At 63.4% G+C, this 113235-nt stretch carries 108 protein-coding genes, 1 tRNA gene and 1 pseudogene (1 of these 110 only partly in view); 44 read left to right on the top strand and 66 right to left on the bottom strand.

Features of this window, described 5'->3' with window-relative positions; all coding sequences use genetic code 11:
* On the bottom strand, positions 1-428 hold the beginning of the coding sequence (gene hemB / locus ACJRW5_RS20035) for a porphobilinogen synthase (RefSeq protein WP_484572248.1). The gene continues 586 nt to the left of window position 1, outside the view; only the first 428 of its 1014 coding nucleotides appear in the window; it begins with the start codon at positions 426-428; the stop codon falls past the left edge of the window.
* A 356-nt stretch (positions 429-784) separates the two neighbouring features.
* Here hemB and ACJRW5_RS20030 point away from each other — a divergent pair, with 356 nt between their 5' ends.
* Positions 785-1339: a DedA family protein gene (locus ACJRW5_RS20030; RefSeq protein ID WP_484572247.1), complete on the top strand. Its 555-nt coding sequence runs from the start codon at positions 785-787 to the stop codon at positions 1337-1339.
* Here the strand turns inward: ACJRW5_RS20030 and ACJRW5_RS20025 are convergent.
* Positions 1307-2551: a sterol desaturase family protein gene (locus ACJRW5_RS20025; RefSeq protein ID WP_484572246.1), complete on the bottom strand. Its 1245-nt coding sequence runs from the start codon at positions 2549-2551 to the stop codon at positions 1307-1309. The genes ACJRW5_RS20030 and ACJRW5_RS20025 overlap by 33 nt on opposite strands.
* A gap of 176 nt (positions 2552-2727) precedes the next feature.
* Here ACJRW5_RS20025 and elbB point away from each other — a divergent pair, with 176 nt between their 5' ends.
* Positions 2728-3387: an isoprenoid biosynthesis glyoxalase ElbB gene (gene elbB / locus ACJRW5_RS20020; protein WP_484572245.1), complete on the top strand. Its 660-nt coding sequence runs from the start codon at positions 2728-2730 to the stop codon at positions 3385-3387.
* A gap of 299 nt (positions 3388-3686) precedes the next feature.
* On the top strand, positions 3687-4154 hold the full coding sequence (locus ACJRW5_RS20015) for a thioesterase family protein (RefSeq protein WP_484572244.1): 468 nt from the start codon (positions 3687-3689) through the stop codon (positions 4152-4154).
* A 92-nt stretch (positions 4155-4246) separates the two neighbouring features.
* On the opposite strand, the gene ACJRW5_RS20010 is transcribed toward ACJRW5_RS20015, so the two are convergent.
* The 6 genes from ACJRW5_RS20010 to ACJRW5_RS19985 form a co-directional block, all read right to left on the bottom strand.
* On the bottom strand, positions 4247-4696 hold the full coding sequence (locus ACJRW5_RS20010) for a YaiI/YqxD family protein (protein WP_484572243.1): 450 nt from the start codon (positions 4694-4696) through the stop codon (positions 4247-4249).
* A 52-nt stretch (positions 4697-4748) separates the two neighbouring features.
* Positions 4749-5084, bottom strand: coding sequence for an enhanced serine sensitivity protein SseB C-terminal domain-containing protein (locus ACJRW5_RS20005; RefSeq protein WP_484572242.1), 336 nt, complete (start codon positions 5082-5084; stop codon positions 4749-4751).
* 115 nt (positions 5085-5199) lie between these two features.
* Complete coding sequence (locus ACJRW5_RS20000) at positions 5200-7089, bottom strand: FTR1 family protein (protein WP_484572241.1); 1890 nt, start codon at positions 7087-7089, stop codon at positions 5200-5202.
* A gap of 127 nt (positions 7090-7216) precedes the next feature.
* Positions 7217-7849, bottom strand: coding sequence for a LysE family transporter (locus ACJRW5_RS19995; protein ID WP_484572240.1), 633 nt, complete (start codon positions 7847-7849; stop codon positions 7217-7219).
* 75 nt (positions 7850-7924) lie between these two features.
* On the bottom strand, positions 7925-8464 hold the full coding sequence (locus ACJRW5_RS19990; protein WP_484572239.1) for a mechanosensitive ion channel family protein: 540 nt from the start codon (positions 8462-8464) through the stop codon (positions 7925-7927).
* Positions 8464-10374: an ATP-binding cassette domain-containing protein gene (locus tag ACJRW5_RS19985; RefSeq protein ID WP_484572238.1), complete on the bottom strand. Its 1911-nt coding sequence runs from the start codon at positions 10372-10374 to the stop codon at positions 8464-8466. The genes ACJRW5_RS19990 and ACJRW5_RS19985 overlap by 1 nt, the downstream gene beginning before the upstream one ends.
* Positions 10375-10412: 38 nt before the next feature.
* Here ACJRW5_RS19985 and ACJRW5_RS19980 point away from each other — a divergent pair, with 38 nt between their 5' ends.
* A complete protein-coding gene (locus ACJRW5_RS19980) occupies positions 10413-10856 on the top strand; it encodes a TIGR02444 family protein (RefSeq protein ID WP_484572237.1) in 444 nt (147 codons plus the stop codon).
* Here the strand turns inward: ACJRW5_RS19980 and ACJRW5_RS19975 are convergent.
* The gene (locus tag ACJRW5_RS19975; protein ID WP_484572236.1) at positions 10853-11803 is read right to left on the bottom strand and encodes an AlgP family protein; all 951 of its coding nucleotides are present in this window, start codon (positions 11801-11803) and stop codon (positions 10853-10855) included. The two genes, ACJRW5_RS19980 and ACJRW5_RS19975, sit on opposite strands and share 4 nt — an antisense overlap.
* Positions 11804-11959: 156 nt before the next feature.
* Here ACJRW5_RS19975 and ACJRW5_RS19970 point away from each other — a divergent pair, with 156 nt between their 5' ends.
* Positions 11960-12607: an FKBP-type peptidyl-prolyl cis-trans isomerase gene (locus ACJRW5_RS19970; RefSeq protein WP_484572235.1), complete on the top strand. Its 648-nt coding sequence runs from the start codon at positions 11960-11962 to the stop codon at positions 12605-12607.
* 28 nt (positions 12608-12635) lie between these two features.
* On the opposite strand, the gene rsd is transcribed toward ACJRW5_RS19970, so the two are convergent.
* The 8 genes from rsd to ACJRW5_RS19930 all read right to left on the bottom strand — a co-directional run bounded on the left by rsd (position 12636) and on the right by ACJRW5_RS19930 (position 20116).
* On the bottom strand, positions 12636-13109 hold the full coding sequence (gene rsd / locus ACJRW5_RS19965; RefSeq protein WP_484572234.1) for a sigma D regulator: 474 nt from the start codon (positions 13107-13109) through the stop codon (positions 12636-12638).
* A gap of 309 nt (positions 13110-13418) precedes the next feature.
* Positions 13419-13910, bottom strand: a complete 492-nt coding sequence (locus ACJRW5_RS19960) for a disulfide bond formation protein B (protein ID WP_484572233.1) — start codon at positions 13908-13910, stop codon at positions 13419-13421.
* 151 nt (positions 13911-14061) lie between these two features.
* On the bottom strand, positions 14062-15309 hold the full coding sequence (locus tag ACJRW5_RS19955; RefSeq protein WP_484572232.1) for a heme biosynthesis HemY N-terminal domain-containing protein: 1248 nt from the start codon (positions 15307-15309) through the stop codon (positions 14062-14064).
* Complete coding sequence (locus ACJRW5_RS19950) at positions 15306-16436, bottom strand: uroporphyrinogen-III C-methyltransferase (RefSeq protein ID WP_484572231.1); 1131 nt, start codon at positions 16434-16436, stop codon at positions 15306-15308. The genes ACJRW5_RS19955 and ACJRW5_RS19950 overlap by 4 nt, the downstream gene beginning before the upstream one ends.
* A 12-nt stretch (positions 16437-16448) precedes the next feature.
* The gene (locus ACJRW5_RS19945; protein WP_484572230.1) at positions 16449-17222 is read right to left on the bottom strand and encodes a uroporphyrinogen-III synthase; all 774 of its coding nucleotides are present in this window, start codon (positions 17220-17222) and stop codon (positions 16449-16451) included.
* Positions 17219-18157, bottom strand: coding sequence for a hydroxymethylbilane synthase (gene hemC, locus ACJRW5_RS19940; protein WP_484572229.1), 939 nt, complete (start codon positions 18155-18157; stop codon positions 17219-17221). Before hemC ends, ACJRW5_RS19945 begins: the two co-directional genes overlap by 4 nt.
* 133 nt (positions 18158-18290) lie before the next feature.
* Positions 18291-19037: a LytR/AlgR family response regulator transcription factor gene (locus tag ACJRW5_RS19935; RefSeq protein ID WP_484572228.1), complete on the bottom strand. Its 747-nt coding sequence runs from the start codon at positions 19035-19037 to the stop codon at positions 18291-18293.
* Complete coding sequence (locus ACJRW5_RS19930; RefSeq protein WP_484572227.1) at positions 19034-20116, bottom strand: sensor histidine kinase; 1083 nt, start codon at positions 20114-20116, stop codon at positions 19034-19036. Before ACJRW5_RS19930 ends, ACJRW5_RS19935 begins: the two co-directional genes overlap by 4 nt.
* 233 nt (positions 20117-20349) lie before the next feature.
* Here ACJRW5_RS19930 and argH point away from each other — a divergent pair, with 233 nt between their 5' ends.
* From argH to ACJRW5_RS19885, 9 genes are all read left to right on the top strand, one after another.
* Positions 20350-21744, top strand: a complete 1395-nt coding sequence (argH, locus tag ACJRW5_RS19925; protein ID WP_484572226.1) for an argininosuccinate lyase — start codon at positions 20350-20352, stop codon at positions 21742-21744.
* Between the two features lie 28 nt (positions 21745-21772).
* Positions 21773-22015 carry a hypothetical protein gene (locus ACJRW5_RS19920; RefSeq protein ID WP_484572225.1) on the top strand — a complete coding sequence of 81 codons (243 nt, stop codon included), beginning with the start codon at positions 21773-21775 and terminating at the stop codon, positions 22013-22015.
* Positions 22016-22019: 4 nt separating this feature from the next.
* Positions 22020-22616: an AAA family ATPase gene (locus ACJRW5_RS19915; protein WP_484572224.1), complete on the top strand. Its 597-nt coding sequence runs from the start codon at positions 22020-22022 to the stop codon at positions 22614-22616.
* Positions 22616-23095, top strand: a complete 480-nt coding sequence (locus ACJRW5_RS19910; protein ID WP_484572223.1) for an N-acetyltransferase family protein — start codon at positions 22616-22618, stop codon at positions 23093-23095. Before ACJRW5_RS19915 ends, ACJRW5_RS19910 begins: the two co-directional genes overlap by 1 nt.
* Before the next feature lie 72 nt (positions 23096-23167).
* A complete protein-coding gene (locus tag ACJRW5_RS19905; protein ID WP_484572222.1) occupies positions 23168-23920 on the top strand; it encodes an endo alpha-1,4 polygalactosaminidase in 753 nt (250 codons plus the stop codon).
* A 27-nt stretch (positions 23921-23947) separates the two neighbouring features.
* Entirely contained in the window at positions 23948-24223 is a 276-nt protein-coding gene (locus tag ACJRW5_RS19900; RefSeq protein WP_484572221.1) for a hypothetical protein, read from the top strand.
* A gap of 83 nt (positions 24224-24306) precedes the next feature.
* Positions 24307-25128, top strand: coding sequence for a substrate-binding periplasmic protein (locus ACJRW5_RS19895; RefSeq protein ID WP_484572220.1), 822 nt, complete (start codon positions 24307-24309; stop codon positions 25126-25128).
* The gene (locus tag ACJRW5_RS19890; RefSeq protein WP_484572219.1) at positions 25125-25379 is read left to right on the top strand and encodes a TIGR02647 family protein; all 255 of its coding nucleotides are present in this window, start codon (positions 25125-25127) and stop codon (positions 25377-25379) included. The genes ACJRW5_RS19895 and ACJRW5_RS19890 overlap by 4 nt, the downstream gene beginning before the upstream one ends.
* A gap of 163 nt (positions 25380-25542) precedes the next feature.
* Positions 25543-28404 (top strand): class I adenylate cyclase, encoded by a 2862-nt coding sequence (locus tag ACJRW5_RS19885; RefSeq protein WP_484572218.1) that lies wholly within the window; start codon positions 25543-25545, stop codon positions 28402-28404.
* 18 nt (positions 28405-28422) lie between these two features.
* Here ACJRW5_RS19885 and rnk read toward each other — a convergent pair whose 3' ends face one another.
* From rnk to ACJRW5_RS19865, 4 genes are all read right to left on the bottom strand, one after another.
* The gene (gene rnk / locus ACJRW5_RS19880; RefSeq protein ID WP_484572217.1) at positions 28423-28830 is read right to left on the bottom strand and encodes a nucleoside diphosphate kinase regulator; all 408 of its coding nucleotides are present in this window, start codon (positions 28828-28830) and stop codon (positions 28423-28425) included.
* A gap of 118 nt (positions 28831-28948) precedes the next feature.
* Positions 28949-29143, bottom strand: a complete 195-nt coding sequence (locus ACJRW5_RS19875; protein WP_484572216.1) for a DUF1289 domain-containing protein — start codon at positions 29141-29143, stop codon at positions 28949-28951.
* Positions 29133-29465 (bottom strand): iron donor protein CyaY, encoded by a 333-nt coding sequence (gene cyaY / locus ACJRW5_RS19870; protein WP_484572215.1) that lies wholly within the window; start codon positions 29463-29465, stop codon positions 29133-29135. The genes ACJRW5_RS19875 and cyaY overlap by 11 nt, the downstream gene beginning before the upstream one ends.
* Positions 29466-29532: 67 nt before the next feature.
* Complete coding sequence (locus ACJRW5_RS19865; protein WP_484572214.1) at positions 29533-30570, bottom strand: AraC family transcriptional regulator; 1038 nt, start codon at positions 30568-30570, stop codon at positions 29533-29535.
* Between the two features lie 180 nt (positions 30571-30750).
* Between ACJRW5_RS19865 and lptM the strand changes: the two genes are divergently transcribed.
* Genes lptM through ACJRW5_RS19835 form a run of 6 tightly spaced genes read left to right on the top strand, consistent with a single transcriptional unit; the run spans position 30751 to position 35331 of the window.
* On the top strand, positions 30751-30876 hold the full coding sequence (gene lptM, locus ACJRW5_RS19860; RefSeq protein WP_017361215.1) for an LPS translocon maturation chaperone LptM: 126 nt from the start codon (positions 30751-30753) through the stop codon (positions 30874-30876).
* A gap of 13 nt (positions 30877-30889) precedes the next feature.
* Positions 30890-32137, top strand: coding sequence for a diaminopimelate decarboxylase (gene lysA / locus ACJRW5_RS19855; protein WP_484572213.1), 1248 nt, complete (start codon positions 30890-30892; stop codon positions 32135-32137).
* Between the two features lie 10 nt (positions 32138-32147).
* Positions 32148-32978: a diaminopimelate epimerase gene (gene dapF, locus ACJRW5_RS19850; protein ID WP_484572212.1), complete on the top strand. Its 831-nt coding sequence runs from the start codon at positions 32148-32150 to the stop codon at positions 32976-32978.
* Positions 32975-33673, top strand: a complete 699-nt coding sequence (locus ACJRW5_RS19845) for a DUF484 family protein (protein ID WP_484572211.1) — start codon at positions 32975-32977, stop codon at positions 33671-33673. Before dapF ends, ACJRW5_RS19845 begins: the two co-directional genes overlap by 4 nt.
* A gap of 57 nt (positions 33674-33730) precedes the next feature.
* A complete protein-coding gene (gene xerC / locus ACJRW5_RS19840) occupies positions 33731-34633 on the top strand; it encodes a tyrosine recombinase XerC (protein WP_484572210.1) in 903 nt (300 codons plus the stop codon).
* The gene (locus tag ACJRW5_RS19835; RefSeq protein WP_484572209.1) at positions 34630-35331 is read left to right on the top strand and encodes an HAD family hydrolase; all 702 of its coding nucleotides are present in this window, start codon (positions 34630-34632) and stop codon (positions 35329-35331) included. The genes xerC and ACJRW5_RS19835 overlap by 4 nt, the downstream gene beginning before the upstream one ends.
* A gap of 179 nt (positions 35332-35510) precedes the next feature.
* Here the strand turns inward: ACJRW5_RS19835 and sutA are convergent, their stop codons facing one another.
* The 4 genes from sutA to glnK form a co-directional block, all read right to left on the bottom strand.
* On the bottom strand, positions 35511-35831 hold the full coding sequence (gene sutA, locus ACJRW5_RS19830; protein ID WP_484572208.1) for a transcriptional regulator SutA: 321 nt from the start codon (positions 35829-35831) through the stop codon (positions 35511-35513).
* 77 nt (positions 35832-35908) lie between these two features.
* Positions 35909-36334 (bottom strand): secondary thiamine-phosphate synthase enzyme YjbQ, encoded by a 426-nt coding sequence (locus tag ACJRW5_RS19825; RefSeq protein WP_484572207.1) that lies wholly within the window; start codon positions 36332-36334, stop codon positions 35909-35911.
* Positions 36335-36431: 97 nt separating this feature from the next.
* Positions 36432-37685, bottom strand: a complete 1254-nt coding sequence (locus ACJRW5_RS19820; RefSeq protein WP_484572206.1) for an ammonium transporter — start codon at positions 37683-37685, stop codon at positions 36432-36434.
* A 332-nt stretch (positions 37686-38017) separates the two neighbouring features.
* Positions 38018-38356 (bottom strand): P-II family nitrogen regulator, encoded by a 339-nt coding sequence (glnK, locus tag ACJRW5_RS19815; protein WP_003096476.1) that lies wholly within the window; start codon positions 38354-38356, stop codon positions 38018-38020.
* Positions 38357-38766: 410 nt separating this feature from the next.
* Here glnK and ACJRW5_RS19810 point away from each other — a divergent pair, with 410 nt between their 5' ends.
* The gene (locus ACJRW5_RS19810) at positions 38767-39024 is read left to right on the top strand and encodes an accessory factor UbiK family protein (protein ID WP_484572205.1); all 258 of its coding nucleotides are present in this window, start codon (positions 38767-38769) and stop codon (positions 39022-39024) included.
* A 67-nt stretch (positions 39025-39091) separates the two neighbouring features.
* The gene (locus ACJRW5_RS19805) at positions 39092-40585 is read left to right on the top strand and encodes a YifB family Mg chelatase-like AAA ATPase (RefSeq protein ID WP_484572204.1); all 1494 of its coding nucleotides are present in this window, start codon (positions 39092-39094) and stop codon (positions 40583-40585) included.
* 3 nt (positions 40586-40588) lie between these two features.
* Here the strand turns inward: ACJRW5_RS19805 and ACJRW5_RS19800 are convergent, their stop codons facing one another.
* The 3 genes and pseudogenes from ACJRW5_RS19800 to ACJRW5_RS19790 all read right to left on the bottom strand — a co-directional run bounded on the left by ACJRW5_RS19800 (position 40589) and on the right by ACJRW5_RS19790 (position 43660).
* Entirely contained in the window at positions 40589-41311 is a 723-nt protein-coding gene (locus ACJRW5_RS19800; protein WP_484572293.1) for a methyl-accepting chemotaxis protein, read from the bottom strand.
* Positions 41312-41446: 135 nt separating this feature from the next.
* Positions 41447-42511: pseudogene (locus tag ACJRW5_RS19795) on the bottom strand (Cache 3/Cache 2 fusion domain-containing protein); the annotation flags it as partial.
* 228 nt (positions 42512-42739) lie between these two features.
* On the bottom strand, positions 42740-43660 hold the full coding sequence (locus ACJRW5_RS19790) for a LysR substrate-binding domain-containing protein (RefSeq protein ID WP_484572203.1): 921 nt from the start codon (positions 43658-43660) through the stop codon (positions 42740-42742).
* A 139-nt stretch (positions 43661-43799) separates the two neighbouring features.
* Between ACJRW5_RS19790 and ACJRW5_RS19785 the strand changes: the two genes are divergently transcribed.
* Entirely contained in the window at positions 43800-45185 is a 1386-nt protein-coding gene (locus ACJRW5_RS19785) for a NorM family multidrug efflux MATE transporter (RefSeq protein WP_484572202.1), read from the top strand.
* 12 nt (positions 45186-45197) lie between these two features.
* Here ACJRW5_RS19785 and ACJRW5_RS19780 read toward each other — a convergent pair whose 3' ends face one another.
* Positions 45198-46877, bottom strand: coding sequence for a putative bifunctional diguanylate cyclase/phosphodiesterase (locus ACJRW5_RS19780; RefSeq protein ID WP_484572201.1), 1680 nt, complete (start codon positions 46875-46877; stop codon positions 45198-45200).
* Positions 46878-47147: 270 nt separating this feature from the next.
* Here ACJRW5_RS19780 and rep point away from each other — a divergent pair, with 270 nt between their 5' ends.
* Together rep and ACJRW5_RS19770 are read left to right on the top strand one after the other, a co-directional pair.
* On the top strand, positions 47148-49157 hold the full coding sequence (gene rep / locus ACJRW5_RS19775; RefSeq protein WP_484572200.1) for a DNA helicase Rep: 2010 nt from the start codon (positions 47148-47150) through the stop codon (positions 49155-49157).
* A gap of 167 nt (positions 49158-49324) precedes the next feature.
* Positions 49325-49807, top strand: coding sequence for a UPF0158 family protein (locus tag ACJRW5_RS19770; RefSeq protein ID WP_484572199.1), 483 nt, complete (start codon positions 49325-49327; stop codon positions 49805-49807).
* A 153-nt stretch (positions 49808-49960) separates the two neighbouring features.
* Here the strand turns inward: ACJRW5_RS19770 and ACJRW5_RS19765 are convergent, their stop codons facing one another.
* Positions 49961-51316 carry an MFS transporter gene (locus ACJRW5_RS19765; protein WP_484572292.1) on the bottom strand — a complete coding sequence of 452 codons (1356 nt, stop codon included), beginning with the start codon at positions 51314-51316 and terminating at the stop codon, positions 49961-49963.
* Between the two features lie 119 nt (positions 51317-51435).
* Here ACJRW5_RS19765 and ACJRW5_RS19760 point away from each other — a divergent pair, with 119 nt between their 5' ends.
* On the top strand, positions 51436-52326 hold the full coding sequence (locus tag ACJRW5_RS19760; protein WP_484572198.1) for a LysR family transcriptional regulator: 891 nt from the start codon (positions 51436-51438) through the stop codon (positions 52324-52326).
* A 92-nt stretch (positions 52327-52418) separates the two neighbouring features.
* Here the strand turns inward: ACJRW5_RS19760 and ACJRW5_RS19755 are convergent, their stop codons facing one another.
* Positions 52419-52742: a thioredoxin family protein gene (locus ACJRW5_RS19755; RefSeq protein ID WP_484572197.1), complete on the bottom strand. Its 324-nt coding sequence runs from the start codon at positions 52740-52742 to the stop codon at positions 52419-52421.
* A 120-nt stretch (positions 52743-52862) separates the two neighbouring features.
* Here ACJRW5_RS19755 and ACJRW5_RS19750 point away from each other — a divergent pair, with 120 nt between their 5' ends.
* Positions 52863-53435, top strand: coding sequence for a xanthine phosphoribosyltransferase (locus tag ACJRW5_RS19750; RefSeq protein ID WP_484572196.1), 573 nt, complete (start codon positions 52863-52865; stop codon positions 53433-53435).
* Here the strand turns inward: ACJRW5_RS19750 and ACJRW5_RS19745 are convergent.
* From ACJRW5_RS19745 to dadA, 6 genes are all read right to left on the bottom strand, one after another.
* Positions 53432-55588 (bottom strand): acetyl-CoA hydrolase/transferase C-terminal domain-containing protein, encoded by a 2157-nt coding sequence (locus tag ACJRW5_RS19745; RefSeq protein ID WP_484572195.1) that lies wholly within the window; start codon positions 55586-55588, stop codon positions 53432-53434. The genes ACJRW5_RS19750 and ACJRW5_RS19745 overlap by 4 nt on opposite strands.
* A 125-nt stretch (positions 55589-55713) precedes the next feature.
* A complete protein-coding gene (locus ACJRW5_RS19740) occupies positions 55714-56136 on the bottom strand; it encodes a c-type cytochrome (RefSeq protein ID WP_484572194.1) in 423 nt (140 codons plus the stop codon).
* 113 nt (positions 56137-56249) lie between these two features.
* Entirely contained in the window at positions 56250-56798 is a 549-nt protein-coding gene (locus tag ACJRW5_RS19735; protein ID WP_484572193.1) for a cupin domain-containing protein, read from the bottom strand.
* A gap of 102 nt (positions 56799-56900) precedes the next feature.
* The gene (gene alr / locus ACJRW5_RS19730; RefSeq protein WP_484572192.1) at positions 56901-57974 is read right to left on the bottom strand and encodes an alanine racemase; all 1074 of its coding nucleotides are present in this window, start codon (positions 57972-57974) and stop codon (positions 56901-56903) included.
* Between the two features lie 250 nt (positions 57975-58224).
* Positions 58225-58572 carry a RidA family protein gene (locus ACJRW5_RS19725; protein WP_484572191.1) on the bottom strand — a complete coding sequence of 116 codons (348 nt, stop codon included), beginning with the start codon at positions 58570-58572 and terminating at the stop codon, positions 58225-58227.
* 39 nt (positions 58573-58611) lie between these two features.
* Positions 58612-59910 (bottom strand): D-amino acid dehydrogenase, encoded by a 1299-nt coding sequence (gene dadA, locus ACJRW5_RS19720; protein ID WP_484572190.1) that lies wholly within the window; start codon positions 59908-59910, stop codon positions 58612-58614.
* Positions 59911-60067: 157 nt separating this feature from the next.
* On the opposite strand from dadA, the gene dadR reads away from it, so the two are divergent.
* A complete protein-coding gene (gene dadR / locus ACJRW5_RS19715; RefSeq protein WP_255840439.1) occupies positions 60068-60556 on the top strand; it encodes a transcriptional regulator DadR in 489 nt (162 codons plus the stop codon).
* A 74-nt stretch (positions 60557-60630) separates the two neighbouring features.
* Here dadR and ACJRW5_RS19710 read toward each other — a convergent pair whose 3' ends face one another.
* Positions 60631-60984, bottom strand: coding sequence for a YkgJ family cysteine cluster protein (locus tag ACJRW5_RS19710; protein WP_484572189.1), 354 nt, complete (start codon positions 60982-60984; stop codon positions 60631-60633).
* A 253-nt stretch (positions 60985-61237) separates the two neighbouring features.
* On the opposite strand from ACJRW5_RS19710, the gene ACJRW5_RS19705 reads away from it, so the two are divergent.
* Positions 61238-62551 carry an NAD(P)/FAD-dependent oxidoreductase gene (locus ACJRW5_RS19705; protein WP_484572188.1) on the top strand — a complete coding sequence of 438 codons (1314 nt, stop codon included), beginning with the start codon at positions 61238-61240 and terminating at the stop codon, positions 62549-62551.
* A 373-nt stretch (positions 62552-62924) separates the two neighbouring features.
* Here ACJRW5_RS19705 and ACJRW5_RS19700 read toward each other — a convergent pair whose 3' ends face one another.
* On the bottom strand, positions 62925-63149 hold the full coding sequence (locus ACJRW5_RS19700; protein WP_484572187.1) for a DUF1127 domain-containing protein: 225 nt from the start codon (positions 63147-63149) through the stop codon (positions 62925-62927).
* Between the two features lie 181 nt (positions 63150-63330).
* Between ACJRW5_RS19700 and ACJRW5_RS19695 the strand changes: the two genes are divergently transcribed.
* Entirely contained in the window at positions 63331-64755 is a 1425-nt protein-coding gene (locus ACJRW5_RS19695; protein WP_484572186.1) for an aminotransferase-like domain-containing protein, read from the top strand.
* 57 nt (positions 64756-64812) lie between these two features.
* The gene (locus ACJRW5_RS19690) at positions 64813-66345 is read left to right on the top strand and encodes a phospholipase D-like domain-containing protein (protein ID WP_484572185.1); all 1533 of its coding nucleotides are present in this window, start codon (positions 64813-64815) and stop codon (positions 66343-66345) included.
* Here the strand turns inward: ACJRW5_RS19690 and ACJRW5_RS19685 are convergent.
* Complete coding sequence (locus ACJRW5_RS19685) at positions 66342-67493, bottom strand: MFS transporter (protein WP_484572184.1); 1152 nt, start codon at positions 67491-67493, stop codon at positions 66342-66344. The two genes, ACJRW5_RS19690 and ACJRW5_RS19685, sit on opposite strands and share 4 nt — an antisense overlap.
* A 274-nt stretch (positions 67494-67767) precedes the next feature.
* Positions 67768-69261 (bottom strand): aldehyde dehydrogenase, encoded by a 1494-nt coding sequence (locus ACJRW5_RS19680; RefSeq protein WP_484572183.1) that lies wholly within the window; start codon positions 69259-69261, stop codon positions 67768-67770.
* Between the two features lie 256 nt (positions 69262-69517).
* On the opposite strand from ACJRW5_RS19680, the gene ACJRW5_RS19675 reads away from it, so the two are divergent.
* Entirely contained in the window at positions 69518-69877 is a 360-nt protein-coding gene (locus ACJRW5_RS19675) for a cupin domain-containing protein (protein ID WP_484572182.1), read from the top strand.
* A gap of 167 nt (positions 69878-70044) precedes the next feature.
* Here ACJRW5_RS19675 and ACJRW5_RS19670 read toward each other — a convergent pair whose 3' ends face one another.
* The 4 genes from ACJRW5_RS19670 to gabD all read right to left on the bottom strand — a co-directional run bounded on the left by ACJRW5_RS19670 (position 70045) and on the right by gabD (position 74754).
* Entirely contained in the window at positions 70045-71184 is a 1140-nt protein-coding gene (locus tag ACJRW5_RS19670; protein ID WP_484572181.1) for an MFS transporter, read from the bottom strand.
* Complete coding sequence (locus ACJRW5_RS19665) at positions 71181-71708, bottom strand: TetR/AcrR family transcriptional regulator (protein WP_484572180.1); 528 nt, start codon at positions 71706-71708, stop codon at positions 71181-71183. Before ACJRW5_RS19665 ends, ACJRW5_RS19670 begins: the two co-directional genes overlap by 4 nt.
* Positions 71709-71833: 125 nt before the next feature.
* Positions 71834-73114: a 4-aminobutyrate--2-oxoglutarate transaminase gene (gene gabT, locus ACJRW5_RS19660; RefSeq protein ID WP_484572179.1), complete on the bottom strand. Its 1281-nt coding sequence runs from the start codon at positions 73112-73114 to the stop codon at positions 71834-71836.
* 188 nt (positions 73115-73302) lie between these two features.
* Positions 73303-74754 carry an NADP-dependent succinate-semialdehyde dehydrogenase gene (gene gabD / locus ACJRW5_RS19655; protein WP_484572178.1) on the bottom strand — a complete coding sequence of 484 codons (1452 nt, stop codon included), beginning with the start codon at positions 74752-74754 and terminating at the stop codon, positions 73303-73305.
* 337 nt (positions 74755-75091) lie between these two features.
* Between gabD and ACJRW5_RS19650 the strand changes: the two genes are divergently transcribed.
* The 4 genes from ACJRW5_RS19650 (at position 75092) to ACJRW5_RS19635 (ending at position 78576) form a co-directional block, all read left to right on the top strand.
* Positions 75092-75168: transfer RNA gene (locus tag ACJRW5_RS19650), tRNA-Arg, on the top strand.
* Positions 75169-75429: 261 nt separating this feature from the next.
* Positions 75430-76044, top strand: coding sequence for a biliverdin-producing heme oxygenase (locus ACJRW5_RS19645; protein ID WP_484572177.1), 615 nt, complete (start codon positions 75430-75432; stop codon positions 76042-76044).
* Positions 76041-78278 (top strand): ATP-binding protein, encoded by a 2238-nt coding sequence (locus tag ACJRW5_RS19640; RefSeq protein ID WP_484572176.1) that lies wholly within the window; start codon positions 76041-76043, stop codon positions 78276-78278. The genes ACJRW5_RS19645 and ACJRW5_RS19640 overlap by 4 nt, the downstream gene beginning before the upstream one ends.
* A gap of 103 nt (positions 78279-78381) precedes the next feature.
* The gene (locus ACJRW5_RS19635) at positions 78382-78576 is read left to right on the top strand and encodes a hypothetical protein (protein ID WP_484572175.1); all 195 of its coding nucleotides are present in this window, start codon (positions 78382-78384) and stop codon (positions 78574-78576) included.
* A gap of 4 nt (positions 78577-78580) precedes the next feature.
* Here ACJRW5_RS19635 and ACJRW5_RS19630 read toward each other — a convergent pair whose 3' ends face one another.
* Positions 78581-80008, bottom strand: a complete 1428-nt coding sequence (locus ACJRW5_RS19630; RefSeq protein WP_484572174.1) for an HD domain-containing phosphohydrolase — start codon at positions 80006-80008, stop codon at positions 78581-78583.
* Positions 80009-80105: 97 nt separating this feature from the next.
* On the opposite strand from ACJRW5_RS19630, the gene ACJRW5_RS19625 reads away from it, so the two are divergent.
* Positions 80106-80879 (top strand): alpha/beta fold hydrolase, encoded by a 774-nt coding sequence (locus ACJRW5_RS19625; protein ID WP_484572173.1) that lies wholly within the window; start codon positions 80106-80108, stop codon positions 80877-80879.
* Positions 80880-80948: 69 nt separating this feature from the next.
* Here ACJRW5_RS19625 and ACJRW5_RS19620 read toward each other — a convergent pair whose 3' ends face one another.
* Positions 80949-82532 (bottom strand): aldehyde dehydrogenase (NADP(+)), encoded by a 1584-nt coding sequence (locus ACJRW5_RS19620; protein WP_484572172.1) that lies wholly within the window; start codon positions 82530-82532, stop codon positions 80949-80951.
* Positions 82533-82741: 209 nt separating this feature from the next.
* Positions 82742-83743 (bottom strand): AraD1 family protein, encoded by a 1002-nt coding sequence (gene araD1, locus ACJRW5_RS19615; RefSeq protein ID WP_484572171.1) that lies wholly within the window; start codon positions 83741-83743, stop codon positions 82742-82744.
* 121 nt (positions 83744-83864) lie between these two features.
* Here araD1 and ACJRW5_RS19610 point away from each other — a divergent pair, with 121 nt between their 5' ends.
* The gene (locus ACJRW5_RS19610) at positions 83865-84809 is read left to right on the top strand and encodes a LysR family transcriptional regulator (RefSeq protein ID WP_484572170.1); all 945 of its coding nucleotides are present in this window, start codon (positions 83865-83867) and stop codon (positions 84807-84809) included.
* Between the two features lie 83 nt (positions 84810-84892).
* Here ACJRW5_RS19610 and ACJRW5_RS19605 read toward each other — a convergent pair whose 3' ends face one another.
* Complete coding sequence (locus ACJRW5_RS19605; RefSeq protein ID WP_484572169.1) at positions 84893-85864, bottom strand: LysR substrate-binding domain-containing protein; 972 nt, start codon at positions 85862-85864, stop codon at positions 84893-84895.
* 184 nt (positions 85865-86048) lie between these two features.
* On the opposite strand from ACJRW5_RS19605, the gene dctP reads away from it, so the two are divergent.
* The 4 genes from dctP (at position 86049) to ACJRW5_RS19585 (ending at position 90820) form a co-directional block, all read left to right on the top strand.
* Positions 86049-87074, top strand: coding sequence for a TRAP transporter substrate-binding protein DctP (dctP, locus tag ACJRW5_RS19600; protein ID WP_484572168.1), 1026 nt, complete (start codon positions 86049-86051; stop codon positions 87072-87074).
* A gap of 69 nt (positions 87075-87143) precedes the next feature.
* Complete coding sequence (locus ACJRW5_RS19595; RefSeq protein ID WP_484572167.1) at positions 87144-87698, top strand: TRAP transporter small permease subunit; 555 nt, start codon at positions 87144-87146, stop codon at positions 87696-87698.
* Between the two features lie 16 nt (positions 87699-87714).
* Positions 87715-89016, top strand: a complete 1302-nt coding sequence (locus ACJRW5_RS19590; protein ID WP_484572166.1) for a TRAP transporter large permease — start codon at positions 87715-87717, stop codon at positions 89014-89016.
* A gap of 67 nt (positions 89017-89083) precedes the next feature.
* Positions 89084-90820 carry an IlvD/Edd family dehydratase gene (locus tag ACJRW5_RS19585; RefSeq protein WP_484572165.1) on the top strand — a complete coding sequence of 579 codons (1737 nt, stop codon included), beginning with the start codon at positions 89084-89086 and terminating at the stop codon, positions 90818-90820.
* Positions 90821-90946: 126 nt separating this feature from the next.
* Here the strand turns inward: ACJRW5_RS19585 and pelG are convergent, their stop codons facing one another.
* From pelG to ACJRW5_RS19550, 7 genes are read right to left on the bottom strand one after another with little or no spacing between them, the layout of a single operon-like run.
* The gene (pelG, locus tag ACJRW5_RS19580) at positions 90947-92317 is read right to left on the bottom strand and encodes an exopolysaccharide Pel transporter PelG (RefSeq protein ID WP_484572164.1); all 1371 of its coding nucleotides are present in this window, start codon (positions 92315-92317) and stop codon (positions 90947-90949) included.
* Entirely contained in the window at positions 92318-93844 is a 1527-nt protein-coding gene (gene pelF, locus ACJRW5_RS19575; RefSeq protein WP_484572163.1) for a GT4 family glycosyltransferase PelF, read from the bottom strand.
* Complete coding sequence (locus ACJRW5_RS19570; protein WP_484572162.1) at positions 93841-94830, bottom strand: HEAT repeat domain-containing protein; 990 nt, start codon at positions 94828-94830, stop codon at positions 93841-93843. The genes pelF and ACJRW5_RS19570 overlap by 4 nt, the downstream gene beginning before the upstream one ends.
* A complete protein-coding gene (locus tag ACJRW5_RS19565) occupies positions 94808-96175 on the bottom strand; it encodes a PelD GGDEF domain-containing protein (protein ID WP_484572161.1) in 1368 nt (455 codons plus the stop codon). Before ACJRW5_RS19565 ends, ACJRW5_RS19570 begins: the two co-directional genes overlap by 23 nt.
* A 5-nt stretch (positions 96176-96180) precedes the next feature.
* A complete protein-coding gene (locus tag ACJRW5_RS19560; protein ID WP_125880879.1) occupies positions 96181-96699 on the bottom strand; it encodes a penicillin-binding protein activator LpoB in 519 nt (172 codons plus the stop codon).
* Positions 96700-96726: 27 nt separating this feature from the next.
* On the bottom strand, positions 96727-100329 hold the full coding sequence (locus ACJRW5_RS19555) for a tetratricopeptide repeat protein (RefSeq protein ID WP_484572160.1): 3603 nt from the start codon (positions 100327-100329) through the stop codon (positions 96727-96729).
* Positions 100307-103081: a bifunctional glycoside hydrolase/polysaccharide deacetylase family protein gene (locus tag ACJRW5_RS19550; protein ID WP_484572159.1), complete on the bottom strand. Its 2775-nt coding sequence runs from the start codon at positions 103079-103081 to the stop codon at positions 100307-100309. Before ACJRW5_RS19550 ends, ACJRW5_RS19555 begins: the two co-directional genes overlap by 23 nt.
* On the opposite strand from ACJRW5_RS19550, the gene ACJRW5_RS19545 reads away from it, so the two are divergent.
* The gene (locus tag ACJRW5_RS19545) at positions 103032-103199 is read left to right on the top strand and encodes a hypothetical protein (RefSeq protein ID WP_484572295.1); all 168 of its coding nucleotides are present in this window, start codon (positions 103032-103034) and stop codon (positions 103197-103199) included. The two genes, ACJRW5_RS19550 and ACJRW5_RS19545, sit on opposite strands and share 50 nt — an antisense overlap.
* Before the next feature lie 307 nt (positions 103200-103506).
* Here the strand turns inward: ACJRW5_RS19545 and ACJRW5_RS19540 are convergent, their stop codons facing one another.
* Entirely contained in the window at positions 103507-104112 is a 606-nt protein-coding gene (locus tag ACJRW5_RS19540; protein ID WP_484572158.1) for a glutathione S-transferase N-terminal domain-containing protein, read from the bottom strand.
* Positions 104113-104189: 77 nt separating this feature from the next.
* Between ACJRW5_RS19540 and ACJRW5_RS19535 the strand changes: the two genes are divergently transcribed.
* On the top strand, positions 104190-104657 hold the full coding sequence (locus tag ACJRW5_RS19535) for a MarR family winged helix-turn-helix transcriptional regulator (RefSeq protein WP_484572157.1): 468 nt from the start codon (positions 104190-104192) through the stop codon (positions 104655-104657).
* Positions 104658-104831: 174 nt separating this feature from the next.
* On the opposite strand, the gene ACJRW5_RS19530 is transcribed toward ACJRW5_RS19535, so the two are convergent.
* The 9 genes from ACJRW5_RS19530 to ACJRW5_RS19490 all read right to left on the bottom strand — a co-directional run.
* Complete coding sequence (locus ACJRW5_RS19530; RefSeq protein WP_484572156.1) at positions 104832-105278, bottom strand: PaaI family thioesterase; 447 nt, start codon at positions 105276-105278, stop codon at positions 104832-104834.
* 271 nt (positions 105279-105549) lie between these two features.
* Positions 105550-107052, bottom strand: coding sequence for a tripartite tricarboxylate transporter permease (locus ACJRW5_RS19525; protein WP_484572155.1), 1503 nt, complete (start codon positions 107050-107052; stop codon positions 105550-105552).
* Between the two features lie 11 nt (positions 107053-107063).
* Positions 107064-107507 (bottom strand): tripartite tricarboxylate transporter TctB family protein, encoded by a 444-nt coding sequence (locus ACJRW5_RS19520; RefSeq protein WP_484572154.1) that lies wholly within the window; start codon positions 107505-107507, stop codon positions 107064-107066.
* Between the two features lie 55 nt (positions 107508-107562).
* On the bottom strand, positions 107563-108543 hold the full coding sequence (locus ACJRW5_RS19515; RefSeq protein WP_484572153.1) for a Bug family tripartite tricarboxylate transporter substrate binding protein: 981 nt from the start codon (positions 108541-108543) through the stop codon (positions 107563-107565).
* A 588-nt stretch (positions 108544-109131) separates the two neighbouring features.
* Positions 109132-109932 (bottom strand): amidohydrolase family protein, encoded by an 801-nt coding sequence (locus tag ACJRW5_RS19510; protein ID WP_484572152.1) that lies wholly within the window; start codon positions 109930-109932, stop codon positions 109132-109134.
* A 2-nt stretch (positions 109933-109934) separates the two neighbouring features.
* Positions 109935-111419 carry a tripartite tricarboxylate transporter permease gene (locus tag ACJRW5_RS19505; RefSeq protein WP_484572151.1) on the bottom strand — a complete coding sequence of 495 codons (1485 nt, stop codon included), beginning with the start codon at positions 111417-111419 and terminating at the stop codon, positions 109935-109937.
* A 15-nt stretch (positions 111420-111434) separates the two neighbouring features.
* Positions 111435-111908 carry a tripartite tricarboxylate transporter TctB family protein gene (locus tag ACJRW5_RS19500; protein WP_484572150.1) on the bottom strand — a complete coding sequence of 158 codons (474 nt, stop codon included), beginning with the start codon at positions 111906-111908 and terminating at the stop codon, positions 111435-111437.
* Complete coding sequence (locus tag ACJRW5_RS19495) at positions 111905-112807, bottom strand: tripartite tricarboxylate transporter substrate binding protein (RefSeq protein WP_484572149.1); 903 nt, start codon at positions 112805-112807, stop codon at positions 111905-111907. Before ACJRW5_RS19495 ends, ACJRW5_RS19500 begins: the two co-directional genes overlap by 4 nt.
* Before the next feature lie 181 nt (positions 112808-112988).
* Positions 112989-113235, bottom strand: a 247-nt coding sequence (locus ACJRW5_RS19490; RefSeq protein ID WP_484572148.1) for an NAD(P)-dependent oxidoreductase, incomplete at its 5' end; no start/stop codon positions are given.

The following is a 113235-nucleotide window of genomic DNA, read 5'->3' as shown; positions in this document are numbered from 1 at the left end:
TCGAGGATGCCGTCCTGACCGTGAGTGGTGAAGGGGTCGAGCGCCACGTCGCTGATCACCCCCAGCTCAGGGAATTTCGCACGCAGCGCACGAATCGCGCGCTGGGCAATGCCGTCCGGGTTCCAGGCCTCGGCGCCATCGAGCGACTTTTTCTCCAGCGGCGTGACCGGGAACAGCGCCAGCGCCGGAATACCCAGCGCCACCCAGTGCTCGGCCTCTTGCAGAAGCAGGTCGATGGACAAACGCTCGACGCCCGGCATCGACGGAATGCTTTCGCGGCGGTTTTCGCCATCGAGGACGAACACCGGCAGGATCAGATCATCGACGCTCAGGCGGTTCTCACGCACCAGACGACGGGAAAAGTCGTCACGACGATTGCGACGCAGGCGAGTGGCGGGGAACAGGCGATTGGCGGGGGTAACGCTCACGGCATACTCCAGAGCCCGCGCAAGCGGGTCAGTGTGACAGGTTATAGAACCTGTTCACGATTTCGCGAGCTAGAGCTGTGCAAGGCAAAAATAGGCGAGGAAGCGGAGTGTGCTCTAGCACATGAGCATTCTGAGCCTTTTTTTAACGCAGCAGAGCCGACGCGCAGCGGATCGTGGATAGGTTCTACGAACATTATGACCAAATGATGACATTGCCATGACGCATTGCGACCGCGGGTCGCAGCCAGCAAGGGCGCGGCAATGCCACGAAACCTGACCATTGTGGCATGTCACGCCACCTTCCGGGCTTTTCACTGTCGGAGTAGTCTGCATCACCTCTTGCGCGAACTCATCCAATGCTAAATGACCTGATACAGCAGTTCGGTTACCCGGCGCTGATTCTCGGCACCTTCCTCGAAGGCGAAGTTTCGCTGCTGCTGGCTGCCTACCTGGCCGTGCGCGACGTACTGGAGATCGAATGGGTGGCGCTGTGTGCCTTTCTTGGCACCTTCGCCAGCGACCAGTTGTGGTACTACCTCGGCCGTCGCCATGGCCGTGCTCTGCTGGCACGCAAGCCGCGCTGGCAGCCGCTGGGCGAGCGCGCCAGCAGCCTGATCAGGCGCTATCCGGATATGTGGGTGCTGTGCTTTCGCTTTCTCTACGGGCTGCGTACGGTGATGCCGCTGACCATCGGCCTGTCCGGCTATTCATGGTCACGCTACCTGCTGCTCGACGCCATCGGCGCTGGCGTCTGGGCGGGTGGCATCAGCCTGTTGGCCTACAGCCTGGGCAATGCCATGGGCGGCCTGCTCGACGAACTGCGCCACTATCAGGTTCTCCTGCTCGCGGGCGTCGTGCTGCTGCTTTCGCTCGCCTGGCTATACCGGTGGCGTCAGCGCCGGCGCGGCTAAGCCGCGCGCCAGCCAGATACCCAGCAGGCTGGCCAGGCTGTAGGCGGCCAGGCACATCCAGCCTGCGCCATCCAAGGTCAACGCACCCAGCACCTGCGCCAGCCAAAACACCGGCAGATTGAGTGCCAGGCGCAGGCATTCCAGGCGCACGGCAAACGCTCGATTCTCCAGCCACAGGCCAATGCTGCACAGCCCCAGGGCCATCCACAGACAGGCCAGCAGTATGGCCGCCATGGCCAACGACTCGCCTCGCGCCAGCAGCCACACCCCCGCCAGCAGATAACAGACGAACTGCAGCAGGGCATAGAACTGTGCGCCGCGGCCCAGAGGCACATCGAACTTGCGGAAGTTGCTTAGGTCCGCCTTGGCCTGTGGATACCGCGCGGCGACGTCAGCCGGGCGCCAGCCGGTGGGCATGAACCAGATACGCAAGCGGTCCCACCAGCTGCTGGTTCGTCTTGCGTCATGCCAGAGACCGGCATAGACCTGCAGGTTGGCCCATAGCGGGTTCCAGCTGGCCAGCGGTACGGTGACGCCGAAGATCACCGGCTCCTCGTCGAGTTCTTCCTGAAAGGTGCCGAAAATTCGATCCCAGACAATGAACACACCGCCGTAATTGCGATCCATGTAGATAGGATTCTGCGCATGGTGTACCCGGTGGTTGGACGGCGTGATCAGCAACCACTCAAGCCAACCCAGCTTGGGGATATGCCGGGTGTGTACCCAGAACTGATACAGCAGATTCAGGGCGGCTACCGTGAGAAAGACCAGCGGCGGTACGCCAACCAGCGCCAGCGGCAGGTAGAAGATCCAGCCGAAGATGAAACCGGTGCTGGTCTGCCGTAACGCAGTGGAGAGGTTGTAGTCTTCACTTTGATGATGCACCGCATGCGCAGCCCAGAGCACGTTGCGTTCATGGCCCAGGCGGTGGTTCCAGTAGTAGCAGAAGTCGTAGAAGACGAAGGCGAAGATCCATACCCAGAGACTGTTTGCGGACAACTCGAGTAACGCCAGATGGTCCCAGGCGAAGGCGTAGGTGAGCAGGCCAACCACCTTGGTCAGCAGGCCGGTGGCCTGTGACAGCACGCCGGCACTGAGACTGTTCAGAGCATCGGCCAGGCGATAGCTGCGCATACCGCGCCAGCGATCGGCAAGCAGCTCCAGGCCGATCAGCAGGAAGAAGAAGGGCACCGCGTAGAGAACGTAATTCATGACTGCGCCATATCGTTGTACTTGTATCGGAAGTGGGCTGTTATTCATCCTATGCGCAGCCTCGCCAGGCTTCGCGGCGGCAGATGACAACCCGAGCGGCATTTGGCGACACCCCAGAAACTACTAACACCCGCGCCCACCCCCAGAGGCGTGTTTTCCCTCACCAGGAGTCGAGCATGAACAAAAAAGTGGCTGTGATTCTGTCCGGCTGTGGCGTCTACGATGGTTCCGAGATCCACGAGAGCGTGATCACGCTGCTGCGCCTCGATCAGCGCGGCGCCGAGGTGCAGTGCTTCGCCCCCAACGTGGCGCAGCTGCATGTGGTCGACCACTACAGCGGCGACGAGATGAACGAGACGCGCAACGTTCTGGTGGAATCCGCGCGTATCGCCCGCGGCAATATCAAGGACGTCAGGGAGCTGCACGTGGCAGCCTTCGATGCGCTGATCCTGCCGGGCGGCTTCGGTGTGGCGAAGAACCTATCGGACTTCGCCACCAGTGGCGCCGGCTGCAGCGTGCAGCCGGACGTGCTGGCTGCCTGCAAGGCCTTCGCCGATGCCGGCAAGCCGGTCGGTCTGATGTGCATCGCGCCGGCCCTGGCAGCCAAGATCTTCGGTGCCGGCGTGGTCTGCACCATCGGCAGCGATCACGACACCGCCGCAGCCCTGACCCAGATGGGCGCCGAGCACCATGAATGCGAGGTCAGCGACATCATCGAAGACAGTCAGCGCAAGCTGGTGACCACGCCGGCCTACATGCTCGCCCAATCCATCGCCGAAGCCGCCTCGGGCATCAACAAGATGGTCGACCGTGTGCTGGAGCTGACCCACCACTGATCCGGAGCATCAGCCGCGCAATGCCCGGCAGAGAAACCCGGAACAAACCGTGGGAGGGGCTTTAGCCGCGACAGACAATCGCCGCTAAAGCGCCTCCCACAGGATGTGCCGCCACAGCCCCAGCCGCCCTCCCCAGCCAACCGCTCCCCGGATAGCATCCGGGCTACGCGTCTGGTCGCGACTGTGCGGCATCGCGACAGGTCGATCCGGCCATTGCTCAAGGCAGTCCGGCATTGCCTCTGGCCAAAACCATCAGGCTGCGTCAGCGTGACAGGCACCGATCGACGGAGCCACCGCGCATGTCAGACACCTTCACCCTGGACACTGAGCTGCAACAGGCGGTAGCCAGTTTCTTCCAACGCATACCCTTCAATCAGGTGCTCGGTATCGAGCTGGATGAGCTGAGCCTCGAGCGGGTCACCATGCACCTGCCGATGAAGCCCGAGCTGATCGGCAACTTCGTCCACGGCATCCTTCACGGTGGGGTGATTTCCTCACTGCTCGACGTTTGCGGTGGCGCCATGGCGTTGATCGGCGCCTTCGCCAACCACCAGCATCTACCTGCGGCCGAGCGCATGAACAAGCTGTCCAAGCTCGGCACCATCGACCTGCGCATCGATTACCTGCGCCCTGGCCGCGGCCAACGCTTCACGGCGATGGCGACGCCATTACGCGCCGGCAACAAGGTCGCGGTGATCCGCATGGAACTGCATAACGACGAAGGCGTACTGGTGGCGGTTGGCACCGGAACCTATCTATGCGGATAGCGACGCCCCACACTGTGGGAGGGGCTTTAGCCGCGACTGGCTCCACCTCGACTCGCCGCTGAAGCGCCTCCCGCAGAGGTCATTCGGGACGCTTATCGACTCAAGCGCGTCAGGATACGATCCAGCGCATTGGCGAAGGCCTGGCGATCCTTCTCCGAGTAGGGCGCCTGACCGCCACCGACCTGGCCCTGCTCACGCAAATCGGTGAACAGGTTACGCACCGCCAGACGTTCGCCCATGTTGCGCTCGTCGAACTCGCGACCGCGCGGGTCGAGCGCCGCCACGCCCTTCTTCACCAGACGGTCGGCCAGTGGCACGTCACTGCAGATCACCAGCTCGCCCGGCACGGCATGTTCGACCAGATGATCGTCGGCAGCATCCGGCCCACTCGGCACCACGATCAGCTTCACACAGGCGAAGTTCGGCCGGGCAACGGCTTGCCCGGCCACCAACACCACTTCGAAGCCTCGCTTGAGAGCGAACTTGACTACCTGATCCCGCGCCACCCGAGGGCAGGCGTCGGCGTCGATCCATACGCGCATGCAGCACCTTTCATCGTAGAACTCACGCGCAGTATGCCAGCAGGCAAGCGAATCATGCGCTGTAGAACGGCTGGCAGCGCTCGCGCACGGCACGCGACAGGTTGTCGTCGGCCAGCTCGATCAGATCCAGTTCGACCTCATCCGGCAGCAGCTCAGCGACCAGCGCCGCCAGACGCCGCTGGCCACTCTGGTCTGCACCGGAGACGGCCAGCAACAGCCGCGGTTGCGGGCCAATGGCCGGGTCACGCAGCGCCGCGAGGAAAGCCTCCTGCACGGTGAGCTGGGCGCAGGCCGCAGACAACGCCTGTTCCAGGGGCGGATGGCGCAACGCGGCCAGCGCCAGGTCGGGACTGTCGGCGTAATGAGTGGAATGGATGGAGGAGGACATGCGCGCACTCGGCAGAGGGTTTGAAATCAGCCTAGGTGCACTGAGTGGCTCTGTCGTAGCGGCGGTTCACGCTATGACGCAAGGAGGGCGGCGAAACCGCCCCCGAATCACGTCATCAGCCCTGCTCGGCCAGACGCCGACGCTCGCCCAGCAAGCTGCGTCCATAAAGCAACGCGATACCAGCCAGAGCCAGGCCTTGAGCCGACAGGCTCCAGGCATCGGCGTGAATGCCCAGCCAGTCGAACTCGAAGAACGGTACAGGTCGGGTGCCCAGCACACCGGCTTCCTGCAGTGCAGCCACGCCATGCCCAGCGAAGACCACCGAGAGCACGCAGAGCAGCACGGCATTGACGCCGAAGAAGGTCGCCAGCGGCAGTTTGCGCGAGCCACGCAGGATGACCCAAGCCAGGCCGATCAACACCACCAGCGCCGCGGCCGCACCGGCCAACACGGCGCCATGTCCGGCAGGACCGGCCTGCAGCCAGAGGGTTTCGTAGAACAGAATGACTTCGAACAACTCGCGGTATACCGAGAAGAACGCCAGTACGGCGAAGCCGAAACGGCCACCGCCGCCGACCAGGCTGCTCTTGATGTAATCCTGCCAGGCGGCTGCATGACGGCGGTCGTGCATCCACACGCCGACCCACAGCAGCACCACACTGGCGAACAACGCCGTAACCCCCTCGAGCAGCTCGCGCTGAGCGCCGCTGACATCGATGACGTATGCCGCCACCGCCCAGGTGGCGACGCCGGCGAGCAGCGCCAGGCCCCAACCCACATGCACACTGTGCACAGCCTGCTGCTGACCGGTATTGCGCAGGAAGGCGAGAATCGCCGCCAACACCAGAATCGCCTCCAGGCCCTCACGCAACAGAATCAGCATGCTGGCGAAGAAACTCAGGCTGTCATCCATTGCGCCGTCTTTCAGCAGCGCTGCGGACTTGTCCAGCTCCACCTTGGCCAGCTCCAGTACCTGAGCCGCCTGCGCGACACTGGCGCCATCCTGCAGCGCCTGACGATAGGCCATCAAGGCGCGCTCGGTAGTCTTGCGCTGCGTAGCGTCAAGGTTGTCCAGCGCGCTTTCGACCAGTTCAAAGCCTTCAAGATAGGCGCCCACGGACAGGTCATAGGCCTGCTCCCGGTCGCCATCGCGGTAGGCCTGCAGACTGTGTGTCAGGGTCTCGCGGGTGTAACCGATCAACTGCTGCGGCCCCCGCTGCTCAAGCACAGGATGGGCACGCTGGGCGCGGAAGGCCGCAACGTCGCCACCTGTTGCGGCAATTTCCGCCGGGGTGCGCCCGGCCAGCTCGCGCATCGCGAAAGGTGCGCCGCCCTCTGCCGGAGCCGCGGTGAAACCGGCGATATAGACAGCCAGGTCCCAGCGCTGACGTTCATCGAGCTGGTCGGCGAAGGCAGGCATGTCGGTGCCTTCGATCCCCAGACCAAGCGTGTTGTAGAGATCGTAGAGGCTCAACCGGTCCAGTCGCGCAGCATCACGCAAATTGGACGGCGGCGGCTCGAGACCGATACCTGCGGGGCCATCACCGGCACCGGTTTCACCATGGCAGACCGAGCAGTGCTGGGCGAACAGCGGCGCACCGCGCTCGGGGTCCGGAGTCAGTACGGGGGTCTGCGCAACCTGATAGAGCTCGGCCAGACGGGCACTGAGCTGACGGGCCTGGTGAGCGACCTGCTCACCGGGTTGGCGCTGCTCGACCGCTTGCTGCAGGTCGGCGATGCCCTGCTCCAGCTCGGCACGTTCGGCCTTGGCCGGCAATGCGACAACCAGCCCCTGCAACACGCCGATGAACTCCAGTTGCTCGCGGTATTCGCCAGCGTCGACCACCTGGCCTTCAGCGACCGTGGCGGGATAATCGGCTCCGATGTAGCCGAGCATGTGCAGGGCCTGCGCAGCCCCCTCGAGCGGCTCCGCCAGGGCGCAGAAGCTGCTGAACGCCAGCAAGGGCAGCAGCAAGCAAGAAAGCAGGGAACGATAACGACTCATCAATGCATTCCGAAACGCGAATGGATGACATTAATTGTTGCCGCCCTGCCCTGCTCAGACAAGGAAAATTTGAAATATCTGGTAACAATCCGCCAAATGGCCGCTCACCAGCGGCCAGATCCGGAACTCAGACAGCCGCGCGCTTGACCGTCGCCAGCAGACCGGCAGCAGCGGCGAACAACGTGGCGAAACTGCGGTTCATCACCCGTTGCTGACGGGGCGTGCGCAACGCCCGCAGCACGCGCGAAGCCAGCCCGGTGTATCCGGCCATGACGATCAGGTCCACGGTGATCATGGTCACGCCCATCACCAGATACTGCGCCACCAGCGGCGCATGCGGATCGATGAACTGCGGCAGCACCGCGAGCATGAAGACGATCGCCTTGGGGTTGCTGAAATTGACCAGGAAACCACGTAGTACCAGAGTCAGTGGCCGGCCAATAGGGCGCTCGGCCGCACCGGTATCCAGATCGCTGGGCAGGGCGACCCACTGCTTGTAGGCGAGGAACAGCAGGTAGGCCACGCCGAACCACTTGATCATGCTGAAGGCCAGGGCCGAGGTGGCCAGGATCGCGCCCACGCCCGCGGCGACGATGGCAATCTGCAGTGCCAGACCGAGCTGCAGGCCGAGCGCGTTCCAGTAACCACGCCAGAAGCCGTACTGCATGCCGGCAGACATCGAAGCCACGGCACCAGCACCTGGCGACAGGCTGATCACCCAGCAGGCGACGAAGAATGCGAGCCAGGTTTCCAGAGCCATGATGCGTACCTCGAAAAGCTGAAGTCAGGGAAAGGACAGACAGCCTACTCCTGCACCAACGCGCCGACCAGTCGCTCAGCGCCAGCGGCGTACCGATTTCTGGAAGAACAGACTGTTGGGCACCTGCAGCAGGGCGCCTGCGGCGTCTTCACTGAGATCCTGCAGGGTGGTGTAGAACAGATTGATGGCGATCACCCGGCCTTTGACACCTGGTTTGTCGGCACTTTCGATGACCTCCACGGTGTCGCCCATGCGAAACGGCCCCATGGTGAAGATCAGCAACGCACAGAACATGTTCGACAACACGCTCCAGATGGCGAAGAAAGCCACCGCTGCCACTGCTGTGAAACCTGTAAGCGCCGTCCACAGCACCGTCGCCGAAACGCCGAGGCGCTCCAGCACCATCAGCAGGGCACTGCCCATGATCACCCAGCGCACCAGGCCACGCAGTGGCTGCAGCACCTCGGGCGGCAACAGGCTGTAGCGCGCACCAAGACGGCTGATGGCGCGGGTCAGAATACGCTGGGCCATCCAGGCCAGAAGGATGATCAACAACACCTGACCGGCGCGCAGCAAGGGATCACGCCATGCCATCAGCAACTCAAGCTGTTCCATCACTCGGCTTCCTCCAGTTGTTGCTGCAACGCCTCCAGGGTTTCCAGGGCCAGCAGCCAGGCTTCCTCCAGCTCGGCTTCACGGGCCTTGAGGCGGGCCTGCTCGGCCAGTTGCTGACGCAGTTCATCCTTGCGCGCTGCCTCGTAGATGCCGCTGTCACCCAGCGCGGTTTCCACCGCGGCGAGCTGTTCCTGAACCTTGCCCAGCTCCTGTTCGAGCTTGTCCGCCTGCTTCTTGTGCGGCGCCAGTTGCTGGCGCAACGCGGCGGCGGCCTGGCGCTGGGCGCGCTTGTCGGTCTTGTCTGCGGTCGGCGCGGCGCTGCTGACTGGCTGCTGACGGGCACGAAAATCCACCAGCCAGCGCGCGTAGTCGTCCAGATCCCCTTCGAACGGCTGGATGCGCCCGTCGGCCACCAGCAGGAACTCGTCGGTGGTGCTCTTGAGCAGGTGACGATCGTGGGAGACCACCAGCACCGCGCCGGCGAAGTCCTGCAGGGCCATGGTCAGGGCCAGGCGCATTTCCAGATCGAGGTGGTTGGTCGGTTCGTCGAGCAGCAGCAGGTTGGGCTTCTGCCAGGCGATCAGGGCCAGGGCCAGGCGCGCCTTCTCGCCACCGGAGAAGTTGACCACCACTTCATCGCAGCGCTCGCCACGGAAGTCGAAGCCGCCGAGAAAGTCGCGCAGGGTCTGCTCGCGCTCGCCCGGGGCGATGCGCTGCAAGTGCAGCAGCGGACTGGCCTTGGCATCCAGCGAGTCGAGCTGGTGTTGGGCGAAGTAGCCGATGGCGAGGTTCTCGCCGCGCGCCAGCTCGCCGCCGAGCACGGAAAGGTCACCGGCCAGGGTCTTGATCAGGGTCGATTTACCGGCGCCGTTGGGGCCGAGCAGACCAATCCGGGCGCCGGGCGCCAGGCTCAGCTTGACCTTCTCCAGGATGGTCTTGTCGCCATAACCCAGGCGCGCCTCGGAGAGATTGAGCAGTGGGCTGGAAACCTTGTCGGCCTCGCGGAAGGCGAAGTCGAACGGCGAATCGACATGCGCCGGGGCCAGCTCTTCCAGGCGCTCCAGCGCCTTGATGCGGCTCTGCGCCTGACGGGCCTTGGTCGCCTTGGCCTTGAAGCGGCGGATGAAATCTTCCATGTGCGCACGCTGCGCCTGCTGCTTCTCGAAGGCCTGCTGCTGTTGCGCCAGACGTTCGGCACGGGTGCGCTCGAAGGCCGAGTAGCCGCCGCGGTAGAGGGTCAGCTTCTGCTGTTCCAGATGCGCCACGTTGTCAACCACGGCATCAAGGAAGTCACGGTCGTGGGAAATCAGCAGCAGGGTGCCGGGGTAGCCCTTGAGCCACTCTTCCAACCAGAGGATGGCGTCAAGGTCGAGGTGGTTGGTCGGCTCGTCGAGCAGCAGCAGTTCGGACGGGCACATCAGCGCCTGCGCCAGGTTCAGGCGCATACGCCAGCCACCGGAGAAGTCGCCGACGCGCTTGTCCATCTGCTCGCTGGTAAAGCCGAGGCCGGCGAGCAGCTTGCGCGCGCGGGCATCGGCGCTGTAACCCTGGGCGCTGTCCAGCTCGCTGTGCAGGCGGGCGATGGCGGCACCGTCGTGAGCCGTCTCGGCAGCGGCCAGTTCGGCCTGGATCGCGCGCAGGTGCACGTCGCCGTCGAGCACGTAGTCCACCGCCAGGCGTTCGAGGGTATCGACCTCCTGGCGCATGTGGGCGATACGCCAGTCCGCCGGCAACCGGCAGTCGCCGGCATCGGGGCTGAGGTCGCCACGCAGAAGCGCGAACAGGCTGGACTTGCCGGCGCCGTTGGCACCGATCAGACCGACCTTCTGGCCGGCGTGCAGAGTCAGTTCCGCGCCTTCGAGCAGACGTTGCGGACCGCGCTGTAGAGTGAGGTTCTGGAGTCGGATCATAATGGCCGCGGAGTCTATCAAATCGCCTCGGAGGCCGCGTGCAGGAACTGTGGAATTTCGCGCTTAAACTCTACTCCGCCCCCGGCGTGGAGCAGGCCTGCCTGGAACTGCAGGAATCAGGTAGCGATGTCTGCCTGCTGTTGACTGCGGCCTGGTTGCAGCAAAGGGGCGTGCGCTATATGGATGAACGCCTGCACACACTGCAGGGGGTCGCAGCGTCGTGGCAGGGCCAGGTGGTCTCCCCCCTGCGCCAGCTACGCCGCGCGTGGCGCACCACGGCATGCCAGGATACAGAGCTGGCGAGCCTGCGTGAGCAGCTCAAGAAGCTGGAGCTGCAAGCCGAACAAGTGCTGCTGGAGAGATTGCAGAGCGCGGCCGAACAATGGCCCGGCGGAGAAAGCGCAGACGATTGGCTGACGCCTTTGCTGGCAAGCAATGGCGCCGCGCTGCAGGTGCTGCGCGACGCCATCAAACGCGCCTAGGACGCGCTCGGCGTTTCCGCTGCGGCAGGTACTGCCGGAGCGGGTGCAGCCGGCGCAGCGCTGGGCGCAGCAGCCTTGGCGGTCGCCGGCTTAGCCGCGGCCTTGCTGGCTGCAGGTTTAGCGGCTGGTTTGGCTGCTGCGGGCTTCTTCGCAGCTGGCTTGCTGACAGGCTTGGCCGCAACTTTGCTCGCTGCCGGCTTGGCAGGCGCAGCTTTGGCAGCGGGTTTGGCTGCAGCAGGTTTAGCCGCTGGTTTGCTGGCCGCTGGTTTTGCAGGCGCCTTCGGCGCAACAGGCTTGGCTGCTGGTTTCGCCGCGGGCTTGGCGGCAGCCGCCGGTTTCGCTGCAGGCTTGCTAGCTGCGGGTTTGGCGGCGGGTTTAACTGCTGCTGGCTTGGCCGCAGCTTTCGGCGCGGCCGGCTTGGCTGCTGTAGGCTTGCTGGAGGCCGCCTTGGCAGGCGCCTTCTTCACCGGTGCCTTGGCGGCAACAGGCTTCTTCGCAACGGCAGCTTTGCTCGCCGGCTTGGCTGCCGGGGCCGCGGCCTTGGCCTCACGTGCATCCAGTGCCTTGCCCGCGGCGTCCTTCACCTTGCCCACGCCCTGCGCCAGCTTCAGGCTTTCCTGAGCGTCACGCTTGAGCTGGGCGATATAGGTGCGAGTCTCACCTTGACGGGCTTTGAGCGAATCAAGCAATTCTTCCAGCTCGGCGACTGCATCCTTGGCCTTGGCTTGCGCCTTGGCCTTTCCGGCCACGGCGGCATCCTGCATTTTACTGCGGGCCTTGTGCAGTTTTTCCTGAGCCTTGCCACGCTGTTTTTCCAGTTTGGCGAGGAGCTTCTCAGCATCGATCAGCGCTTGCGAGCAGGCATTTTCAAGGTGTTCGAGCAGGCTGGCAGACAGTTGGTGCAGCAGGTGCAACGGGGTACTTACGGACTTCTTCTTGGCCGACATGGCGCGCCTCCTGGCGGATGTGGATGCGCCCATACTAGACGTACGCGCGAAGCCCCGCCATAGGCCAATTGGCGATCCCTGCAGATGTCGGCAGGCACTGGCATAATCGCCATGCTCCGCTGTGCACAGCAGCCACTCTGACCGGGAGACATCGCCATGAGCCGCGCCGTACTAGCCACCCTCGCTATCTGCTGCAGCCTCAGTGCGCAGGCCGACCAGCATCAGCAGGATCTGGCCTACAGCCTGGGCGCCCGACTCGGCGAACGCTTGCAGCAGGAGGTACCTGACCTGCCACTGAGCGACCTGATCGAAGGCTTGCGCCAGGCGTACGACGGCAAGCCACTGCGACTCGATGCTGCACGCATCGAACAACTGCTGGACGAATACGAAGCGCGCATCGCAGCCTCGCCACAGCGCCATACCCCGGCAATCGAGGCGGAACAGCGTTTTCTTGCCGAAGAAGCTCGCCGCGCCAATGTGCGGACACTGGAAAACGGTGTGCTGATAACCGAGCTGAGTGCCGGAAACGGCCCCAAGCCCAACCCGCGCAGCCGAGTACAGGTCAGCTACCGAGGCTCGCTGGCGGACGGCAGCCTGTTCGACGAAAGCGATTCGCCGCAATGGTTTCGCCTGGACAGCCTGATTGCCGGCTGGCGCAGTGCGCTACTGCAGATGCCGAAAGGGGCGCATTGGCGCCTGGTGATTCCATCAGCTCAGGCGTATGGGGAAGAAGGCGCGGGTGATCTGATCCCACCTTACGCGCCGCTGGTGTTCGATCTGCGCTTGCTCGACGTGACGGACTGACTCCCTCGCGCGCAGATGGCTGCAAAACTCAAACGACTTCGGCAGCCTGCTCCTGATGAGCGTTGTGCAGCACTTCGATCAGACAGTCTTCCAGCTCGAAACGCTCATGCAGCAACTGGCCCAGGCGATCGAGTTCCGCAATCAGGGACGCATTGTCGCGGCAGTCGCCGTTGTCACAACGGTCGTTGAATGCCAGCGCCACCTGGGTGATCGCCTCGATGCGTGGATAAATCTGCTTGGCCAGTTCAAGACCACGCTGATCGTTGAAGGCCTTCGCCTCATTGGTCAGCTGTTCGTAGACTTCGAAATGCCCGGCCGATACGTAGTCGACCAGAATTTCGCAAAAGCCCAGCAGGCCTTCAGCGTTCACCGCCGGCGCCTGTGGTGACTTGGTCAACGCACTGTACGCTTGCACCAGATCGCGACGCTCACTCAGCCAGCGATCAATCAGTTGATGAACCCCGCCCCAACGTTCCTGTGCGTTCTGGCAACTCTCGAGCATGGTAGACCTCGCTTCCCTTATCGGTAATGCCTGTTATACGTCTGCTCCCGAGACGTTTTCTATGGCCAACCATCCTTGGAGGCCATTGTTCGGCCGTCGCGACGCGGCGCTGTCAAAGCGTTCCCGACGATTTTCTGTCAATCGCAGCAGGAGCTTGGGAAGGCAACCGCAAAATGGCGTTTTTCCGGCGGTACGTGCGAGCCAGATTATGCTCGTGGGCGGGTACCATCAAGGCACCTCCACGAGAAATTTCATACGAGCGTTTGATACACAAACCACAGATGCTGCGGCTTGCCACAATAAGCATTCTCAATCGCGACGCAGTAGCTGCAGCAGGCAGAAACCGATCATGCCGATGAAGCCGAGCAGGCTCCACTCGGGGATGCTCATGCCAAACAGGGTCCAGTTGACTTCGGCACAATCAGCGCTGCCCTGGAATACCAGACGCACGATCTCCTGCATCGGTAGGGCTTCCATCATGAACTCGAGGCTCGGCAGACAGGCTTCCAGCTGATCGGCCGGTACGCTCTGCAGCCAGATCTGCCGGCCTGCGGTGGCCGCACCAACCACGGCGAACAGCAACGCCAGCACGGCATAAACGCGCCGCCCCAGGCGAGCCGGCCCGTGTACAGTCGCTACCAGGCAGACCACGGCGAAAAGCACGATGCAGATGCGCTGCAATATGCACATCGGACACGGCTCGAGCCCGACGACATGTTCCAGATAAAGCGCAGCCGCCATCAGCAGCACGCAGCCGATGAATGCCAGGAAAAACAGGGGACGCGGACTGGCCAAGTGCATGGTGGCTCCGGGAGGGAAATCGAGGGCAGTACGGTAGAGGAAAGCATGGGCGCCTTTCAAGGCGCCCATGGACATGCAACGGGCTATTCATCGCTCGGGAACGGCGTTCCGTCAGGGCAACAAGCCTGCCGCGGCAATCGGCCGCAAGGAATCAGAGACTGGCACCTTGCGGTTGCGGTAGCGAGGGCAGCCCCTGATGCAGCAGGCCAAGACTCTCCAGCAGCAGCTGGTTGCTGCGTTCCAGCTCGCCCAGTTGCGCCAGCAGGCGGGCCAGTTCGGCGCAGGTTTCCGGATGCCGCTCCAGCTTCAGACTGGTCTCGAAATAGTCCCGTGCCTTGCCCCAGAGCTGATTCTGCAGACACAGGCGGCCCAGGGTCAGCAGCAGGGCAGGATCCTGCGGATGTTGTTTCAACCAGAGCTCGGCCGTCTGCAGCTGGCGTGCGGGGTCGGCGCCACGCAGCACACCGTAGAAGCGCGCCAGACGACTGTCGTAGCCACGTTTGAGGGCGCTGCGCAGGACATCTTCCGCCTCTTCCTGGGCCCCCAGACGACGCAGTTGCTCGACATAGGTGGCGATAAGCTCCGGCTCATGACGCAATGACGCGGACAGTTGCTGCCAGGCCTGGGTCAACGGTTGCAGCGCTGTTTCAGCTTGCCCTTGACCGGCAAGCCCGGCATCAGCCAGGCGACCACGCCAGGTTTCGCGCTCCAACTCGTCCAGTTCGGCAGCGGGTAGGGCCTTCTCCTTGCGCAACTCCGGCAGCAGGCCAAGCAGAGCCGACCAGTCATGACGCTGCAGGTACAGACGCTGCAACTGGCGCAACACCAGGTGGTGCCCCGGATGCCGTTCACGCATCGCCTGCAGCGTCTCCAGCGCCGCATCGCTATCACCACGGCTACGCTGCAGTTCGGCATGGGTCAGGGCAATGGCCAGTTCGGCCTGAGGCTGCTTGTTCAACGCCCGTTCGAGCAATGCATCGCTCTGCTCGTACTCGCCAAGTTTATTGGCGGCACGCGCGGCCCCCAGGTAATACATCAATGGCTGGCTGTCGGCCTCGGCGGCACGCGTCAGCTGACGCTGGGCACGCGCCCAGCGTCCCTCGGCCAGATCCAGCATGCCCTGTTCGGAAGCCAGGCGTACCCGGCGCTTGCGATGCAGCCGCGACCAGGGATTGGCCAGGCGAGTCGTGCCGAGGAACAGGCGCAGCACCCATTTGATCAGGTAATAGAGCACCACCACGGCCAACAGCAGGCCGAGAAAGGCCCACAGCCCGGATTGATAACGGAAGCCCTTGTAGGCGAACAGCACGTAGCCGCGATCAGCCTGGATGGCCAGGCTGAGCAGGTACAGCCCTGCCGCGATGGCCAGCAGCACCAGCAGCCAGATCAGGCGTTTCATTGCGCCTCCCCGGCCGCAGCGGCCCCCTGCCGACGTTGCGCGTGCTTGCGCTGCAAGTAGGCTTGCAATGCATCGAGCGACTCGCTCAAGTCCGGCACCTTGACTTCGATACTGGCATCGGCCAACTCGGCGAAGCGTTGACGCAACGCGCGACTATCCGGGTTGTCCAGATTGAAATGGGCATCGAGGATCTCCTCGGCCTGCTTCAGCGACTGCCGGTACACACCTGTCTGACCATGCAGCGCGGCCCACTGTGCCTGCTCCAGCGCCAGCGACAGACTCAGACGAACCTGCGACAGGCTCTGCCCGGACAGCAGCGGCCGCACATTGCGGTCGGCGTCAAACTCGATGCGGAAGTACTGCGACAGCTCCTTCAGCCAATCGCTCCACCAGGCACTGCCGTCACCCTCGGCGGCCAGATCGGAGAGCACATCACCCTGCCCTTCCATACCCGGCGCCAGCGGGTTGAGCGTCACTGCCTGTTCACGCAGCGCGCCGAGTTGCAGGAACAGCCCGACCCGGTCCGGTCGTTCGGTGGTGCGCAAGGCTTCCAGACTACGACTGAGCTGCTCGCGTGCGCCGAAGGCGGCCGGGTCGTCCTGATCACGCAGAATCTCGTCGGCAGCGAGCACCAGCGCCTCGGCGCTGGCAACATCCTGCAGCGCCGACAGGCGCAAGGTGGCCAGGCGCAGCAGGTGCTCGGCCTCATCCAGGCGCCAGTCCTGCCGGCTACCATCGAGCACCGACTCCAGGCGCTGGCTCATGCGCTGCTGATCGCTCTGCACGCTGGCCAGAAGACGACGGCGTTCATCCAGTTCGGCCGCACTGGGCAGAGCCGACAGCCGCGAATCGAGACGCTGCGCCAGTTCGTCGACCTTCTTCGCACTGTCATCACGGGTGCGCTCCAGGTCAGCTGCTTGCTGCTGGTCTCGGCTCTGTATCTGCTGCAATTGCCAGAGACTCCAGCCGCCAGCACCTGCACCAGCCAGGCCAATCAACAGGGCGAGGGTGGCAAGGCCGGCGCCAACGCCTTTACCGGCGGCCTTCGCGGATGGAGTGGTGGTAGGTTCGACGGCTTCGCTGGCCGGTTTTTCTTCTGGCGTATTCGGGGTGGATGCTTCGCTCACGTATCCGTCCTTTTAGAGGGCGGCAGCCGGAAACTGCTCCAAAGCTGCCTGCAAGGCCGCGGCACTGGCGCCACGACAGTCCACAACGATTTCCGCACCCGCACTGCGCGCCTGCTCGGCAACACGCGGGCTGGGTACGAACAAGGGTAGCCGAGCCAACGCCAGCCAGTCATCGCCTGCCAGCTGCAGCAGATGCTCGAACCCCTGCCCACTGCTGACCACCAGGCCGTTGAGGCGTTCCGCCCGCACCCTTCGACCCAGCTCACCTGGCGCGTATTGCGGCAATGCGCGTCGGTATAGTGGCAGATAGTCGACTGCCACACCTTGGCCGCGCAAGCATTCGGCGAGAAATTCTCGGCCACCTTCGCCACGCAGGATCAGCACGCGCGGCGTATCGACGGAGGCAATCGCCTGCTGCAGCGCCGGCAATGCAAGCAGCGCCTCGCTGTCGTCGCCTGCCGGCGGGTAATGGCTGTCCAGGCCTGCTGCATCGAGTAGCGCGGCGGTCGCGGCGCCCACGGCGAACCAGGGTTGTACCGGCGCAGGGTACGGGCCGTACTGCTGCAACAATGCCAATCCCAGCCGGGCAGCCGGCTTGCTGACCACGATCACCGCGCAATAGCGCTGCAGATCGCGAAAACTGTCCTGCTGCTCGGATGTCTGCACCAGCGTCTCGATGGCCAGCAGCGGCATGCAGTGGCCAAAGATGCCGATCTCGGCAAGCGTCTGCGCCAACGCCGCACAGTCATCAGCCGGACGCGTCAGCAACAGGCGCCAGGCACTCACGAATGGCCAGCCTCACCATAAACGGCCTTGAGAATGGCATCCGCGCCCTGCGCCAGCAGCGCCTCGGCAACGCGCACGCCCAACGCCTCGGCATCGCTGCTGGCAGCACGATCCTCGGCACGCAGCAGTAAACCGCCATCGGGCTGGCCGACCAGGCCGCGCAACCATAGCTGGTCGTTCTCCAGCAATGCATAGCAGGCGATAGGCACCTGACAACCGCCATTGAGGTGCTTGTTCAGCGCCCGCTCGGCCGTCACGCGCAGCGCTGTGTCGGGGTGGTGCAACGGTGCCAGCAAGGCATGCACGTCGCTGTCGGCGCTGCGGCATTCGATGCCCACGGCGCCCTGGCCACCGGCTGGCAGGCTGTCCTCGGCGCTGATCGAACTGCGGATACGCTCTTCGAAGCCCAGACGAATCAGGCCGGCCGCAGCCAGGATGATAGCGTCGTACTCGCCGGCATCGAGTTTGGCCAGACGGGTATTCACGTTGCCGCGCAAGAACTGGATCTTCAGGTCGGGGCGGCGCGCCAGCAATTGAGCCTGACGGCGCAGACTGGAGGTGCCGACAACGCTGCCGGCCGGCAGCGCGTCGAGGCTATCGAAGGTATTGGAGACGAAGGCGTCACGCGGGTCTTCACGCTCGCAGATGCAGTACAGGCCCAGCCCCTCGGGGAAATCCATCGGCACGTCTTTCATCGAGTGCACAGCGATGTCTGCCTCGTTCTCCAGCAGCGCGGTTTCCAGCTCCTTGACGAACAGCCCCTTGCCGCCAATCTTCGCCAGCGGTGCATCGAGCAACTTGTCGCCGCGGCTGACCATCGGCACAAGCGTGACGCTCAGGCCAGGATGGGCCTGTTCCAGACGGGCTTTGACATATTCGGCCTGCCACAGGGCCAGGGCACTCTTACGGGTGGCGATGCGAATTTCGCGGGACATGGGGCAATTCCAGAAAACGGATTGCCGCGAATCATAACAGGCTAACCCAGTCCGGGCGCTGTCAGGCGGCCATCGGCCGCAGGGTTGTCGGTCACGGTAAAGGCAAGGACGCCCTGGCGTGCAGCACAGGGCGTCAGAGTGACTGCATCAGTTTACGCACACCCGCCACATGGCGGCGGCTGACCACCAGCGCATCACCATCGAGCCCTTTCAGGAACAGCTGGAAGTGCCCCAGCGGCGTGCGCTGCAGACGCTCGATACGCTCGCGGGCAACCAGCGCATTGCGATGGATACGCACGAAGCGATCGCCAAATTCGTCTTCCAGGGCCTTGAGCGGCTCGTCCAGCAGCACCTCGCCCCCTTCATGACGCAGGGTCACGTACTTGTGATCGGCAATGAAGTAGACCACCTGATCCAGCGGGATCAATTCGATTCCCTTGCGCGTGCGCGCACTGATATGGGTGCGCGGACCGCCGCCGGTTTCCGCAGCCGGCCGGGTCAAGGCAGCCAGTTGCACGCGGTTGGGACGCTCGGCCTTCTTCAACGCATCGCTCAGACTTTCGGCACGTACCGGTTTGACCAGATAACCGACCGCACTGACCTGGAAAGCTTCCAGGGCAAATTCGTCATGAGCCGTGCAGAAGATCACGGCTGGCGGGGCTTCGCGCTCGCACAGCCTGGCGGCTACCTGCAGGCCATCGAGGCCGGGCATGCGGATATCGAGCAAAACCACATCCGGCTTGAGGCTTTCGATCAGGGTCAGGGCCTCCTCACCATTACTGGCGGAAGGTTCAAGGACCCGATAACCCTCGAGCTCACCGATCATGCGGCTGAGGCGCTCGCGGGCAAGAGGTTCGTCATCGACGATCAGGACATTCATATTGCTCTGGCTTCCTGCGTGAGTCTCGCACAAGGATAGCGTAGACAGCTGTAGTGACGGCCGTCACGGCGCTCCACGCTGAGACTCGCGCGCGGCCCAAAAAGTGCCGCTAAACGCGCATCGATATTGCCCAGCGCCTGATGCGTTCCCCGTGACGGTTGCTGCTCGCCCCACTCTTCATACGGATTGCTGACACACAAGCTGAACATACCATCCTGGTAATCTGCCTCGACCCGCACCAGCCCGCCTTCGATTCGCGGCTGGATGCCATAGATCAGCGCATTCTCCAACAGAGGCTGCAAGGTCAGCTGGGGAATCGGCAGATCCTCCGGCACACCTTCGACCTCCCACTGCAACTGTAGACGCTCGCCGAGCCGATAGTGCTCGATCGACAGATATCGTTTAGCCAGTTCCAGCTCCTCCTTCCACGGCACCAGGCTGCCGGGCTTGGCCAGGCTGGCACGAAACAGATCAGACAAATCCAGCACCGCCTGCTCGGCCTTTGCCGGATCGAGGGTGACCAGGCTGGCGATGCTGTTGAGACTGTTGAACAAAAAATGCGGACGAATCCGCGCCTGCAAGGACTCGATTCGTGCACGCAACTCTGCCTGCTCCTGGCGACGCCATTGGCTCTGCAAGTAAAAATAGCGTAGCAGCAGCGCGGACATGATCAGGCCAATCAAGGCATGACGCAGGTAGAGATTGACCTCACCGCTGCGCGGTAGCGGCCCACCCAGCTGGTAATGATCAGCCACCGCCGTGCAGCCCAGGGTCAGCAATACCACCAGCATGCAACAGAGCCCCCCCGCCAACGCCGGACGCAAGCGTGCCAGCAGCGGGCGCAGCCGGCACATGACCGCTGCCGACAGCAGCACGATCCACTGCACGAACAGCGAAGTCAGCGCCAGGCGCACCCAGTCGAAACCTGGCGTCATCGGTTCGGCCAGTACCAACACCAGCACCAGCAGCTCAGCCAGCAACACCATGCTCAGCAGTGCTTCCGGCTGGCACAGTTCGGGGACGAAGAAATCGTCGACAACAGCGTTGTGATTGTTCTTGGCAAGCGATTGAGTGTGCATCGACGCAGTTTCCGTGTCGCCTCGTTGGCCGGCAAGCCAGACGGCTCCAGCCGGGCAAAATAAAGCACCGAAATGCCGCCTTCGCGGCAAATTTGTGAAGCAACCGACAATGCCACTCTGCGCCAGACGGCGAACGTGGCCCGGCGAAACGAGCGCCGACCCTGTTATTATCGACGCACTTTGTCCGCCATGCCGGCCGTCGACACGGCCCGCCACGATCCAGAGTCCGAACCATGAGCAGCGAAAAAACCAACCAGTCCTGGGGCGGCCGCTTCAGCGAGCCCGTCGATGCCTTCGTCGCCCGCTTCACCGCCTCGGTGGAATTCGACAAGCGCCTTTACCGTCACGACATCATGGGCTCCATCGCCCACGCCACCATGCTGGCCAAGGTTGGTGTATTAAGCGATGCCGAGCGTGACAGCATCATCGACGGCCTCAAGCAGATCCAGGGCGAGATCGAAGCCGGCCAGTTCGACTGGCGCGTCGACCTGGAAGACGTGCACATGAACATCGAAGCGCGCCTGACCGACCGCATCGGCGTCACCGGTAAGAAGCTGCACACCGGCCGTTCGCGTAACGATCAGGTGGCCACCGACATCCGCCTGTGGCTGCGCGACGAGATCGACACCATCCTCGCCGAAATCACCCGTCTGCAGCAGGGCCTGCTGGGTCTGGCCGAAGCCGAAGCGGACACCATCATGCCCGGCTTCACCCACCTGCAGACCGCCCAACCGGTGACCTTCGGCCACCATCTGCTGGCCTGGTTCGAGATGCTCTCGCGCGATTACGAGCGCCTGGTCGACTGCCGCAAGCGCACCAACCGCATGCCGCTGGGCAGCGCCGCACTGGCCGGCACCACCTACCCGATCGCCCGCGAAATCACCGCCGAGCTGCTGGGCTTCGACGCCGTAGGCGGCAACTCGCTGGATGGCGTATCCGATCGCGACTTCGCCATCGAATTCTGCGCCGCCGCCTCGCTGGCGATGATGCACCTGTCGCGCTTCTCCGAAGAGCTGGTGCTGTGGACCAGCGCGCAGTTCCAGTTCATCGACCTGCCGGATCGTTTCTGCACCGGCTCCTCGATCATGCCGCAGAAGAAGAACCCCGACGTACCCGAGCTGGTACGCGGCAAGACCGGCCGCGTGTTCGGCGCCCTGACCGGCCTGCTGACCCTGATGAAAGGCCAGCCGCTGGCCTACAACAAGGACAACCAGGAAGACAAGGAACCGCTGTTCGACGCCGCCGACACCCTGCGCGACAGCCTGCGTGCCTTCGCCGACATGGTGCCGGCGATCAAGCCGAAGAAGGACATGATGCGCGAAGCGGCGCTGCGCGGTTTCTCCACCGCCACCGATCTGGCCGACTACCTGGTGCGCAAGGGCCTGCCGTTCCGTGACTGCCACGAGATCGTCGGCCACGCCGTGAAATACGGCGTACAGACCGGCAAGGATCTGGCCGAGATGAGCCTGGACGAACTGCGTCAGTTCAGCGACCAGATCAGTGATGACGTGTTCGCTGTACTGACCCTGGAAGGCTCGGTCGGCGCGCGCGATCACATCGGCGGCACCGCACCGAACCAGGTTCGCGCCGCTGTAGCCCGCGGCCAGGAACTGTTGGCCACGCGCTGATCCGCCACCTGAGGGAAAAGGACTTCCCATGCTGGAATGGCTGCTGCACGGCCTGAGGCTGCTGCTTGAACGGGTCACCGAGCTGATCACCGGCTACCTCTTTTACGGCGCAGGCAGGCTGGTTCTGCGCCTGCTGACACTCGGCCGCTACCCAGACTTGCCACTGCGCGCAGCCGACCCGATGGGTCCGCGCACGGCCTGGGTCGCCGTTTTCGAGTTCTGCTGCCTGGCGGTCCCGCCCCTGACCTGGCTGACCTTCACTTATGGCTGATTCCATGGCCCCGATGCTTCATTCAGCTTCAGCGCTCGTCCCCGGCCGCCGCATCTCGGTGGTCGGCTGCTCAGGGGCTGGCAAGACCACCCTGTCGCGCCGCCTGGCACGACAGCTGGGCTATCGCCACGTCGAGCTCGATGCGCTTTATCACCAGCCTGACTGGCAGCCACTGCCTGACGAAGACTTTCAGCAGGCGACGCATGAAGCACTGCGGGGCGACGGCTGGATAGCCGAAGGCAATTATTCGCTGGTGCGCCCACTGGTGCGCGCGCGTTCGGACATGGTGATCTGGCTGGACCTGCCGCGGCACAGGGTGATGCGCCAGGTACTTTGGCGAACATTGCGCCGTCTGGTCACTCGGGAAAGCCTGTGGAATGGCAACCGCGAACGCTGGAGCAACCTGTTCAAGCTCAACCCGAGACAGTCCATCCTCGCCTGGAGCTGGACCCGCCACCCCGTGTATCGCCAGCGCTATGGCGAGGAAATGCGCAACACGCCTGCGTCATGTCGATACCTGCGGCTGGAGTCACAGCAGGCCATCGAGGATTTTCTGGCCAGCCTGCCACCGCGTACCGAACACTCTGGAGAAACGCCGTAATGTCTCTGAATATCCGCCCCGCCACCGCTGAAGACGCCGAGCTGATCCTGCGTTTCATCACCGAGCTGGCCATCTACGAAAAAGCCGAGCATGAGGTGAAGACCGATGCCGCCGGCATCCGTGACAGCCTGTTCGGCGAAGGCAGTACCACACACGGCCTGATCTGCGAAAACGACGGCCAGCCAATCGGCTATGCCGTGTACTTCTTCAACTACTCCACCTGGTTGGGTAAGCATGGTCTGTACCTCGAAGACCTTTACATCAGCCCCGAAGCACGCGGTCTGGGCGCAGGCAAGGCATTGCTGCGCCACCTGGCGCAACTGGCAGTGGCACGTGGCTGTGGCCGTTTCGAGTGGTCGGTACTGGACTGGAATACGCCGGCGATCGATTTCTACGAATCCTTCGGCGCACGGCCGCAGAGCGAGTGGACGACCTATCGCCTCAGCGGCCAGGCGCTGGAGGATTTCGCCGCGGGTTGAGTATCTCTCTAGCTGCGGTAACAACCCTGTCCTATGGTGATTACATCTCCTGCCACCACCCCCAAGGCCACCATGCGCACACTACTTGCTCTGATCAGCGTTCTCGCCCCTGCACTCGCTCCGGCGACCCCAATCACCATTCCCGCCACCGCCTCCTGGCACATGCAGCTCGACGGCACGCTACAAAAGCCCGATCGACAGGTCTACGACATAGATCTTTATGACACGCCAACGCAGACCATTACCGAGCTCAAGGCAGGCGGCCGAATCGTGATCTGCTACTTCAGTGCTGGCACCTGGGAAGACTGGCGTAGTGATGCCGCCAGCTATCCGCAAGCAGCTCTGGGGAACGAGTTGGACGACTGGCCAGGTGAACGCTGGCTGGACTATCGCCGCGACGATGTTCGCCGGCTGTTGGCCAAGCGCCTGGACCTGGCCGCCAGCAAAGGCTGCGACGGCGTCGACCCGGACAATGTGGACGGCTACAGCAACGACAATGGCCTCGACCTGACGGAAGAGCAGCAAATCGATTTCAATCGCTGGCTGGCGGAGCAAGCGCATAACCGCAACATGAATGTAGGCCTGAAGAACGCGGTAGAGTTGCTCCCGGCACTTTCCGATCACTTCGACTTCGCCGTCAACGAAAGCTGCTACCGCTACAACGAGTGCGACGGCTACAACTATATGCGCAGCCAGGGTAAGCCGATCTTCATCGCTGACTACCGCAAGTTCAACGACAAACTCTGCAGGAAAGCCGACGCTTCTGGCTTTCGTCTGCAGTTCTTCAAACTCAGCCTCAAGGGCGTCGGCACGCCCTGCGACTGACCACGCCTCACCAGAACAGGGAACACCATGAGCGACACTACTGAGCATGAAGACGAAGCCTTCGCCGAGGCAACGTTGATACAGGCCATCGAGAATCAGCTGGAAAGCGGTGAGCCCGCAGCGGCCAAGGCGGTCTACAACAAGCTGACGCTGGTGGGGTATGAGCGCGAGGAAATCCTCGAGCTCATGGCCCTGGTGCTCGCCCATGAGGTCGATGCCATGCTGCGAGAGGATCGTCCGTTCGATGCTGCCTGGTACGAACAGGCGCTGCGTGCCCTGCCCACGCTACCGGACGAAAACTGAGTCAGGATTGATCCAGGCCACTGGTCGGGCTGGCAAAGGACTTGCTACCTTCGCAGTCATTCCCGGCCATAAGGGCGCCATCCGTGATTGCCTGCTCGTTTTCACGACTCGTCACCGTGCTTGTCCTGTCGCTGTGGCTAAGCAGTGCCGGAACGGCCCAGGCCGATGCCCTGCGCATAGGCGCCGAAGACGACTGGTACCCCTACACGGCCCTGCGCGAAGGGCAGATCGTGGGCATGTCGGCAGACATCGTTCGCGCCGCATTCGCCGCCAGCGGCACCGCCATCGATCTCACCCCCTACCCCTACTCCCGCTGCATGGAGCTGACCCGCACCGGCAAGCTACCCGCCTGTTTCAATACCACGCCAGACCCTGACATTCGCGCTGCATACCTGCTGCCGCAGCAGGCACTGTTCACGGGCAGCATCATGCTCTGGGGCCGCGCTGGGGCAGAGCCTGTAGGCGATCTGTCAGAGCTCGTCGGCAAACGTGTCGCGGTCACCATCGGTTATACCTACGGGGAGCAATTCGACAACTATCCGGGAATCCAGCGCATCCCCGTACGGCGCGACATCAACGGTTTTCTGATGCTGCAGCGCGGCCGAGTCGATTATGTCATCGCGTTCAATGGCACCACTCGCGCCCTGATGCAGGAGCGTCCTTCCCTCGTCGGACAGTTCGCCCCCGTGGCCACCGTGCATCGTCCCCAGCTGTTCCTGACCTTCTCCCGCCGCCACCCCGACGCGCCCGCACTGATGCAACGCTTCGACGAGGGCATGCAGCGCATCACGCAGGACGGCACCTACATGCAAATTCTCGGCAAATGGCAGCTCGCCGACGGGCAGAGTGATGGGCAGGGCTCTACACTCCATGAACACCATAACGACAAGACGGAGTCACCATGAAGTCATTCACCGCTGACCTGATCGACGAACTGGAAATCCTCGCCCTGTACAACCTGGACAATCATCAGGAAGGGCTCAAGGTGCATAACAACGCCTCATTCAAGGCGCAGGGCGCAATCACTCGCCTCTATGAAAAAGGACTGGTAAGCCAGGCCGATGGCGGCTACCTGACTAGCCTCGGCATCGACGCCGCCGAGCATGCGCAAGCGCTACTCACCATCCTCTCGGCCCGCCAGGTCACGGCTGCCTGAATCCTCGCGACGGATTTTCCCCAAGCGCCGGTCCCATCACTTAAGCAAAGCCGCCCGCCGGCCGCCCTCAAGAGGCAAGCCAGGCGGGCGATATAGCGTCACAAGCACTGCACTGGCGAGCACGCCGCTGATAGGCTTGCACCATCTCCAGTAGAGTTCGAGCATGACGCGCACGCAGGAAATACGCCCCGACATCGACGACGGCATCGACCGCAAGGTTCTGGCCCAGTTGCGCGCGCGTTTTCTGCGAATCAACCAGGGCCGCCTGCAACGCGCCATGGAAGCGCTCTCGACGCGTCAGCAACTGGTGCTCAAGCTGCTGCCGTTACTGTTGCACGTCAACCATCCGCTGTTGCCCGGCTATGTCTCGGCCAGCACACCTGCCGGTCTAAGCGGTTTCGAGCCGGATGACGTCAGCCTCGCCGAAGTTCAGCGCCTGACCCGTTCTTTTGTCTACAAACCGCGCCGCGGCCAGGGCTCCGCGCCGCTGCACGGCCTGTTCCTGATGGGCAGCCTGGGCACGGTGGCGCAGGCCGAGCAGAGCGACATGGACCTGTGGCTGTGCCACGCCCCGAACCTGAGCGCTCAGGAACTGCAGGAGCTGCGCAGAAAGTGCGATCAACTGGAGAGCTGGGCCGCCACCCAGGGCGCCGAGGTGCATGTCTTTCTGGTCGACCCCCAACGCTTTACCCAAGGCGCGCGCGAAGCGCAGCTGACCTCCGACGACTGCGGCACCACCCAGCATTACCTGCTGCTCGATGAGTTCTACCGCACGGCAATCTGGCTCGGCGGGCGCACGCCGATCTGGTGGCTGGTGCCGGTCTACGAAGAGGCGCGCTACCACGACTACTGCCGCATTTTGCTGAGCAAACGCTTCGTACGCACGGAAGACGTGCTCGACCTCGGCAACCTGGCCCGCATTCCTCCTGAGGAATTCATCGGCGCCGGTATGTGGCAGCTGTTCAAGGGTATCGAGTCCCCCTACAAGTCCGCGCTCAAGCTGCTGCTGACCGAGGTCTACGCCAGCGAGCATCCGCAAGTCGAATGCCTGGCGCTGCGCTTCAAACAGGCGGTCTTCGAGGGCCGCCTGGACTTGGACGAACTCGACCCCTACATCGTCGTCTATCGGCGCCTGGAGGAATACCTCAGCGCCCGAGGCGACCAGGAACGTCTGGAACTGATCCGGCGCTGCCTGTACCTGAAGGTGAACAAGAAGATCAGCCGCCCGCCGACTCGCGGTCGCGCCAAGAGCTGGCAGCGTCTGCTGCTCGAACGCCTGACCAGCGAGTGGGGCTGGCAGGCACGCCAGCTCGCGGTACTCGATAGCCGTAGCCAGTGGAAAGTGCGCCAGGTTGCCGCCGAGCGCCGCGTGCTGGTCAATGAGCTGACCTACAGCTACCGCTTTCTTTCCCAATTCGCCCGCAGCGCACAGGCTGGCAGCTCGCTCAACAACCGCGACCTCAACGTGCTCGGACGGCGCCTGTATGCCGCCTTCGAGCGCAAGGCCGGCAAGGTCGAGTTCATCAACCCCGGCATTGCCCCGGATCTTGCCGAAGATACGCTGACGCTGGTACAGCACAGCACGGCCGAAACGCCGAACGAGCATCAGTGGGCGCTGTACCCGGGCAGCCTGGGCGCCCAGGAGTGGGCTGATTTCGCCCCCCTGAAACGCTCGCGCGAGCTGATCGAGCTGCTCGCCTGGTGCCATCGCAACAGCGTTATCGACAGCAGCACGCGCCTGTCGCTGCACCCGGGCAGCAGCGACCTGAGCGAGTTCGAGTTGTCCAACCTGATCGGCAGCCTGCAGCAGGCCTTCCCTCTGCCCCTGCCGAGCGTCGAAGAGTCCGCATTGCTGCGAGCCAGTGTACCCAGCCAGGTGCTGCTGCTGGTCAACGTCGGAGTCGATCCGCTGCCCCAGCACAGCCAGATGAACGTGCACATGACCACTGGCCGCACCGATGCGCTGGGATACTCCGGAGTGCGCGAAAATCTGGTGCTGACCCTGGATCAGGTCGCGCTCAACAGCTGGAACGAATTGCAGGTCAGCCGCTACGACGGCAACGATGCCCTGCTCGACTGCCTGCGCGACCTGCTCAACAGCTTGCCAGCGGGCTCCGCACCGCCCAAGGTCCAGGTACGCTGCTACTGCCGCAACCGCGCGCAGGCAATCGCTGAACGGGTCGAGGAACTGCTCAACGACCTGCTCAACACCTACATCGAAGGCATCCAGTCACGCTACCTGGTGCAGATCCGCCAGCACTATCACGTGCTTCGCCTTGCCCCAGGGCAGGTCAGTCATGCCGCACTGGGCGACCTACCCGCCCTGCTGGAACACCTCGGTGCCGAGCAGGAGGGCTACAGCCCACTGAACCTGGACCGCCACGCTCTCGATGGCAACGACCTGGCGTTGATTCTGCCCATGGGTCGTCCGCAGTGCATCCAGGTGTTCTACCGTCAACACGAGAGCAGCGGCGAGGCCGAACTGACGCTACTCGATGAGCGCAACGCGCTATGGCGAAGGCGCCTGCCCTTTCGTGATGAACAGAGCCTGCTGACCCCGCTGCAACGCTTCCTGCAGTCGCTGCAATATCGGCGCAACGCCATGCTGCCGCTGGATGGCAACGACAATGAACCCGCACTGGAGATTCTCTACTACCAGCTGCTGCCGGCTGCGCCGTTACGCGCCCAGCGCCTCGAACGACGGCCAGCGCCCGAAGCGCAGGTCAGCCATCCGTTCTACGACGTACAGGCCATTGTCGAACCAGGCGACGGCCGCCAGCACCACGTGACGCTGTACTGCAACCACCGCGAGTTCTCCGAGCTGGATTATGGTCGGGGCCTCTATCGCGCCGTTGCCCAGCATATCCTCGCTCAGCGCGCAGGGCAGGAGCGCTACCCCTGCTACATCACCGACCTCGATCTTTCCGCCGTACTGGCCGGACGACAGGCGCAAACGGTGCACTACCTGCGCTACAAGAGCGAATTGGAAGATGCGCTTAATAGCGCCCTGCAGCAGGTCACCTGAGATGGCAGGACGTTCGCTTCAGCGATCGTATTCGCCCGCCGCTTCCGGCTGGTATTCCACCGCCAGCAGCGTCAGCTTGAGCTGCTTGCCACCCGGCGCCGGCCAGTCGATGTGCTGACCGGCTGTCAGGCCAAGCAACGCGCTGCCGACTGGCGCAAGGATGCTGACCTTGCCCTCGCCACCGGCATCCTCAGGGTAAACCAGGGTCAGGTGGTAATCCTTGCCGCTGCTCTCTTCACGGCAGTGCACCCGCGAATTCATGGTCACCACACCTGCCGGCACTTCGTCGTGCCCAACCACTTCGGCACGGTCCAGCTCGGCCTGCAGCGCCTCTGCGCCAGGGCCGAATTCGTCCAGGCTGTCGAGCAGACGCTCCAGACGCTGCAGGTCGAGGCGGGTGATGGTGATGGCAGGTGTGCTGTTCATGATGCCAGGCGGTCTCCTTGTACAAACCGTAAAAAAGCAAAACCCCGCCCGAAGGCGGGGTTCAGCTGACTGTTTGCTCGACCCTAACACAGCCGGGCAAATAAACAAGACCGCGTGCTCAGCGGGTCTGCCCGCGTTGTTGCAGACGCCGTTCGGCAGCCTGACAGATCAGCTGACGCCTGGCGCTATCAGCCGAGCCCCACTCGAGTATTTCCTGCAGGGTACGGCCGCAACCGACACATTGTTCATGCTCGTCCAGGCAGCACTGGCGCCGGCAAGGCGACTGCGGCGGCGGTACTGACTCAGAGCTCATCGAACTCCAGCTCGGTGCCGCACTGCTCGAGCGTGATGCGCACCAGCATCTCGCCCAGCTGCTCGTCACTGGTATCGCAAATCCAGCGCCCTTCATCTTCGTCGTAGTCGAAGTGGAAACCACCGGAACGCGCCGCCAGCCACAACTGACGAATCGGCTCCTGGCGGCTGAAGATCAGTTGGCTGCCGTTGTCGAAGCGTACGGTCAGCACACCGGCACTGTTTTCCAGGTCAACGTCCAGATCGCTGTCGTCGAATATGTCCTCCACCGCCTGCTGGGTGGCATCGACCAGATCGTGAAAGCGGGCTTCGCTCAGGCTCATCGAGATGTCCTCACTAGGTGCAGCAACTGCAAAAAATAGGCGAAAACGCCTGGCCACAATAGTCGGCCTAAGCGCAAAGGTGGCGACGGTACTCGCCTGGACTCCGTCCCGTCCAGCGGCGAAACGCACGTGCCAGTGAACCAGGCTCACTGAAACCGACCAGGAAGGCGACTTCAGCCAGCTCCAGCCCAGGGTCGCGCAAGTAGTGCAGGACCAGTTGCTGGCGCGTTTCGTCGACCAGCTGACTGAATGACAGCCCGCCCTCGCGCAAGCGTCGCTGCAGGGTACGCGGGCTCATCGCCAGCGCGCCGGCGATGGCCTCGAGATCCGGCCCTTGCTCCGGCAGCTGTCGCGCCAGTTCCAGCCGCGCACGGTCGAGCACGCTGTTGCCCCGATTGAGCTCGCGCAACAAGTTATCAGCATAGGCGTCGAGCATGCCCCGCACCTGCGCATCCGCCTGCTCCAGCGGCACGGCGAGCAGGCGTTTGGGAAAGACCAGGGCATTGTCGGATTGGTCGAAGAGCACCGGGCATCGAAAGATGCGCGCATGCTCGGAGGTGTCAGCCGGCGCCGGATGCTGGAAGCGCACCTCGGTCGGGGCGATATCCAGACCGCTGATCCAGCGCCCGAAGCTGACCCAGCCGGCCAGCGTCTCTTCGCTCAACTGACGCTGCTGCTGAGCCAGCAGGGGCTGCCAACTATGGGCGACCAGCGGCTCGCAGCCCGGGCGAGCGGGTTCGTCATCGAGCACGACCACGCCCAGGTTACCGACCAGCGAGGCATAGCGTGCCTGGCGATGCAGCGCATCGGCGAGGGTTGCACAGCTCATGATCAGGTATCCCAGCACGCCGTAGTATCCCGGCCGCACGGACTCCCCCAGATGCAGCCCCAGGCACGCATCACCGCTCAGGCGTACGCCCTCGCCCAGCAGTGTCAGGTAGGCGCTGGCGGCGACACGTTGATCGCGCTGGGTCAGCGTTTCCGGGCCGAGCTGGGCGTGGGCGAGTAACGTCTCGGGAGCTACGCCCTGGCGTTGCAAATGCTCGACCAGCCCTTGCAGGTAGGCCACGGAGACCGAACCGGCCAGAATCGCGGGATTGTCCATCGAGACTCCTCGTTGCTCGCCACATGCTAACTCACGCCGCCCCGAATACGTTCGGAGCAGACGCCAGGCGTATACGCCAATTGGGCCAGCGCCCCGCCGGACGGGCGCCGGTCGCATAGGCAAGGTGACAGGGGGTCGGTATACTCGGGCGCAATTCACGCTTATTTCAAGGACCCTCCCATGAAGCGACTGACCCTCGCACTCCTCGCCGCCGTATGCCTGCTGGCCGGCTGCGGTCAGAAAGGCCCGCTGTACCTGCCGGGCGACGATAACGCCGGTAACAGCCGAGACCGTTTCGAACTCTGACAGGAGCACCACCATGGAAGCCTTCAACTACCGCGACGGCGAGCTGTTCGCGGAAGGCGTTGCCTTGTCTGCGCTGGCCCAGCGCTTCGGCACGCCCACCTACGTCTATTCCCGCGCGCACATCGAAGGGCAGTACCGCGCCTACGCCGACGCCCTGGCTGGCATGCCGCATCTGGTCTGCTTCGCGGTCAAGGCCAACTCCAACATCGGCGTGCTGAACGTGCTGGCGCGCCTCGGTGCCGGCTTCGACATCGTCTCCAGCGGTGAACTGGAGCGCGTGCTGGCCGCCGGTGGCGAGCCGAGCCGCATCGTCTTCTCCGGCGTCGGCAAGAGCCGTGATGACATGCGCCGCGCCCTGGAAGTCGGCGTGCACTGCTTCAACGTCGAGTCCAGCGTCGAGCTGGAACGCCTGCAGAAAGTGGCCGCCGAACTGGGCGTCAAGGCGCCGGTTTCGCTGCGCGTGAACCCGGACGTGGATGCCGGCACCCACCCGTACATTTCCACCGGTCTCAAGGAAAACAAGTTCGGCATCGATATCGAGCAGGCCGAGGCGGTCTACGCCCGCGCCGCCGAGCTGCCAAACCTGGAAGTGATCGGCGTCGATTGCCATATCGGCTCGCAGCTGACCACCCTGGAGCCCTTCCTCGATGCGCTGGACCGCCTGCTGCTGCTGGTCGACAAGCTGGCTGCGCGCGGCATCACTATCAAACACCTGGATCTGGGTGGCGGCCTTGGCGTGCAGTACCGCGACGAACAACCACCGCTGGCCGGCGACTACATCGCCGCCGTGCGTAAGCGCCTGGCCGGCCGCGATTTGTCGCTGGTGTTCGAGCCGGGCCGTTTCATCGTCGCCAACGCCGGCGTGCTGCTGACTCAGGTGGAATACCTCAAGCACACCGAGCACAAGGACTTCGCCGTGATCGACGCGGCGATGAACGACCTGATCCGCCCGGCGCTGTACCAGGCCTGGATGGACGTGTCGGCTGTGCAGCCACGCGAAGGCGAAGCGCGCAACTACGACCTGGTCGGGCCGATCTGCGAGACCGGCGATTTCCTCGCCAAGGACCGTCAGCTGGTGCTCGCCGAGGGCGACCTGCTGGCCGTGCGTTCGGCCGGCGCCTATGGCTTCGTCATGAGCTCCAACTACAACACCCGCGGCCGCGCCGCCGAGGTGCTGGTGGATGGCGAGCAGGCGTTCGAAGTGCGCCGCCGCGAGACTGTCCAAGAGCTCTACGCCGGCGAAAGCCTGCTGCCGGCCTGAGGGCGACGCCATGCTATTGCGCTTTACCAAGATGCACGGCCTGGGCAATGACTTCATGGTCCTCGACCTGATCAGTCAGCATGCTCACGTGCAGCCCAAGCACGCCAAGCAGTGGGGCGACCGCCACACCGGCGTCGGCTTCGATCAGTTGCTGATCGTCGAGCCGCCGAGCCACCCGGACGTCGACTTTCGCTACCGCATCTTCAACGCCGACGGCTCCGAAGTGGAGCAGTGCGGTAACGGTGCGCGCTGCTTCGCCCGCTTCGTGCTGGACAAGCGCCTGACCACCAAGAAGGTCATTCGCGTCGAGACCAAGAGCGGCGTCATCGAGCTGCGCGTGCAGAACGACGGCCAGGTCTGCGTGAACATGGGCGCCCCGCGCCTGCAGCCGGATCAGGTGCCGTTCCAGGCCGAACAGGCAGCGCTGACCTATCGCGTCGAAGTCGAAGGACAAAACGTCGAGCTCGCCGCCTTGTCGATGGGCAATCCGCATGCCGTGCTGCGCGTCGACAGCGTCGACAACGCCCCGGTGCATAGCCTCGGACCGAAGCTGGAGCACCACGCGCGCTTCCCGCAACGGGTCAATGTCGGCTTTCTGCAGGTGCTGGACCGCAAACATGCGCGTCTGCGCGTATGGGAACGCGGTGCGGGTGAAACCCAGGCCTGCGGCACCGGTGCCTGCGCCGCAGCGGTCGCAGCCATCCGCCAGGGCTGGATGGAGTCGCCCGTGCAACTGGAGCTGCCAGGCGGCAAGCTGTCCATCGAGTGGGCAGGCGAAGGGCAGCCCGTTATGATGACTGGCCCCGCTGCCCGCGTATACGAAGGACAGGTTCGCCTATGACCGACCAGCAGGATTCGCCCAAGCCGCTCGACTCGGAAACGGTCGCCGCCTATCTGCGCCTGCATCCGGAGTTCTTCATCGATCACGATGAGCTGATTCCCGAACTGCGCATTCCGCATCAGCGCGGCGATACCGTGTCGCTGGTGGAGCGTCAGGTCAAGCTGCTGCGCGAGCGCAACATCGAGATGCGCCACCGCCTCGGCCAACTGATGGACGTGGCGCGCGACAATGATCGCCTGTTCGACAAGACCCGCCGCCTGGTGCTCGACCTGCTCGACGCCGGCAGCCTGGAAGAAGTGGTCGGCATCGTCGAAGACAGCCTGCGTCATGAATTCCAGGTGCCTTTCGTGGGCCTGATCCTGTTCAGCGACAGCAAGCTGCCGGTGGGCCGTTCGGTCAGCTCGGCCGAAGCGCATCAACAGATCGGCGGCCTGCTCAGCGGCGGCAAGACCATCTGCGGCGTACTGCGCCCGCACGAGCTGGAGTTCCTCTTCGGCAAGGAAGACGCAGGCCAGGTCGGCTCTGCCGCCGTGGTCGGCCTCACGCACCAGGGCCTGCACGGCGTGCTGGCCATTGGCAGCGCCGATCCGCAACACTACAAGAGCTCGCTGGGCACCCTGTTCCTCGGCTACATCGCCGAAGTGCTGGCGCGTGTGCTGCCGACCTTCGCGACGCCGCTGCGCTCGGTACGCTAGTTCATGTAGGGTGGATGACGATGCTCATCCACCTTCGGCCCGCTCGGAGCCCGACACGTGACACTTGAAGCCCATCTCGACGCCTACCTCGAACACCTGCGCCGTGAGCGCCAGGTGTCGGTGCACACGCTCGACGGCTACCGCCGCGATCTCGGCAAGGTGCGGGCGTTCTGCGAGGCGGAAGGTTTGCGCGACTGGGCCGAGCTGGACACGCGCAATCTGCGCCGCCTGATCGCCCGCCTGCACCAGCAAGGTCTCGCCAGCCGCAGCCTGGCGCGCCTGCTCTCGGCCACCCGTGGTCTCTATCAATACCTGCTGCGTGAAGGCCTGTGCCGCCACGACCCGGCCACCGGCCTCAGCCCGCCGAAGCGCGAGCGGCGCCTGCCACGCACGCTGGATGCAGACCGCAGCGCGCAGTTACTTGATGGCGCGGTGGAGGACGACTTCATCGCCCGTCGCGACCAGGCCATGCTCGAACTGTTCTATTCATCAGGGCTGCGCCTGTCCGAGCTGGTCGGCCTCGATCTCGACGGCCTCGACCTACCCGCCGGTCTGGTACGCGTGCGCGGCAAGGGCAACAAGGTGCGCGAATTGCCGGTCGGCAGCCTGGCACGTCAGGCCATGGAGCAGTGGCTGCCCCTGCGCAAGCTGGCCAATCCAAGCGATGGCGCGGTATTCATCAGCCAGCAGGGGCGTCGTCTCGGCGCACGCGCGGTACAGTTGCGCGTGCGTCAGGCTGGCGTGCGCGAACTGGGCCAGCACCTGCATCCGCATATGCTGCGTCACAGCTTCGCCAGCCACATGCTGGAGTCCTCTCAGGACCTGCGCGCCGTGCAGGAACTGCTCGGCCATGCCGATATCGCCACCACGCAGATCTACACCCACCTGGACTTCCAGCACCTGGCCAACGTCTACGACCAGGCCCATCCACGCGCCAAGCGCAAAGGCGGTTCCGAATGAGCATTGAACTGATCACTTTCGACCTCGACGACACCCTGTGGGACGTCACTCCGGTGATGCAGGACGCCGAAGCCGCCCTGCGCAACTGGCTGGCCCTGCATGCACCACGCCTGGGCGCAGTGCCCGTGGAGCACCTGTGGGCCGTACGCAGCCGCCTGCTCGAGGCCGAGCCGATGCTCAAGCATCGCCTCAGCGAGCTGCGCCGGCGCATTCTGTTCCACGCCATGGAGGACGCCGGCTACCCGGAAGGCGAGGCACAGACGCTGGCAGAAGCTGGATTCCAGGTATTTCTCAGCGCTCGCCATCAGGTCGAGCTGTTCACCGAAGTGCATCCGACACTGGAAGCCCTGGCCGAACGTTTCATGCTGGGCGTGATCACCAACGGCAACGCCGATGTGCGCCGCCTGGGCTTGTCGGAATACTTCCAGTTCGCCCTGTGCGCCGAAGAACTGGGGGTCGGCAAGCCCGACCCGAAACCCTTCCGCGAAGCGCTCAGCCGCGCTGGCGGCGTTTCTGCCGCACGTGCCGTGCATATCGGCGACCACCCCAGTGATGACATCGCCGGCGCCCAGGCAGCTGGAATGCGAGCGATCTGGTTCAACCCGCAAGGGCGTGCCTGGGAGGGTGAAGCGGAGCCGGATGCACAGATCACCAGCCTGGCCGAACTGCCGGCATTGCTGGGTAGCTGGACGCGCTAGCACCCTACGCGGCGGCGCACCGCTGAACGCAAAAACTGCCAGGAGCAGTTCGTAGGGTGCGCCGTGCGCACCGCCTGATACACGACCAAGATCGGTGTGTGCGGCGCACCCTGCGCGACACCGCAGCACTGCACACAAAAAACCCGCCACAGGGGCGGGCTCCTTGCAGCGAGCCGTCCTTAGATAGGGCGGCTGCCGTATTTGCTGTCGGGCTTCTTGGGTGGGTCGGCGACCACGTTGGGTTCGACTTCCTGCACCTTGCCGCCACGGGAGAGAAATTCCTCCATAGCCTTGGCCAGAGCATCGCGCTCTTTCTGCTTGGCTTCGACGCTGGGCATCTCGTCGACTTCAACGGCTTTGGCCTTGCTCTTCTTGCCGCTGGCTACGACTTCGCCGTCGCCATCGTCACCGCTGTCGCCATCATCGGCAGCAGCCAACTCCTCACCGTCGTCCTCGTCCGCCCCATCCAGATCGTCTTGTTCCAGGTCTTCGTCGCTCATGTTCAACCTCATGACTTGCGAAAAGCAGGTTAGTTATAGCCCAGTCGCACGGCATGCACCGCCCAACCGGAAAAAATTCAAATAGCCTCGCCGTGCAGGGTCGCCACCACGCGCCGAACGCCGCCATGATCGCGATGTTCGCCCAGGTAGATGCCCTGCCACGTTCCCAGCGCCAGCCGTCCATCCTGTATCGGCAGCTGGAGCGCAAAGCCCAGCAGACTGCCCTTGAAGTGCGCCGGCAAATCATCCGGCCCTTCGTAATCGTGTTCGTAGCCCGCCTCGCCCTGCGGCACCAGGCGGTTGAAGAACCGCTCGAAGTCGCGGCGTACCGCAGGATCGGCGTTCTCGTTGATCGTCAACGATGCCGAGGTGTGCTGCAGCCACAGGTGCAACAGACCGACACGCACCTGCGCCAGTTCCGGCAATTCTGCCAGCACCTCATCCGTCACCAGATGAAAGCCGCGCTCACGTGGACGCAGGCTGATGATGCGTTGCTGCCACATTCCCTCTAGCCCTCGATGGCTTCAGCGCGCGCATTCTAGCGTGCTGCCAGAAAAAACAAAGGGCGCCGAAAGGCGCCCTTGTTATTTTCACCGATGCTTATTTCTTACCGGTGAACTCCGGGTAGGCTTCCATACCGCACTCGGCGATATCCACACCCTCGTACTCTTCTTCTTCGCTGACGCGCAGGCCGATTACCGCCTTGATGATGCTCCACACGATCAGGCTGGCGATGAACACCCAGGCGAAGATGGAGCCGATACCCAGCAGCTGAGCACCCAGCGAAGCATCGCTGTTGGTCAGGCAAACAGCCAGCAGGCCCCAGATACCGACAACACCGTGTACGGAGATGGCACCGACCGGATCGTCGACCTTGATCTTGTCCAGGCCGAGGATGGCGAACACCACCAGCACGCCACCGACACCACCGATCAGAGTGGCTTGCAGCGCGCTCGGGGTCAGCGGTTCAGCGGTGATGGCCACCAGGCCAGCCAGGGCGCCGTTCAGGGCCATGGTCAGGTCGGCCTTGCCGAACAGGATGCGGGCAACGATCAGCGCGGCGATCAGGCCACCGGCAGCGGCCATGTTGGTGTTGGTGAACACCTGGGCCACGGCGTTGGCATCTTCGATGGTGCTCATCTTCAGCTGCGAGCCACCGTTGAAGCCGAACCAGCCCATCCACAGGATGAAGGTACCCAGGGTAGCCAGCGGCAGGTTGCAGCCCGGAATGGCGTTGACCTGGCCATTGGCACCGTACTTGCCCTTACGAGCACCCAGCAGCAGCACACCAGCCAGAGCAGCGGCAGCACCGGCCATGTGCACGACACCGGAACCGGCGAAGTCGAGGAAGCCAGCTTCATTGAGGAAGCCCGAGCCCCATTTCCAGAAGCCCTGTACCGGGTAGATGAAACCGGTCATGACCACGGCGAAGGCCAGGAATGCCCACAGTTTCATACGCTCGGCAACGGCACCGGAAACGATCGACATGCAGGTCGCGGCAAACACCACCTGGAAGAAGAAGTCCGAACGGGCCGAGTAGTAGGGCGCATCGTCACCACCAGCCAGAACGGCCTCGGCAGTGTTCTCGTCACCGATCAGGAAACCCAGGCTCGGGAAGATGCCGCCTTCCGGGCTGGAATACATGATGTGGTAGCCGATCACCAGATACATGACGCTGGCAACGGCGTACAGGGCGACGTTCTTGGTCAGGATCTCGGTGGTGTTCTTGGCGCGGACCAGGCCGGATTCGAGCATGGCGAAGCCAGCTGCCATCCACATCACCAGGGCACCACAGATCAGAAAGTAGAAGGTATCGAAGCCGTACTGCAATGCAGTCAATGCTGTGTTATCCATTTTTCACCTCTTGCCGGCGCTTTCGTTGTGCGCTGTTCGGTTAGAACGTCCAGGTTGGCGCCGGACGCGTTCCGTATGCTTTACAAGTCTTTGTCACGCTGCCCTGGATGACCGGGCCCCTGCACCGCGAAGCGTTCAGGAACTCCCATCACTAGGCAGAGCGCAAGACCCGAGAGGATCTGGCACAGCAGGGCGGCGAAGGCATCGCCAGCTCCGGCATTCGCCCTCGAACACAGCGCAAGGCCAGAATTCGAGGACAAAAGGGCTCCTAGCCCTGCGAAAGTTCGCAGAGTCATGGGTTTCACTCCTGGGGCGTGGGGTTCGGAGGCGGTTTAGATCGCGTCGGTATCGGTTTCGCCGGTACGGATGCGAATCGCCTGTTCCAGGTTGACTACGAAAATCTTGCCGTCGCCGATCTTGCCGGTGTTGGCAGCCTTGGTGATGGCCTCGATCACACGGTCCAGCTGGTCGTCAGCAATGGCCACGTCGATCTTCACCTTGGGCAGGAAGTCGACCACATACTCGGCGCCGCGATACAGCTCGGTATGGCCTTTCTGGCGGCCGAAGCCCTTGACCTCGGTGACGGTAATGCCCTGCACGCCGATCTCCGACAGCGACTCGCGCACGTCGTCGAGCTTGAACGGCTTGATGATGGCAGTGACTAGCTTCATGAAACTTTCTCCCGTGTAAGGTGGACTTGCCCCAGGAATTACGAACCCGGTTCAAGTCTAAGCGCAGTGTCTGGCTTTTGTAATGCACCGACCGCCCCAGCCTGGCTTGGTCGATACCCACCAACCGCTCCCAGCGAAACACTCCCCCGCTTCGCCTGACACACCGGTACTGCATCGGTGCATGCGTCGCTGGGGTCTAAGCAGAAAGCTTGCCATCTCCACAAAAACCCAGTGTTTCATTGATTTACCGACACCCCAGGGGCAACAGCCAATCGATCACGCCGAAACATGCGCACAATATTGGTGCAAGAAAAGGCCCGTGAACGCTCCTAAATCGTGCAGAGCCCATGCAAACGCCCGGCATCTGGCTGCGTGCTACACTGCCGGCCACCTGTAACCGGAACCTGACCATGCTGCCACCCAAAGCTCTGCTCGACACTCTCAGTAGCCATGCCTCGCGCTTGTTCAGCGGTGATAGCCCGTTGCCACGCGCGGAACTCGAAGCCCAGTTCAAGGCCTTGTTGCAGAGTGGGTTCAGCAAGCTGGAGCTGGTCAGTCGGGAAGAGTTCGACAGCCAAATGGTGGTGCTGGCCCGAACCCGTGCCCGCCTGGAAGCGCTGGAAGCCAAAGTAGCCGAACTGGAAGCCAGGCTCACCGACGCAGACTAAGGTTATGTTGTCGGAGCGGCTGAAGCCGCTCCGACAGACACTGCCCCCACTTGATCAAGGAGCGATCATGTCCCTGGCCATCGTCCACAGCCGAGCGCAGATCGGCGTCGAAGCACCAGCAGTGACCATCGAGGCGCACCTGGCCAATGGTTTGCCCGCCCTGACTCTGGTCGGGCTACCGGAAACGGCAGTCAAGGAAAGCAAGGATCGCGTCCGCAGTGCCATCCTCAATTCGGCGTTCGACTACCCCAACCGCCGTATAACCCTCAATCTGGCGCCAGCAGACCTACCAAAGGACGGCGGTCGCTTTGACTTGGCCATCGCGCTGGGCATTCTCGCCGCCAGTGGCCAGGTACCGGCTGACTCTGTCGACGAATACGAATGCCTGGGCGAACTGGCATTGTCCGGCGCCGTGCGCCCCGTACAAGGCGTCCTGCCGGCAGCACTGGCAGCCCGCGAAGCCGGACGCACTCTGCTGGTGCCACAGGCCAACGCAGAAGAAGCCAGCCTGGCCTCGGGCCTCAAAGTTATCGCCGTCGAGCATTTGCTGCAGGTCGCGGCACACCTCAACGGCAGCGCACCACTGCAACCCTACGAGGCGCAGGGCTTGCTCCGGCAGACCCTGCCCTACCCGGATCTGGCGGAAGTCCAGGGTCAGTTGGCCGCCAAACGGGCTTTGCTGGTAGCGGCAGCCGGCTCGCACAATCTGTTGCTCAGCGGCCCACCCGGTACCGGTAAAACCTTGCTGGCCAGCCGCTTGCCTGGCCTGCTCCCACCACTGAACGAAAGCGAGGCGCTGCAGGTCGCCGCGATCCATTCGGTGGCCAGTCATACGCCGCTGCAGCACTGGCCGCAGCGGCCTTTTCGCACCCCGCACCACAGCGCCTCCGGCCCCGCCCTGGTCGGTGGCGGCAGCCGTCCACAACCAGGGGAAATCACCCTTGCCCATCAAGGCGTGCTATTCCTCGATGAATTACCGGAGTTCGACCGAAAGGTGCTCGAGGTGCTGCGCGAGCCGCTGGAGAGTGGCCATATCGTCATCGCCAGGGCGCGCGACAAGGTGCGTTTTCCAGCGCGCTTTCAACTCGTCGCGGCAATGAATCCGTGCCCCTGCGGCTACCTCGGTGACCCGAGCAATCGCTGCCGCTGCACGCCGGAGCAGATCCAGCGCTACCGCAGCAAGTTGTCCGGCCCGCTGCTGGACCGTATCGACCTGCACCTCACGGTCGCCCGCGAAAGCACCGCTCTGGACGTACCGCTGCAAGATGGCGAAAGCACCGCCCAGGCAGCAAACAAGGTCGCCCGGGCACGTGAACTGCAGCTGCAGCGCCAGGGCGTAGCCAATGCCTTTCTCGACCTGCCAGGCCTGCGCCAGCATTGCGCGCTGAGCCAGGCAGACCGTCAATGGCTGGAAGGCGCCTGCGAGCGCCTGGGCCTGTCGCTGCGCGCAGCCCATCGAATACTCAAGGTCGCTCGCACCCTGGCCGATCTGGAGCAAAACCCGCAGATCGCGCGCTCACACCTGGCCGAAGCTCTGCAGTATCGACCCAGCGCCAGTTAGCGCTCAGCGAAAGCGCTCGACCTCTCGGCTCAACTGGGAGGAAAGTCGATCCAGCTCGCGTGCGGTATCTGCCAGATTGGCGACAACTTCACGCTGCTCGCCGTTGGCCAGGGCGATGCTCTGCAGGTTACTGCTGAGCACGTTGGCGGTACTGCTCTGCTCGCTGGTCGCCGTGGTGATGGCAGCAAACTGCTCACCCGCAGCCTCGCTCTGTTCGCTGATCTGCGCCAGCGCAGCGGCGACCTTGGCGTTACGCTCCAGGCCATCCTGCATCAGCTGCCGCCCCTGCTCCATGGTACTGATGGCGCTGCCGGTTTCGCTCTGGATGCTGCCGATCATCGCCGAGATCTCATTGGTTGCCTCACGAGTACGCCCAGCCAGGCTGCGCACCTCGTCGGCAACCACGGCGAAACCACGGCCCTGCTCGCCGGCACGAGCGGCTTCGATGGCGGCGTTGAGCGCCAGCAGGTTGGTCTGATCGGCGATCGAGGTGATCACACTGACGATGCCGCCGATTTCCTGCGAGCGCTGGCCGAGGCTGTTGATCACCGTCGAGGTCTGCTCCAGGGCTTCGGCGATCTGCACCAGCGCCTCCGACGCCTGATCCATCGAGGTGCGACCGATACGGGTCTGTTGCGCATTGTCACTGGCCAGACGCTCGGTGCTGCGCATGTTGTCGGCAATGTTCTGCGAGGTGGCGCTGAACTCTTCGACCGCACCGGCCATGCTGCTGATCTCGCCGGACTGCTGATCGATACCCAGGTAGGCATCGCGCGACAGGTTCGACAACGCCTCGGACCGTGCGCTGACATCCTGGGCCGCCACACGAATGCCGGCAACCATGGTCGCCAGCGCCTCGCCCATACGGTTGAAGCTGCGCGCCAGCTCGCCGATTTCGTCTTCGCTGGACTGCGTCATCCGCGCCCCGAGATCACCGGCACCGAGTGCCTGGGCCTGACGCACCAGATCACCCAGCGGCCGCAGTTTGCGCCGCAGCAACAGGACCACGGCGATCACCGCCAGCAGCAGGGTCAGTGCACTGCCGATGGCCAGTTGCGTGCCGACGCGCCAGGTCACGGCCTGGATCTCGTCACGCGGCATGCTCGCCAGCACGGTCCAGGGCCCGCCATCGAAAGGCATCGCGACGCTGTAGAACTCGCTCTGACCGTCACTCCAGAAACCACCGGTGCCGCTGTTGCCGAGCAGCTCACTGAGCTCTTCCGGCAGGCTACTCAGCGTTGCCGCGCCGGCCGGCGCCACCAGCCATTTGCCCTGTTCGTCAAGGATGGCCAGCGAGCCAGTGCTGCCGATACGGAAGTTGCCGAGGTTGCGCATCTGCAGGTTCTGCGCGTCGGTGTAATCGAAACCGACGAACAGCACCGCGATCACTCGCCCGCCAGCATCGCGCACCGGGGTGTACTGGGTCATGTAGAAACGGTCGAACAACAGCGCGCGTCCGACATAACCCTGGCCCGCCAGGAGCTTCTGATAGGCCGGGTGCTGATGATCCAGCACGGTACCCAACGCCCGCGTGCCGTCCTGCTTGGTCAGTGACGTGGTGATACGCACGAATTCCTCGCCATCACGCACGAATACTGTCGCCACACCAGCGGTCATGCGGGTGAAGTCATCGACTTCGTTGAATTCGTTGTTGAGTCGGGTCGCGTCGAGATAGAGCGCTGGAGCCTGCAGGCTGCCAACCGTTACGCGTTCATCGTTGCGAACCTGCAAGCCGCCGCTGAAGCGTTGCTCGAACAGACCGGCCAGACGCTGCGTGCTGTCACGCAGGCTGCCGTGAAAAGTCTCCAGTTGGTCAGCCAGCAAGCGCGCTTCACTGCCCAGGTGCTCGGCGCGGGTGACCAGGTTGGCGTTATCCAGCGAGCGAAGCGCGAATACCGTGCTGAGGCTGATCAAGACAACCAACATCAGCGCCAGAGCGACAGCCAGTTGCAGGGCAATGCGAGAACGAGGAGGGGTCATCTAGGCCTCTCTTGGCCTTACGCCAAGATGGCAGGCCGGCAAAGTCCTTAAAAGGACGGGACAAGGTCATCATACGACCCCGCTAAGGGCGCAGGAGGATACCCGACTACTATGCTTGGTCAATCAACTACTGCCGAGTGGCCATCATTTGTTGTCAAAAGGCTGTATCGGCCGCTAAATCATCCTCTCCAGTGGTGGAAGCTGCATGGCAGCCACTTCTACCAACAGGTAGTCGCGCAGACGCTGCAAGCGAGCTTCGGCCCGGTGTCCGCGTGGCCACACCAAATAGTAGCTGTCGCCACTGAAGACCGCCGTCGGCCAGGGCAATCCGAGCCGCCCTGCATTCACATCCTCCGCCACCATCAGCAGGTCGCCGATCGACACGCCGTAACCCCGCGCTGCGGCGACGATACCCAGCTCGAGCATGTCGAACAGCTGGCCGGTTTTCAGAGGTACCTGCTCGGCAAGGCCGGTGGCGTGCAGCCAACGGCGCCAGTCGCGGCGGTCCGGAGTGGGGTGCAGTTGCTCGGACGTCTGCAGACGATCCAGGGTCCAGGACCCGGATGCCGCATCTTCTGCTGCACAAACCGGAATCAGCCACTCCTTGAACAGCAGCACGCTGTCCCAGTCCTCGGGAAACTGACCGTCGGACAGCAATACCGCGCAGTCAAAGGGCTCGTGGCGAAAGTCGACCTTATCCACATCCATCCAGGCGCTGGTGAGCTGCACCTCGCTATCGGAATGGGTGAGACGAAAATGCGACAGACGCGCCAGCAGCCAGCGCATGGTGAGGGTCGAAGGCGCCTTCAGGCGCAGTACCTGATCGTCGGCGCGCAACGCGTTGCTGGCACGCTCAAGCGCATCGAAACCGTCGCTCAAACCCGGCAGCAGGGCACGCGCCGGGGCGGTCAGGTGCAGACTGCGGCCACGCCGCTCGAACAGACGACAGGCGAAATATTCCTCGAGCGTACGGATATGACGACTCACCGCACTCTGGGTGATGGCCAACTCTGCAGCCGCGCGGGTGAAGGAAGCATGTCGGGCGGCGGCCTCGAAGGCGCGCAACGCATAGAGCGGCGGCAGGCGTCGGCTCATGGCGCTAAACCATGAGTTTTAGTCATGTCATGCATGGCTATTTTCCTTTTGCTGACGGCGAGCTTAGACCAGAGAATAACTGTCATTACCACTCTCCAGACAGCCTGGAGATGCTTATCCTGCCGAAGTTTTACTCATCATGAAGAATTCCCTTGGTCATGAGCTGGGCGCACTGCTGCGTTTGGCGGCCCCCTTGATCTCCGCGCAACTGGCTCACGCGCTGATGATCTTCACCGACACGCTGATGATGGCGATGCTCGGCCCCGAGCAACTGGCAGGCGGCGCCCTCGGCGCCACTTGTTACTTCATCTTCTCGATCTTCTGTACCGGGGTGATTGCTGCCGTCGGCAGCCTGGTCGCCATCCGCCATGGCGCCAATGATGCAAAGGGTGTGACCCGTCTGATCCAGAATGGCCTGTGGCTGGCCATGCTGCTGGCCATCGCCAGCGCGCTGTGCCTGAACCTGATCGGCCCTCTGCTGCCACACCTCGGTCAGGATCCTGCAGCAGCCAGCCAGGCCATGGCCTTCCTCCACCCGCTGTCGTTGGCCCTGCCCGGCTATCTGTGCTTCATGGCCTTGCGCGGCTTCACCAGTGCCATCGGCCATCCTGGCCCGGTAATGACCATCAGCGTCATCGGCACCGCAGCCAATTTCATCATCAACTATGCGCTGATCAAGGGCTGGTTCGGCCTCCCCAGCCTCGGCCTGAGCGGTATCGGCATGACCACCGCGCTGGTCAGCAGCGGCATGGCCCTGGCATTGGCACTGTACATCCTGCTCTCGCCCACTTATCGGCCATACCGGCTGCGCAACGGCCTGGGCCGTCCGCAGCGCGAGGAAATGCGCGCCCTGCTGCGCCTGGGCCTGCCCATCGGGGGTACCTATGCCGCTGAACAAGGCTTGTTCACCTTCGCCACCCTGTGCATGGGCGCCCTGGGCAGCGTACAACTGGCCGCCCACCAGATCGCCATGCAGACGGTAGCGCTGGCCTTCATCGTGCCGCAGGGGCTGTCCTACGCCGTGACCTTCCGCGTCGGTCTGCACTATGGCGCCGAGCGCCTGCACCTGTCGCGCCTGAGCGGCCACCTGGGCATGGCGCTCGGGGCCGCACTGATGCTGCTGTTCGCCCTGTCGTTCTGGCTGCTGCCGGAACGGATCATCGGCCTGTTCCTCGACCGCCACGACCCCGCCTTCGCCGAGATCGTCACCCTGGCCGTCAGCCTGCTGGCGATCGCCGCCTGGTTCGAACTGTTCGACGGCCTGCAGAGCATCGCCATGGGCGCAATCCGCGGGCTGAACGACGGCAGGACCACACTGCTGATCGGTCTGGGCGGCTACTGGTGCGTGGGGGCTCCACTGGCATGGCTGCTCGCCTTTCCGCTGGGCTGGGAGGCACAGGGTGTCTGGTGGGGCTTGGCTGCGGGCCTGGCAGTAACAGCCACCGGTCTGGTAATTGGCTTTCAGTGGAAAACAGCCAGCCTGCAGCGGCCGACCATACCCGCGAGCGCGGCCTGCCTATCCTGAGCGCGCCAGACTCTAGACCGACGTCGGCGCACCGGTCAGCAATGGCTGACGCATGCCGAACACCAGAAAACGCGCCAGCTCGGCCAGCGGCACGGCCTTGCTGATCAGATAACCCTGCACCTGATCGCAGCCGAACTGACGCAGCATGTCGAGCTGCTCGATATTCTCGACCCCTTCGGCCACCACTTCCAGGTTGAGATTGTGCGCCAGATTGATCATCGCCCGCACCAGCTGACGATTTTCTGCGCGCTCGCCCATGCCGGCGACGAAGCTGCGGTCGATCTTCAGCAGGGTGATCGGCAGGCTGTTGAGGTGGACGAAGGACGAGAAACCGGTGCCGAAGTCATCCAGCGAGAAACGCACGCCAAGGCGCCCCAGGGCCAGCATGGTCTGCTGCACCTGGTCACTACGGCGCATCACCGCCGTTTCGGTCAGTTCGAACTCCAGCCACTGCGCATCCACGCCGCGCTCCTCGATCAGGCGGCTGAGCGTCGACAGCAATTGGCTGTCCTGAAACTGGCGGAACGACAGGTTCACCGCCATATGCAACGCCGGCAGACCACGCCCACGCAGCCATTGCATGTCACGCAGCGCCCGGGAAATCACCCAGTAACCGAGCGGCACGATCAACCCGGTTTCTTCAGCCAGCGGTACGAATTCGTTGGGCGGAAGCAGGCCGTGCTCGCTGTGCTGCCAGCGCACCAGCGCCTCGAGGCCGACGATACGCCCAGTCTGCAGGCACAGTCGTGGCTGGTAGTGCAGCTCCAGCTCGTCACGACGCAAGGCTCGGCGCAGTTCACCTTCGAGGTCTGCCTGGCTACGCGCACTGCGATTCAGGCGCTCGTCATAGATGTGAAACACGCAGCCCTGCTGGTTCTTGGCCTGCTGCATGGCGGTGTGCGCATGCCATAACAACGGGTCGGCACCCTCGCCGGCACGCGCATGCGCCAAGCCAAGGCTGCAGCCGATCAGCAGGCTCTCACCGTCGACCCAGTAGGGCTCGCCAAGCACCTCGGTCACTCGCTCGGCGAGACGCTCGACACGCTGTGGGTCGCGGCGCACGTCGAGCAGCAGGGCAAACTCGTCGCTGCCCAGACGGGCCAGCTGATCACAAGGCTGCAGCAGCCCCTTGAGGCGCGCCACCACCTGCAGAATCAGACGGTCGCCGGCCTGATAGCCCAGGGTATCGTTGGCGTGACGGAAGTTATCCAGGTCGAGATGGCCGAGCACCAGGCCACGGCCATTGCATTCGCTGAGGCGAGCGGCGAGAAGGGTCTGGAATCCCTGGCGATTGGCAATACCGGTTAACGGATCCTGCTCGGCCAGGCGCTGCAGCGTCTGTTTTAGATTGCCCTGCTCGCGCGCATAGCGCAGGCAACGGCGCAACACGTCGAGACTGAGCGCCCCGCGTACCAGCCAGTCGCTGACGCCGGTCGGCTCCTCGACCGGCTCTTCGTCCAGCAACAGCACCAACGGCAGTGGGCATCGATGGGGCGCCGGCAGACACTCGGGCGTAGCCAACACCAGGCCACTGGCGTGCTCATCGAACAGGTTGCTGGCCGCCTCCCAGGAAGGCGCGGTAATCAAAGGGGAAGGGCTACCGAGTGCGCCCAACTGCTCACGCAACAACTCGGCCCAGTCTGACGACTCCGCCAGCAGGACCAACCGCAACGGTTCGACGAGCGTGGACAAGCGACCTCCCCAATGACACAAAAATGATGGCGAATTGCATCGCCTGAACGCGTCGTAACCGACGTCTAATCAATCACATCCGTGCGAAAGGTGGCGTACATCCTGAGGTATAGCCGATAAACCGGCAAGTGAAACGAGAGTACTGGAATCCAATGACCAACCCAGCGCTCGACGATCCGGTTTCGTGCGCCAGACCACAGTTCCGGACGGTCGCGGCAGAAGGCGCCGGGCCTGTTAAAATGCGCGGCCATTTTCCCTGCGAACGATCCCATGTCCCGACTGAATCCCCGGCAACAAGAGGCCGTGAACTACGTCGGCGGCCCGCTTTTGGTGCTCGCCGGTGCAGGCTCCGGCAAGACCAGTGTGATCACCCGCAAGATCGCCCACCTGGTGCAGAACTGCGGCATCCGCGCTCAGCACATCGTCGCCATGACCTTCACCAACAAGGCCGCGCGCGAGATGAAGGAGCGCGTCGGCACCCTGCTCAAGGGCAGCGAGGCACGCGGCCTGACCGTGTCCACCTTCCACAACCTGGGCATGAACATCATCCGCAAGGAATACGCGCGCCTGGGCTACAAGCCCGGCTTCTCGATCTTCGATGACGGCGATATCAAGGCATTACTCACCGACATCATGCAGAAGGAGTATTCCGGCGATGACGGTGCCGACGAGATCAAGAACCTGATCGACAGCTGGAAGAACGACCTGATCCTGCCGGACGAAGCCCTGGCCAATGCCCGCGGGCCAAAGGAGCAGACCGCCGCCATCGTCTACCTGCACTACCAGCGCACGCTCAAGGCGTACAACGCAGTGGACTTCAACGACCTGATCCTGCTGCCGGTGAAGCTGTTCCAGGAACACGCCGACATCCTCGAAAAGTGGCAGAACCGCATCCGCTACCTGCTGGTCGACGAATACCAGGACACCAACGCCAGCCAGTACCTGCTGGTGAAGATGCTGGTGGGCATGCGCAACCAGTTCACCGTGGTCGGCGACGACGACCAGTCGATCTACGCCTGGCGCGGCGCACGCCCGGAAAACCTGATGCTGCTGAAGGAGGACTACCCGTCGCTGAAGGTGGTGATGCTTGAGCAGAACTACCGTTCCACCAGCCGCATCCTCAAGTGCGCCAACATCCTCATCGCCAACAACCCGCACGTGTTCGAGAAGCAGCTGTGGTCGGAGATGGGCCACGGCGACGAAATCCGCGTGATTCGCACCCGCAACGAGGACGCCGAGTGCGAGCGCGTGGCCCTGGAGATCCTCACCGAGCACCTGCGTACCCAGCGCCCGTACAGCGACTTCGCCATCCTCTACCGGGGCAACTACCAGGCCAAGCTGATGGAGCTGAAGCTGCAGCACCACCAGATTCCCTATCGCCTATCCGGCGGCACCAGCTTCTTCGCCCGCCAGGAGGTGAAGGACCTGATGAGCTACTTCCGCCTGCTGGTCAACCCGGACGACGACAACGCCTTCCTGCGCGTGATCAACGTGCCGCGCCGCGAGATCGGCTCGACCACCCTGGAAAAGCTCGGCAACTACGCCAGCCAGCGCAATATCTCGATGTACGCCGCCGCTGACGAGATCGGCCTCGGCGAGCACCTCGACGCGCGCTTCACCGAGCGCCTGGCACGCTTCAAGCGCTGGATGGACGGCGTGCGCCAGCAGTGCGCGCAGAACGACCCGATCGCCGCCATTCGCAGCATGGTAATGGACATCGACTACGAGAACTGGCTACGGCAGAACGCCTCCAGCGACAAGGTCGCCGATGCGCGCATGGGCAACGTCTGGTTCCTCGTCGATGCGCTGAAGAACACCCTGGAGAAGGACGAAGACGGTGACATGACCGTCGAGGACGCCATCGGCAAGCTGGTGCTGCGCGACATGCTCGAGCGCCAGCAGGAAGAGGAAGAAGGCGCCGAAGGCGTGCAGATGATGACCATGCATGCATCCAAGGGCCTGGAATTTCCCTCGGTGTACATCATCGGTTTCGAGGAGGAGATCCTCCCCCACCGCTCCAGCATCGAAGCCGACACCATCGAGGAAGAACGCCGCCTGGCCTACGTCGGCATCACCCGCGCCAAGCGCAACCTGGCGCTGACCTTCGCCGCCAAGCGCAAGCAGTACGGCGAGGTGATCGATTGCTCGCCAAGCCGCTTCCTCGACGAACTGCCGCCCGAAGATCTGGTCTGGGAAGGCCAGGAAGAAGCGCCGGTGGAAGCCAAGGCAGCACGCGGCAACGATGCCCTGGCCAATATGCGCGCCATGCTCAAGCGCTGAAGGGGTGCCGGCTGGTGTATGGTCTGGCTTCCTGGCTTCGGTTCTGGCTCCGACTCCGCACTGCGGAGCCCGACCCGCGACGTGACCTGCAGCCCTGCTAACGGCGGCACCCGCGCCGCCTTTGCCAGTCAGAAGAAAACACCGTTCAGATAAAAGGGGCCGTAACCATGCGCACATTCACGCTCGACATCGATGCCCTGGCGCAACTGATCAACGCCCGCGAACAGCTGGAGCACTGGCTGGATATGGACAGCGGCGAGGTCCTTGCCCTGTCGCCCGAGGAGCACGACCGCGAACAGCGCCAGCAGATCGAACTCGCCCCCGAGCGCTACAGCCAGATTCCCAACCTCGATGTGCCGCAACGGCTGGCGTTGCGCGAGTCCTTCCTGTTCACACTCGACGACCCGCACGCCCATCCGCTGCTCAGCGCGGCACTGACCGGACGCAAGCCACTGCGCGCCTTCGACTACGAGATCGACGCCTTCTCCACGGTGCGCGAACAATGGCAGGCCTATGAGCGCAAGCAATTGCGCGAATATGCCCTGAACTGGCTCTACGAACTGGGCCTGGAACCGGCACCGGACAGGCCACCGCTCGATACCCGTGGGATTCCCAAGGATATTCTGCGCCGGCTGAACAAGAGCGCCTGAGCCGGCGACCGGTCCGATGGTTTGAGCGAAGCGATACCCCTCAAGAAACAAGTGGCACATCACCCTGATGGGTATCGTTACTGCGCTTCTCCTCCCATCCTGCGAGCATGTACCGCCCTCGCTCGCGGGATCAAGAACAGGCTTTGAGTACTCCTACAGCTGAGGCTGACAGGCAGGTAGCGCCTGCGGTTTACCCAACCCGGCCGCCAGCAGCACACCAAGCAGCGCCACCCACGCGCTGCACCACAGCGCCCGATTCAGCCCCTCGACCGGATCACTGCTGGCGCTGGCCACGCTGACCAGTACTGCCAGGCCCAGCGCTGCGCCAATCTGCTGCACGGTGGAAGCCATGCCCGAAGCGACGCCCTGCTGCCCGGCCGCAATGCCCTGGCCAGCGCACACCCACATGGCCGTCCAGGTAATACCCTGGCCGATGCTCAGCAAGGCGATGGCGGGCAGCAGTTGCAGGTAGCCGTCCAGCTGAGTCAACCCGTAGGTTTGCCAGGCGATCCCCAGGCTGCCGGCCAGCAGACCGATCACCAATGTCGCGCGTACCCCCAGACGCGCCAGCAAAGGCTCAGCCAGGGCAATGCCCAGGGTGCAGATGAACGTGGCAGGCAGAAACGCCAGACCGGTCTGCAGCACACTGAAGCCATACACCTGCTGGAAGTAGAGGGCCAGAAAGTAGTACTGCACCCCGAAGCTGCTCATGAATACGGCGGTGATCAGCATCGCCAGCCACAGGCTGCGCTGACGCAGCAGGCCAAGCTGCATCAGCGGATCCCGAGTGGTCTGTTCGATACGCACGAACACCAGCAAGAGCAACAAGGCCAGCGCCAGCACCGCGATCACTTCGAGCGATGCCCAACCCCATTGCGGCCCCTGAATAAAGCCCAACACCAACAGGCTGCCGCCTAGAGTGACCGTGAGCGCGCCGGGCAGATCGAAGCGCCGACCGTGCCCCAGCACCGCATCGACGCTGATCCAGCGCCCGGCACCCCAGGCACAGGCGGCGGCCAGCGGTACGTTGACCAGAAATACCGCCTCCCAACCGAACCACTGGGTCAGCACACCACCCAGCAATACGCCCAAGGCCAGACCGGCCGCCGAGGCGGCACTCCAGATCGCCAGCGCGCGATTGCGCGCCGGGCCCTCGGCGAAGTTTCCGTTGATCAGCGCCAGGGTTGCCGGAAACAGCATCGCCGCACCGATACCCTGCACCGCTCGCGCCAACACCAATAACAGCGGCGAGTCGGTACAACCACCAGCCAGCGAGGCCACGGCAAACAGCATCTGGCCGATACGATACATCCGCCGCCGGCCGAGCAGGTCGGCGCAACGCCCGCCCAACAGCAGAAAACCGCCAAAGGCCACGCTGTAGGCGCTGATCACCCATTGCAATTGCTGGGCGGAGAACGCCAGTTCGGCACCGATAGTCGGCAATGCAACAAATAGAATGGTGGCATCCAGAGCAATGATCAGTTGCGCACAGGCCAGTAGCGCCAGCATCAGGCGCGGGTGAGAAACAGGCATGGGACAGTCATGAAGACATAAACGGATCAGCAGTTTTACCCATGCCAAAACGCATGATAAATAGGGTTTCCGTCGTTTCAATGATGACAAAAATCATGGACCTGAATGCCGTACAGCTGCTGTTGAAGGTCGCCGATCTGCGCAGTTTCACCCTTGCCGCCAGCGCCACCGGCATGACCCAGTCCGGACTGTCGCGTGCCATCGCTCGCCTGGAGCGGCAACTGGGCACTCGATTGCTCAACCGCAATACCCGCAGCGTCAGCCTGACACCGGATGGCATGCTGCTACGCGATCAATGCGCGCCTTTGCTGTGTGGGCTGGAGGATGCCGAACGCGCCCTGCTCGACCGCCGCTGCGAACCTAGCGGCACACTGCGCCTGACCGCACCCTCGGCGTTCGGCCGTATCGTGCTGCTGCCGCTGCTGGGCGAGCTAAGCCAGCGTTATCCACAACTGTATATCGAGAGCACCCTGAGTGACCGGGTTGTGGATATCGTCGAAGATGGTTTCGACCTGGCGGTGCGCACCGGTCGCATCGAGGCGCCTGGGATGATCGCCCGACCACTGCGCGCCACCCGCTGGACCTGCGTGGCCACCCCTGGTTATCTGACCCGTCGTGGCATGCCACACACTCTGGAAGACCTGACACAACATGACTGCCTGGCCGTGCGTAACCCACGGGACGGCCGCCTGGTAGCCTGGCAGTTTCAGGATCGCGGCAAAGCAAAGGATGTGGAAGCCAGCGGCCGGCTGATCTTCGACAATGGCGATGCACTGCTGGAAGCCGCACACCTGGGCCTGGGCATCGCCCAGTTGATGGACTTCGCGGTCGCTGACGCGATCGCCGATGGCCGCCTGGTCGAACTGCTGCAGCCCTATGCTGGCCGGCAACGGGAAATCTCCATCGTCTACCCGCCGTCACGCCAGCGTTCGCCACGGCTGAGCGCTTTTGCCGACGCGTTGTTCGAGCGCTGGGGCCGGGAGTAAGGCTTGCCGTAGCATCATCCTAGGCGCGGTGGATAGACTAGGAGCGCGGCCATAGCGCAATCTTTCAAGTGCACCTGCTACGGCGCAGATGTCTACCTGGCGGTAACGTCTCCGAGCGCCTGGACGATCTCGCCGGTCGCCACTGGCCGTACCCATCTGGCCAACTCACGGCCGTCACGACAGAAGATCAGCGTCGGCCACAGCCTGACCTGAAAGCTGCGCCCCAGGCGCTTGCCGGCGCCATCTTCGATGCGCAGATGGCGTATGCCTGGGCTTTGCTGGAGCGCCGAAGCAATCAACGGCTGGGCTCGCTGACAATGTCCGCACGTTTCGGCGCCGAACTCGAGCAACGTGGCGCCTGGCAGGGCATCCACCTCGGCACGCGTCAGTGCCGCCCTGCTGCATTGCTCACTCATGGCCGCCCTCTGCTGTTACCTGATTATTCTGACCACTGCGGCCGCCTGACGCTCACACTACAACTACGCGGCGTTTTGAGCGAAAATACGCGGCTTTCCGCTCAGCCCAGAGGATAGGCCGTGGAGTCGCTGAAACAGAAAATTCGCGAGGAAGGCATCGTTCTGTCGGAACAGGTGCTGAAGGTCGACGCCTTTCTCAATCACCAGATCGACCCGCAACTGATGAAGCAGGTTGGCCATGAGTTCGCCGAGCGCTTCAAGGGCCAGGGCATCACCAAGATCGTCACCATCGAGGCCTCGGGCATCGCCCCGGCGGTGATGGCCGGCCTCGAGCTGGGCATTCCGGTGATTTTCGCGCGCAAGTTCCAGTCGCTGACCCTGAAGGACGACCTGCTGATCTCCAAGGTGTTCTCCTTCACCAAACAGACCGAAAGCACCATCGCCATCTCTGCCCGTCACCTGACTGCGGCCGACAACGTGCTGGTGATTGACGACTTCCTCGCCAACGGCCACGCTGCCAAGGCTCTGATCGACCTGATCCAGCAGGCTGGTGCCCAGGTCGCCGGCATCGGCATCGTCATCGAGAAGTCCTTCCAGGAAGGCCGCAAGCTTCTGCAGAGCGAAGGCTATCGCGTCGAGTCGCTGGCCCGCGTCGCCGCGCTGGAGAATGGCCAGGTGCGTTTCGTCGACTAAGCCGAACGCTGAGCCCTCTCGGCCGCATCGGTAGCCTGCAAGCCCGCCAACAGCAGACGCTGGTAGAGGGCCTCGCGCACCCCATTCGGCGCCTCCAGGCTCATGCGCCGCAGGTGCTCGGGGTAGGCTGCAGGCTCGGGGGCATCCAGCGTCGCCTTGCCCAGCGCCAGGATCTCGTTCAGACGCAGCTTGCGCTTGAGCCAGTTCAGGGCGCGCAGCAAATCCTCTTCCACGGCGCTGAAGTCGCTGCCCAGCGGGTACTCGGCAAACAGCGCCCCGTGCGCCTCACGCAGCGCCTCGAGACGCTCGGGCAGATTGCTGGTGAAACGTGCGTCCAGACGAAAATCCTCGGGCAGTTTGCCTGCCTGTTTTGCCTGGGCGATCAGTTGCGGCTGAAAGCGTGAGTCACTGATCTTCAGCAGCGCTTCGATCACCTGGGCATCGGTCTTGCCGCGCAGGTCGGCGATGCCGTACTCGGTCACCACCATGTCGCGCAGGTGCCGGGGGATGGTGGCATGGCCGTATTCCCAGACGATGTTCGAGCTGAGCTCGCCATCCGACTCACGCCAGCTGCGCAGCAGCAGGATCGAGCGTGCATCCTCCAGCGCATGGGCCTGGGCGACGAAGTTGTACTGCCCGCCCACACCGCTGAGCACGCGGCCATCTTCCAACTGATCGGCGACGCCGGCGCCGAGCAACGTCATGGTGAACACCGTGTTGATGAAGCGCGCATCGCGGCGCTGCAGACGCTTCAACTCCTCCTGACCATACAGCTCGTTGATGTAGCGGATGCCGGTCATGGCGAAGCGCTGCCGCGCAGCGCCGTCCAGCTCACGCAAACGCTGGTAGAAACTGCGTGGCCCGAGAAAGAAACCACCGTGCAGCACCACGCCAGAGCCGGCACCGCCGAGGTAGGGCTGCAACTGCTTGCGAACCAGTGCATCGCCCAGGTCCGCCGCCACGCGGCAGCCATCGGGCAAGAGTAAATCCCCCTCCTGCCAACGCACACCGCCGTGCACCAGGCCGCTGTCGCGTAGCCAGTCGACGTGCTCTGCGCTCAGCCGCTCAGGCAACCCGGCATCGAGCAGCGCCTTGGCGTCGAGCAGACGGCCCTGCTCATCCAACCCGCCACTGTCGGCCAGGCGCTGCAGACGCAAGTCGGGGTAGACCTGGCGCCGCAACAGACCGGAGTCCGCCAACGCCAGCAGGCCGTTGACGAACATCTCGCTACAGCCATACAGCCCCTTCTCCAACGGTTGCAGGCCGCCATTGGCGGCGATCTGCTGCGCCCAGGCGTCATCGCCACCGAGCGCCTGCAGCAGCGCGCGGTAGCCGGCGTTGTCGTCCTGCCGAGCCATCAATGCCGCTGCCAGGGCATCGCCCATCGCGCCGATGCCAATCTGCAAGGTGCCGCCATCGCGCACCAGCGCACTGGCCAGCAGGCCAATGCAGTGATCCTGCAGCGACACCGGCATGTTCGGCGTCGAGAACAGCGCGGTACGCTCATCCTCGACGATATGAACGTCGAACCTATCGCGCGTCACCTCGGCGTCGCCCGCCATGTAGGGCAGATCGCTATGCACCTGAGCCACGCTGATTACCGTCTCGCCAGCGGCGCGGCGCTGATCCAGCAACGGCAGCAGATCGAGCGTCACATCCGGGTTGCAGCTCAAGCTGAAGCGTTCGCTCTGCCCTGCCTCGGCGGCAACGAGCTGCGCTACCACATTCAGCCCCTTGGCGTTGAGGTCACGGGCGACGTGGCTGTAGTTGCTGCTGATGTAGTCCTGCTGCGCCGGCTCGCATTCGAGCAGACTGCCTGGCTGGAAGAAGAACTGCTCGACGCTCACATTTTCCGGCAGGCTGCCGCCGTGCAGGTCGGCGAGAAAGTCCAGCTCGGGATAGTCCGCAAAGACGCGGGCAGCGAAGGGCTCGAGAAACCGTTGCTGCAGCTCCTGACCAGCACGCGGCCGTGCCAGGCACAGCGCGGTGTAGATGGTCAGCTGCCGTTCCGGCAGTTGCCTGACTCGCGCATAGAGTGCGTTGACCCAACGATTGGGCTTGCCCAGCCCCAGCGGCAGACCGAGATGGATGGGCCCGTCGATCTCGCTCAGCACGTGATCGACGGCTTGCTCGAGGCTACAGCGGTGCGGCATCTGGCGCTCCTCACGGCATCCATGGCGAATGCTGCTTGGACTGCAGCGCCACCCGCATGGTTGCATGCGTGCGCCAGAAACGAAAAAACCGCCTTGAAGGCGGTTTTTCGCGGAAGAAGCGAGTCTTACAGACCGGACATCTTCTGGATGGCAGCACGCAGCTCGTCATCCGAGCAATCGGCGCAGGTGCCTTTCGGCGGCATGGCGTTGATGCCAGAAATGGCTTTGGCCAGGATGCCATCGAGGCCGCCCTGATGATCGGCACGTTCTTTCCAGGCGGCAGTGTCACCGATCTTCGGTGCACCCAGCACGCCAGCGCCATGGCAGGCGTTGCAGTGCTTGGCGATGATGTCGTCTGCAGTGCGTGCACCGCCACCGGCGGAAGCCGCTACGGTTTCAACACCTTTGCATTCTTCACCCATGATGCACACTTCGCCTACCGGCTTCAGGCGCTCGGCGATGGCGTCATCGGTCGTGGCCTGAGCAGTCACTGCCCACAGGGCCAATACGGCAGTCGGTACTGCCAGCATTTTCTTCATCAGATTCACGGTACACCCTCTTCGTGGCTAGTCACGCCCGCGGCCACGGTTTCGCGAGCGGGCGACAGTATAACGGCAAGCAGCTCAGGCCGAAACAACCCAGATTGTCGCAGGGTTATTGATCAGAAGTTCGCCGGCGACGTGGCGCTGATCAATCGCGCAGGCTCATCGAACGGGTTGCGGAAGCGATGCGGCTTGCTGCTCTCGAAGTAATAGCTATCACCCGCTTCAAGGACGAACACCTCCTTGCCCACGGTCAACTCCAGCTTGCCTTCGACCAACATGCCGGCCTCTTCACCCTCGTGTGCGTACATTTCGTCGCCGGTGTCCGTGCCCGCCGGGTAGGTTTCATCCAGAAACGCGATGGCGCGGCTGGGGTGCGCCTTGCCGATCAGCTTCATGGTGATGGCGCCACTGCAGATGTCGGTCAGCTCCGATGCCCGGTAGACCACCTGGGTCTGGTTCTCCTGCTCGAGGTCGAGCGAGAAGAACTCCACCAGCGACATCGGAATGCCACTCAGGACCTTCTTCAGCGAGCTGATCGACGGGCTCACGCTGTTCTTCTCGATCATCGAGATGGTGCTGTTGGTGACGCCCGCCCGCTTGGCGAGTTCACGCTGGGAAAGGCCTTTGAGCTTACGAATCGATTGCAGTCGAACGCCGACGTCCAATGCTGGAGTCCCCCTTGGGATTGATGCGGAAAAGTGTCCGTATCATGGCATAGCGTTCGGAATTTACAACACTGGCGTTCGCACTCGCCCACAGCCAGGTTGTCAGGCGCCGAGATAGAGCAGCGGTACCCGGCGCACGTTGCAGAAGAGCTGGTAGGGAATGCTGCCTGCCGCCATCGCCACATCACTGGCCAGCACCTGCTTGCCCCACAGCTCGACGCGGCTGCCCAGGCCGGCCTGCGGCAGATCGGTGAGGTCGACGGTGAGCATGTCCATCGAGACGCGGCCAATCAGACGCGTCAGTTGGCCGTCCACCGCCACCGGCGTGCCGGTTGGCGCATGACGCGGATAGCCGTCGGCATAGCCCATGGCGACCACGCCGACACGCGTCGGGCGTTCGGCGACGAAGCGCGCCCCATAGCCCACCGGCTCACCGGCTGGCAGCTCGCGCACGCTGATGACCTTCGATTCCAGGGTCATCACCGGCTGCAGGCGCGCTGCCTGCTCCTGGGCGAGCTCGAACGGCGTAGCACCATACAGCATGATGCCGGGACGCACCCAGTCGCTCGGCACCTCTGGCCAGCCCAGCACCGCCGGCGAATTGCGCAGGCTGACTTGCGCAACGAGCCCTTCGCGGGCTTGCTCGAAGGCAGCCAACTGCTCGGCGGTACGCGCACATTCCGGCTCGTCGGCACGGGCGAAGTGACTCATGAGCACGATCTTGCTGACCTTGCCGCTGGCCAGCAGGCGGCGGTAGGCGATCTGATAATCGGCCGGATGCAGGCCGACGCGATGCATACCGCTGTCGAGCTTGAGCCAGACGGTCATGGGCTGGCTCAGGCGAGCCTGCTCGATGGCTTCGATCTGCCACTGCGCATGGACCACGCACCACAGATCGTGCTGATCGATCAGGGCAAGCTCGTCTGCTTCGAAGAAGCCTTCGAGCAGCAGAATCGGCGCCCGGATACCGGCATCACGCAATGCCAGCGCTTCTTCGATGCAGGCTACGGCAAAACCATCGGCCTCGCCCTGCAGCGCTTCGGCGCAGCGTACGGCGCCATGCCCGTAGGCATCGGCCTTGACCACGGCAAGGGCACGGGCGCCACTCAGTTCACGGGCCAGGCGGTAGTTATGACGCAGGGCATCGAGGTCGATCAGGGCACGGGCGGGACGCATGGTTCGTTTATCTCTCAATCAGTCGCTGAGGTGACGGTTTTCCGTAGCCGGGATGAAATCCGCAGCCATGCCGACGGAGGCTCCCGAATTGCATCCGGCTACACGCAGGCAAATCGTCATTCAAAAAAAGCCCGGCGGGGGAGCCGGGCGAGAAGCCAACACAAAACATTCCGGGAGATTTCTTTGACGTCGCTTGCGACGGCCCGGAGGATTGCCGCCATGGATGGCAGGCAAGCAAAAGCTTGGAGCCTCAGACAGCGGCCACCACACACATTTCCACCAGCACTTCGGGCTTGTACATCTTCGCCTCGACGCAGGCACGCGCCGGCGCGTGGCCGTCGGCAACCCAGGCGTCGTACTCGGCATTGAGGCCGTCGTAGTCGGCCATGTCCTTGATGAAGATGGTCAGCGAAAGGATCTTGCTCTTGTCGCTGCCACCCTCGGCCAGCATTTTGTCGATGTTGGCCAGGGTCTGACGGGTCTGCTCGCGGATGTCGCCATCGAAGTCGTCAGCCAACTGGCCAGCGAGGTAGAGGGTGCCGTTGTGGATCACCACTTCGCTGTAGCGTTTGGCCACGTGCAGGCGCTGGATCGACATAAAGGTAGAACTCCTTGGATTGCAAAAACGCAGAGGCTATCAGGTACGCAGCGGCTGCGGCGCGCCATGAACTTCAGGCGCCTTGCGCGAGTAACGCGAGATATCCAGGCCGTCGGCGCTGATCTGCGGGCGCTTGTTGGCCATCAGGTCGGCGAGCAGGCGCCCGGAGCCACAGGCCATGGTCCAGCCCAGCGTGCCGTGACCGGTATTGAGGAACAGGTTGCGGTATGCGGTGGCACCGACGATGGGCGTGCCATCCGGGGTCGCCGGACGCAGACCGGTCCAGAAATCGGCACGCTGCAGATCGCCGCCTTCCGGGTACAGATCGGCGGTGATCATCTCCAGGGTTTCGCGACGACGCGGGTTGAGCGACAGGTCGAAGCCGGCGATCTCGGCCATGCCGCCGACGCGGATGCGGTTGTCGAAACGGGTGATGGCGACCTTATAGGTCTCGTCCAGAATGGTCGACTTCGGCGCCATCTCGGCATTGACGATCGGTACGGTCAGCGAATAGCCCTTGAGCGGGTACACCGGCGCACGCACGCCCAGCGGCTTGAGCAATTGCGGGCTATAGCTGCCGAGGGCGAGCACGTAGCGATCAGCGGTCTCCAGCTTGCCGTCGATCCATACACCATTGATGCGGTCACCCACGGCGTCCAGGCGCTGGATGTTCTGACCGAAACGGAACTCGACGCCGAGTGCCTTGGCCATGTCCGCCAGTTTGTGGGTGAACATCTGACAGTCGCCGGTCTGATCGTTGGGCAGGCGCAGGGCACCGGCCAGCTTGTGTTTGACGCCGGCCAGCGCCGGTTCGACGCGAGCGATGGCGTCACGATCGAGCAGTTCGTAAGGCACGCCGGAGGCTTCCAGCACGGCGATGTCCTTGGCCGCGGCATCGACCTGAGCCTGGCTGCGGAACAGCTGGGTGGTACCGAACTGGCGGCCTTCATAGGCGATCCCGGTCTCGGCGCGCAGCTCGTCGAGGCAGTCGCGGCTGTACTCGGACAGACGCACCATGCGCTCCTTGTTCACTGCATAGCGGCTGGCGGTGCAGTTACGCAGCATCTGCGCCATCCACAGGTATTGGTCGACGTCACCAGTGGCCTTGATGGCCAGCGGTGCATGCTTCTGCAGCAGCCATTTGATGGCTTTCAGCGGCACGCCCGGAGCGGCCCAAGGCGAAGCGTAACCGGGGGAGACCTGGCCGGCGTTGGCGAAGCTGGTCTCCAGCGCCGGGCCGTCCTGGCGATCGACCACAACCACCTCGAAGCCCTGACGGGCGAGGTAGTACGCACTGGCGGTACCAATCACACCGCTGCCGAGAACCAGAACACGCATGCTTTTCTCCCCGCCGTACCTTGAGATACGGACGTAACGGACCAGAGTTGTCGATGGGCGCAGTATAGGAAGAGCCGCGCAGTGCTTTTCACCATATACACAGCTATATTTGGCGAGAATTCTCGGCAAAAAGCCGTTTTACAGAGGCGGATTCCCCATGAGAACCCAACATCAAAGCCGTCGCGAACTGGACAAGATCGACCGCAACATCCTGCGCATCCTGCAGGAGGACGGACGCATCAGCTTCACCGAACTCGGCGAGCGCGTGGGGCTGTCGACCACGCCCTGCACCGAGCGCGTACGCCGTCTGGAGCGTGAAGGGATCATCATGGGCTACAACGCCCGCCTCAACCCGCAACACCTCAAGGCCAGCCTGCTGGTGTTCGTCGAGATCAGCCTGGACTACAAGTCCGGCGACACCTTCGAGGAATTCCGCCGAGCCGTGCTCAAGCTGCCGCACGTACTGGAATGCCACCTGGTGTCCGGGGACTTCGACTACCTGGTAAAAGCGCGCATCAACGAGATGGCCAGCTACCGCAAACTGCTCGGCGACATCCTGCTCAAGCTGCCGCACGTGCGCGAGTCGAAGAGCTATATCGTCATGGAAGAGGTGAAGGAATCGCTGCAGTTGCCCGTTCCGGAGTGAAGCCGCAATCAGTCTAGGCGACACACAGCTGCATAACCTGGACGACGCGCAGCTCGTCCATCATCTCCATGTACTTACACTAAGCGCTGCCGAGTCGTGGCGATCAGGCGGTGTACCTGCTGCTCCATGGCCGGCTCGATGGGCTGCTCGGGGGCACGTCCATGCGGGCATGGCAGGTTCGGCGTGGTGCCGAACAGGCGGCAGATCAGCGGGCGCTGCTCGTAGACCTCGCAACCGTTCGGCCCCAGATGCACGCAGTTGTACTCGGCCAGCGCCGCGTCGTGTTCGGCAGCGCTTTTCACCGGCAGCCGCGCCAGTTCCTCGGACGAGGCCGTGACCGGGCCGCAGCAATCGTGACAGCCGGGCACGCAGTCGAAGCGCGGGATCTGCCGGCGCAGATAGTCGATCTTGCGGTCGGTGCAACTCATCATTGGCATCCTGAGGCTAAGGCGGCAGTTTACTGCGCCACACAGGCCCGAATGCAATGCGCTCTGCCTTCGCGGCTACGACTGCATGGATGCAGGAGGTAGAGCGAAGAAGGATGCCAGAGCCGAAAGCGCCCTACCTCAATGCCGTGGTGCGGCATGCAGCATGCTTTTTTCTGCTCGCCTCTTGGCGTGAGACGGATCACGCGCTTATCCTGCGTTGAATTTTCCACACACTCAAATCAGGATTTCGCACATGAACGCCCGCGTTCGCCAGCCCGTCCACAGCCCACAGCATGCTGCTTCCTATTACGCTGCCAGCGTCAATCGCAAGCAGGCATACCCGCCCCTGGGTGGCGAGTTGCAGGTGGATGTGTGCATCGTCGGCGGCGGCTTCAGTGGCCTGAACACGGCCATCGAACTGGCGCAGAAGGGCCTCTCGGTGGCCCTGCTGGAAGCGCGCAAGATCGGCTGGGGCGCCAGCGGACGCAATGGCGGACAACTGATTCGCGGCGTCGGCCACGACGTCGAACAGTTCGAGCCGGTAGTCGGCAAGGAAGGCGTGCGCCAGTTCAAGCTGATGGGCCTGGAGGCAGTGGAGATCGTGCGTGAGCGCGTCGCGCGCTTCCAGATCGACTGTGACCTGACCTGGGGCTACTGCGACCTGGCCAACAAACCGGCCCATCTCGACGGCTTCGCCGAGGACAAGGCCGAACTGGAAAGCCTCGGCTATCGCCATGAGCTGCGCCTGATTTCCGCCGAACGCATCCATGAGGTGGTCGGTTCCGACAACTACCATGGCGCGATGATCGACATGGGCTCAGGGCATCTGCACCCGCTCAATCTGGCACTCGGCGAGGCCGCTGCGGCGCAGTCGTTGGGCGTGCAGTTGTTCGAAGAGTCGCCAGTCACGCGTATCGACTATGGCAGCGAAGTGCGTGTGCACACGGCGGGCGGCCAGGTGCGTGCCAAGTATCTGGTATTGGCGTGCAATGCCTATATCAACGGACTCAACCCGGGCCTCAGCGGCAAGGTGCTGCCGGCCGGCAGCTACATCATCGCCACCGAGCCGCTGTCCGAGGAGCAGGCAAGTCAGCTGATCCCGCAGAACATGGCGCTGTGCGACCAACGCGTGACCGTGGACTACTACCGCCTCTCCGCCGACCGCCGCCTGCTGTTCGGCGGCGCCTGCCACTACTCCGGCCGCGACCCGGCGGATATCGCCGGGTATATGCGACCGAAGATGCTCAAGGTGTTTCCGCAACTGGCCGATGTGCGCATCGACTACCAGTGGGGCGGCATGATCGGTATCGGTGCCAACCGCATGCCGCAGATCGGACGCCTCAGTGATCAGCCCAACGTATTCCACGCCCAGGCCTACGCCGGCCACGGGGTCAACGCCACACACCTGGCCGGCAAGCTGCTCGCCGAAGCCATCGCCGGCCAGGCTAGCCAGGGGTTCGATCTGTTCGGCAAGGTGCCACACATGACCTTCCCCGGCGGCAAGCATCTGCGCTCGCAGCTCCTGGCCCTGGGCATGGCCTGGCATCGACTGAAAGAGCTGCTGTAGGCATGATCGCGGCTGAAGCCTAATGCTGATCAGCCAAGGCTCCCCGAGCCGCTCTGCGTAGGAGCCCCGCCCCGGGGCGAAGCTTTTCGAATCCGTGTCGTATCGGTTCGCGGCGGGGCGCCGCTCCTACACATGACCTGCGCTCAACGAAAACCGGAGCCCGCAGGCTCATGCTGATCAGACAAGGCTCGCCAAACCGCTTTGAGTAGGCGCCCCGCCTCGGGGCGAAGCGTTTCGAGTCCGCTTCGTACGGATTCGCGGCGGGGCGCCGCTCCTACAAGTTCCATGCGTTGGGGGCATAGCTAACTGCATTGGCCTGAAGCCGCTCCTGCGGCAGTCGATGTGGCGAACGCGGCCCCGGATTGCATCCGGGCTACAGGCGCCAGAACGGCAGGTTCGCCTCGCGCTCGGCCTGAGCGCGGGTCAGGCCGATGTCACGCAACTGCTGGTCATTGAGTTTGCGCAGCATGCCTCGGGTATTCAGGCGACGCCAGAAGGCCGGCCAGTTGCGCCCGAAGTAGCGCGTCTCATGCGGTTCGGCAGTGCTGCGCACGAGCGTGCTGGCACCGATAAAGTCTGTCTTGCTGAAACTGGTCATCGTCATTCTCCCGTCGTCTTCTGTCATGGGAGATCAGAATGCCGTCGCAAGAAAATACATGACAGATCCAAAGAACTCTTATTAACTCCATACAGATCCCGCAGAAATCCCGCTGAATTGGATTTTTCGCATGAATCTGTACTGGCCAAACCACACAGCCTGAGCATTGCGGATAACTGTCATGACGCTCTATCTGAATCTGGCCCAACTGCTGGGCACACGTATCGAGCAGGGCCTCTACCGCCCCGGTGATCGCCTGCCGTCGGTGCGCAGCCTGAGCCAGGAACACGGCGTCAGCCTCAGCACGGTGCAGCAGGCCTACCGCCATCTGGAGGACATGGGCCTGGCCTCGCCACGTCCGAAGTCCGGTTACTTCGTACCGCTGGAGCGGCAGGTACCAGCGCTGCCGCAGATCAGCCGGGCGGCGCAGCGACCAGTGGAGGTCTCGCAGTGGGACCATGTGCTGGAGCTGATCAGCAGCTCGCCGCAACATGACATATTGCAGCTCGGCCGCGGGCGCCCGGACATCAGCAGCCCGACGCTGAAACCGCTGCTACGCAACCTGTCGCGCCAGGCACGGCGCCAGGACCCGGACATCCTCACCTATGGCGGCATTCGCGGAGACAACCGCCTGCGCGAGCAAATCGCCCGCCTGATGCTCGACTCCGGCTGTCAGGTGGCGGCTGAGGATCTGGTGATCACCACCGGCTGCCACGAAGCCCTGTCGGCCGCGGTACGTGCCATCTGCCAGCCCGGCGATATCGTCGCGGTCGACTCGCCGAGCTTTCATGGCGTGATGCAGGCGCTCAAGGGCTTCGGCATGAAGGCGCTGGAGCTGCCCACCGACCCGCTGAGCGGCATCAACCTGGACGCGCTGGAAATGGCCCTGGAGCAGTGGCCGATCAAGGCCATTCAGCTCACCCCGAACTGCAACAACCCGCTCGGCTACATCATGCCGGAGGCCAACAAACGCGCCCTGGTCGCTCTGGCGCAACGCTTCGACGTGGCCATCATCGAGGATGACGTCTACGCCGAACTGGCCTACAGCTACCCGCGCCCACGCAGCATCAAGTCCTATGACGAAGACGGTCGCGTGCTATTCTGCAGCTCCTTCTCCAAGACCCTGGCGCCGGGCCTGCGGGTCGGCTGGATCGCTCCGGGGCGTTATCTGGAGCAGGTGGTGCACATGAAATATCTGGGCACCGGCAGCACTGCCCAGCTGCCGCAGGTGGCACTGGCCGAGTACCTGCGTGACGGTCATTACGAACCTCACCTGCGCCGTATGCGCGCCCAGTATCTGCGTAGCCGGGACCTGATGGTGGATTGGATAAGCCGCTACTTCCCCGCCGGTACGCGGGTCAGCCGTCCGCAGGGCAGCTTCATGCTGTGGGTGGAGATGCCGCAGGGCTTCGACAGCCAGAAACTCAACCGCGCGCTGCTGCCGCACAAGATCCAGATCGCCCCCGGCAGCATCTTCTCGGCAGCCGGCAAGTACCGCAACTGCATCCGCCTGAACTACGCCGAGCCGCCCAGCGAGGCCATCGAGGCAGCCGTGCGGCAGATCGGCATGACCATCAGCGAACTGCTCAGCGAACTTAGCGGCTGAATCTTTAGCCGCAAACGGGCGTCTGAGGATGACGGACGTTCTTACGCGGAGGCCGGAGTGCGCCACTTCCTGCTGGTAGCCCTGTTGCCGGTACTGACTGCCTGCAGTGGCACCTACCCCATACAGCCCAGCCACGCGCTGTCACCGGCAGCCTCGTCCTTCGGCCAGCAACTTCAGGCCCAGACGGCGCGACACCCGGGACAGTCCGGCTTTCATCTGCTGGCCGCCAGCGACCAGGCCTTCGCCGCTCGCGCCGAGCTGATCCGCGCCGCCCGCAGCAGCCTCGACCTGCAGTACTACATCGTCCATGACGGGCTCAGCACCCGCGCGCTGATCGACGAACTGCTGGCCGCCGCCGACCGCGGCGTGCGCATCCGGATATTGCTGGACGACACCAGCAGCGACGGCCACGACTACCAGATCGCACTGCTCGCCGCACATCACAACGTCCAGGTGCGGGTATTCAACCCCTTGCACCTGGGTCGCGCCACCGGCGTCACCCGCACCCTGGGCCGCGCCCTCAACCTGGGCCGGCAACACCGGCGCATGCACAACAAGCTGTGGCTGGCCGACAGCAGCGCCGCCATCGTCGGCGGCCGCAACCTCGGAGACGAATATTTCGATGCCGAACCCAGCCGCAACTTCACCGACATCGACCTGCTGGCCGTCGGCCCGGTGGCCGAACAGCTGGCGCACAGCTTCGATCAGTACTGGAACAGCGCGCTGAGCAAACCGATCCAACAGTTTCTCTACTGGCCACCGAACGAACGCGACCTGGCCAAGGCTCGTCGGCAGCTGCAGACTTACCTGGACCGGGCACGCGAGCAGCGCCATGAGCTGTATCGCCATTTGCTGGCCTATCGCGAGCAACCACGCCTGCAACAATGGCTTGAAGAACTGACCTGGGCCCCCGCGCAGGCTCTGTGGGACGCACCCGCAAAGGTCCTGGCCGATGGCGAACCGGACCCGCAACTGCTACTGGCCAGTCAGCTGGCGCCCAGGCTAAGCGAACTGCACGAGGAGCTGATCCTGGTCTCCGCCTACTTCGTGCCAGCGGAGAACGGCACGCGCTACCTCACCAACCACGCCGATCGTGGGGTGAGCATTAGCCTGTTGACCAACTCCCTGGATGCCACCGACGTACCGGCCGTGCACGGCGGCTACGCCCCCTACCGTCGCGAACTGCTGGAGCACGGCGTGCGCCTGTTCGAGCTGCGTCGGCAGCCCGGCCGCGACGCCAGTTACAGTTTCAGCGGCACCTCCGAATCAAGCCTGCACAGCAAGGCAATGGTGCTGGACCGCCGCTATGCCTTTATCGGCTCGTTCAATTTCGACCCGCGGTCACTGTTATGGAACACCGAGGTCGGCGTACTGATCGACAGCCCGCAGCTCAGCGAGCAGGTACGAGCCCTGGCGCTGGAAGGCATGCAGCCGGCACTGAGTTACGAGGTGCGCCTGGTCGATGGCGCGCTGCGCTGGCGGGGCGAAGATGATGGCCGCCAGTACGAGCTGCACCGCGAACCCGGCAACGCCTGGCGCCGCTTCAATGCCTGGTTCGCCGAGTTCATCGGTCTGGAGCGGATGCTCTAGGACCGCTCTTCGGCAGGTGTCGCCGAGAGCCCCTCACCGCGCCACGCCAAAGCGACGAACACGGCTGCGCCAGCCGCCATCAACAACGGCAGGGCATGACCGCTGACCCACTGGCTGACGGCGCCAGTGGTCAGCGGCCCGATCAGGCAACCGATGCCCCATAGCTGCGCGACATGGGCGTTGGCCCGCACCAGTTCGTCATCGCGGTAACGCTCGCCGATCAGAATCAGCGACAGGGTGAACAGACCGCCGGCACTGGCGCCGAACGCCACCAGCAGCGGCCAGATCAACGGTGTATGCAGCAGCGCCGGAATCGCCAGGCTGGACACCAGCAACACCAGTCCACAGCAGCGGAACAGCGTCTGCCGCGAGATGCGGTCGGCCAGCCAGCCGATCGGCAACTGCAGTACCGCATCGCCGACCACCACCACGCTGACCATGAACAGCGCCACTTCCTGGGTGAAGCCCTGGCGCAGGCCGTAGACCGGCAACAGGGTCAGCATCATCGCTTCGAACGCGGCGAACAGCATCACCGCCCAGGCAATCGCCGGCATCTTGCGGCAGAACAAAGACAGCCCGCGCCCCGAGGCGCTGTGCTCATCAACGTGCGGGGCACCCGTGCGCCCCAGCAGAATCAGCGAACCACCGACCAGCAAGCCGACGCCAGTCCAGAAACCGCTATCGGTGTCGGTGCCCAGCGCTGTCAGCAGCAGCGGGCCGCTGAGCTGGCTGAGGGCGTAGCCGGTGCCGTACAGGGCGACCAGGCGTCCACGCCATTTTTCCACGGCCAGTTGATTGATCCAGCTCTCACCGAGGATGAACACCACCGTCAGCGCTACACCGATGAACAGGCGCAGAGCGACCCACACCGCGTAACTCTGCACCAGTGCCAGCAGGGCCACCGACACGGCCCCCAGCAGCAGACACGCCTGCATCAGGGTCGTGGTGCCGAAACGCGCGGCCAAGCGCCCCGCCAGCGAGGCGCCGAGCAGCACACCGACGGCCGGTGTCGCGGCCATCACACCAATGGCGAAGGCGTCGTAGCCCCAGCTCTCCAGACGCAGCGAGACCAATGGCATGGTCACGCCCAATGCCAGACCGATGCTGATGACCGCTGAACAAACCGCGAAGTAGGTGCCCCAACGCATTGCCGAGTTCCTTGGTTAATGAGCTGCCCTGTAGCCCGGGTGAAATCCGGGGCAGTCTGCTACGCCGCCCGATCTTGCCCGGATTCCATCCGGACTACCCGCTTGGCTGAGCATCGTCGTTGATCAGGTGAGCGTTGCAAAGACAACGGCCGGGCTCCTCAGGGAGCCCGGCCGCAGATTTCGGGAGCGAGTTAGCCGGCAGTTTCGCTGTCTTCCCAGCCTTTCTCCCATGAATGGGAGGAGAGCCGATTACCTAGAGATCGCCCCGCTGCCCTTACAGCTTGATCCAGGTGGACTTCAGTTCGGTGTACTTGTCGAACGCATGCAGCGACTTGTCGCGACCGTTGCCGGACTGCTTGAAGCCACCGAACGGCGCGGTCATGTCGCCACCATCGTACTGGTTGATCCACACGCTACCGGCGCGCAGTGCCTTGCCCACCAGATGGGCGCGCGACAGGTTGCTGGTCCATACCGCCGCGGCCAGGCCGTAGATAGTGTCGTTGGCGATGGCTACCGCTTCTTCCTGGGTGTCGAAGCCGATCACCGACAACACCGGGCCGAAGATTTCTTCCTTAGCGATACGCATGGCGTTGCTCACGCCGTCGAAGATGGTCGGCTCGACATAGGTACCGCCGGTTTCTTCCATCACCCGGCTCCCGCCAGCCACCAGCTTGGCGCCATCCTCATGGCCGGCCTGGATGTAGGCCAGCACGTTGTTCATCTGCGTGGTGTCGACCAGCGCACCGACGTTGGTCGCCGGGTCCAGCGGGTGGCCTGGTTTCCAGGCCTTGATCGCCTCGACCACCATGGGTACGAACTGGTCCTTGATGGAGTTCTCCACCAACAGACGCGAGCCAGCGGTGCACACCTCGCCCTGGTTGAAAGCGATGGCACTGGCAGCGGACTCAGCAGCAGCCTGCAGGTCCGGCGCGTCGGCGAAGACGATGTTCGGGCTCTTGCCGCCCGCTTCCAGCCAGACGCGCTTCATGTTCGACTCACCGGCGTAGATCATCAGTTGCTTGGCGATCTTGGTCGAGCCGGTGAACACCAGGGTGTCGACATCCATGTGCAGCGCCAGCGCCTTGCCCACGGTGTGACCAAAGCCCGGCAGCACGTTGAACACACCGGCCGGAATACCGGCCTCGATGGCCAGCTGGGCGATACGGATGCCGGTCAGCGGCGATTTTTCGGATGGTTTGAGAATGATCGAGTTGCCGGTGGCCAGCGCCGGGCCGAGCTTCCAGCAGGTCATCAGCAGCGGGAAGTTCCACGGCACGATGGCCGCAACCACACCGACCGGCTCGCGCGTCACCAGACCCAGTTCGTCATGGGCGGTGGCAGCGACTTCGTCGTAGATCTTGTCGATGGCCTCACCGCTCCAGCGGATGGCGTTGGCCGCGCTGCTCACGTCGATGCTCAGCGAGTCGCTGATCGGCTTGCCCATATCGAGGGTTTCCAGCAGCGCCAGCTCCTCGCCATGCGCCTCGAGCAGTTCGGCGAAACGAATCATCACCTTCTTGCGCTTGGCCGGCGCCAGGCGCGACCAGACACCGGAATCGAAGGTGGCACGCGCATTCTCCACCGCCGCGTCGGCGTCAGCCTGATCACAGCTGGCCACCAGGCCGAGCAGGCGGCCGTCGACCGGGCTGATGCACTCGAAGGTCGCACCCGACTGCGCATCGCGGTATTCGCCCTGCACGAAGGCGCGGGTTTCGATGGTCAGGTTCTGAGCGCGCTGTTCCCAGTCGGCACGAGTCAAGCTAGTCATTCCGGCATCCTCATATAGAGTGGAAGTGGCACCCGGCAAAGGCGCGCACTGTCAATAATTCTGCAAGGCCAGTTCGCTGGCCGAATCCTGTGCGCCACACTAAACCACTGGGCTGGGGCTTTTCAATATTTTTGACAAAGACTGGCAAAAGCCCTTGTCATGTTCGTTTTTTTAAACATAGACTGCGGCGACGCGACTTTCGCCGCGGCCTCGCTGGCTGTGTGCGCATCGCCACCGATCACCACGGAAGCGCCAGATGAACATCGAGCAGATCGTCGACTTCGCCCAGGCCGGCACGGCCCCCGAACACTATCGCCCGGCCCCGGAAAAGGTGCTCAAGGGCGATCCCGAACAGAACGTACGCAATCACTACAGCAGCCCCTGCGGCCAGTTCAGCACCGGCATCTGGGAAGGTGCTGTCGGCCAATGGACGGTGAATTACACCGAACACGAGTACTGCGAGATCCTCCAGGGCGTTTCCGTGCTGCGTGATGTCGATGGCAACGCCAGGACCGTGCGCGCCGGCGACCGCTTCGTCATTCCCGCCGGATTCTCCGGCACCTGGGAAGTTCTCGAGCCCTGCCGCAAGGTCTATGTGATCTTCGAGCCCACGTAAGCGCCCCAGTTCCTGTTGCGGGCAACCTTTGGCCTGATGCCGATCAGACAAGGCCCGCCAAGCCACTTTTCGTAGGAGCCCCGTCCCGGGGCGAAACTCTTCGATTCCGCGTCGTACAGGTTCGCGGCGGAGCGCCGCTCCTACACGTTTGGTGTATGCGGCGTTGCTCAGCGAGCAGGTATCACGTCGACGGTGACCGAACGCGAGATGCCCGCTACAAGCGCCAGCAACGCGAACAGCACGACCGCATGCGCCATCGTCAGCCCGCTTGCGACGAACCCGAAAACCGGCGCGCCCAGCGTCTGACCGATGGCGATGCTGAGAAAGGCGATGGTCAGACCGGTGGCCGGACGCCCGGGTAAAGCCGCCACCCCCCACACTAGATAGACCCCGGTCAGCATGATGTATGCCGCACCGAACAGGGCGCCGCCCGCGAGCGTGAGAGCCGGCGAAGCCACCAAGCCGACCAGGCTGATGGCAATCGCCAGCATCGCCAGAAACAGGCGGTGAACCCTGTCCAACCCCAGCCTTGCGATCAGGCTGCCGGCAGCGGCGCCAGCGATGCCGGCCGCGCCGATAACGACCCAGAGCAACCCCGCACCAGCGCTTTCCCATCCCAGACGGAGCGCCACGATCTGACTGCCGAATGACCACAGCGCGGTACTCGCTACCCCCATCAACAGCGAGGCAAAGACCAGGCGCCGCAGCGCCACGTTGAACACAGGTCGTCCCGCCGGATGCCGGCGCTGCAAGCCCGTCGTTCGCGGCACGCAGAAGGCCGTGATTACCGCCACGGCGCAGGCGGCAGCGGCGAAAACCGCGTAAGCCAGGCGCCACTCGGCACCCAGCAGCAGCGCCACCGGACCACAGAGGATCACCCCTGCGCTGGTGCCGGCGTTGATCACCGTATTGGCAGCATCCTGGCGCTCCGGCTGCATGGTGGCCGCCACTGCTGCGGCCATCGGCGGCGATGCCAGGCCGGTGCTCGCCCCCGCTAGCAGCACAGCTGCGGCAAGCCAGGATGCCGAAGGTGCCATGGCAATGCCGGCCATGCCCGCCGCGGCAACCAGAGCCGCGCTGACCGCGACGACTCGGGCACCGACGCGCTCGGTCAACTGCGCGGCAATAACGATGGCGATGCAGTAACCCAGAAAAGAGCCACCGGCAATCAACCCCGCTACCGCCTCCGGCAGAGCCAGGTCTGCATCGATCTGCGGCAGGAACAGGCCAAAGGCGAAACGAGCGAAGCCGTAGCACACGGCGATAAGGCCGAACCCGGCAAACCCGAGGCGTACCCCAGCAGTCATGCTTGCGCCTGCGCGATCAGCAGACTCGCAGCCTTGCGCGCACTCGCCACAGCGCTCACGCCGCGATAGCTGGCGGTAGCGGTCGCACCCTCGAACAGAATCACGACTTGCTCGAGCAACTCATCGGCGACCGGCGCACCGATCTGCTGCGTGATGATCTGCCTGACCTTGTCACTGAAGCTCGCCTTGTGCGCGGCAACGACCTGGGTGATTTCCTCGACTTCGCCAGCGCTTTCACCCTGCGCACGCAGGAACAGACAGCCGCGCGCCCCCTCTTCGTTCATCCAGCTGGCCAGGGCATCGAACAGTGCCTCGACGCTGTCGACCTCGAGGCGCTGCAGGAAGCGCTGGCCACGCGTCATGAGCACGGCGGCAATCAACTCGTTCTTGCTGCCGGCATGCTTGTACAACGTGCGACTGGACATCCCCGCCGCCTTGGCCAGGTGATCCATGCCAGTGGCATTGAAGCCTTGATGGTCGAACAACTGCTCGGCCGCGAAAATCAACTGCGCATCTTTATTCATGGAGCCAAGGTAAAACGATCGGTTTACATCGCCAACCACTACAAAAGAGGCTGGCAAAAAAAGACCCGCATCAAGCGGGTCTCTTCATTACAACGCAACGGCTATCGACGACAGCCCGTTTCAGCTCAGGCCAGCTCGTCGAAACACTCGGCGACGATGGCGATGCCTTTTTCCAGTTGCGCGTCAGGGATGGTGACGGGCATCAGGAAGCGGATGACGTTGTAGTAGGTGCCGCACGACAGCAGGATCAGGCCCTTCTCACGAGCGCGCGCGACGATCTTGCCGACCAGCTCGGCCGCCGGTTTGCTGTGGTCACCGCCTTCGAACAGCTCGATGGCGACCATCGAACCCAGGCCACGCACGTCACCGATCACCTTGTGCTTCTCGGCGATGGTCTTCAGACCTGCTTTGAGCGTCTCGCCCACGGCGTTGGAGCGCGCCAGCAGGTTCTCTTCGTCGAACACCTTGAGCACGGCCAGGGCCGCGGCGCAGGCAATCGGGCTGCCAGCGTAAGTGCCACCCAAGCCACCGGGGGCGATGGTGTCCATGATCTCGGCCTTGCCGCACACGCCGGAGATCGGGAAGCCGCCGCCGACGGACTTGGCGAAGGTGGTCAGATCAGGCACCACACCCAGTTGCTCGGTGGCGAAGAAGGTGCCGGTACGGCCGGCGCCGGTCTGCACTTCGTCAGCGACCAGCAGGATGCCGTGCTGGTCGCACAGGGCGCGCAGGCGCTGCATGAAGGCCGGCGAGTTGACGTAGAAACCGCCCTCGCCCTGCACCGGTTCGATGATGATCGCAGCGATGTCCTGCGGCTGCGCGTCGTTCTTGAAGATGCGCTCGATGCTGGCGATGGACTCGTCCTCGCTGACGCCATGCAGCGGGCACGGTGCCTGGGCGCGGTACACGCCAGCCGGCATCAGGCCCATGCCAGCGGAGTACGGCACCACCTTGCCGGTCAGCGACAGGGTCATCATGGTGCGGCCGTGGTAGGCGCCAGTGAAGGCGATCACGCCGGCGCGGCCAGTGGCGGCACGGGCGATCTTCACCGCGTTCTCGACCGCTTCAGAGCCGGAGGTGACCAGCAGGGTCTTCTTGGCGAAGTCGCCCGGTACGCGCTTGGCGATCTCTTCGCAGAGCTCGATATAGGGCTCGTAGGCCAGCACCTGGAAGCAGGTATGGGTCAGTTTGCCCAACTGCTCTTGGACAGCGGCGACCACTTTCGGGTGCAGGTGACCGGTGTTCAGTACGGCGATGCCGCCGGCGAAGTCGATGTACTCGCGGCCTTCGACGTCCCACACGGTGGCGTTTTCGGCGCGCTCGGCGACGATCGGGTGGATCTGACCGACACCGCGCGGTACAGCGGCCTGGCGGCGTTGCAGCAGGGATTCGTTGGTCTTGCTCATGGTGTCCTCATGGCCGTCATCGGGCGGCTCGGTAAAAGGATGAATGCCCCCGGCGGGTGGTCGGTGCAGCATACGATGATCGACTGCACCGGGCCGGCGGGGAGGTAGAAGGTTCACTCGGTACCACCGGGGGCGCCGCACGCTCTTTCGCGCCTTGCCCCCCTCTGGAAACCATCAGGTTTCCGAATTCAGATCCCGCCCAGGCACATGTACTTGATCTCGAGATAATCCTCGATCCCGTACTTGGAACCCTCGCGACCCAGGCCGGACGCCTTGACGCCGCCGAACGGCGCGACTTCGTTGGAGATCAGGCCGGTGTTGATGCCGACCATGCCGTACTCCAGCGCCTCGGCCACGCGGAACACGCGGCCCAGGTCACGGGCATAGAAGTAGGACGCCAGGCCGAACTCGGTGTCGTTGGCCATGGCGATCACTTCGCTCTCGTCCTTGAAACGGAACAGCGGCGCCAGCGGGCCGAAGGTTTCTTCCTTGGCCACAGCGGCGCTCTTCGGCACGTCGACCAGAATGGTCGGCTCGAAGAAGGTGCCACCCAGCGCGTGCGGCTTGCCGCCCAGCGCGACCTTGGCGCCCTTGGCCAGCGCGTCCTGAATGTGCTCCTGCACCTTGGCTACCGCCTTCTCGTCGATCAGCGGGCCGGTGGTGGTGCCATCTTCCAGGCCATTGCCGATCTTCAGCTTGGCCACCGCCGCCTTCAGCTTCTCGGCGAAGGCGTCATACACGCCGTCCTGCACGTAGATGCGGTTAGCGCATACGCAAGTCTGGCCGTTGTTGCGGTACTTGGAGATCAGCGCGCCTTCCACGGCGGCGTCCAGATCGGCATCGTCGAAGACGATGAACGGCGCGTTGCCGCCCAGCTCCAGCGACACCTTCTTGATGTCCTGGGCGCATTCGGCCATCAGCTGGCGACCGATTTCGGTCGAACCGGTGAAGGACAGCTTGCGCACGATCGGGTTGCTGGTCAGCTCGCCGCCGACTTCACCGGCGCTACCGGTGACCACGCTCAGCACGCCTTTGGGGATGCCGGCACGCTCGGCCAGCTCGACCAGCGCCAGCGCCGAGAACGGCGTCTGCGAGGCCGGCTTGATGACCATGGTGCAACCGGCAGCTAGAGCCGGGCCGGCCTTGCGGGTGATCATCGCCGCCGGGAAATTCCACGGGGTGATAGCGGCGGTGACGCCGATCGGCTGCTTGATCACAATCAGGCGCTTGTCCGGCTGATGGCCCGGAATCACGTCACCATAGACGCGCTTGGCCTCTTCGGCGAACCACTCGATGAAGGAGGCGGCATAGGCGATCTCACCCTTGGCCTCGGCCAGCGGCTTGCCCTGCTCCAGGGTCATCAGGCGGCCCAGGTCGTCCTGGTTCTCCATCAACAGCTCGAACCAGCGACGCAGTTTGTTCGCACGCTCCTTGGCGGTCAGCGCGCGCCAGGCCGGCAGGGCCTTCTCGGCAGACTCGATGGCGCGGCGGGTTTCCGCGCGGCCCATCTTCGGCACGTGACCGATGATCTCGCCGGTCGCCGGGTTGTTCACGGCAATGGTCTGGCCGCTGTCGGCATCGAGCCACTGGCCGTCGATATAGGCCTGCTGGCGGAACAGTTGGGCGTCTTGCAGTTGCATGGCAGTCTCCTTCAGATTCCGACGCCCAGGCGTCGAGGTGGAGTCATTGAGCACATTCCACGTAACGCGCAGCGCTACGTGGGCCTGTAATGGGTTCAGAGTGGCGGATTGGCGAAGGGTTCTAGATGGCTGAACACTGCGTTTGAAATCTCAAACGAATCCTATGAGCGGCACGGGCAAAGGGCAATACCCGAAGGGGCTAAATCGACGAAAGAATGACAAAAAACTTGCCGAACAGGTCTCTCAAGGGGCAAAAAGTGTAAAGTGCGTTTTAAATAATGAACACTCATGCAGAATGGACGCTAACCGCCGAGATGCGTATGATTGCGCCCGCAACGCATCCGTAGCTCAGCTGGATAGAGTACTGCCCTCCGAAGGCAGGGGTCGTGGGTTCGAATCCCGCCGGATGCGCCAGATAGCGAAAGGCCCCAGGTGAAACCTGGGGCCTTTTTCGTTTGGTCAGGCCACCGAATATCAGCACTATGCTGCCCTGTAGTGGTCTACTGGTCCCGGACCGCCCTTCAACACCTCAGCGGCGCACTCATTCGGATTGAGCTGTTTGAGCTGTTTGAGCTGTTTGAGCTGTTTGAGCTTGGGAATCGCTCGCGTGGTAGGGTGTTCGGCCCTGCCCATCTTAAAACCTGGGCACTCGAGGCCCTCACAAGAGCGATCTAGATGCAAGCCAAGGCCCGCGAGGTTCCTGTGCCGCCGGTGCTGCAAGATCTGCGGGCCGAAACGGTGGAACTGCACGTCAGTCTGGAAAAAAAACTCCCTTTTTTTTCAGCCCGTTTCGACACGCATGCCTTTCAACGGCTGATGCAGGCGTACTACGGCTTCTACCTGCCGCTTGAACACGCGTTGCTCGACGGCGACGCGACGCCAACTGACTTCGATCTGGTGCCCCGTCTCAAGGCGCCGACCCTGCGCAAAGACCTGCATGCGCTTGGCCTGTCAGCCGAGGCCATCGCGTGTTTGCCGATCTGCCAGTCATTGCCCGTGATCGACTGCGAAGCCAGCAATCTGGGCGTTCTGTATGTCCTCGAAGGAGCAACGCTGGGTGGACAAATCCTGCGTCGGGAAATGGCTTCACGGCTGGACCTGAATGCCGACAACGGCGCGGCATTTCTTGACATTTACGGGGCGGACACAGGGCGGCGTTGGCGCAATTTCATTGATTATTTGAGTAGTCGACCGCTGGATACGGTCGAACGCAAGGCTGTTGTCATAGCAGCCCAAGCCACATTCAGCTGTTTCGAGCGCTGGCTTGAAAGCAGAGAGGTACTGATATGACCCCGCAGAACAAAGATGCCTTTGAGGACTTGCTGGCCAACTGCGCCGACGAGCCCATCCGCTTCCCCGGGGCGATTCAACCCCATGGTTTGCTGTTGACACTCAGCGAGCCCGACCTTGCGATCATCCAGATCAGCGCCAACGTCGAAACCTTGCTGGCGCGCACGCCTCAAGAACTGATCGGCCAGCCGTTACACAGGTTGATTGGCCAGGCCCATACCGAAGCAGTACGCGAGGCGTTGGTGTGGCCAGCGTTCGCCGACGCAGGCCCCCTGCACTTTCACATCAATGGAACGATCTTCGAGGGCTTGCTACACCGGCATCAGGGCGTGTTGATCATGGAGCTGGAACTCCACGTCGAAAATTTCCAGCCGCGCAACATCGCAGGGCTAAACACCAATCTGGGACGCATGCTCCAGCGCTTGCAAATGGCGACCACGCTGCAAGAGCTGTATGACATCAGCGTCAAGGAAATTCAGGCGATGACCGGTTATGACCGGGTGCTGATCTATCGCTTCGAGGAAGAGGGCCATGGTCAGGTCATCGCTGAAGCCTCCGCCCCGTCAATGGAGGCCTTCAATGGTTTGTTCTTCCCCGCCTCGGATATCCCCGAGCAAGCTCGTGAGTTGTATCGCACCAATTGGCTGCGAATCATCCCCAATGCCGATTACCAACCAGTGCCCCTGGTACCGAAGCTGCGACCCGACACGCAGACCCCGCTGGACCTGAGCTTCGCTACTTTGCGCAGCGTTTCACCGATTCACTGCCAGTACATGAAGAACATGGGGGTGCTGTCGTCGATGAGTATCTCCCTGCTCAAGGACGACAAACTCTGGGGCCTGATCAGTTGCGGTAATCGCCAGCCGTTGCACGTACCGCATGAGCTGCGCAGCGCCTGCCAGACTATCGGCCAGGTATTGTCGTTGCAGATCAGCGCCATGGAGTCGTTGGAGATCAACCGCCAGCGTGAAGAGAAGATCGATGAGCTGACGCTGCTCAATCAGGCAATGCTTGATTCGCCGCAGAACATTTTCGATGGGCTGGCGGGACGACCTGAGGTGCTGATGGCGCTGACGGGCGCCGGCGGCGTCGCCATCATCGAAGACAAACAGTTACACCGCTACGGCAATTGTCCGGAGCCTCAGGAAATCCGGGCGCTTCACAGATGGTTGCAGGAAAGAGGCGAGCCGGTGTTTTCCAGTCACCACCTTGCTGGCGTCTACCCACCCGCCGAGCAGTATCCGCATTTGGCGAGCGGTGTACTCGCGATGAGTCTGCCCAAACCGGTGGATAACGGTGTGATGTGGTTTCGGCCGGAGGTAAAGGAGAGCGTCAACTGGAGCGGTGATCCGCGCAAACCCATGGATCTGGAAAATTCCGATGCCGGCCTGCGTTTGCGGCCTCGTACATCCTTCGAAATCTGGAAGGTCGAGATGGCTGGGATCTCAACCAAGTGGAGCCACGGGGATTTGTTCGCAGCCAACGACCTGCGTCGCTCGGCGCTGGAACATGACCTTGCCCGGCAAGTACGCCGCGAGCAGGAGGCGGTGCGTGCCCGTGACGAACTCGTTGCTGTGGTATCGCATGATCTGAGAAATCCCATGACGGTGATTTCGATGCTTTGCGGCATGATGCAGAAGACCTTCAGTTCCGACGGTCCGCATACCTCGCGACGTATCGCCACGGCACTCGACACCATGCAGCAGGCCGCCGGACGGATGAATACCCTGCTCGAGGACCTGCTCGACACGTCGAAGATCGACGCGGGGCGCTACACCATCACCCCGCAGAAGCTCGACGTCGGGCACATGTTCGAAGAAGCGCAATCGCTGCTCGCACCGCTGGCCCTCGACAAGGAAATCAGCATCTCCTTCGAGGCGGATCCCGATCTGCGGATTCACGCGGATCCAGAGCGGCTGTTTCAGGTGCTCTCGAACCTGATCGGCAATGCGATCAAGTTCACCCCACGACAGGGCAAGGTCGGCGTCCGCGCGAAATCTGTCGGCGGCGACATCGTGTTTACCGTGCGCGACACCGGCGAGGGCATCCCCAAGGAACACCTGCCTCATGTGTTCGACCGTTACTGGACGGCGAAGGATGGCAATCCAACCGGTACCGGGCTTGGTTTGTACATTACCCAAGGCATAGTGGAAGCCCATGGCGGACATATCGCTGTCGAAAGCGAGCCAGGTGAGGGCTCGGAGTTTCAGTTCACGGTGCCAGCTCTTGTATAAGCTGCTGTGCTCACGCGTCGAGAACCGACGCCGATACCCTGCTCGCTGACCTTGAATGCCATAGCCCCCTTAGGATCGTCGACAGAGAAGGAAGGAAAGACATATGGACATTCTGCTACTGATCACCGGCGCCTTCGTGGTGCTGTGCATCTATTCCTGGCGACGCTCACGCCCCAGGCCATCGCTACGCAAGAGGAAGCACAGCGGCCTGAGCGGACAGGACGCCGGCTCAGGTTTCACTGACGGAGGCTTCGACTACAGCGGCGGAGGCGATGGGGGCGGTGGAGGGGGCGACTGATCGCTCAAATCACCCCCAAGGTCAGCGCCTTCAAGGTCGCCGCTGCGCGCGTGGAGCACTGCAGTTTGCGGAACACGCTCTCGACATGGGTACGCACCGTGCTCGGGCTGATGCCCAGGTCGCGCGCCACTTCCTTGTTGCTCGCCCCGCTGCTGATGCGCTGCAGGATCTGCGTCTCGCGTTCGCTGAGCAGGCCGTTGCCGGGCTTGCTGGCCAGCGGCGCCTGCTCGCCGTGCGCAGCGCTGATAACCGCCTGGCAGGCGCGTGGGTCGAAGCGGCCCTGCTCGGCTTCATCCAGCAATACGCCGGCGGCCTGCTCGTCACTGAGAGCCGCTCGCCAGGGGCGCTCGCCGCGCAATGCGAGCCAGGCCAGTGCGGCGCTCAGCAGTCGGTGTTCTCCACTCAGGGCATCACCACTCAGCGAGCGGAAATAGCCGCTGCCATCCAGCCGTTCGTAGGCATGCGCGGCCAGCTGTCCGGCTTCGCTCAGGCCGCCGATCTGGCTGCAGGCGCGGTGCGTCCAGTAGGGCACCAGGCGTACCGATTCGAGGTCGCCTTCGAGCAGCGGGCCGGGCGTGCTCCAGATTCGATTGGGCACGGCCGCGCGGCCCAGGCCATGGATCAGCGCCGCCTTGGCGAGTATGTCGAGGCGATCCTCGGGCAAGCCCCACAGCCGGCCGGCATCGCGCACCAGGCTGGCAGCCTGGCGTGAATAGCCGGCCAACCAGGACAACTTGAGATCGATCACGTCGCCCACCAGGGTCAGCGAGACCTGCGGCCCGACGCCAGGCCGCATGCCCTCGGGCGTGCGCAGTGCGTCCAGCCAATCCGCTGCGTGACGGATAAGCAATGCGGCGAGGGCAGCGGGATAGCGGCGATCACCCTGCGCGCCGATCCATTCCAGCGCCGCCTCCAGACCATGGGCGCGCGAGAGGATTTCCAGATCGCCGGCCAGCACCACGTGATAGACCACCTGCGGAATATCGGGATGACGCAGGCCCAGCGGCCGGCCGCTGCCGTCATAGCATTCGAAGATGTGCCGCAGCCCCAGCTCGACCTGCCCCGGCAAGTCGAGGGTGCGGGCCACCTCGCCGGCGACTTCGCAGTGCACCACGGCCAATGGTGTAGTGCGCAACATGGCGCGCTGACCGGCGGCATCGAGGGTGTGCGCGAGCATGTCGCGGCGCCCGCCGACATCGTCGCCGAACAGGCGCATGAAGCCCTCGGCGTTGGCCGTGCAGCCCGACCAGCGCAGCAGCGCCACCTGGCGGGCCGCATCGATCTGCGCCGGCTCGCCGCCACTGGCCTGCACCAGCCACTGCGCGAGTCGCGCGGTACGGCGCGACTGATCGATGGGCTGGCCCATGCTCAGGTCACCGACCATGGCCAGCGCCAGCATGGCGTCTTCCAGCGCGACGGCGTCACTCACCATGCAGCTCTCCTTTTTTGCAGACCTCGGATAAACGACCGATACCGGGACACCGGCGCATTATCGACACTGAACTCCCCCAAGCACAGGAGATTCAATCATGTTCAATTCCAAGCCGTTGATCCTGGCCCTCGCCATTGCCAGCCCCTTCTTCGCCGCCAATACCCAGGCTGCCGAGGCCAAGCCCTCGGTGGTGATCGTCCACGGTGCCTTCGCCGACGGCTCCGACTGGGCCAAGGTCGTGCCGCTGCTGCAGGAAAAAGGCATCAAAGTCACCGTGGTGCAGAACCCGCTGACCTCGCTGGTCGATGACGTGGCCGCCACCCAGCGCGTGCTGAACAACCAGGACGGCGACGTGGTTTTGGTCGGCCACTCCTGGGGCGGCACGGTGATCACCGAGGCCGGGGCCGACGAGAAAGTGCGCAGCCTGGTCTATGTCGCCGCGTTCGCGCCCAACGCCGGCCAGTCCAGCGGTGAGCTGTACGCCGGTTACCGCACCGCTCCGGGCTCGAGCCAGATCGCGGCGGACAAGAATGGCTTCCTGTATCTGACACCGCAGGGCATGGCCGCCGACTTCGCCCAGGACCTGCCAGCCGCGCAAACCGCGGTGATGACCGCCACGCAAGGCCCGATCCGCGCAGCGGCGTTCGATGAGCGCACCAGCGTCGCAGCCTGGAAGCAGAAGCCGTCCTGGTACCTGGTCGCCAGCGATGACCGCATGATCGTGCCGGAGATGCAGCGCGACTTCGCCAAGAAGCTCGGTGCGCAAACCACCGAGGTCGCCGCCAGCCACGTGCCACAGCAATCGCGTCCGGCCGATGTGGCCAAGGTGATCATCCAGGCGGTGGAGAAAACCCAGGCCGCTGCCAAATAAAGACGCAGCCTTCAGAATGAACAATGCCGCACCCTCACGGGTGCGGCATTGTTCGTTACAGCGTCCGGATCAGCTCAGCGCGTCACGGCTGTGCACGCCGTCGACCAGACGCTGAATGCCCAGCGGGTTGGCATTCTGCAGCGCTTCCGGCAGTACCTCGTCCGGGTAGTTCTGGTAGCAGACCGGACGCAGGAAGCGGTGGATCGCCAGGGTGCCGACCGAAGTGCCGCGAGCATCGGAAGTCGCCGGGTACGGGCCACCATGGACCATGGAGTCGCAGACTTCCACGCCAGTCGGGTAACCATTGAGCAGCACACGGCCGGCTTTGACTTCCAGCAACGGCAGCAGGTCGCGGAAGGCGGTGAGGTCTTCACGCTCGGCGATCAGGGTGGCGGTCAGCTGGCCGTGCATGCTCTGCAGGGCACGGGTCAGCTCGGCGCTGTCGGCGACTTCGACGACGATGGTGGTCGGGCCGAAGACTTCTTCCTGCAGCAGGTGGTCGCCTTCCAGCAGCATGCTGACGTCGGCCTTGAACAGTTGCGGCTGGGCCTGGTTACCGGTCTGCTCGTTTCCCGCCAGATGACTGACCTTGGCATGACCGTTCAACTGCGCGACACCGCCGGCGTAGCTGCGCAGGGTACCGGCGTTGAGCATGGTCTGCGCCGGCTGCGCGCCGATGGCGTCGGCCAGACCGGCGACAAAGTCACTGAACTCGGCGCCGCGAATGCCGATGACTAGGCCCGGGTTGGTGCAGAACTGGCCACAGCCCAGTACCACGGAGCCGGCCAGCTCCTTGGCCACGGTGGCGCCACGTGCCTTCAGGGCGCCCGGCAGGACGATCACCGGGTTGACGCTGGACATCTCGGCGAATACCGGGATCGGCTGTGGACGGGCAGCGGCCATGTCGCACAGGGCGCGACCGCCTTTCAGCGAACCGGTGAAGCCAACGGCCTGGATGGCCGGGTGCTTGACCAGGATCTCGCCGACGCCGCCGCCGAAGATCATGTTGAACACGCCCTTGGGCATGCCGGTTTTCTCGGCGGCGCGGATCACTGCATCGGCCACGCATTCGGCAGTGGCCATGTGGCCGCTGTGCGCTTTGAACACTACCGGGCAGCCGGCAGCCAGGGCCGAAGCGGTATCGCCACCGGCGGTGGAGAAGGCCAGCGGGAAGTTGCTGGCACCGAACACCGCGACCGGACCGACGCCGATCTGGTACTGACGGATATCCGGGCGCGGCAGCGGCTGACGATCCGGCAGGGCACGGTCGATGCGCGCACCGTAGAAGTCACCACGACGCAGCACCTTGGCGAACAGGCGCATCTGGCCACTTGTACGACCACGCTCACCCTGGATGCGGGCAGCAGGCAGTGCGGTTTCACGGGTGACCAGAGCAACGAAATCGTCACCGAGGGCATCGATCTCGTCGGCGATGGCGTCGAGAAACTCGGCACGGCGCTCGGCCGACAGGTTGCGATAGATCGGATAAGCGGCAGCGGCAGCCTGGGCGGCAGCGTCGACTTCTTCCGGCGTGGCCTGGATAAAGGTATAGGGCAGCGCTTCACCGCTGCTGGCGTCGAGGCTCTTGTGCTCGACGGTGCCGGCAGCGCGGCGCTCACCGCCGATGTAATTGTGGCCAGTCAGACTCAGCATGGCGTTCTCCTGTCAGGTGGGACGGCAACGCCGCCCCGGACAATGAATGAGGCCTCGACCCTGGAAGCCGAGGGATGACAACTCTACTGCAGTTGTCAGACATATGATAAGTGATAACTTAAAAATTCGTCCTCTGGTGAGGGCACAATTCGCCAATCCGGCGAGCGGATTCTCGATCCGCCCGCAGCACAGCCGGGCCTGACAGCGGCTTAAAGCTGGCGTACACCACCGACCTTCACCGCTGGCGCATGCACACGGATCCCGTTGCGCAGCGGCTCGCCCAGCGCTTCCAGGCTGACCTCGAAGGTATCCCCAGGTTGCGCCTTGATGCCGTCGGCGAAGGACAGGGTCGCGGTACCGAAGAAGTGCACATGCACGTCACCCGGACGCAGGAACTGGCGATACTTGAAGTGGTGGTATTCGAGGTTCTCCAGGCTGTGGCACATGTTGTCCTCACCGGAGAGGAACTCCTTCTCCCACAGTACCTGGTCGCCACGGCGGATGCGGCTGACGCCGGACAGATGCCGCGGCAGCTCGCCGATCAGCATTTCCGGGCCGAAGGAGCAGAAGCGCAGCTTCGAGTGCGCCAGGTAAAGGTAGTTCTTGCGCTCGACCACGTGGTCGGAGAACTCGTTGCCCAGCGCGAAACCGATGCGATACGGCTGGCCATCGTCACCAATCACGTAGAGGCCGGTCAGCTCGGGCTCCTCGCCGAAGTCCTCGGCGAAATCGGGCACCGGGAAATCCTCGCCGGGGCGAACCACGATGCTGCCGTCGCCCTTGTAGAACCACTCCGGCTGCGCGCCTTCGCTGCCGGCCGCCGGACGCCCACCGGCCATGCCCCACTGGAACATCTGCATGGAGTCGGTGAGCTTGCCTTCGGCCTGCTGCGCCTCGACCTGCTGGTGCATCCTGTCGCGCGTGGAGGCACTACCCAGATGGGTCAGACCAGTACCGGAGATCAGGCAGTGAGCCAGATCGCTGTGATCCAGCGGCGCCAGCAGGCGTTTCTGCTCGATCAGCTCGGCGTAGACCGGGCCCTGTTCGACGCCCAGACGCTCGATCTCGGCGATCAGGCCGTGACCGTTACGGATCGCCTGCAGCGCCAGCTCGCGGGTGCTGCCAATGCCCCTGACCACATTGATCTGCACATCACCGACGACGCCGACCTGGCGCTGGCCCTGTTCACTTTCAAACTGGATCAACCGCATCGCTTTGCTCCTGCTGTTGTTCAGCACCATCGCGGCGCCATATCTGCACGGCACTTTAAAAAGTGCCCGCGGTACTGCCTAATGAAAGCTTCTGATTAGGTGATAACTTTTCCTCATCCCCATGTTGCCGCCACTGACCTACATCGTTTCGCGCCTGCGCATCCGCCAGCTGCGTCTGCTGATCGCTCTCGACGAACTGGGCACCTTGCACCGCGCCGCCGAGCGCGTCGCCATCAGCCAGCCGGGCGCGACCAAGGCGCTGCACGAGATCGAAACCACCTTCGGCACGCCCCTGTTCGTACGCACGGCGCAGGGCCTGCAGGCCAACGACATGGGGCGCTGCGTGATTCGCTATGCACGTCTTATCCACAACGACCTGGCACACCTGCATGACGAGATGCAGGGCATTCTCCAGGGCCACGGCGGCCATATTGCGGTGGGCACCATCGCCGGCTCGGTGCCGCTGGTACTGCGTGCACTGACCCGCCTGCGCCAGGCGCAGCCGGACATTTCCGTACAGATCGTCGAAGACATCAGCCCGCGGCTGCTCAAGCTGCTCGATGAGGGTCGCCTGGACCTGGCCATTGCGCGCACCAGCGGCAGCCAGCACCCGGATGCCTATGAATGCCTGAGCCTGCACGCGGAACAGCTGGCACTGGTCGCCGCCCCGCAGCATCCGCAGCAGGGCAATCCGGCGCTGAATCTGGCCGACCTGAGTGCTTACAGCTGGGTGGTCTACCCGACCGGTACACCGATGCGCACGGTGCTGGAACGCGAGTTCGGCGAAGCCGGCCTGGAGTTCCCGCGCAACCCACTGGAAACCTCCTCGACCTTCACCATGCTCAGCCTTCTGCAGGAAGACCCCCAGCTGGTGGCGGTGATGCCCCATTCCATCGCCTGCTCCAGCGAAGGCTTCGGTCTGCTGCGCCGGCTGCCGCTATCGCTGCAGTCGCGTAACGAACCGTGCTCGATCATCCATCGCAGCGGCACCAGCCTGTCGCCGCTCGCTGCGCAGTTGCTCGAGCACCTGCGCAGCGAGCAGGACGCCTTGCCGGAAGGCAACTGAGCGAAACCGGAGAGACCAGCCAACAGCGCATGCATCTCCACATGCGGATCGAGGGGCTGCCCGCAGGTCTGAGCCCCGGCCGGTCAGATCGCGGCACGCTCAGCGACAGGTAGCAAATGTGCGCTCTCGCGCAACAGCGCCAATACGCTTTTAGAGGCGGGAGACAGCAACTCCTCGTTCTTGGTGATGATGCCGTAGGCCATCAGGTTGCAGTTGAGGTCATCCTCTATGCCGGGCTCCAGTTCAGCGATAGCCAGCATGCCGTAGCGAGCATAGTGCGCTACCACCTCGCGCGGCAGCACGGTGAGCATGTCGTTCTGCTCCAGCAACGTGGTCACCATCAGCAGATTCTCCGCATTGACCACCTTGCTCGGCGGGTACATGCCGACGTGCTGGAAAAGAACATCGAACTCATGCCGCAGCACACTACCAGACGGCGGCAACACCCAATCGGCAGCGTGCAAGTCCTCGCGCGACAGCACGTGGTTGATCAACCCCGCCCGCGCACAGACGCATAGCGGCTCTTTGTAAAGCGGCTCGAAACACATGCCGGTCTGGGCACTGTCGGCAAAGAAACGTGCGACCAGAAAATCCAGCTCGCCGTCGTTGAGGATCGCCATCAGATCGAGACTGGAGCCGGTGCGAATACTCAACTCCAGATTCGGGTGGCTCTGTTTGACTCGTCGCGTCAGCTCCGGAAGCAGCTCGGCGCAGGGCGTCAGAATGGTGCCGATGCGCACATGCCCGCGTTGCCCGCCGCGCATCGCGCAGACCTCATCGAAGGCGTCCTCGAGGCTGGTCTGGATTCTGCGCGCATGACGAATCATCGCTTCGCCATAGAGTGTCGGCACCACGCCGCGGGCATGCCGCTCGAACAGGGCGACTTCCAGACCATCCTCGAGTTCCTTGAGCAGCTTGGAAATGGCCGGCTGGGAGATCCCCAGCCCTTCGGCGGCACGGTTGAGGTTGCCGGTATCACCCAGCGCGACCAGCAAGGGTATGTGCCGGCTCTTCAACCGGGCACGGACAAACCAGCTGCTATTGAGAGGCTTCATGGAGACTAGGTATATCAATTTGGATATGAAGAAGGCGCAAATACATATTTGTTGATGATCTCTCGCCTGTCTACTCTCTACCCTCAGATCACAGATGCTGGACTATCCACCTGTTTTCCACAGCGGCTCTATTTCGGGCCACTGAGTTAGAAAATGCCCTTATAAAAATAACTGGAGAGGCACCATGAAACTCACTGTAACCCCTTACCGCCTAGGCAAGGGCCTCGCTGCCCTGGCCTTGATCCTGAGTTCGACCACCACACTGGCGAAAGAGGAATGGAAGTTCCAGATCAACGTCAATGCCGGCGACGACGAATTCCGCATCGCCCAGCAATGGGCCAAGAGCGTCGGCGAGAAGACCAACGACGAAATCCTCATCGAAGTCATGCCTACCGGCACCATCGTTGGCAACAACGAGACCCTCGACGCTGTCGGGGCCGGCATCATTCAGGGCCACATCACCGACCCTGGCTACTTCTCCGGCAAGAACGCGGCCTTTGCCGTTTACGGCAACATGGTCGGAGCCTGGAACGACACCACCACCTTCCTCGATTTCATGCGCAACGGCGGTGAGGACGGGTACAACCGTCTGGTGGAGCCCTATAACGTGCACCTGATCCGTGCTGGTGCCGTCGGTGTCGAGTCACTGATCACCAAGCGCCGTATCGAGAAACTGGATGACTTCAAGGGCCTGAAGATTCGCGCGCCGGAAGGCATGGTGTCGAACGCCTTCAAACTGGTCGGCGCCGCGCCAGTTAACCTTCCCACCTCCGAGGTCTATACGGCGCTGGAAAAAGGCGTGATCGATGCCGCCGACTACACCGTGTTCGCCACCAACTACCAGCAGGGCTACCACAAGTACGCCCCCTTCGCGATTTACCCTGGCTTCCATTCGATGCCGATGAAGGACATTTCCATCAACAAGGCCATCTGGGATGGGCTCAGCGACGAGCAGAAGCGCATTCTCGAAGAGTCGGTGGACACCTTCACCGCCCAGCTGATCGGAGACCTGCAGACCAAGGATGAAGAGCAGGTGGCAATCGCCAAGCAGAAAGGCGACGTGACCCTGACCACGCTCCCCGCCGAAGAGCTGAAGAAATTCCGCCAGATTGCCCGCGCCGAGTGGAGCGCCTGGCGTGACCGCAGCCCTGAGGCCAAGGAAGCCGTCGACTCGATCCAGGCCTACCTGCAGAGCAAAGGCCTGCTCTGACGCCTCTCTCCAAACCACACTCAGAGCACACAGCCCCGGCTTCGGCCGGGGCTGACGAGGAGCTTTACAGTGAAATTTCCGCAATCACCGAGCAACGGCCCTCTTCCCGCCACAGAACCCGCACCAGACCAGAACCGCTTCGACCGGATGATCCAGCGTATCGGTCAGGCTGTCGCCTGGCTGGTGTTCGTCGCCATGCTGGTCAGCGTCTATGAAGTGATCATGCGCTATGGATTCAATGCCCCCACGGAATGGGCCCACGAGACCACCACGTTCCTGGTCGCGACCATCTTTGCACTGGGCGGGCCTTACGCACTGGCCACCAACAAACACATCCAGATTCGCATCCTGCTGGATCGTCTTTCGCCGCGAAAACGCTCCTGGTTGGAACTACTCAACCTGGTGCTGGGCATCCTGTTCTGCCTGGCCATCGGCTATGCGGCCTGGGTGCTGGCCGTCAATGCCACCCATGCACCCGATGGCAGCTGGCGCCTGGAAACCTCAGGTTCCTCCTGGAACCCGCCACTGCCCGCCTTTATCAAGATCATCATCCTGATTTCGATCGCCCTCATGGCACTGCAGCAGGTCGTGCGCATCAGCCAGCACTGGCGCAAGAACAAATGACTTCGGAATTCGCGCCATGAGCATTGAAATCGCAACTTACCTGATCATTTTCGCCATCTTCGGCCTGCTGATACTGGGCCTGCCCCTGGCGTATGTCACCGGCCTGGTGGCGGCGATCTTCACCCTGGGCTGGTTCGGTCCGATGGCCGTTCCCCTGGTGGCCAGCCGCATGTTCGGTTTCATCACCGAATACTCCCTGGTCGCCGTCCCCATGTTCGTCTTCATGGCCGGGCTGCTCGATCGCTCCGGTCTGGCCCGGGACCTGTTCAACTCGATGCGCTTCTTCGCAGGGCGCCTGCCCGGCGGGGTCGCAGTACAGACGCTGGTCGTGGCGTTCTTCCTGGCCGCCATCTCCGGAATCATCGGCGGCGAGATCGTCCTGCTCGGCCTGCTCGCCCTGCCGCAAATGCTGCGCCTGGGTTACGACAAACGCATCGCCATCGGCGTGGTGTGCGCCGGCGGCTCGCTCGGCACCATGGTGCCGCCATCGATCGTACTGATCATCTATGGCCTGATCGCCAGCGTCTCGATCGCCGACCTGTTCAAGGCGGCGGTGGTTCCGGCCTTCCTGCTGATGAGCTGCTACATGATCTATGTGGTGGTGATGTGTACGCGTTATCCGCAGATGGGCGGCGCCCACCTTGAGCAGGATAGCAACGCTCCCCGTCTCACGGTCGCCGAAGCTTTCAGCGGCATGTTCTACCCGGTCGCCATCGCCGGGCTGGTGCTTGGCAGCATCTATGGCGGCATTGCCTCGGTCACGGAAGCCGCGGCCATGGGTGCGCTGGGCGTGCTGTTCGCGGTCATCGTACGCGGTGAGTTCAGCGTCAAGTTGCTTCAGGGCAGCCTGACCCAAACGCTGGAAACCTGCGGGATGATCGTCTGGATCGGCATCGGCGCAGCCTGCCTGGTAGGAGTCTACAACCTGATGGGTGGTAACCGCTTCGTCTCCTCGGCGATCAGCGGTCTGGATGTAGCCCCCTTCGTCATCATCCTGGTGATGATGCTGATTTTCCTGGTGCTCGGCATGATCCTCGACTGGATCGGCATCGCTATGCTTTGCCTGCCGATCTTCGTGCCGATTGTGGTGCAACTCGGCTATGACCCGGTGTGGTTCGGCATCCTTTTCGCCGTGAGCATGCAGGTGTCCTACATCTCACCGCCCTTCGGCCCGGCGGCCTTCTACCTGAAAAGCGTGGCGCCCCCGGATATCAGCCTCACCGACATCTTCAGGTCGATGGTGCCATTCATCATCATCCAGTTGTTCGTGCTCGGGCTACTCCTGTACGTGCCGGCGATCTCCACCTGGCTGCTGTAACCCTCCTTCCTTTCCGATCAACCCGAAGGGCCCCGGGCGGCCTTTCGTACCCTGGCAGGTTTTCCTCATGACAGACAAACGTCCCCTCCGCTCCGCGCAGTGGTTCGGCAGCGCCGACAAGAACGGCTTCATGTATCGCAGCTGGATGAAGAACCAGGGCATTCCCGACCATGAATTTCAGGGCAAGCCGATCATCGGCATCTGCAATACCTGGTCCGAACTGACGCCCTGCAATGCGCACTTCCGCAAGATCGCCGAACACGTCAAACAGGGCGTGCTGGAAGCCGGTGGTTACCCACTGGAGTTCCCGGTGTTCTCCAACGGCGAATCCAACCTGCGCCCGACCGCGATGCTGACCCGCAACCTGGCCAGCATGGATGTCGAAGAAGCGATCCGGGGCAACCCGATAGACGCCGTGGTCCTGCTGACCGGCTGCGACAAGACCACGCCGGCACTGCTGATGGGCGCCGCGAGCTGCGACGTACCGACCATCGTGGTCACCGGCGGGCCCATGCTCAATGGCAAGCACAAGGGCAAGGACATCGGCTCCGGCACGGTGGTCTGGCAGCTCAGCGAGGAGGTCAAGGCCGGCAAGATCTCGATCCATGATTTCATGGCCGCCGAAGCAGGCATGTCACGCTCGGCAGGCACCTGCAACACCATGGGGACGGCCTCGACCATGGCCTGCATGGCTGAAGCCCTGGGCACCTCGCTGCCGCACAATGCCGCCATCCCGGCGGTCGATTCGCGACGCTACGTGCTGGCTCATCTGTCGGGCATGCGCATCGTCGAAATGGTCCATGAGGACCTGCGCCTGTCGAAGATTCTGACTCGCGAAGCCTTCGAGAACGCGATCCGCCTCAATGCCGCCATTGGCGGGTCGACCAACGCGGTGATCCACCTCAAGGCCATCGCCGGACGCATGGGTGTCGAGCTGGAGCTGGACGACTGGACCCGGGTGGGGCGTGGCACGCCGACCATCGTCGACCTGCAGCCCTCCGGCCGCTTCCTGATGGAAGAGTTCTACTACGCCGGCGGCCTGCCTGCCGTCATCCGTCGCCTCGGCGAGAACGGCCTGCTGCCCAACCCGCAGGCGCTGACGGCCAACGGCAAGAACCTGTGGGAGAACTGCAAGGATGCACCGATCTATGGTGACGACGAGGTGATCCGACAGCTCGGCAATCCATTGCGCGCCGATGGCGGTATCTGTGTGCTGCGCGGCAACCTCGCGCCCAAGGGGGCGGTGCTGAAACCCTCGGCAGCGAGCCCGGCCCTGATGCAGCACCGCGGCCGTGCCGTGGTGTTCGAGGACTTCGATGACTACAAGGCGCGGATCAATGACCCGCAACTGGACGTCGATGAAACCTGTGTGCTGGTCATGAAGAACTGCGGTCCCAAGGGTTACCCCGGCATGGCGGAAGTGGGCAACATGGGGCTGCCACCCAAGGTTCTGGCCAAGGGCATCACCGACATGGTGCGTATCTCCGACGCCCGCATGAGCGGAACCGCCTATGGTACCGTGGTGCTGCACGTAGCCCCGGAGGCTGCGGCTGGAGGTCCATTGGCGGTGGTACGCAACGGTGACTTCATCGAACTCGATTGCGCCAACGGACGCCTGCATCTGGACATCCCCGAAGCGGAACTGCAGGCGCGCCTGGCGGCCTGGCAACAGCCGCAGGGGCTGCTCTGGGACGGCGGTTACCGTCGACTGTATGTCGACCACGTGCTGCAGGCCGATGAGGGCTGCGATTTCGACTTTCTGGTCGGCTGCCGCGGCTCTGCCGTGCCGCGGCATTCGCACTGAGTCGATTCAGCTCGGCGCCAACGAGTTCAGCATCAGCAAAGCGCCGCTTATGCGGCGCGATTTGGCAAGGGCATGCGAAGAAAGGCGCTGACGCGTCCTTGATCGCGAATGACTGAGCCGCTTTTCTTAGCGGCTCATCATGAAGGTCTCGAATTCCAGATCTTCCAGCGCGTCGTTGAGCCGGTACAGGCCCAGCAGCACGCACAGCAGCAGCGACAGGGTGAAGCCGTAGCCGAAGAAGGTCGGGCCGAGCATCTGGCTGAACAGGGTCAGCGCGCCGTTGGCCAGTACGAAGAGTACGCACAGTTCGAGCACGATGGCGCGCTTGTCCAGATAGAAGAACACGTTGAGCAGAGCCATGAACACGACCTGGATACTCACCCCGATCACGTCGATGTAGAACAGCGGCAGGTAGTAGTGGGAAATGCCCAGCCAGGACAGCAACTGCGGCGCCAGCAGGAACAGCAGCACCAGCGTCAGCCCCTGCACCTTGCAGATTTCCATCAGGCCCTGACGGATCGCCAGGATCATCTGTTCCTTCAACCAACCGATGTGCTGCAGGGTTTCACCGCCACGGATGGCGTCATAGACGCGCTCGTACCACTCGGCAAAGTCGGTTTCGATACGCACCAGAAACACGGCCATGCCGGGAATGATCGACAGATAGGCGAGGAAGATCGGCAGGTCATAGAGAATCGATGCGCGCAGCGGGCCGATCACTGCCTCCGAGGTCGACGGGTTGAACCAGAAGATGAACTTGTCGATCCAGATTCCCAGGTTGTAGCAGAGCCCGGTCACCAGCAGGCTGACGAACACCTGGCGGCGCTTGAGGAAGTCGAACGCGACCAGGCGCTCGGCCGGATACTCGCGCAGGATGTCGAAGAGGAAGATGAACAGCAGGCTGGAGTGGCCGATCAGCAGCCCCAACAGCAGACCATCGATATTCAGGAAACGCAGCAGGTAGGCCGAGGCCACCATCAGCGAGTAGCCGAGGAACATCACGCCGAGGATGCGGTTATAGGCCTTCATCCCGGACAGGAAGATGATCACCAGCCACAGGTTGCACAGCACGACGAAGTTGGCCATCACCAGCAGGCGATAGGAGAACGACTGGTCGAACAGAAAGCCCAGCACGACAATCGCCAGCAGCCCGGAGAACACCGTCACCAGCAGCAGGATACCCACCAGGTTGGGCAGGATCATGTCCAGGCGCCGTTCGAACAGGCGGTCGGAAACGAAGCGGGTGAAAAACAGCTGCAGACCACCGGTCAGTATCAACGACGTGGCCATCAGGTAGGTCACCGTCACCAGAAACTGGCCAATCAGCGTTTCCGGCAGTACCGCCCCCAGGCTCAGCACCCCGATGAGCATGACGCTGATGATCGACAGCACCCAGGGGCCTGAGCTGATCAGGCCAGCATACAGGTAGGCGCGCATCGTCGAGGTGTAGGAATCCTTGGACAGGATCTTCCTCAGTTCAAAACCTATGCCGGCCATCTACGCGCTCTCCGTGCCTTCGCGGTACAGCTCGCGATAACGGGCGAGCATCAGTTCTTCGGTGTAATAACGCTTCACGCGCTCAAGGCCGACGGCCTGAGCGGCCTTCCAGCGCTCGGGGTTGCGCAACAGCGAGAGAATGGCCCGCGACGTGGCCTGAGGATCGGCAATCGCCACCACCTCACCCGCAGTCCCCAGTTGCCGGTCTTCCTCGCTGGAGCCTTCGACCAGTTCCCGGCAGGAGCCAACGTCGCTGGTGACCACCGGCGTACCGGCGGCCCAGGCTTCGAGCACCACCAGCGGCTGCGCCTCGCTGATCGACGTCAGCACCATCACACCCAGCTGCGGGACAACCTCGCGCACCTGGCGGAAACCGAGAAAGCGCACCTTGCCCTGCAAGCCAAGACTCGCCACCAGGCTATGGCACTCGGCGGCGTAGTCCGGATCTTCCTCTTCCGGACCGACGATCCATCCTTCAGCCTCGGGCATGACGCTGACCACACCGCGAATGGCGCGGATGAAGGTCTTCACGTCTTTGATCGGGACTACGCGTCCGACCAGACCAGCCACTGCCGGCACGCCTTCAGGGCGACTGGCCAGCGCCTGATCCCAACTGCCGAGATCGATGCCGTTGGGAATGACCCGCGTGCGCTCGGCCGGCGCGCCGTCACTGACCTGACGCCGGCGGTTGCCCTCGTACAAGGCGATGATCGAATGCGCCGAGCGATAGGTGATCAGACCGATACGTTCGAAGAAGCGAATCCACAAGCGGCGGATGTAGCTGACTTCGGCATCCAGACCGGTACTCAGACGTTCGTCCGGACTCTCGGCAATCCAGCCGGCCTGGGCCAGGTCGATCTTGCGCTCCTTGGTATAGATGCCGTGTTCGCTGAGCAGGTAGTGGCAGCCCCAGCGGCGCTGCAACACGCTGCCGAGCAGGCCGGCGTAGCCCGTGGATATCGAGTGCAGCATGCGCGCACGTGGCAGGCTTCTGGACACCTCGGCGAGCATGAACAACGGCGCCTGCATGGAGCGCAGCGTCCAGAAATAGTTGACGAACGAGGGGTCGGCACAGTGCTGGGTGTAGCCATCGACGATGGCCTCCCAACTAGCCCGACTCTGCAGGAACGCCTCACGGCCGATACGCCCGACAGCCAGGGTATCGACGAAAACATCGCCCTGCTCGGCGCTCGGTTCTTCCGGGTTATGCAGAAAACGATGCACATCCATCATCAGCTCGGCGAGCTCGGGGGTCTCTCCCGAGCTGGTAGCTGGCATGGCGCTCCAGGCGTCCTCGAGGAAGTGCTCCTGAATATGCACGACGTTGTCCGGGATGGCGTAGTGGCGCTTGCCGTAGGCCTCCTTCTGGCCGCCAATGAACAGCACCGAGAAGGTCAGTTCCGGCAAACCCAGAATCAGCTGATTGATCCAGCTGGACACGCCGCCGCGTACGTACGGCCAGGTACCTTCGAGCAACAGGCAGACATCGACGCTCTGTACGTCAGGAACTGTGGTTTTCTCACTCATAGCCAGTATCTTGCCAATGCCGCGAAGGGGGGACGTTGCAACATGTCGGCCGGCATGCTCGCCAGCATTTGCGGAATATCGTCATAGTGCTGACGCAGGAAAGCCACTTCTGCCCGGTACGGCGCCAGTTGCGCCGCACTGGTCCCGGTCATCGCCGACTGGTCGAACTGCAGCATGGCCTCGTCAAGGTTGCCCTGCTCCATGGCGATACGCCCTGCCAGCAGGTGCAGCTCGCCGCTGGGCTCGCCCTGCAATGCAACGATCACATGACTCCAGGCCTGCTGCAGCACGTGCTCCAGTACACTGCCCTGAGCCAGGCCGACGTATGCCAGCTCCCAGTACCAACGCGCCAGTTGACCATGCAGGGCGAACTTGCGATCGGGCTTGGTGCTTTCCATGCTCACCAGTGCATGCTCGATGCGCTGGTTGATGCGACTCTCGCGCTGATCGAGCATCGAGTAAGCCAGCAGACGCACGTCATCGGACGGATCGCGCAGCGCCAACTTCAGAACCGGAATCGCTTCCTTGCTGCGCATACGCCGCGTGGCGAAGATCGCCGTCAGACGCTGATCGGGGTCGGGCGCGTGGCGCAACACATCCTGCAAACCGCCATCGTTGAACATCAGCTCACGAGTGCGCTGGCGCGGGCGAAAAGGCAGCTCGGGAACGGCTGTCGCCTCCCACGGCTGAACCTTGCGCTTGCGCGGCAGGTAGAGCGCAGGGAACAAGGCCAGCGCGACGCCGAGCATGCCGATCAGCGGGATAAAGAAGGAAAGGCTGAAAATGAACAGTGGGCTCCACGGCATCGGATTGCGGTAGCGCCGGGGCAGCAACAGCCAGATTCCCGCCGTCAGCATGGCACTGCCCAGACCGTGAGCAGAGGCATACAGCAGGGCAGCCTGATGTGCCGGCAGATCGCTGACCGCGCTGGCCCAACTGCCCAGCTCGAGCAGCGCTGCGCCGCTAAACAGCCACTTGCTGATCATTCAGAGCACACTCGTTGAAAAGGAAGTGCCGCAGCGCCTCGCGCTCATCGCCACCGTCGAAAATGAACTGATGGGTCTGAACACCCAGCGACTCCAGTTCGCGACCCTGGCCAAAGCGCTCGGAAAACAGCTGTTTCAGACGCACCAGGTAGCCCTTGGAGCCTTCCCCGGAGGTCAGTGGCAACAGCACCAGCACCAGACGACTGCCACGTGCGTTGACGACCTTCAGCTGCACATCAAGGCCACGCTGGCTGCTCTCCAGCAGTCGCTGGACTTCCTCGCCATGCTCCTCGGCCAGTTCGAAAGCGAACAGGCTGGCCGGCAGGTCGTGATCGCGGGCATCGCTGAGCGAACGCTTGAGCAACTGGGAATACTGCTGCGCATCGGCATCCGGCAACTGCAGGGCTTGCGCGTCGCTCATCAGCAAATCGGCGATGTGCCCGGCGAGGATGGCCAGCAGGCTGAAGCTACGCTCGTGGAACATGAAGAACGGCATCTGCTGAATGGCCAGTACCGCCAGGATGCGATCCTCGGTATCGATCAGCGGTACGCAGGCCTGTAGCGCCGAGTGACGAGCGCCTTCGCCACGGTCCAGCACGTCGGAGCGAACGCTCACCAGCTCGCCACGCTGCAGACACTGCTTGAGCAGAATGTCACGTTCGTCGAGCTGAGCCATTTCACCCTGCACGGCCAGCGCCTGAGGATCGATACGTTCATTGTCGATGACCCGGTAGAGGCCAGCGACCCTGAGCGAGCCATACTGAGCCAGCAGCGACAACACCGTGTCGGAGAGGGTCTTCAGTGCGTCGCGATCCCCCGGCAACGCCCGCAATTGCTCACGCAAGCTGAGCAGCGAACTGCGCAGACTCTGGTCATTGCCCGCCACCCGTTGTTCCAGGCGGTCATGAGAAATGCGCAGGATGTGATGCGAACGGGTGAACTCGTCGAGACGCAGCTGGCGGTATTCGTTGGCCAGGCTAAGGCGCTCCAGACGTCGCTCCCATATGTCGCGGAACTCGCCGACCAGCATGCTGCACAGCAGCATGCCGACGATGAAGGAAGCCGGTGTGTCGACGTATAGCTCACGCCCCGCAATACGGAAGACGAAGAGCGCCGCGATCAGCAGCGCAGCACTGAATAGCCCTTGCAGGAATCCGTAGCGAACGCCGAGCAGTATCGGCACCAGAATCATCCAGGGGAACGAGGCTGCAACGAGCAGCGGGTCCTCTGGCGACAACCAGTAGCCGAAACCGAGGGCCAGGAGCGTCAGCAGAGAGGTTTCCCACCAGGAAACGCGACCGCTGGCCCTTGGCGCAAGAATGAAATCCTTGTGGGCAGACTGCATCGTGATTACTCGAAGTCGAGGTTACCTACCAGCTTGCGCAATACCTTCTGGGCTGCGCCTGCAACGCTTTCACGCGACCAACCGGCGCGCGCGCCGCTGGAGCTCCAAACCACACGACCGGTAGCCGGCTCGAGGATCTGCAGGCTGATGCCGACTGCCGGCTCGCCGTCCAAACCGTTCTTGTACTGCCACTCTTCCACGCTACCGGTGATCACATAAGCCAGCTTCTGCTGACGCGCCCAGGCCAGTGCCTGTGCCTGACGCTCACGGTCGTCCTGCAGCAGAAGATCCTTCTGCGGTTGCTGCGGGTACATCAGAGGACGTACGCCCTCTTCCGCCAGAATACTGATCAGGATCTGCTCGGCACGTTCGCCCGCCTGGGGCGCCTGCGCAAAGTTGACCAGCGGAGCAACGCCCCACGAGGCATCACGGGACAGCGTCTGACCGCTGCCACCGGTAAAGCTCGAGCATCCCGAGACGATCAGTGCGATGACCGCCAGGGTCAGGCAACGTATGGTTTGCATCTTCATTCCTCCTTTGAGAATCCTTGCTTAGCGCCCGAAGCGGGTGCTGTAGGTGATACCAAGCGAACCACCAGGATCACCTTCCCCACCCCGCGGGGCGGATTGGTAACCGAGGGTCACGGCCAACTCGTCGTCTCCAAACAACTCGACGCCGACGCCAACATTGATGCCGTAATTGAATTGCCGCTCCGTCCATTGCCAACCCGCAACGGTATCGATCATCCAGGTGAACTGCGGACGGGTTCTGTTCAGTGCGCCAGGGAAGCCGCGGCGCAGGGTGCTGGCGACGTAGAGCTGGCCATAGCGGCTCTGCATCAGCTCATCGCCCCGAATCGTAGCCTCAGGATCATCCTCAAACGGGATGTAAGCACCGCCGTTGGCACTCAGCAGAGCATCGGGCACCCTGTTCTGAACGCTGTTGCGCTGATAATCCACACCCGAACGCAGCAACCAGGATGGGTCATCGAAGAACACCATGTGGCCCCATTCCAGCGAAGCGCTATGGCCACTGCCAAGATCATCGCCGTTTCTGGAACTGTAGCGGTTGTGCGCCAGGGACCAGGTCAACTGATCACGGGCGGAGAAACCATGCTGGCCTCTGAGGCGAACGCTGTCGCGCATGCTCAGCGCGCGCAGCAGGCCGGTATCCTCGACCTCACGATGCCAGTCGAAACCAAGCCCCAGCTCATCACGGGAGCTCAAACGCCAGCTGCGCTCGATACCCAGACCATGGCGGTCATCGTCGTCACGCAGGCTGCTGTCCAGAATCAACGTGAGATCGCCGTCGTCCAGCTCACGGCGGGTCTCCAGTTTGACGTTGCGTTCGCTGCCCAGCACCGAGTTGTTCAGGTTGCGGCTGTTATAACGCCCCTGCTCGAGTTGCAGATCAGCGTACCAGTCATCGCCGAGATAGCGCGCAACCTGCAGGCGTGGCCCCTTGAGGTCCAGATCGCCGAAGTCCGTCTTGTGCCAGCCCAGCTGCAGGCCCTGCGGTGAGCGCTCGAGCATCCCGGTGGTCTGATAGAGCAGTTGCTGACGGATGGATTCAGGCTGGTCATCGCCCAGAGCACTGAGGCCGGCAGCCAGCGCTTCACCATCGTGCCCCAGGCGCGACAGCACTTCGACCTCATGCGCGGCGTCCAGACCGCCACGCGCCAGCAAACGCTCCATCTGCGCGTGGTTGTCGTTGCGTAACGCCTGCTGAATCTCGTCATAACTGCCCACCTGCAGGCCGCGCGTAGCGCCCCAAGCCAGCCAGTCATCCTTCAAAGCAGCCTGGTTGCTGGCGTCAAGTCGCTCGAGGAAATGCTCGAACCAGACCTGCAACGTCGCCTGCTCACCATTCCATTGACGCTTCGCCTGCGCCAAGGAAGCCAGCGTTCCCTGCGAGCCTGCCAGCAGGCGCAGATACATGGCATAGCCCTCGGGGGTCGAGGTCACGCGCTGCAGATCCATGTCACGCAGCAGCTGGCCGCGCAGGCGCCACGCCAGATCCTCGTAGCCTGCCGCTTCTGCGGCGTCAGCATAGGCAGCCAGTACCAGACGGTCCGATGGATTCGACTTCAGATGCTGACGGAACCAACGCAGGGCTTCCTGCGGGTTGTTGAGCATCATGTAGCCAGTGGCATAGGGCAGCCACAAACGGCTGTCGTTCACGGCCAGAGCACGCCACTGTGGCAGCAGTTGAGCCAGCGAATCGCGCTGCGCGTTGTCGACGTAGAACCACAGGATGCGCTGACGAACCAGATTGTCGTCGGGGAAGAGCGCCAGGGCCTGTTTGTAGTATTCCTGCGCCAGGTCGAACTGACCTTCCTGAGCGACCACGGCCGCGCGCGCAATCCAGTACTGCGAATTGTCGCGTCCGTTTGGCGATTTCTCCGCCTCAGCCAGCAGGGCCTTGAGGGTATCCCAGTCGCGCATAGTCTCGGCCAGTTGCAGGGCAACCACCAGGCGGTTCATCCTGCCGGTGCGATGCCAGCTGTCGATAAGCAGCTGGAGGGTGCGTTTGGGGTCGATATCCCAGTACAGGCGAACCAGGCGGTCTTCGTCATCCAGGTCCAGCGGCACGTTCAAACTCAACAGGCGCTCGTAGGATGCCCGCACGTCCTCGTCACGCTCCAGCTGCCAGGCCAGGTCGGCACGCAGTTGCCAGAATTCCGGGTCATCAAGCTGGGCGGGATCGGCGTCGGCCAGGACCTGCCACGCCTGATCCGGCTCGAACAGATTCCAGTGCACCTTGGCCCAGCGAATGCGGTCCTTGGTCGTCAATGGCATGCGTTCAGCGAGAATCTTCCACTGTTCCACTTCCTTCCTGAACTGCTGGGTATTTTCCAGCAGCATGCGCAGACGCTGGCGGGCGAACAGATGATTGGGATAACGCTGCAGATAGGCCCTCAGCCAACTCTCCGCCTCATCAGGCGTGCCCCGGGTTTCGTGGCTGTAGACCAGCGTGTCGACTTCCAGGTCGCTCATCTGCCGATGCTGGTCGATGGCTGCCAACGCGTTGACCACCTGATCGAAATCGAACAGCTGCAGCGAGTAACGCCATACCCGCTCACGCAACGCCGGATCTTCATGCTCGGCAAGCATCTGCACCCAGTAGTTCAACGCCTGCTGGGTATGCCCCGTCCACTCGGCAAGTCGCGCCAACTCGCCCATCAGCTCGTAATTGTCGGGTGTCAGCGCCAGCAGCTCGGGCGCCAGCTGCCAGGCGCGATCGATGGCACCGGAAGCGAGGCTCAGATGGAAGTCGGCGGACAGAGCGCGAGGGTCGTCTCGTTTAAGGCTCAACCAACGCTGAATGAAGGTTTCTGCCAAGTCATAGCGATGGCCGCCCTGGGCAGCATCCACACCGGCAGCCAGCCAGTCGAGCGAGGCGGGGTCGGCATCGAGTTCATCCAGGTGCTGAGCCAGCAGCTCGGCAGCCTGCTCTGGCTGATTCGCCGCGCGCAGGGCGTCGAAAGCTTCGCGCAGATACTCCGCGCGCTTGAGTCGGTCACCTTCTTCCGCTGCCAGTTGCTGGTAGATCTGCGCCGCGCCGCTCTGGTCATTGTTGGCCAGGCTCCAGATTGCCGCTTCACCCAGCCAATGCGCGCGGCGCTCGCTATCGCGCTCCGCCAGCGCCTGGTATGCGCCAACCGCGATATCCAGCCCGCCCATCTCCAACGAGTAGCGCGCCAGACGCTCCAGCATGCCGTTGTCGAGATCCGCGAGCTTCAGAGCACGCAGTTCCTCGACCAGAGCCGCTCGCTGCTCATCGCTGATGCCGTCGGGGTCGGCCTGGGCACGCAGCACGTCGAGCATCGCGAAGTAAAAGGGTGTGACAGAAAGCAAGCGCCCCTGCAGCTCCTCCAGATACTTGCGGGCACGAGTGAAATCACCGACCTGAATCAATTGGTCGATCAGTCTCAAGCGAAGCTTGTCATCCTCGGGGTGGGCCTTGATCAGCAGCTCGGTGTAGCTGATGGCAACAGCGTCGGGGGTATCGTCCGCATCCGGCAGAAATACCTCTTCGCTCTTGTATGACAGCACCAGAAGCGCCACCACGAACCCTGCAACCAGCAGGATCATCCATGGGTTGAGCAGGCGTGTGCGCGGCACGCTTTTCTTAGTTGCAGACAAGCTGTCCACCTCTCACCTGCTTCATCGGCAACTCGAAGTGCCATACGCCATTGTCATGTTTACCCGCGAAACGCCCACCACCCGCGTTGACGTGGCAAGCGCCAGCCGAACGCACACTGAAGGTCAGGGGGAACTCGCCACTGAAGGAAAACGCTACGCGCTTGTCGTCGAGGTAGCGCCAGTCGGTCAGCGGAATGTTGGCCTCCTCCAGCGCCGGACGCGGGTCACGGGTCTCGCGCAGTGCCAGGACCGCATCGGCGGTGCTCAGGTGGACGTAGCGCCCTTGTGGCACTTCGCGCACGCCAGCAACACCTTTGGAACGAGCGAGATCAGGCCAGCCCAACGCCGGATCAAGGCGCAGGGTGCGCATCCCCATCAGCCCCTTGATCTGCCAGGCACCATCGCTGCGCTTGGCCAGGCTCGCCCGATAGAGCCCCTCGACGCGCTTGATGTAGTCGCTCATCCACAGCGACAGCGGCTGACCGTCAAGAATGGTCTGGTAGGTATGACGCATGGCGCGAATGGAGGCCTGCTTGGTACCTGAATAGAAGTGGTAATACAGGTGGAAGCCCCGCAGCCGGCGCGGGCTGTCGGTAAGCGCGAAGGTATCCTCGACGTCACGGAAGCCGTAATAAGGCCCCGTCCACAGGTTGGTGTAGACGTTTTCGTTGATCACCGGAGCATAGAAGTGCAACCCGCCCGCAGTTGGCCGGATCAGCGGATAGAGCCCGGTGAGCGAAGGATAGGCCTTGGTCAGCGCCGTGTTGCCACCGTTGACGTTGGGCAAGCCGCTTTCATAGGCCAGCTTGATGGTCTCGGCATTCGGCATGGCGTCGCCGGACCAGAAGATCATCTTCACCGGTTTCTCGGGTGTGGTCAGACGCTTGTTGATGTAATCACGCGTGCCAACCACCTCACGCTGCATGTCCAACGTCTTGTAGCCCGGAATGGCCATCATGTAGCCGTACTGCGCCTCGAACCCATCTTGCTTCGAGGATTTTTCCGGTTGCCAGAAGAACGGGTGACTGAAGGTGTGGCTGGCTACTTCGACCTTGGGGTCGGCGAAGATCTTGCGGGCAATGGGCTCCAGCTCGCGGGCAAGATGGGGATACATGCCGCGCGGCCCCACCTCACCCTCGATCACCGACACCGAAGTCAGCAACGGGTAAGGCGTGATGAAGTCATCCAGCACCTGGATACCCGAGTAAGGCGAGCCGGGAACTTCCGCACGGGAAACGAAGCCGTCACCGTCCAAGTGCACGGTAGCGATACGCCGGCCATTTTCGGTGGTGGTGTCGGGACGCGGCAACGCAGGTAGCTTGAAGGCACGAGTAATGAAGGCAAACGGATCGAGCACCCAACGTCGGTGATCGAGCCCATCCTCGAACACATAGGGCGACAGCGCGTAGCCACCCCAGTCACCGGTAGCGACAGGCACATAAACACGCTCCCCGCTCTGCAAAGACAGCGCAGCTTGAGTGCGCTCGGGGTCGATCACGGTCAGCGACGGTACATCTCGCGTGCGCACTCGGATCGGGGCCTCGAACGCGCCGATCAGACTGTCGTCATGAGAGAGCAGGACGGCGTCGCTGGCAATTGGCTGCGAGCGCGGACGAATGCCGATGCGAGCGAGAAGGCTGTCGTTCTCGGTTGGCATACCGGACATGAAGGCGATCGGCACCTGCTCATCGAGGCGCTGGCCCAGCCACTCTTCGAAATAGTCACGCTCCACCGGCGAGCCGCTGGTCATCCATACCACGATGCCCGCGTAGAGCCCCTTGAGCGGGCGCTGGGGCAGAGTGCGGTCCGCCGGCCAATAATCGACTCGGTATCCCAGATACTCGAGCAGCCCACCCAGATGAACGTGTCCTGGGTTGTCTTCGACCTCGCCTTCGCGCATGTCATAGACGAGCGCAATACGCCGGGGCTGGATTTCAACACCACCGATGCCCACGGCATTCAGCGCAGGCGAGGTCACATAAGGAATGAAGCCTTCACGCGACAGGCGTGCTGCCAACTCACGAGCCTGCTCGCGCTGCTGAGGCGGCAGGTACTCGATCGCCACCACAGGGATGCCCTGAGCGCGCACGGCCTCCAGCTGCGGCAGCAGCCAGTCACGGTCACTCTGCGAAACTTCTTTATAGCCACCGCCAGCGGCATCCCAACCGGCATAGATGGACTCAACGGCAACGGCAGAGGCAACGCCCTGCAGCTCGGGCAGCACATCGAACCCACGATTGAAGAACAGTTTGAGTTTCGGTTCACGCCGATGCAGTTCGCCGAGCAGGCTTTTCAGCGCCTCACGCTGCGCCCCCTGCATGTCCTGCGACTGCAAATGGAAGCTGTCCAGGGTATCGAGAAAAATGCCGTCATAGCCCAGCTGGCGGAGCGTACTGGCACGCTTGAACAGGTAGTCACGCCATGCCGGTGACTCCAGATTCATCACCTGACTGTTCCAGGCATCGTTCCGGATGGTGCTGGCTGCCTCGCTCAGGCCAGCCTTGGCGGTGTCGCCGTCAAACTCACCAATCGACAGATAGGCGAAGACCTCACTGCCCTGCCCCTTGAGGTACGCGAGATCCTTTTCAGACACATGGCCCGACTCGACGACCACCCACTCGAACTGAGACAGCTCGGGCAACGGCGGCTGATCGGCATACCAAAAGGCGACACTTGTAGGCTGAGAGAGCGCCGTAGAAGCGAAAAACGCCATGGCCAAGCCGAAAAGCCTGGCAATTCCCTTTGAGGACTTCACCTGCATGACCCACTGCGTTGAAAAGCGCTTGCGCGCTTACTGCTTGATAAAAGCCCCCTGGCGAGGCTTCCCCCATCACTTCAAAAACCGGCCCTCAAAAGAGATGAGCCAAGCAGAAGCGTGACATCAAAAAGCCTGCACATTGAATCAGCCCAACTATAGATATGTCAATTTTTTGATGAATTGCCAGACCTCAAAACGGACGAACGGGAAACAAGTCAAATTAACGTCAATATCTAATGTGACAAAGATCACACAAGCAGAAGCCTTTTGATATCAACCACAAAGATCTAGTGCGAGATATCGCCAAAATCATGACGAAGTCGGGATTAAGTCTTTGCTCCATTCACTCAGCCGACAAACGGTCGTAATTCTGCCGCCAGAAAAGCGTAGCAGCGATTGCCAGCGGCACCCTTGCCAGGCGTTCGTTTTCAGGACGGAGCAGTTGCAAGCATCGAGCCGCGTTGGGCGAAGGTTTGCTGAAAATCTCGCAGCGCTGGATGCGCGGCACGCCAGTCAATCTCGGCAAAACGGAAGTCGAGGTACCCCAAGGCGCAGGCGACGCCGATCTGAGCAAGATCGAGCGGGCCGTGCAGTTGCGCGGACTGGCGCTCAAGCTCAGCCAATGCACGACGCACCTTGCCCAACTGCCCCTCGAGCCAGGCCTGCGATTGCTGCTGTGGCTCGCGCACAGCTTTCTCGTAGCGCGCCAACAAGGCTGCCTCCATGAGGCCATCGGCCAACGCAGCCAGACGCAACACCGGCCAACGCTCGCCATCGCCCGGCAGTAGCTTCGGTCCCTGATGCAATGTGTCGAGGTACTCACAGATCACCCGGCTGTCATACAGCGACTCACCATCATCCAGTAGCAGCACTGGAATCTTGCCCAGCGGATTGGCCAGATTGACACGTTCATTGAGCGTGGTTGGCAGCACGGCGGTGTCGATCATCTCGATACTGGCGAGCAGCCCGGTTTCGGCAGCCAGTACGCGGACCTTGCGGGCGAAGGGGGAAGCGGCGGCATAGATCAGTTGCATGGGCATGCTCCTCTTTATTGTGGAAAAAGCGCTCGAAGTCTTAGTCTGCACTTTCTTCAACCGCTATGAATGTTTCCATGGTCATCGAGAAAAAGATCAACACCGCGTCCGTTCACCTGAAATCACTGGACCCGCTGGACCATGGCCTGGAGCTTCTGCATTTTGGCTTCCGCGGCCTGACGGTGGAGGCCGACCGTTTTCTCGAAGCACAGGGGCTTTCCCGTGTTCACCACCGCATTCTGTATGTGATCGCTCGTGCCGATGCAATCAGCATCGGCGAACTGGCCGCTACCCTGGGCGTCAGCAACCAGGCGCTGCATCGTCCGCTGTCCCATCTGTTCGAGCAGAGTCTGGTGCAGTACAGCCGCGAACCAGGCAGGCATCGCTTCAAGCTGCTGGCCCTGAGCGAAGCAGGTACGGCGTTGGAAGCCGAAGCCACCGAACTGGAGCGGCGCACCCTGCGCGAAGCCCTGGGCAATACCGATGCCGACGGCCAGAACGCCTGGCGCCAGGTGATGCGGGCGCTTGCCGAGCATCTCAACTGAGCGGCTTCAGGTGATGTGCTCGCGCACCATGACGCACTTGGTCAGCGGCTGAATCAGTGCCTGCGGCGCCTCTTCCTAGCCGACTATCTGCAGGTTGAGCAGCAAGGGGTCGCAACAGCCGCTATGCAGCAGATCCGGCCGCTCGGCTCCAGCCCCCCTGAACGATGAGCTCCCTCATGCCTTGGCCACTCCGATAACGAAGGTGGTGGTGGCCTTGGCGCACAGCTTGCCCTGCCTATCGACGATCTGCGCATCGCAGATCGCCAGGCTGCGCGTACGCTCGACGACCCAACCGCGTACCTGATAAACCTCGCCTGGACGCAACGGGCGCACGTACTTGACGTTGAGGTCCACCGTCGAGTGCGGCACGTCCGCCTCCAGAGTGGAGAACAACGCCAGCGCCGCGGCACCGTCCAGGCAAGTCGCTGCGAAACCACCATGCACGGCGCCAACCGGATTGAGGTGGCGGTCATCCGGGCGACCTTCCAGGATGATGCTCCCCGGCTCGACCTGCACCGCGTGGATGCCCATTGTCTCGCCAATGGACGGCGCTGGCAGCTCGCCGCGAATCAATGCTTGCAGGGCCTGAAGACCCGAGGTGGCATCGGTAGAGTCGTGCATGCGGATCTCCTGAAATGTGGACAACTGCCGCTCAGCGATAAGCCTGCGTACGGTAGCCCTCATCCAGACATCACATCAACACTATTTAAATGACAAAGACACGGGTATTCCGGACAAAGGAATGCCTGAAACCCGTGGTGATGCAAACAAGCAGCAGCCCTGACATGCATCCACCCAGTGTCGTTGCAGTCAGCAGGCTACTGCAGAAACCAGCCGGGCCTTGCGCCCGGCCAGACCCTGAGCCGCCAGCGGCTCAGGGCACAACCGCGCCTCAGCTCAGCGCCGGCTTGCGCCAGGCGCGCAGCAGCGGCCGCAGACCGAGCAGCAGCACCAGCGCGGTGAGCGCCAGCACGGTGGCGCTGATCGGGCGCTCGACGAAGGTCATGAAGTCACCCCGCGACAGCAGCATGGCGCGGCGGAAGTGTTCCTCCATCATCGGTCCGAGGACGAAGCCCAGCAGCAGCGGCGCGGCGGGGAAGCCGAGCACGCGCATGGCGTAGCCGAAGGCGCCGAACAGGGTCACCACCAGCACGTCGAAGGCGCTGTGGTTGACGCTGTAGGTGCCGATGCAGACGAACATCAGCACCGCCGGGAACAGCAGGTGGTACGGCACCATCAGCAGGCGTACCCAGAGGCCGATCAGCGGCACGTTGAGGATCACCAGCAGCAGGTTGCCGATCCAGAAGCTGATCACCAGGCCCCAGAACAGCGAGGGCTGGTCGGTCATCAGCTGCGGGCCGGGGGCGATGCCGTGGATCATCAGCGCGCCGAGCATCAGCGCCATGGTCGCACTGCCGGGGATGCCCAGCGCCAGGGTGGGGATGAAGGCGGTCTGGTCGGCGGCGTTGTTGGCCGATTCCGGGGCGACGATGCCCTCGATCGCCCCCTTGCCGAAGCGGTTCGGATCGCGCGCCAGGCGGCGCTCGGTGGCGTAGGCGAGGAACGCCGCAATCGACGGACCGGTGCCCGGCAGGGTGCCGAAGAACGAACCGATGCTGGAACCGCGCAGCATCGGCCACCAGGAGCGCTTGAGGTCGTCACGGGTCGGCTTCATCGCCGCCAGGCTCAGCGAGCTGCGGTCGACCTGGCCGCCATCCACCTTGCCGATGCTGGCGATCACCTCGGCCACGCCGAACAGGCCCATGGCCAGGGCGACCAGGTTGATGCCGTCGGCCAGGTCCAGCACGCCGAAGTCGAAGCGCCGGGTACCGGTATAGATGTCACTGCCGACGGTGCCGAAGAGGATGCCGAAGGCCACCATGATCAGGCCCTTGAGCAGCGAGCCGCCGGAGATGTTGGAGGCCGCCACCAGGCCCAGCAGCATCAGCGCGAAGTACTCCGCCGAGGAGAAGCTCAGGGCGTAGCGGCTGATGGTCGAGGCCAGGCTCATCAGCAGGATGATGCCGAACGAGCCGCCGAAGAACGACGCCACGGTGGTCATCAGCAGGGCCACGCCGCCGCGGCCCTGCTGGGCCATCGGGTAGCCGTCGAGGCAGGTCACCGCGCTGGACGGCGTGCCCGGCACGTTGAGCAGGATCGACGCGGTGCTGCCGCCGTAGCTGGTGCCGTACCAGATGCCGGCGAGCATGATCAGCGCGGCGGTGGGCTCCAGGTGGAAGGTCATCGGGAACAGCATGGAGATGGCCGCCAGCACGCCGATGCCGGGGATCACCCCGAGCAGGGTGCCCATGAACACCCCGACGAAGCAGTAGAACAGGTTGTACCAGGAGAAGGCGGTCTCCATGCCGATCAGCAGATTGTCGACGAAGGACATTCCGGCACCTATCAGAACAGGTCGAAATTCATATCCAGCGCGAGCTGGAAGATCAGGTAGGCCAGCAGGGCCAGCGCGGCGCTGAGCAGCAACGCCTGTTTTGCCCGGGTCTTGCGGTCGGCCATGGCGGAAATCAGCACCACGCCAAGCACCGCCGGGATCAGCCCGGAGAAGGTCACCACCACGGCAAAGAAGCCGATGGCGCCCAGCACCAGCAGCGCCGGGCGCCATTGCACCGGCATGCCTTCACGCTGGCCCGGGCGCAGCCAGGCAAACAGGGCCAGCAGTGCACCGAGCACACCCAGGGTGCTGCCCATGGCCACCGGGAACATGCCCGGGCCCATGCGCTGGATGCTGCCGATGCTGTAGTGGTTGACCGCGTAGAGCGCGACCACCACGCCGAACACCGCAATCAGCAGGCCGCTGATGGCGTCCTGATAGTTACGCTGGGACATTGCGAATTCCTCGAAAGGCCGGGCGCCGCGCAGGCCGCGCCCGGCAACTGCAGCCTTAGTTGACGGTGGCGCCGGAAACCTTGATCACTTCACGCCAGCGCTCGATCTCCTGACCCAGCAGGGTGCTGAAGTAGGCGCTGTCTTCGTTGAGCACGGTGCTGCCTTCGGCTTCCATGGCCTTGCGCACCTTGTCCGAACGCAGGGCTTCGTTGATCACCTGGTTGAGCTGGGCAACGCGCTCGTCGGAGAGCCCGGCGGGGCCGACCACGGCTTTCCAGTCGGCGGTCTCGAAGCCGGCGTAGCCGCTTTCGGCCACGGTCGGCACGTCGGCCAGAATCGGGCTGCGCTGCGCCGAGGTGACGGCCAGCGGACGCAGCGAGCCGGCGCGGATGTGCGGCAGGACGCTGGGCATGCTGCCGATGTAGACGTCGACCACGCCGCCCATCACGTCACTGATGGCCTGGGCGATGCCCGGGTACGGCACGTGGGTCAGCTCGATGCCGGCCTTGCTCTGCAGCAGCTCCAGCGACAGGTGGGCGACGGTGCCCGAACCCGGGGTGCCGAACAGCAGGCGGCCCGGCTCGGCCTTGGCTTCGGCGAGGAAGCTGGGCAGATCCTTGATCGGCGAATCGCTGCGGGTAACGATGACCATCGGCTGCGTGGAGATCACCGCGATCTGGCGGAAGTCCTTCAGCGGGTCGTAGGGGATGTCCTTGTACAGGCTCGGATTGACCGCCAGGTTGGAGGTCTGGCCGATCGCCAGGTTGAGGCCATCAGCCTTGGCCCGGGCCAGCTGCGCCAGGCCGATGTTGCCGCCGGCGCCCGGACGGTTCTCGACGACGAAGGTCCAGCCGGTGCTTTCGGCGATCTGCTGGGTCAGCTGGCGGGCCGAGATATCGGTGCCACCGCCTGGCGGGAACGGCACGATGAAATCGATGTTGCCCTGCGGATAGTCATCCGCGTGAGCCGGGAGAGTCGACATGGCCAGGGCGAAAAGGGCACTGGCAGTTAGCTTTCTTGTGATTTTGCCGATCATGGGGGCGATCCTCGTTGGGGCTTCCTGATAGCCGCGGCAGCTGCTGCCTTGGCCCTTTTTCTACACAGGGGCGCGCCCGTAAAAAACGGGCGCGCCGTTTTGACGACCGGCAGGCAGCCGGTCAGGCAGTCAAACTGGAGTAGGCAGGCGCCGGCCGGGCAGCGGCAGGCACAGGCTGCGCCGCAGCGCAGCGGATGATGCAGGGAGAGGCGCAAAGTCCGGCGCGATGGCGCCAACGGACAGGAGGCCAGGGCGCGCCCAGGCGCCCGACTGGGAGATGCTTCGACTCATGGTGCGGACCTTGTTGTTCTAGTTCACCAGAGGCAGGCCGGGCCTGCCGCGAATGGCTGAAGCCTAGCATATAGAAACGTCATTTCAATATTAGCGTTAGAGTTTCATTTCATGACCGCGCTGCCAGGCAAACTGCGGAAAACCGCCGCACTGCCTAAAGCAAAGCGCCACATCCTATAGATCCTGGCTATGACGCAGCGAAACCCGGGGAAAGGGCGACCGTGGACATATGCGCACCACTAAAAACCCGAACTCATAAATCCGACAAATGGAAACGTCGTTCCAATATTTCCGACATCAGAAGCGATACAGCAGAGCCGGGTTGTCCACCAGGCAGGCCTGCAGCTGCGCGCTGTCCAGCTCGCGGCGCAGCAACGCCAGCATGTCGGCCGACTGCGGCAGCGGCTCGGCGGTCATCACGTGCGGCCAGTCGCTGCCCCACAGGCAGCGCTCGCGGTATTGCCCGAGCAGATGACGCAGCGCCGGGGCGAGATCATCGTAGCGGCCGGGCTGGCGGCTGACCCGGGTCGGCGCCAGCTTGACCCACACCCGCCCGCTGTCGAGCAGGCGGCTGAGGCCGGCCAGATCGTCGGCGCTGGCCGGGTCGATCTGGCCGCAGTGGTCGAGCACCAGCGCCTGCCCTGCCGGCAGCCGCCCGAGCTGCGCCTGCAGCGCGGCGTAGCGCTGCGGCTCGGTATTGAGCTCGACGTGCCAGTCCTGCTCGGCCGCCCGCGCGGCCAGCGCCGGCAGCCGCGGCAGGTCGTTGATGCCCAGGCGGGTGCGGTCCTGAATGCGGATGCCGCGCACGCCGGCCGCCGCCAGTTCGGCGAGATTGCCCGTGTCTTCGTCGATCATCACCACGCCGCGCAGTTCGAGGTCGGTGCTGCTGCGCAGCACCTCGAGCAGGTGGCTGTTGTCGGTGCCATCGATCGACGCCTGCACCAGCACCGCCCGGCCCATGTCGGGAACCTGCGCCTCCTCACGGAAGGCCGCGATGCTCTTGCCCGGCGGCTGGTAGCTGGCCCCGGGGTAATGCCGGCCCGGGGCGAACACATGGATATGGCAATCGCACAGTGGCGCTGCGCCTGGCTGCGACATGGTCAGACTCCGCGACGGGCCTGGCGCTGATGCTGCCAGGCGGCCCCGAGCATGCACAGCAGGGTGACCCCGAGCAGTGCCAGCACGATGGGCGAGTTGAGGAAGATGTCGGCACTGCCGCCACTGGCCAGCAGCGCCTGGCGCAGGCTCTGCTCCAGCGGCTGGCCGAGGATCAGGCCGATCAGCAGCGGCGGCAGCGGGAAGCCGGCGCGGCGCAGGGCGAAGCCGACACCGCCGGCGGCGAGCATGACGCCGACGTCGAACAGGTTGTTGTTCACCGAATACGCGCCGAACAGGGCGAGGATGGTAATCAGCGGATAGAGGTGACGCGCCTGGATGCGGATCACGTGGACCGCCCCGCGGAACATCGCCAGACCGAAGATCACGCAGGGAATCGACAGCAGGATCAGCGCCTGGAAGATCGCGTAGATCTCCACGCCGTGGTCGCGGAACAGGAACGGCCCGGGGGTCAGGCCCTGCAGCATGAAGGCGCCGAGGATCACCGCCGTCACCGCGTCACCGGGAATGCCCAGCGCCAGCATCGGCACCAGCGCGCCGCCGGTCACCGCGTTGTTGGCCGCTTCCGGCGCGGCCACACCTTCGGCCTCGCCCTTGCCGAAGGCGTCCTTGCGCGGCGAACGCGAGCGCGCCAGGTTGTAGCTGACGAAGGCCGGCACGGTGGAGCCGATGCCCGGCAGGATGCCGACGAAGGTGCCGATCAGCGACGACAGCAGCAGCGTGCTGCGCATCCGCCACATGGCCAGGAAGCCCACCTTGCCACTGTCCACCGGCACCGGATCGGCTTCCGGGTGCTCGCCACGGCGACGGTCGAAGACCTGCTGCAGCACCTCGGACATGGCGAACAGGCCGATCAGCACCGGAATCAGCTGCAGGCCGTCCTCGGCCGAGAAGCTGCCGAAGGTGAAGCGCGGCAGGCCTTCGATGGGGTCGAGGCCGACGATGCCGGCGGCGATGCCGACCAGCACCATGATCGCCGAGTCGAGTTTCGAGCCACCGCCGAAGAGGACGATGATCGACAGCGCGAAGAACATCAGCGCGGCCATCTGCGCCGGGCCGAAGTCCAGGGCGAAGGCGGCCAGCGGCTGCGCCAGCAGGATCAGCACCACGCAGCTGAACAGGTTGCCGAACACGCTGGAGTACAGCGCCACGCGCAGCGCCTCGCCGGCGCGGCCCTGGCGCGCCATGGCGTGGCCGTCGAGCACGGTGGCCGCCGAGGACGGCGTGCCGGGCACGTTGAGCAGGATGGCGGAGATCGAGCCGCCGAAGATGGCGCCCTGGTAGACCCCCAGCAGGAGGATGATCGCCGGGATCGGCGACATGCTGAAGGTCACCGGAATCAGCAGGGCGATGGCCATGGTCGGGCCCAGGCCCGGGATGGCGCCAATGATGATGCCGGCGACGACGCCGCAGACGGCCGCCACCAGCACCCAGAGGTCGAACAATGCGTAAAAGGCTTCGAGAAACATGGCAGGTTCCGGCAGTCAGGGGAGCGGAATGTTCAGCGCGTAGCGCGCGCCCAGGGTGACCAGCACGGCCACCGCCAGCGGCAGCAGCAGGCCGAGCAGCAGGCGCCGCTCACCCAGCACCACGGCCAGCAGCACGCCGACCGCTGCCGCGCAGAGCAGAAAGCCCAGCGCATCCATGGCCAGCACGGCGGCGGCGATGAGCAGGCCGATCAGCAGCACGCGGCCCCAGTCCAGCGCGGCACCGGGCGCATCTTCCAGCGTGTTGCGCTGCAGCCACAGGCGCAGCCCGGCGGCCAGCGCCAGCAGGCCGAGGATCAGCCGCGGGAAGAAGCGCGCATCCGGGCCGCTGTCGCCGAAGTCGAACACCAGCACCTGGCTCTGCAGGCTGAACAGGCCGCCCAGGGCCAGCAGCAGGATGACCGTGGCCGTCAGGCTCTGCAGGCCGAAACGGGGTTTGCCGGCGGCGCCGGCGGACAGCTTGGCACTCATCGTTTGAGCTCCTCGGCCAGGTTGCGGTAGACCGCCAGATTGCGCTCGATCACCTCATCCATCTGCGCCCCGGACATGATCCGTACCGGCTGGCTGAGCTTGTCCATGTCACGGGCGAAGGAATCCGACGCCGCCGCCTCGGCGAACGCCGCACGCAGGCGTTCGGCACGTTCGGCCGGCACGCCGCGCGGCAGCATCAGGCCGACGATGGAGGGGAATTCGAGGGCGTAGCCGGCGTCGCTGAGGGTCGGCGCCTGCGGGAAGTCCGGGTCGCGGCTGTCGTCGAGCACACCGAGCAGACGCAGGCGCTCGCCGCGCACCAGGTCGCGGTAGGCCGGCACCAGGGCGATGTCGATATGCCCGCCGAGCAGCGCCGCGGTAACCGCGGAGGCACTGTTGAACGGCACGTGCTGCAGGTCGGCACGGGTCTTGCGCGCCAGTGCGGTGAAGGTCAGGCGCGGACCACTGAGGGCGCCGGCGGTGCCGTAGGTCAGGCGCTTGCCGGCAGCCGCCGCGTTGATCAGCTCGTCCAGCGAGTGATAGGGGCTGTCGGCACGCACCAGCACCCCGTGATAGGGGCCGGAATAGTTGAGCAGCGAGGTGAAGTCGGCAATCGGGTCATACCCCACCGGGCGCAGAGCCGGGGTCACGAACAGCGGCGACGAGGTGGTGGCGATCAGCGCGTAGCCGTCGGCCTTGCCTGCCGCCAGCGCGCGCATGGCATTGATGCCACCGCCACCGGGACGGTTCTCCACCACCACCGGCTGGCCCAGCAGCGGTTCGGCCAGCGCGGCCAGACGGCGCGCGGAGATGTCCGTGGTGCCGCCCGCACCATAGGGCACGATCAGCGAGATGGCCCGGCTCGGGTAGTCATCGGCCTGGGCTGCAGGCAGCAGCACAGGCGTCAGCAAGGCAATAACTGAAAAAACAACGTGGCGAGACGCAACCCTCGCAAGCAACGATTTCATGAGCTTCCCTGGTTTTTATTGTGGGAATAGCGAGCGCCGCACGCAGGCGGCGCTCAGTGTGCGACGAGATACCTGGGCACTAACCAGCCAACTCAGGCTGGCTCATATCAGCTCAGGCACCTGGCAACAGGTGGCGGTTGACCACGCAACGTGGCTCCAATGCCTCACCAGCCCATTGCGCGACGATCTGCTGCACCGCCAGCAGGCCCACGCGGTCCTGCGACTCCTGAGTATTGGCGCCCACGTGCGGGGTGGCGACCAGGTTGCCCAGTGCCCACAGCTCGCTGTCGGCGGCCGGCGGCTCCTGCTCGAAGGTGTCCAGGCCGGCGCCGCCGATCTCGCCGGCACGCAGGGCCGCA

The sequence above is a fragment of the Pseudomonas pichavaramensis genome (genome assembly GCF_050473265.1).
In the GTDB taxonomy this organism is placed as follows: Bacteria; Pseudomonadota; Gammaproteobacteria; order Pseudomonadales; family Pseudomonadaceae; genus Aquipseudomonas.
Note: the sequence above shows the minus strand (reverse complement) of the source record. Positions and strands in the feature narration are given on the sequence as shown.

Coding starts and splice junctions, on each gene's coding strand:
- ACJRW5_RS20030 (WP_484572247.1), top strand. CDS start 785: ATGCTAAATGACCTGATACAGCAGTTCGGTTACCCGGCGCTGATTCTC.
- ACJRW5_RS20025 (WP_484572246.1), bottom strand. CDS start 2,551: ATGAATTACGTTCTCTACGCGGTGCCCTTCTTCTTCCTGCTGATCGGC.
- elbB (WP_484572245.1), top strand. CDS start 2,728: ATGAACAAAAAAGTGGCTGTGATTCTGTCCGGCTGTGGCGTCTACGAT.
- ACJRW5_RS20015 (WP_484572244.1), top strand. CDS start 3,687: ATGTCAGACACCTTCACCCTGGACACTGAGCTGCAACAGGCGGTAGCC.
- ACJRW5_RS20010 (WP_484572243.1), bottom strand. CDS start 4,696: ATGCGCGTATGGATCGACGCCGACGCCTGCCCTCGGGTGGCGCGGGAT.
- ACJRW5_RS20005 (WP_484572242.1), bottom strand. CDS start 5,084: ATGTCCTCCTCCATCCATTCCACTCATTACGCCGACAGTCCCGACCTG.
- ACJRW5_RS20000 (WP_484572241.1), bottom strand. CDS start 7,089: ATGAGTCGTTATCGTTCCCTGCTTTCTTGCTTGCTGCTGCCCTTGCTG.
- ACJRW5_RS19995 (WP_484572240.1), bottom strand. CDS start 7,849: ATGGCTCTGGAAACCTGGCTCGCATTCTTCGTCGCCTGCTGGGTGATC.
- ACJRW5_RS19990 (WP_484572239.1), bottom strand. CDS start 8,464: ATGGAACAGCTTGAGTTGCTGATGGCATGGCGTGATCCCTTGCTGCGC.
- ACJRW5_RS19985 (WP_484572238.1), bottom strand. CDS start 10,374: ATGATCCGACTCCAGAACCTCACTCTACAGCGCGGTCCGCAACGTCTG.
- ACJRW5_RS19975 (WP_484572236.1), bottom strand. CDS start 11,803: ATGTCGGCCAAGAAGAAGTCCGTAAGTACCCCGTTGCACCTGCTGCAC.
- ACJRW5_RS19970 (WP_484572235.1), top strand. CDS start 11,960: ATGAGCCGCGCCGTACTAGCCACCCTCGCTATCTGCTGCAGCCTCAGT.
- rsd (WP_484572234.1), bottom strand. CDS start 13,109: ATGCTCGAGAGTTGCCAGAACGCACAGGAACGTTGGGGCGGGGTTCAT.
- ACJRW5_RS19960 (WP_484572233.1), bottom strand. CDS start 13,910: ATGCACTTGGCCAGTCCGCGTCCCCTGTTTTTCCTGGCATTCATCGGC.
- ACJRW5_RS19955 (WP_484572232.1), bottom strand. CDS start 15,309: ATGAAACGCCTGATCTGGCTGCTGGTGCTGCTGGCCATCGCGGCAGGG.
- hemC (WP_484572229.1), bottom strand. CDS start 18,157: ATGTCCCGCGAAATTCGCATCGCCACCCGTAAGAGTGCCCTGGCCCTG.
- ACJRW5_RS19935 (WP_484572228.1), bottom strand. CDS start 19,037: ATGAATGTCCTGATCGTCGATGACGAACCTCTTGCCCGCGAGCGCCTC.
- ACJRW5_RS19930 (WP_484572227.1), bottom strand. CDS start 20,116: ATGCACACTCAATCGCTTGCCAAGAACAATCACAACGCTGTTGTCGAC.
- argH (WP_484572226.1), top strand. CDS start 20,350: ATGAGCAGCGAAAAAACCAACCAGTCCTGGGGCGGCCGCTTCAGCGAG.
- ACJRW5_RS19920 (WP_484572225.1), top strand. CDS start 21,773: ATGCTGGAATGGCTGCTGCACGGCCTGAGGCTGCTGCTTGAACGGGTC.
- ACJRW5_RS19915 (WP_484572224.1), top strand. CDS start 22,020: ATGGCCCCGATGCTTCATTCAGCTTCAGCGCTCGTCCCCGGCCGCCGC.
- ACJRW5_RS19910 (WP_484572223.1), top strand. CDS start 22,616: ATGTCTCTGAATATCCGCCCCGCCACCGCTGAAGACGCCGAGCTGATC.
- ACJRW5_RS19905 (WP_484572222.1), top strand. CDS start 23,168: ATGCGCACACTACTTGCTCTGATCAGCGTTCTCGCCCCTGCACTCGCT.
- ACJRW5_RS19900 (WP_484572221.1), top strand. CDS start 23,948: ATGAGCGACACTACTGAGCATGAAGACGAAGCCTTCGCCGAGGCAACG.
- ACJRW5_RS19890 (WP_484572219.1), top strand. CDS start 25,125: ATGAAGTCATTCACCGCTGACCTGATCGACGAACTGGAAATCCTCGCC.
- ACJRW5_RS19885 (WP_484572218.1), top strand. CDS start 25,543: ATGACGCGCACGCAGGAAATACGCCCCGACATCGACGACGGCATCGAC.
- rnk (WP_484572217.1), bottom strand. CDS start 28,830: ATGAACAGCACACCTGCCATCACCATCACCCGCCTCGACCTGCAGCGT.
- ACJRW5_RS19875 (WP_484572216.1), bottom strand. CDS start 29,143: ATGAGCTCTGAGTCAGTACCGCCGCCGCAGTCGCCTTGCCGGCGCCAG.
- cyaY (WP_484572215.1), bottom strand. CDS start 29,465: ATGAGCCTGAGCGAAGCCCGCTTTCACGATCTGGTCGATGCCACCCAG.
- ACJRW5_RS19865 (WP_484572214.1), bottom strand. CDS start 30,570: ATGGACAATCCCGCGATTCTGGCCGGTTCGGTCTCCGTGGCCTACCTG.
- lptM (WP_017361215.1), top strand. CDS start 30,751: ATGAAGCGACTGACCCTCGCACTCCTCGCCGCCGTATGCCTGCTGGCC.
- lysA (WP_484572213.1), top strand. CDS start 30,890: ATGGAAGCCTTCAACTACCGCGACGGCGAGCTGTTCGCGGAAGGCGTT.
- dapF (WP_484572212.1), top strand. CDS start 32,148: ATGCTATTGCGCTTTACCAAGATGCACGGCCTGGGCAATGACTTCATG.
- ACJRW5_RS19845 (WP_484572211.1), top strand. CDS start 32,975: ATGACCGACCAGCAGGATTCGCCCAAGCCGCTCGACTCGGAAACGGTC.
- ACJRW5_RS19835 (WP_484572209.1), top strand. CDS start 34,630: ATGAGCATTGAACTGATCACTTTCGACCTCGACGACACCCTGTGGGAC.
- sutA (WP_484572208.1), bottom strand. CDS start 35,831: ATGAGCGACGAAGACCTGGAACAAGACGATCTGGATGGGGCGGACGAG.
- ACJRW5_RS19825 (WP_484572207.1), bottom strand. CDS start 36,334: ATGTGGCAGCAACGCATCATCAGCCTGCGTCCACGTGAGCGCGGCTTT.
- ACJRW5_RS19820 (WP_484572206.1), bottom strand. CDS start 37,685: ATGGATAACACAGCATTGACTGCATTGCAGTACGGCTTCGATACCTTC.
- glnK (WP_003096476.1), bottom strand. CDS start 38,356: ATGAAGCTAGTCACTGCCATCATCAAGCCGTTCAAGCTCGACGACGTG.
- ACJRW5_RS19810 (WP_484572205.1), top strand. CDS start 38,767: ATGCTGCCACCCAAAGCTCTGCTCGACACTCTCAGTAGCCATGCCTCG.
- ACJRW5_RS19805 (WP_484572204.1), top strand. CDS start 39,092: ATGTCCCTGGCCATCGTCCACAGCCGAGCGCAGATCGGCGTCGAAGCA.
- ACJRW5_RS19800 (WP_484572293.1), bottom strand. CDS start 41,311: ATGGCCGGTGCGGTCGAAGAGTTCAGCGCCACCTCGCAGAACATTGCC.
- ACJRW5_RS19790 (WP_484572203.1), bottom strand. CDS start 43,660: ATGAGCCGACGCCTGCCGCCGCTCTATGCGTTGCGCGCCTTCGAGGCC.
- ACJRW5_RS19785 (WP_484572202.1), top strand. CDS start 43,800: ATGAAGAATTCCCTTGGTCATGAGCTGGGCGCACTGCTGCGTTTGGCG.
- rep (WP_484572200.1), top strand. CDS start 47,148: ATGTCCCGACTGAATCCCCGGCAACAAGAGGCCGTGAACTACGTCGGC.
- ACJRW5_RS19770 (WP_484572199.1), top strand. CDS start 49,325: ATGCGCACATTCACGCTCGACATCGATGCCCTGGCGCAACTGATCAAC.
- ACJRW5_RS19765 (WP_484572292.1), bottom strand. CDS start 51,316: ATGCTGGCGCTACTGGCCTGTGCGCAACTGATCATTGCTCTGGATGCC.
- ACJRW5_RS19760 (WP_484572198.1), top strand. CDS start 51,436: ATGGACCTGAATGCCGTACAGCTGCTGTTGAAGGTCGCCGATCTGCGC.
- ACJRW5_RS19755 (WP_484572197.1), bottom strand. CDS start 52,742: ATGAGTGAGCAATGCAGCAGGGCGGCACTGACGCGTGCCGAGGTGGAT.
- ACJRW5_RS19745 (WP_484572195.1), bottom strand. CDS start 55,588: ATGCCGCACCGCTGTAGCCTCGAGCAAGCCGTCGATCACGTGCTGAGC.
- alr (WP_484572192.1), bottom strand. CDS start 57,974: ATGCGTCCCGCCCGTGCCCTGATCGACCTCGATGCCCTGCGTCATAAC.
- ACJRW5_RS19725 (WP_484572191.1), bottom strand. CDS start 58,572: ATGTCGATCCAGCGCCTGCACGTGGCCAAACGCTACAGCGAAGTGGTG.
- dadA (WP_484572190.1), bottom strand. CDS start 59,910: ATGCGTGTTCTGGTTCTCGGCAGCGGTGTGATTGGTACCGCCAGTGCG.
- dadR (WP_255840439.1), top strand. CDS start 60,068: ATGAGAACCCAACATCAAAGCCGTCGCGAACTGGACAAGATCGACCGC.
- ACJRW5_RS19710 (WP_484572189.1), bottom strand. CDS start 60,984: ATGAGTTGCACCGACCGCAAGATCGACTATCTGCGCCGGCAGATCCCG.
- ACJRW5_RS19705 (WP_484572188.1), top strand. CDS start 61,238: ATGAACGCCCGCGTTCGCCAGCCCGTCCACAGCCCACAGCATGCTGCT.
- ACJRW5_RS19700 (WP_484572187.1), bottom strand. CDS start 63,149: ATGACCAGTTTCAGCAAGACAGACTTTATCGGTGCCAGCACGCTCGTG.
- ACJRW5_RS19695 (WP_484572186.1), top strand. CDS start 63,331: ATGACGCTCTATCTGAATCTGGCCCAACTGCTGGGCACACGTATCGAG.
- ACJRW5_RS19685 (WP_484572184.1), bottom strand. CDS start 67,493: ATGCGTTGGGGCACCTACTTCGCGGTTTGTTCAGCGGTCATCAGCATC.
- ACJRW5_RS19680 (WP_484572183.1), bottom strand. CDS start 69,261: ATGACTAGCTTGACTCGTGCCGACTGGGAACAGCGCGCTCAGAACCTG.
- ACJRW5_RS19675 (WP_484572182.1), top strand. CDS start 69,518: ATGAACATCGAGCAGATCGTCGACTTCGCCCAGGCCGGCACGGCCCCC.
- ACJRW5_RS19670 (WP_484572181.1), bottom strand. CDS start 71,184: ATGACTGCTGGGGTACGCCTCGGGTTTGCCGGGTTCGGCCTTATCGCC.
- ACJRW5_RS19665 (WP_484572180.1), bottom strand. CDS start 71,708: ATGAATAAAGATGCGCAGTTGATTTTCGCGGCCGAGCAGTTGTTCGAC.
- gabT (WP_484572179.1), bottom strand. CDS start 73,114: ATGAGCAAGACCAACGAATCCCTGCTGCAACGCCGCCAGGCCGCTGTA.
- gabD (WP_484572178.1), bottom strand. CDS start 74,754: ATGCAACTGCAAGACGCCCAACTGTTCCGCCAGCAGGCCTATATCGAC.
- ACJRW5_RS19645 (WP_484572177.1), top strand. CDS start 75,430: ATGCAAGCCAAGGCCCGCGAGGTTCCTGTGCCGCCGGTGCTGCAAGAT.
- ACJRW5_RS19640 (WP_484572176.1), top strand. CDS start 76,041: ATGACCCCGCAGAACAAAGATGCCTTTGAGGACTTGCTGGCCAACTGC.
- ACJRW5_RS19635 (WP_484572175.1), top strand. CDS start 78,382: ATGGACATTCTGCTACTGATCACCGGCGCCTTCGTGGTGCTGTGCATC.
- ACJRW5_RS19630 (WP_484572174.1), bottom strand. CDS start 80,008: ATGGTGAGTGACGCCGTCGCGCTGGAAGACGCCATGCTGGCGCTGGCC.
- ACJRW5_RS19625 (WP_484572173.1), top strand. CDS start 80,106: ATGTTCAATTCCAAGCCGTTGATCCTGGCCCTCGCCATTGCCAGCCCC.
- ACJRW5_RS19620 (WP_484572172.1), bottom strand. CDS start 82,532: ATGCTGAGTCTGACTGGCCACAATTACATCGGCGGTGAGCGCCGCGCT.
- araD1 (WP_484572171.1), bottom strand. CDS start 83,743: ATGCGGTTGATCCAGTTTGAAAGTGAACAGGGCCAGCGCCAGGTCGGC.
- ACJRW5_RS19610 (WP_484572170.1), top strand. CDS start 83,865: ATGTTGCCGCCACTGACCTACATCGTTTCGCGCCTGCGCATCCGCCAG.
- ACJRW5_RS19605 (WP_484572169.1), bottom strand. CDS start 85,864: ATGAAGCCTCTCAATAGCAGCTGGTTTGTCCGTGCCCGGTTGAAGAGC.
- dctP (WP_484572168.1), top strand. CDS start 86,049: ATGAAACTCACTGTAACCCCTTACCGCCTAGGCAAGGGCCTCGCTGCC.
- ACJRW5_RS19590 (WP_484572166.1), top strand. CDS start 87,715: ATGAGCATTGAAATCGCAACTTACCTGATCATTTTCGCCATCTTCGGC.
- ACJRW5_RS19585 (WP_484572165.1), top strand. CDS start 89,084: ATGACAGACAAACGTCCCCTCCGCTCCGCGCAGTGGTTCGGCAGCGCC.
- pelG (WP_484572164.1), bottom strand. CDS start 92,317: ATGGCCGGCATAGGTTTTGAACTGAGGAAGATCCTGTCCAAGGATTCC.
- pelF (WP_484572163.1), bottom strand. CDS start 93,844: ATGAGTGAGAAAACCACAGTTCCTGACGTACAGAGCGTCGATGTCTGC.
- ACJRW5_RS19570 (WP_484572162.1), bottom strand. CDS start 94,830: ATGATCAGCAAGTGGCTGTTTAGCGGCGCAGCGCTGCTCGAGCTGGGC.
- ACJRW5_RS19565 (WP_484572161.1), bottom strand. CDS start 96,175: ATGCAGTCTGCCCACAAGGATTTCATTCTTGCGCCAAGGGCCAGCGGT.
- ACJRW5_RS19560 (WP_125880879.1), bottom strand. CDS start 96,699: ATGCAAACCATACGTTGCCTGACCCTGGCGGTCATCGCACTGATCGTC.
- ACJRW5_RS19545 (WP_484572295.1), top strand. CDS start 103,032: ATGGCCAAGCCGAAAAGCCTGGCAATTCCCTTTGAGGACTTCACCTGC.
- ACJRW5_RS19550 (WP_484572159.1), bottom strand. CDS start 103,081: ATGCAGGTGAAGTCCTCAAAGGGAATTGCCAGGCTTTTCGGCTTGGCC.
- ACJRW5_RS19540 (WP_484572158.1), bottom strand. CDS start 104,112: ATGCAACTGATCTATGCCGCCGCTTCCCCCTTCGCCCGCAAGGTCCGC.
- ACJRW5_RS19535 (WP_484572157.1), top strand. CDS start 104,190: ATGGTCATCGAGAAAAAGATCAACACCGCGTCCGTTCACCTGAAATCA.
- ACJRW5_RS19530 (WP_484572156.1), bottom strand. CDS start 105,278: ATGCACGACTCTACCGATGCCACCTCGGGTCTTCAGGCCCTGCAAGCA.
- ACJRW5_RS19525 (WP_484572155.1), bottom strand. CDS start 107,052: ATGTCCTTCGTCGACAATCTGCTGATCGGCATGGAGACCGCCTTCTCC.
- ACJRW5_RS19520 (WP_484572154.1), bottom strand. CDS start 107,507: ATGTCCCAGCGTAACTATCAGGACGCCATCAGCGGCCTGCTGATTGCG.
- ACJRW5_RS19515 (WP_484572153.1), bottom strand. CDS start 108,543: ATGATCGGCAAAATCACAAGAAAGCTAACTGCCAGTGCCCTTTTCGCC.
- ACJRW5_RS19510 (WP_484572152.1), bottom strand. CDS start 109,932: ATGTCGCAGCCAGGCGCAGCGCCACTGTGCGATTGCCATATCCATGTG.
- ACJRW5_RS19505 (WP_484572151.1), bottom strand. CDS start 111,419: ATGTTTCTCGAAGCCTTTTACGCATTGTTCGACCTCTGGGTGCTGGTG.
- ACJRW5_RS19500 (WP_484572150.1), bottom strand. CDS start 111,908: ATGAGTGCCAAGCTGTCCGCCGGCGCCGCCGGCAAACCCCGTTTCGGC.